This window comes from Bradyrhizobium sp. 956_D2_N1_4, assembly GCF_052076025.1.
In the GTDB taxonomy this organism is placed as follows: domain Bacteria; phylum Pseudomonadota; class Alphaproteobacteria; order Rhizobiales; family Xanthobacteraceae; genus Bradyrhizobium; species Bradyrhizobium barranii.
This window is the reverse complement of record NZ_CP197237.1, coordinates 8932501-9044185: the sequence shown is the minus strand read 5'-3', so window position 1 is coordinate 9044185 and position 111685 is coordinate 8932501. Positions and strand designations below refer to the sequence as shown.

Annotated in this window: 106 protein-coding genes, 1 tRNA gene and 1 pseudogene (2 of these 108 running past the window's edge); 49 read left to right on the top strand and 59 right to left on the bottom strand. The window is 64.6% G+C overall.

Translation table 11 applies throughout. The features are described from left to right. The 5 genes from AB7535_RS42870 to AB7535_RS42850 form a co-directional block, all read left to right on the top strand. Nucleotides 1-145, top strand: partial view of an alpha-ketoglutarate-dependent dioxygenase AlkB gene (locus AB7535_RS42870; RefSeq protein WP_085403428.1) — the final stretch only. The gene continues 425 nt to the left of window position 1, outside the view; only the last 145 of its 570 coding nucleotides appear in the window; its start codon lies off the left edge, out of view; it ends in the stop codon at nucleotides 143-145. A 328-nt stretch (nucleotides 146-473) separates the two neighbouring features. Then, on the top strand, nucleotides 474-2096 hold the full coding sequence (locus tag AB7535_RS42865) for a flavin monoamine oxidase family protein (protein WP_135214797.1): 1623 nt from the start codon (nucleotides 474-476) through the stop codon (nucleotides 2094-2096). 20 nt (nucleotides 2097-2116) lie between these two features. Then, entirely contained in the window at nucleotides 2117-2632 is a 516-nt protein-coding gene (locus AB7535_RS42860; protein ID WP_094184312.1) for a hypothetical protein, read from the top strand. Between the two features lie 143 nt (nucleotides 2633-2775). Then, entirely contained in the window at nucleotides 2776-3708 is a 933-nt protein-coding gene (locus AB7535_RS42855; protein ID WP_085403430.1) for an alpha/beta hydrolase, read from the top strand. Nucleotides 3709-4089: 381 nt separating this feature from the next. Further along, nucleotides 4090-5313 carry an ABC transporter substrate-binding protein gene (locus AB7535_RS42850; RefSeq protein ID WP_135214796.1) on the top strand — a complete coding sequence of 408 codons (1224 nt, stop codon included), beginning with the start codon at nucleotides 4090-4092 and terminating at the stop codon, nucleotides 5311-5313. 353 nt (nucleotides 5314-5666) lie between these two features. Here the strand turns inward: AB7535_RS42850 and AB7535_RS42845 are convergent, their stop codons facing one another. Beyond that, nucleotides 5667-7229: an adenylate/guanylate cyclase domain-containing protein gene (locus AB7535_RS42845; RefSeq protein WP_085398767.1), complete on the bottom strand. Its 1563-nt coding sequence runs from the start codon at nucleotides 7227-7229 to the stop codon at nucleotides 5667-5669. Between the two features lie 195 nt (nucleotides 7230-7424). Between AB7535_RS42845 and AB7535_RS42840 the strand changes: the two genes are divergently transcribed. Further along, nucleotides 7425-8513, top strand: a complete 1089-nt coding sequence (locus tag AB7535_RS42840; RefSeq protein WP_354113972.1) for an enolase C-terminal domain-like protein — start codon at nucleotides 7425-7427, stop codon at nucleotides 8511-8513. Nucleotides 8514-8525: 12 nt separating this feature from the next. On the opposite strand, the gene AB7535_RS42835 is transcribed toward AB7535_RS42840, so the two are convergent. Next, nucleotides 8526-8948, bottom strand: a complete 423-nt coding sequence (locus tag AB7535_RS42835; RefSeq protein WP_439037197.1) for a RidA family protein — start codon at nucleotides 8946-8948, stop codon at nucleotides 8526-8528. A 231-nt stretch (nucleotides 8949-9179) separates the two neighbouring features. Between AB7535_RS42835 and AB7535_RS42830 the strand changes: the two genes are divergently transcribed. Further along, nucleotides 9180-9647 carry an NUDIX hydrolase gene (locus AB7535_RS42830; RefSeq protein ID WP_354113974.1) on the top strand — a complete coding sequence of 156 codons (468 nt, stop codon included), beginning with the start codon at nucleotides 9180-9182 and terminating at the stop codon, nucleotides 9645-9647. Between the two features lie 11 nt (nucleotides 9648-9658). Here AB7535_RS42830 and AB7535_RS42825 read toward each other — a convergent pair whose 3' ends face one another. Continuing rightward, the gene (locus AB7535_RS42825; protein WP_071917110.1) at nucleotides 9659-9901 is read right to left on the bottom strand and encodes a hypothetical protein; all 243 of its coding nucleotides are present in this window, start codon (nucleotides 9899-9901) and stop codon (nucleotides 9659-9661) included. Nucleotides 9902-10245: 344 nt separating this feature from the next. Here AB7535_RS42825 and AB7535_RS42820 point away from each other — a divergent pair, with 344 nt between their 5' ends. Then, entirely contained in the window at nucleotides 10246-10725 is a 480-nt protein-coding gene (locus AB7535_RS42820) for a tautomerase family protein (RefSeq protein ID WP_071909434.1), read from the top strand. A gap of 126 nt (nucleotides 10726-10851) precedes the next feature. Here the strand turns inward: AB7535_RS42820 and AB7535_RS42815 are convergent, their stop codons facing one another. Both AB7535_RS42815 and AB7535_RS42810 read right to left on the bottom strand, forming a co-directional pair. Next, nucleotides 10852-11097 (bottom strand): hypothetical protein, encoded by a 246-nt coding sequence (locus AB7535_RS42815; RefSeq protein ID WP_354113975.1) that lies wholly within the window; start codon nucleotides 11095-11097, stop codon nucleotides 10852-10854. An 11-nt stretch (nucleotides 11098-11108) separates the two neighbouring features. Continuing rightward, nucleotides 11109-11594 carry an L-2-amino-thiazoline-4-carboxylic acid hydrolase gene (locus AB7535_RS42810; RefSeq protein ID WP_354113976.1) on the bottom strand — a complete coding sequence of 162 codons (486 nt, stop codon included), beginning with the start codon at nucleotides 11592-11594 and terminating at the stop codon, nucleotides 11109-11111. 454 nt (nucleotides 11595-12048) lie between these two features. On the opposite strand from AB7535_RS42810, the gene AB7535_RS42805 reads away from it, so the two are divergent. Together AB7535_RS42805 and AB7535_RS42800 are read left to right on the top strand one after the other, a co-directional pair. Continuing rightward, the gene (locus AB7535_RS42805) at nucleotides 12049-13347 is read left to right on the top strand and encodes a heme-binding protein (RefSeq protein WP_085398762.1); all 1299 of its coding nucleotides are present in this window, start codon (nucleotides 12049-12051) and stop codon (nucleotides 13345-13347) included. 158 nt (nucleotides 13348-13505) lie between these two features. Continuing rightward, the gene (locus AB7535_RS42800) at nucleotides 13506-14030 is read left to right on the top strand and encodes a DUF4440 domain-containing protein (protein ID WP_354113977.1); all 525 of its coding nucleotides are present in this window, start codon (nucleotides 13506-13508) and stop codon (nucleotides 14028-14030) included. Between the two features lie 169 nt (nucleotides 14031-14199). Here the strand turns inward: AB7535_RS42800 and AB7535_RS42795 are convergent. Both AB7535_RS42795 and cpdR read right to left on the bottom strand, forming a co-directional pair. Further along, nucleotides 14200-14274 (bottom strand) — tRNA-Val (locus AB7535_RS42795). Between the two features lie 73 nt (nucleotides 14275-14347). Further along, the gene (gene cpdR / locus AB7535_RS42790) at nucleotides 14348-14707 is read right to left on the bottom strand and encodes a cell cycle two-component system response regulator CpdR (RefSeq protein WP_007597092.1); all 360 of its coding nucleotides are present in this window, start codon (nucleotides 14705-14707) and stop codon (nucleotides 14348-14350) included. Between the two features lie 329 nt (nucleotides 14708-15036). Here cpdR and AB7535_RS42785 point away from each other — a divergent pair, with 329 nt between their 5' ends. From AB7535_RS42785 to AB7535_RS42775, 3 genes are all read left to right on the top strand, one after another. Then, nucleotides 15037-15927 carry an N-formylglutamate amidohydrolase gene (locus AB7535_RS42785; RefSeq protein WP_014491809.1) on the top strand — a complete coding sequence of 297 codons (891 nt, stop codon included), beginning with the start codon at nucleotides 15037-15039 and terminating at the stop codon, nucleotides 15925-15927. 547 nt (nucleotides 15928-16474) lie between these two features. Continuing rightward, nucleotides 16475-17257, top strand: coding sequence for a histidinol-phosphatase (gene hisN, locus AB7535_RS42780; protein ID WP_014491808.1), 783 nt, complete (start codon nucleotides 16475-16477; stop codon nucleotides 17255-17257). Nucleotides 17258-17290: 33 nt separating this feature from the next. Continuing rightward, entirely contained in the window at nucleotides 17291-18256 is a 966-nt protein-coding gene (locus AB7535_RS42775; RefSeq protein ID WP_085398761.1) for a Bug family tripartite tricarboxylate transporter substrate binding protein, read from the top strand. Nucleotides 18257-18373: 117 nt separating this feature from the next. Here the strand turns inward: AB7535_RS42775 and AB7535_RS42770 are convergent, their stop codons facing one another. Beyond that, nucleotides 18374-19264 carry a LysR substrate-binding domain-containing protein gene (locus AB7535_RS42770; protein ID WP_063986722.1) on the bottom strand — a complete coding sequence of 297 codons (891 nt, stop codon included), beginning with the start codon at nucleotides 19262-19264 and terminating at the stop codon, nucleotides 18374-18376. Nucleotides 19265-19356: 92 nt separating this feature from the next. Here AB7535_RS42770 and AB7535_RS42765 point away from each other — a divergent pair, with 92 nt between their 5' ends. Next, nucleotides 19357-20109, top strand: coding sequence for a sulfite exporter TauE/SafE family protein (locus tag AB7535_RS42765; RefSeq protein ID WP_028148087.1), 753 nt, complete (start codon nucleotides 19357-19359; stop codon nucleotides 20107-20109). A 3-nt stretch (nucleotides 20110-20112) separates the two neighbouring features. Here the strand turns inward: AB7535_RS42765 and AB7535_RS42760 are convergent, their stop codons facing one another. Together AB7535_RS42760 and AB7535_RS42755 are read right to left on the bottom strand one after the other, a co-directional pair. Next, nucleotides 20113-20523: a GFA family protein gene (locus AB7535_RS42760; RefSeq protein ID WP_354113978.1), complete on the bottom strand. Its 411-nt coding sequence runs from the start codon at nucleotides 20521-20523 to the stop codon at nucleotides 20113-20115. A gap of 66 nt (nucleotides 20524-20589) precedes the next feature. Continuing rightward, a complete protein-coding gene (locus tag AB7535_RS42755) occupies nucleotides 20590-21222 on the bottom strand; it encodes a LysE family translocator (protein WP_354113979.1) in 633 nt (210 codons plus the stop codon). Between the two features lie 214 nt (nucleotides 21223-21436). Here AB7535_RS42755 and AB7535_RS42750 point away from each other — a divergent pair, with 214 nt between their 5' ends. After that, complete coding sequence (locus AB7535_RS42750; RefSeq protein ID WP_354113980.1) at nucleotides 21437-23233, top strand: adenylate/guanylate cyclase domain-containing protein; 1797 nt, start codon at nucleotides 21437-21439, stop codon at nucleotides 23231-23233. Between the two features lie 191 nt (nucleotides 23234-23424). Then, nucleotides 23425-26235 carry a di-heme-cytochrome C peroxidase gene (locus tag AB7535_RS42745; protein WP_354113981.1) on the top strand — a complete coding sequence of 937 codons (2811 nt, stop codon included), beginning with the start codon at nucleotides 23425-23427 and terminating at the stop codon, nucleotides 26233-26235. A 145-nt stretch (nucleotides 26236-26380) separates the two neighbouring features. On the opposite strand, the gene AB7535_RS42740 is transcribed toward AB7535_RS42745, so the two are convergent. Beyond that, on the bottom strand, nucleotides 26381-27328 hold the full coding sequence (locus AB7535_RS42740) for an alpha/beta hydrolase (protein ID WP_354113982.1): 948 nt from the start codon (nucleotides 27326-27328) through the stop codon (nucleotides 26381-26383). A gap of 207 nt (nucleotides 27329-27535) precedes the next feature. On the opposite strand from AB7535_RS42740, the gene AB7535_RS42735 reads away from it, so the two are divergent. Both AB7535_RS42735 and AB7535_RS42730 read left to right on the top strand, forming a co-directional pair. Beyond that, nucleotides 27536-27997 carry an Hsp20 family protein gene (locus AB7535_RS42735; RefSeq protein WP_354113983.1) on the top strand — a complete coding sequence of 154 codons (462 nt, stop codon included), beginning with the start codon at nucleotides 27536-27538 and terminating at the stop codon, nucleotides 27995-27997. Between the two features lie 153 nt (nucleotides 27998-28150). Further along, nucleotides 28151-28921, top strand: coding sequence for an alpha/beta fold hydrolase (locus AB7535_RS42730; RefSeq protein WP_354113984.1), 771 nt, complete (start codon nucleotides 28151-28153; stop codon nucleotides 28919-28921). A 245-nt stretch (nucleotides 28922-29166) separates the two neighbouring features. On the opposite strand, the gene AB7535_RS42725 is transcribed toward AB7535_RS42730, so the two are convergent. Continuing rightward, complete coding sequence (locus tag AB7535_RS42725; protein ID WP_354113985.1) at nucleotides 29167-29937, bottom strand: hypothetical protein; 771 nt, start codon at nucleotides 29935-29937, stop codon at nucleotides 29167-29169. A gap of 491 nt (nucleotides 29938-30428) precedes the next feature. On the opposite strand from AB7535_RS42725, the gene gltB reads away from it, so the two are divergent. Both gltB and AB7535_RS42715 read left to right on the top strand, forming a co-directional pair. Beyond that, a complete protein-coding gene (gene gltB, locus AB7535_RS42720; RefSeq protein ID WP_247315752.1) occupies nucleotides 30429-35162 on the top strand; it encodes a glutamate synthase large subunit in 4734 nt (1577 codons plus the stop codon). Nucleotides 35163-35325: 163 nt separating this feature from the next. Further along, nucleotides 35326-36777, top strand: coding sequence for a glutamate synthase subunit beta (locus AB7535_RS42715; RefSeq protein WP_354114692.1), 1452 nt, complete (start codon nucleotides 35326-35328; stop codon nucleotides 36775-36777). A gap of 208 nt (nucleotides 36778-36985) precedes the next feature. Here the strand turns inward: AB7535_RS42715 and AB7535_RS42710 are convergent, their stop codons facing one another. Further along, nucleotides 36986-38728 carry an outer membrane beta-barrel protein gene (locus AB7535_RS42710; protein WP_354114693.1) on the bottom strand — a complete coding sequence of 581 codons (1743 nt, stop codon included), beginning with the start codon at nucleotides 38726-38728 and terminating at the stop codon, nucleotides 36986-36988. A 191-nt stretch (nucleotides 38729-38919) separates the two neighbouring features. Between AB7535_RS42710 and AB7535_RS42705 the strand changes: the two genes are divergently transcribed. Next, nucleotides 38920-39927, top strand: a complete 1008-nt coding sequence (locus tag AB7535_RS42705) for a KpsF/GutQ family sugar-phosphate isomerase (protein ID WP_354114694.1) — start codon at nucleotides 38920-38922, stop codon at nucleotides 39925-39927. 109 nt (nucleotides 39928-40036) lie between these two features. On the opposite strand, the gene AB7535_RS42700 is transcribed toward AB7535_RS42705, so the two are convergent. After that, a complete protein-coding gene (locus AB7535_RS42700) occupies nucleotides 40037-40594 on the bottom strand; it encodes a carboxymuconolactone decarboxylase family protein (protein WP_439037196.1) in 558 nt (185 codons plus the stop codon). A 72-nt stretch (nucleotides 40595-40666) separates the two neighbouring features. Here AB7535_RS42700 and AB7535_RS42695 point away from each other — a divergent pair, with 72 nt between their 5' ends. Further along, nucleotides 40667-40993, top strand: coding sequence for a winged helix-turn-helix transcriptional regulator (locus tag AB7535_RS42695; RefSeq protein ID WP_085398396.1), 327 nt, complete (start codon nucleotides 40667-40669; stop codon nucleotides 40991-40993). 187 nt (nucleotides 40994-41180) lie between these two features. On the opposite strand, the gene AB7535_RS42690 is transcribed toward AB7535_RS42695, so the two are convergent. The 5 genes from AB7535_RS42690 to hemH form a co-directional block, all read right to left on the bottom strand. Further along, complete coding sequence (locus tag AB7535_RS42690) at nucleotides 41181-41624, bottom strand: NfeD family protein (RefSeq protein WP_028148102.1); 444 nt, start codon at nucleotides 41622-41624, stop codon at nucleotides 41181-41183. Between the two features lie 112 nt (nucleotides 41625-41736). Continuing rightward, nucleotides 41737-42741 (bottom strand): SPFH domain-containing protein, encoded by a 1005-nt coding sequence (locus AB7535_RS42685; RefSeq protein ID WP_071909416.1) that lies wholly within the window; start codon nucleotides 42739-42741, stop codon nucleotides 41737-41739. A gap of 195 nt (nucleotides 42742-42936) precedes the next feature. Further along, the gene (locus AB7535_RS42680; RefSeq protein ID WP_245343907.1) at nucleotides 42937-43494 is read right to left on the bottom strand and encodes a hypothetical protein; all 558 of its coding nucleotides are present in this window, start codon (nucleotides 43492-43494) and stop codon (nucleotides 42937-42939) included. Nucleotides 43495-43570: 76 nt separating this feature from the next. Further along, nucleotides 43571-44548 carry an ABC transporter substrate-binding protein gene (locus AB7535_RS42675; RefSeq protein WP_354114696.1) on the bottom strand — a complete coding sequence of 326 codons (978 nt, stop codon included), beginning with the start codon at nucleotides 44546-44548 and terminating at the stop codon, nucleotides 43571-43573. An 11-nt stretch (nucleotides 44549-44559) separates the two neighbouring features. Then, a complete protein-coding gene (gene hemH / locus AB7535_RS42670) occupies nucleotides 44560-45597 on the bottom strand; it encodes a ferrochelatase (RefSeq protein WP_354114697.1) in 1038 nt (345 codons plus the stop codon). An 82-nt stretch (nucleotides 45598-45679) separates the two neighbouring features. Between hemH and AB7535_RS42665 the strand changes: the two genes are divergently transcribed. Next, the gene (locus tag AB7535_RS42665) at nucleotides 45680-46078 is read left to right on the top strand and encodes an MAPEG family protein (RefSeq protein ID WP_063985710.1); all 399 of its coding nucleotides are present in this window, start codon (nucleotides 45680-45682) and stop codon (nucleotides 46076-46078) included. Nucleotides 46079-46205: 127 nt separating this feature from the next. Here AB7535_RS42665 and AB7535_RS42660 read toward each other — a convergent pair whose 3' ends face one another. From AB7535_RS42660 to AB7535_RS42645, 4 genes are all read right to left on the bottom strand, one after another. Then, nucleotides 46206-47165 carry an IS5 family transposase gene (locus AB7535_RS42660; RefSeq protein WP_166348444.1) on the bottom strand — a complete coding sequence of 320 codons (960 nt, stop codon included), beginning with the start codon at nucleotides 47163-47165 and terminating at the stop codon, nucleotides 46206-46208. Nucleotides 47166-47382: 217 nt separating this feature from the next. Beyond that, complete coding sequence (locus tag AB7535_RS42655; RefSeq protein WP_354114565.1) at nucleotides 47383-48513, bottom strand: nickel/cobalt transporter; 1131 nt, start codon at nucleotides 48511-48513, stop codon at nucleotides 47383-47385. Beyond that, complete coding sequence (locus AB7535_RS42650; RefSeq protein ID WP_354114564.1) at nucleotides 48510-49148, bottom strand: DUF1007 family protein; 639 nt, start codon at nucleotides 49146-49148, stop codon at nucleotides 48510-48512. The genes AB7535_RS42655 and AB7535_RS42650 overlap by 4 nt, the downstream gene beginning before the upstream one ends. Then, nucleotides 49148-51229 carry a M3 family metallopeptidase gene (locus tag AB7535_RS42645; RefSeq protein WP_354114563.1) on the bottom strand — a complete coding sequence of 694 codons (2082 nt, stop codon included), beginning with the start codon at nucleotides 51227-51229 and terminating at the stop codon, nucleotides 49148-49150. Before AB7535_RS42645 ends, AB7535_RS42650 begins: the two co-directional genes overlap by 1 nt. A gap of 137 nt (nucleotides 51230-51366) precedes the next feature. On the opposite strand from AB7535_RS42645, the gene AB7535_RS42640 reads away from it, so the two are divergent. The 5 genes from AB7535_RS42640 to AB7535_RS42620 all read left to right on the top strand — a co-directional run bounded on the left by AB7535_RS42640 (nucleotide 51367) and on the right by AB7535_RS42620 (nucleotide 56185). After that, nucleotides 51367-51621, top strand: a complete 255-nt coding sequence (locus tag AB7535_RS42640) for a hypothetical protein (protein ID WP_041954176.1) — start codon at nucleotides 51367-51369, stop codon at nucleotides 51619-51621. A 674-nt stretch (nucleotides 51622-52295) separates the two neighbouring features. Next, entirely contained in the window at nucleotides 52296-53438 is a 1143-nt protein-coding gene (locus tag AB7535_RS42635) for a type III PLP-dependent enzyme (protein ID WP_063985715.1), read from the top strand. A 145-nt stretch (nucleotides 53439-53583) separates the two neighbouring features. After that, nucleotides 53584-54171 carry a GNAT family N-acetyltransferase gene (locus AB7535_RS42630; RefSeq protein WP_354114562.1) on the top strand — a complete coding sequence of 196 codons (588 nt, stop codon included), beginning with the start codon at nucleotides 53584-53586 and terminating at the stop codon, nucleotides 54169-54171. Nucleotides 54172-54304: 133 nt separating this feature from the next. Continuing rightward, the gene (locus AB7535_RS42625; RefSeq protein WP_028148114.1) at nucleotides 54305-54694 is read left to right on the top strand and encodes a RidA family protein; all 390 of its coding nucleotides are present in this window, start codon (nucleotides 54305-54307) and stop codon (nucleotides 54692-54694) included. Nucleotides 54695-54742: 48 nt separating this feature from the next. Continuing rightward, nucleotides 54743-56185 (top strand): homospermidine synthase, encoded by a 1443-nt coding sequence (locus AB7535_RS42620; RefSeq protein WP_354114561.1) that lies wholly within the window; start codon nucleotides 54743-54745, stop codon nucleotides 56183-56185. Between the two features lie 78 nt (nucleotides 56186-56263). Here the strand turns inward: AB7535_RS42620 and AB7535_RS42615 are convergent, their stop codons facing one another. The 13 genes from AB7535_RS42615 to AB7535_RS42555 all read right to left on the bottom strand — a co-directional run bounded on the left by AB7535_RS42615 (nucleotide 56264) and on the right by AB7535_RS42555 (nucleotide 68938). After that, nucleotides 56264-57004 carry an acetoacetate decarboxylase gene (locus AB7535_RS42615; protein ID WP_354114560.1) on the bottom strand — a complete coding sequence of 247 codons (741 nt, stop codon included), beginning with the start codon at nucleotides 57002-57004 and terminating at the stop codon, nucleotides 56264-56266. 94 nt (nucleotides 57005-57098) lie between these two features. Then, the gene (locus AB7535_RS42610; protein WP_354114559.1) at nucleotides 57099-57431 is read right to left on the bottom strand and encodes a hypothetical protein; all 333 of its coding nucleotides are present in this window, start codon (nucleotides 57429-57431) and stop codon (nucleotides 57099-57101) included. Nucleotides 57432-57532: 101 nt separating this feature from the next. After that, nucleotides 57533-58249 carry an MgtC/SapB family protein gene (locus AB7535_RS42605; protein ID WP_063985720.1) on the bottom strand — a complete coding sequence of 239 codons (717 nt, stop codon included), beginning with the start codon at nucleotides 58247-58249 and terminating at the stop codon, nucleotides 57533-57535. Nucleotides 58250-58357: 108 nt separating this feature from the next. Continuing rightward, nucleotides 58358-61900, bottom strand: a complete 3543-nt coding sequence (locus tag AB7535_RS42600) for an FG-GAP-like repeat-containing protein (protein ID WP_439037195.1) — start codon at nucleotides 61898-61900, stop codon at nucleotides 58358-58360. Nucleotides 61901-62111: 211 nt separating this feature from the next. Then, nucleotides 62112-63131: a WD40 repeat domain-containing protein gene (locus tag AB7535_RS42595; RefSeq protein ID WP_354114556.1), complete on the bottom strand. Its 1020-nt coding sequence runs from the start codon at nucleotides 63129-63131 to the stop codon at nucleotides 62112-62114. Continuing rightward, a complete protein-coding gene (locus AB7535_RS42590) occupies nucleotides 63131-64174 on the bottom strand; it encodes a CobW family GTP-binding protein (protein WP_354114555.1) in 1044 nt (347 codons plus the stop codon). Before AB7535_RS42590 ends, AB7535_RS42595 begins: the two co-directional genes overlap by 1 nt. 54 nt (nucleotides 64175-64228) lie before the next feature. Continuing rightward, nucleotides 64229-65092, bottom strand: a complete 864-nt coding sequence (locus AB7535_RS42585; RefSeq protein WP_354114554.1) for a metal ABC transporter solute-binding protein, Zn/Mn family — start codon at nucleotides 65090-65092, stop codon at nucleotides 64229-64231. 2 nt (nucleotides 65093-65094) lie between these two features. Next, the gene (locus AB7535_RS42580; RefSeq protein WP_071909402.1) at nucleotides 65095-65964 is read right to left on the bottom strand and encodes a metal ABC transporter permease; all 870 of its coding nucleotides are present in this window, start codon (nucleotides 65962-65964) and stop codon (nucleotides 65095-65097) included. Nucleotides 65965-65970: 6 nt separating this feature from the next. Next, nucleotides 65971-66723 (bottom strand): metal ABC transporter ATP-binding protein, encoded by a 753-nt coding sequence (locus tag AB7535_RS42575; protein ID WP_071909401.1) that lies wholly within the window; start codon nucleotides 66721-66723, stop codon nucleotides 65971-65973. A 2-nt stretch (nucleotides 66724-66725) separates the two neighbouring features. Next, nucleotides 66726-66974: a hypothetical protein gene (locus tag AB7535_RS42570; protein WP_354114553.1), complete on the bottom strand. Its 249-nt coding sequence runs from the start codon at nucleotides 66972-66974 to the stop codon at nucleotides 66726-66728. A gap of 44 nt (nucleotides 66975-67018) precedes the next feature. Further along, entirely contained in the window at nucleotides 67019-67519 is a 501-nt protein-coding gene (locus tag AB7535_RS42565; protein ID WP_008138982.1) for a hypothetical protein, read from the bottom strand. Continuing rightward, nucleotides 67516-68127 (bottom strand): permease, encoded by a 612-nt coding sequence (locus AB7535_RS42560; protein ID WP_247315803.1) that lies wholly within the window; start codon nucleotides 68125-68127, stop codon nucleotides 67516-67518. Before AB7535_RS42560 ends, AB7535_RS42565 begins: the two co-directional genes overlap by 4 nt. 214 nt (nucleotides 68128-68341) lie before the next feature. Further along, the gene (locus AB7535_RS42555; RefSeq protein WP_063985730.1) at nucleotides 68342-68938 is read right to left on the bottom strand and encodes a superoxide dismutase; all 597 of its coding nucleotides are present in this window, start codon (nucleotides 68936-68938) and stop codon (nucleotides 68342-68344) included. A 232-nt stretch (nucleotides 68939-69170) separates the two neighbouring features. Here AB7535_RS42555 and AB7535_RS42550 point away from each other — a divergent pair, with 232 nt between their 5' ends. The 3 genes from AB7535_RS42550 (at nucleotide 69171) to AB7535_RS42540 (ending at nucleotide 71709) form a co-directional block, all read left to right on the top strand. Then, nucleotides 69171-69698 (top strand): GNAT family N-acetyltransferase, encoded by a 528-nt coding sequence (locus AB7535_RS42550; RefSeq protein ID WP_354114552.1) that lies wholly within the window; start codon nucleotides 69171-69173, stop codon nucleotides 69696-69698. A gap of 82 nt (nucleotides 69699-69780) precedes the next feature. Continuing rightward, the gene (locus tag AB7535_RS42545; RefSeq protein WP_354114551.1) at nucleotides 69781-71166 is read left to right on the top strand and encodes an MATE family efflux transporter; all 1386 of its coding nucleotides are present in this window, start codon (nucleotides 69781-69783) and stop codon (nucleotides 71164-71166) included. 108 nt (nucleotides 71167-71274) lie between these two features. Then, complete coding sequence (locus AB7535_RS42540) at nucleotides 71275-71709, top strand: DUF2147 domain-containing protein (protein WP_354114550.1); 435 nt, start codon at nucleotides 71275-71277, stop codon at nucleotides 71707-71709. Nucleotides 71710-71846: 137 nt separating this feature from the next. On the opposite strand, the gene AB7535_RS42535 is transcribed toward AB7535_RS42540, so the two are convergent. Then, complete coding sequence (locus AB7535_RS42535; protein ID WP_354114549.1) at nucleotides 71847-72992, bottom strand: DUF3095 domain-containing protein; 1146 nt, start codon at nucleotides 72990-72992, stop codon at nucleotides 71847-71849. Between the two features lie 223 nt (nucleotides 72993-73215). Here AB7535_RS42535 and AB7535_RS42530 point away from each other — a divergent pair, with 223 nt between their 5' ends. After that, nucleotides 73216-73593, top strand: coding sequence for a hypothetical protein (locus AB7535_RS42530; protein ID WP_354114548.1), 378 nt, complete (start codon nucleotides 73216-73218; stop codon nucleotides 73591-73593). A 4-nt stretch (nucleotides 73594-73597) separates the two neighbouring features. On the opposite strand, the gene AB7535_RS42525 is transcribed toward AB7535_RS42530, so the two are convergent. The 5 genes from AB7535_RS42525 to AB7535_RS42505 form a co-directional block, all read right to left on the bottom strand. Then, nucleotides 73598-73807: a hypothetical protein gene (locus AB7535_RS42525; RefSeq protein WP_155794867.1), complete on the bottom strand. Its 210-nt coding sequence runs from the start codon at nucleotides 73805-73807 to the stop codon at nucleotides 73598-73600. 125 nt (nucleotides 73808-73932) lie between these two features. Next, nucleotides 73933-74655: an SDR family NAD(P)-dependent oxidoreductase gene (locus tag AB7535_RS42520; RefSeq protein WP_354114547.1), complete on the bottom strand. Its 723-nt coding sequence runs from the start codon at nucleotides 74653-74655 to the stop codon at nucleotides 73933-73935. Continuing rightward, nucleotides 74648-76030 carry a class I adenylate-forming enzyme family protein gene (locus tag AB7535_RS42515; protein ID WP_354114546.1) on the bottom strand — a complete coding sequence of 461 codons (1383 nt, stop codon included), beginning with the start codon at nucleotides 76028-76030 and terminating at the stop codon, nucleotides 74648-74650. The genes AB7535_RS42520 and AB7535_RS42515 overlap by 8 nt, the downstream gene beginning before the upstream one ends. Continuing rightward, nucleotides 76017-76262 carry an acyl carrier protein gene (locus AB7535_RS42510; RefSeq protein WP_014491754.1) on the bottom strand — a complete coding sequence of 82 codons (246 nt, stop codon included), beginning with the start codon at nucleotides 76260-76262 and terminating at the stop codon, nucleotides 76017-76019. The genes AB7535_RS42515 and AB7535_RS42510 overlap by 14 nt, the downstream gene beginning before the upstream one ends. A 148-nt stretch (nucleotides 76263-76410) precedes the next feature. Then, the gene (locus AB7535_RS42505) at nucleotides 76411-78225 is read right to left on the bottom strand and encodes a long-chain-acyl-CoA synthetase (RefSeq protein WP_354114545.1); all 1815 of its coding nucleotides are present in this window, start codon (nucleotides 78223-78225) and stop codon (nucleotides 76411-76413) included. Nucleotides 78226-78511: 286 nt separating this feature from the next. Here AB7535_RS42505 and AB7535_RS42500 point away from each other — a divergent pair, with 286 nt between their 5' ends. Next, a complete protein-coding gene (locus AB7535_RS42500; protein WP_354114544.1) occupies nucleotides 78512-79216 on the top strand; it encodes an SGNH/GDSL hydrolase family protein in 705 nt (234 codons plus the stop codon). A gap of 44 nt (nucleotides 79217-79260) precedes the next feature. Here the strand turns inward: AB7535_RS42500 and AB7535_RS42495 are convergent, their stop codons facing one another. The 5 genes from AB7535_RS42495 to AB7535_RS42475 form a co-directional block, all read right to left on the bottom strand. Further along, nucleotides 79261-79530, bottom strand: a complete 270-nt coding sequence (locus AB7535_RS42495; protein WP_085398975.1) for a DUF3551 domain-containing protein — start codon at nucleotides 79528-79530, stop codon at nucleotides 79261-79263. A gap of 33 nt (nucleotides 79531-79563) precedes the next feature. Further along, nucleotides 79564-79842, bottom strand: coding sequence for a DUF3551 domain-containing protein (locus AB7535_RS42490; RefSeq protein WP_354114543.1), 279 nt, complete (start codon nucleotides 79840-79842; stop codon nucleotides 79564-79566). Nucleotides 79843-79969: 127 nt separating this feature from the next. Beyond that, nucleotides 79970-81847, bottom strand: coding sequence for a molecular chaperone HtpG (htpG, locus tag AB7535_RS42485; protein WP_354114542.1), 1878 nt, complete (start codon nucleotides 81845-81847; stop codon nucleotides 79970-79972). Between the two features lie 136 nt (nucleotides 81848-81983). Then, nucleotides 81984-82409, bottom strand: a complete 426-nt coding sequence (locus AB7535_RS42480; RefSeq protein WP_071909388.1) for a hypothetical protein — start codon at nucleotides 82407-82409, stop codon at nucleotides 81984-81986. A 264-nt stretch (nucleotides 82410-82673) separates the two neighbouring features. Further along, complete coding sequence (locus AB7535_RS42475) at nucleotides 82674-83288, bottom strand: nuclear transport factor 2 family protein (protein WP_354114541.1); 615 nt, start codon at nucleotides 83286-83288, stop codon at nucleotides 82674-82676. A gap of 179 nt (nucleotides 83289-83467) precedes the next feature. Between AB7535_RS42475 and AB7535_RS42470 the strand changes: the two genes are divergently transcribed. After that, nucleotides 83468-84250, top strand: a complete 783-nt coding sequence (locus AB7535_RS42470; protein WP_354114540.1) for an energy transducer TonB family protein — start codon at nucleotides 83468-83470, stop codon at nucleotides 84248-84250. Between the two features lie 69 nt (nucleotides 84251-84319). Here the strand turns inward: AB7535_RS42470 and AB7535_RS42465 are convergent, their stop codons facing one another. Further along, nucleotides 84320-85126 carry a response regulator gene (locus tag AB7535_RS42465; RefSeq protein WP_014491706.1) on the bottom strand — a complete coding sequence of 269 codons (807 nt, stop codon included), beginning with the start codon at nucleotides 85124-85126 and terminating at the stop codon, nucleotides 84320-84322. 221 nt (nucleotides 85127-85347) lie between these two features. On the opposite strand from AB7535_RS42465, the gene AB7535_RS42460 reads away from it, so the two are divergent. Both AB7535_RS42460 and AB7535_RS42455 read left to right on the top strand, forming a co-directional pair. Beyond that, nucleotides 85348-85578, top strand: a complete 231-nt coding sequence (locus tag AB7535_RS42460; RefSeq protein WP_063986724.1) for a NepR family anti-sigma factor — start codon at nucleotides 85348-85350, stop codon at nucleotides 85576-85578. Continuing rightward, on the top strand, nucleotides 85578-86126 hold the full coding sequence (locus tag AB7535_RS42455) for a sigma-70 family RNA polymerase sigma factor (RefSeq protein WP_014491704.1): 549 nt from the start codon (nucleotides 85578-85580) through the stop codon (nucleotides 86124-86126). Before AB7535_RS42460 ends, AB7535_RS42455 begins: the two co-directional genes overlap by 1 nt. 97 nt (nucleotides 86127-86223) lie before the next feature. Here AB7535_RS42455 and AB7535_RS42450 read toward each other — a convergent pair whose 3' ends face one another. The 8 genes from AB7535_RS42450 to AB7535_RS42415 all read right to left on the bottom strand — a co-directional run bounded on the left by AB7535_RS42450 (nucleotide 86224) and on the right by AB7535_RS42415 (nucleotide 95453). Further along, nucleotides 86224-86925, bottom strand: a complete 702-nt coding sequence (locus tag AB7535_RS42450) for a nitroreductase (RefSeq protein WP_354114539.1) — start codon at nucleotides 86923-86925, stop codon at nucleotides 86224-86226. A 136-nt stretch (nucleotides 86926-87061) separates the two neighbouring features. Continuing rightward, nucleotides 87062-88306, bottom strand: a complete 1245-nt coding sequence (locus tag AB7535_RS42445) for an acyl-CoA dehydrogenase (RefSeq protein ID WP_354114538.1) — start codon at nucleotides 88304-88306, stop codon at nucleotides 87062-87064. A gap of 123 nt (nucleotides 88307-88429) precedes the next feature. Then, complete coding sequence (locus AB7535_RS42440) at nucleotides 88430-89674, bottom strand: acyl-CoA dehydrogenase (RefSeq protein ID WP_354114537.1); 1245 nt, start codon at nucleotides 89672-89674, stop codon at nucleotides 88430-88432. A gap of 119 nt (nucleotides 89675-89793) precedes the next feature. Next, the gene (locus tag AB7535_RS42435) at nucleotides 89794-90921 is read right to left on the bottom strand and encodes an acyl-CoA dehydrogenase family protein (protein ID WP_354114536.1); all 1128 of its coding nucleotides are present in this window, start codon (nucleotides 90919-90921) and stop codon (nucleotides 89794-89796) included. 158 nt (nucleotides 90922-91079) lie between these two features. Next, nucleotides 91080-92951 (bottom strand): AMP-binding protein, encoded by a 1872-nt coding sequence (locus AB7535_RS42430; protein ID WP_354114535.1) that lies wholly within the window; start codon nucleotides 92949-92951, stop codon nucleotides 91080-91082. Nucleotides 92952-92995: 44 nt separating this feature from the next. Beyond that, nucleotides 92996-93802, bottom strand: coding sequence for an enoyl-CoA hydratase/isomerase family protein (locus AB7535_RS42425; protein ID WP_166348962.1), 807 nt, complete (start codon nucleotides 93800-93802; stop codon nucleotides 92996-92998). A 234-nt stretch (nucleotides 93803-94036) separates the two neighbouring features. Next, on the bottom strand, nucleotides 94037-94795 hold the full coding sequence (locus AB7535_RS42420; protein WP_085398966.1) for an SDR family NAD(P)-dependent oxidoreductase: 759 nt from the start codon (nucleotides 94793-94795) through the stop codon (nucleotides 94037-94039). 55 nt (nucleotides 94796-94850) lie between these two features. Then, nucleotides 94851-95453, bottom strand: coding sequence for a TetR family transcriptional regulator (locus AB7535_RS42415; RefSeq protein WP_354114566.1), 603 nt, complete (start codon nucleotides 95451-95453; stop codon nucleotides 94851-94853). A gap of 213 nt (nucleotides 95454-95666) precedes the next feature. Between AB7535_RS42415 and AB7535_RS42410 the strand changes: the two genes are divergently transcribed. Beyond that, a complete protein-coding gene (locus AB7535_RS42410) occupies nucleotides 95667-96839 on the top strand; it encodes an acetyl-CoA C-acetyltransferase (protein WP_354114534.1) in 1173 nt (390 codons plus the stop codon). Nucleotides 96840-97016: 177 nt separating this feature from the next. Beyond that, the gene (locus tag AB7535_RS42405) at nucleotides 97017-98561 is read left to right on the top strand and encodes an acyl-CoA synthetase (protein ID WP_354114533.1); all 1545 of its coding nucleotides are present in this window, start codon (nucleotides 97017-97019) and stop codon (nucleotides 98559-98561) included. A 127-nt stretch (nucleotides 98562-98688) separates the two neighbouring features. Here the strand turns inward: AB7535_RS42405 and AB7535_RS42400 are convergent, their stop codons facing one another. After that, the gene (locus tag AB7535_RS42400; protein ID WP_354114532.1) at nucleotides 98689-99231 is read right to left on the bottom strand and encodes a methylated-DNA--[protein]-cysteine S-methyltransferase; all 543 of its coding nucleotides are present in this window, start codon (nucleotides 99229-99231) and stop codon (nucleotides 98689-98691) included. 141 nt (nucleotides 99232-99372) lie between these two features. Between AB7535_RS42400 and AB7535_RS42395 the strand changes: the two genes are divergently transcribed. Together AB7535_RS42395 and AB7535_RS42390 are read left to right on the top strand one after the other, a co-directional pair. Then, nucleotides 99373-100191 (top strand): alpha/beta fold hydrolase, encoded by an 819-nt coding sequence (locus AB7535_RS42395; protein ID WP_354114531.1) that lies wholly within the window; start codon nucleotides 99373-99375, stop codon nucleotides 100189-100191. A 2-nt stretch (nucleotides 100192-100193) separates the two neighbouring features. Further along, nucleotides 100194-101006, top strand: a complete 813-nt coding sequence (locus AB7535_RS42390; RefSeq protein ID WP_354114530.1) for an alpha/beta fold hydrolase — start codon at nucleotides 100194-100196, stop codon at nucleotides 101004-101006. Between the two features lie 169 nt (nucleotides 101007-101175). Here the strand turns inward: AB7535_RS42390 and AB7535_RS42385 are convergent, their stop codons facing one another. After that, complete coding sequence (locus tag AB7535_RS42385) at nucleotides 101176-101631, bottom strand: carboxymuconolactone decarboxylase family protein (protein WP_208089258.1); 456 nt, start codon at nucleotides 101629-101631, stop codon at nucleotides 101176-101178. Between the two features lie 99 nt (nucleotides 101632-101730). Between AB7535_RS42385 and AB7535_RS42380 the strand changes: the two genes are divergently transcribed. From AB7535_RS42380 to AB7535_RS42350, 7 genes and pseudogenes are all read left to right on the top strand, one after another. Continuing rightward, nucleotides 101731-102588, top strand: a complete 858-nt coding sequence (locus AB7535_RS42380; protein ID WP_354114529.1) for a sigma-70 family RNA polymerase sigma factor — start codon at nucleotides 101731-101733, stop codon at nucleotides 102586-102588. An 83-nt stretch (nucleotides 102589-102671) separates the two neighbouring features. Further along, nucleotides 102672-103927 (top strand): annotated as a pseudogene (locus AB7535_RS42375) (M20/M25/M40 family metallo-hydrolase). Between the two features lie 183 nt (nucleotides 103928-104110). Next, entirely contained in the window at nucleotides 104111-104788 is a 678-nt protein-coding gene (locus AB7535_RS42370; RefSeq protein WP_063985762.1) for a GntR family transcriptional regulator, read from the top strand. A 141-nt stretch (nucleotides 104789-104929) separates the two neighbouring features. After that, the gene (locus AB7535_RS42365; protein WP_071909359.1) at nucleotides 104930-105730 is read left to right on the top strand and encodes a phytanoyl-CoA dioxygenase family protein; all 801 of its coding nucleotides are present in this window, start codon (nucleotides 104930-104932) and stop codon (nucleotides 105728-105730) included. Between the two features lie 142 nt (nucleotides 105731-105872). Further along, nucleotides 105873-107180, top strand: a complete 1308-nt coding sequence (locus AB7535_RS42360; RefSeq protein ID WP_354114528.1) for an NAD(P)H-dependent oxidoreductase — start codon at nucleotides 105873-105875, stop codon at nucleotides 107178-107180. 436 nt (nucleotides 107181-107616) lie between these two features. Next, nucleotides 107617-107811, top strand: coding sequence for a hypothetical protein (locus AB7535_RS42355; RefSeq protein ID WP_208084352.1), 195 nt, complete (start codon nucleotides 107617-107619; stop codon nucleotides 107809-107811). A 75-nt stretch (nucleotides 107812-107886) separates the two neighbouring features. Further along, nucleotides 107887-108264 (top strand): hypothetical protein, encoded by a 378-nt coding sequence (locus AB7535_RS42350; protein WP_354114527.1) that lies wholly within the window; start codon nucleotides 107887-107889, stop codon nucleotides 108262-108264. Between the two features lie 204 nt (nucleotides 108265-108468). Here AB7535_RS42350 and AB7535_RS42345 read toward each other — a convergent pair whose 3' ends face one another. Beyond that, on the bottom strand, nucleotides 108469-109554 hold the full coding sequence (locus AB7535_RS42345; protein ID WP_354114526.1) for an NAD-dependent epimerase/dehydratase family protein: 1086 nt from the start codon (nucleotides 109552-109554) through the stop codon (nucleotides 108469-108471). A 292-nt stretch (nucleotides 109555-109846) separates the two neighbouring features. Between AB7535_RS42345 and AB7535_RS42340 the strand changes: the two genes are divergently transcribed. Together AB7535_RS42340 and AB7535_RS42335 are read left to right on the top strand one after the other, a co-directional pair. After that, nucleotides 109847-110938: a TRAP transporter substrate-binding protein gene (locus AB7535_RS42340; protein ID WP_063986726.1), complete on the top strand. Its 1092-nt coding sequence runs from the start codon at nucleotides 109847-109849 to the stop codon at nucleotides 110936-110938. A gap of 330 nt (nucleotides 110939-111268) precedes the next feature. Next, a protein-coding gene (locus AB7535_RS42335) for a TRAP transporter substrate-binding protein (protein ID WP_354114525.1) crosses the window boundary here: on the top strand, nucleotides 111269-111685 show its 5' end (the start). Its footprint extends 675 nt past the window's final position; the window shows 417 of its 1092 coding nt (coding positions 1-417); the start codon lies at nucleotides 111269-111271; its stop codon lies off the right edge, out of view.

The following is a 111685-nucleotide window of genomic DNA, read 5'->3' as shown; positions in this document are numbered from 1 at the left end:
CAAATGGAAGCGCCACGCGCTCGAAGCCCTGCCGCGCTCGCTCTACATGATGGACGGCGAGGCGCGGTCGCAATGGGAGCACAGCATCCCGCCGGTCGAGGCACGCCGCTATTCCATCACCTTCCGGACGATGAAGCGGGTGTAACGGCCGGTCCAAAACTAAAACTGCGAAAACAACCCCATGCACAGTAGAACGCGCGGCCGGCATGCGGCCGCGGTCGCGCGCCCCAAATGTTTGACACGTCGGACCAAAACAGCCGCACCGCGCAATCGCCGCGCGGTTCGCGGATTTTCCCTTCAATTGCCGGGCAGGGGCAAGATTTCGGGCGGAAGAGAAGCCGCCACTCGACTCTCCGCAAGATTGTAAGTTAGTCTCGATTCTATCGGCCGGTCCATTTTTAGCCGATGTTGCAGCATTTCAGGGCGCGGCACGGCGCCGTCCCGGCCGAAGACATTTTCAAGGGAAGCTCGCGATGCGTTCGCTGTTTGCGCGGCTGCACCGGCGTTACGGGCCCAGGATTTCGGGGGCGGAGCGCCAGCGGCGGGTCAAGGACAAGCTCGCCCTTCAACCCACCCCACCCACGATCCGCTCACCCACCGCGCTCCGCGCGCTGGCGGTGCGACGCCCGAAAGTCGCGATCATCGGCGGCGGCTTCGCCGGCCTGATGGCGGCCTCCGAGCTCGTCGCGCATTGCGAGGTGACGCTGTTCGAGGCCCGCGACCGCTTCGGCGGCCGGGTTCTCAGCAAGAAGAAGCCGAGCGGGATCGTCGAGGCCGGCGGCGAGCTGATCGGCTACAACCATCCGCTCTGGCTGAAATATGCCAAGCGGTTCGAGCTCGGCCTGTCCGTCATCACCTCGGACACCAATTTCGACGCGCTCGAGCTCGACATGCCGGTGTTTCTCGACGGCCACAAGCTCTCCGACGGCCAGATGAAGCTGGTCTATCACGAGATGGACGATGCTTTCGGCAAGCTCAGTCGGTGGGCCGGCAGGGTCAAGCCTGACAAGCCCTGGCGCGCCAAGGGCGCAAGGAAACTCGACGCCAGGACGATTGCGGAGTGGATCGCCAGCCTCGACTGCTCGAAGCTCACCAAGCACGCCATGGAGGAGCAGTTCTCCAACGACGCCGGCCAGCCGACCACCAAGCAGAGCCTTCTTGCTAATCTGGCCGTCGTCGCGGGCGGACGGATGAAGGACCAGATCGACGCCTTCTTCACCCAGACCGAGACTTTGCGCTGCTCGGAAGGCAATCAGGAGCTCGCCATTCGTCTCGCGCAGGACATCAAGGACAACGGCGCCAGCACCCACCTGTCGACGCCGGTGCGCGCCATCCGCATCGACAGTGAAGGCGTGACCCTGGAATTCAGCCCCTCCGGCAACGGAACGGCACGCGCGCCCTTCGCCGCCGACTATGCCGTGCTCGCGATACCCCCGAGCCTGTGGCCGGACTCACCCAACGCCAAGATCACGATCACGCCCCACCTGCCGCACGACTACTACGTCACGATGGGGACGGCGGTGAAATATCTCAGCCCGCTCAAGAAGCGCTTCTGGATCGGCGAGGGCCTCGCCCCGACCGCCATCTCGAACCAGTTCGGTGTCACCTGGGAAGGGACGGACAACCAGATCGCCCCGCCGGAGCAACCGGTCGAGCTCAGCCTGTTTGCCGGCGCCGACGTCGCGGCGGAAGCTCTCAAGCACTACCGGCCCGGTGACCAGACGCAGGTCGACTTGTTCTACGCGCAGCAGATCGGCAGCGTCTACAAGGGCTATGTCGCGCATCTGGCCGATCAGCCGGAGTTCATGGCTTGGCCGCGCGACGAATGGACCGCCGCCGGCTACTCCTGTCCCGCCCCCGGCGAGGTCTGCCTCGCCGGGCCGTTGCTGGCCAAGGGCTTCGAGGACCGCCTGTTCTTTGCCGGTGAGCACACCTGCTTTGCGTATTTCGGTTACATGGAAGGGGCTCTCCAGTCCGGCCAGACGGCGGCGGCTGCGATCATCAAGGCCATCGACAAGCAGCCTGAAGCGCATGGCTCTGCCCGGACTAGCAATTCTGTCATAGGTTCGGGGCGCCTTGCGGCGGCGAAGCCGTGACCGGAGAGGAAGCGACGCGAATGACATTCACGACAAGGGCCCGATCCAGGATTTGGGCCCGCATCGTCGCCGCGCTCGCTTTTGCCGGCGCGCTCAACGCCACCGGAGCCTCGGGGGCAACGCCTGCGAAAGTCTCGGGCTCGACGGCGCTGGCGCTCGCGGGCGTGATCGCGCCGCTGTCGCCGGACCTGACCGGCGCCGAGAGGAAGGCGGTGGCGATGCTGTTCGCCGCCAATGCCGAGATTCCCTACAAGAAGCCGATCGTGGTGACTGTGGACAGAATCGTCTGCCGCACCGGCAATGTCGACATCACGTTACGCAATTGCGAGCTGACCTTCGGCAAGAAGAGCAGGACCGTGAACGGCTCGACGGCCAATGAAATTTTCGCGACAGAAGCGCTCGCCGGCATTCCGCCCGATGGTGCGGCGGGATCGAACTTCGAGAGCCTGAGCAAGCTGAGCTGCACGATCGACCCCAATGCCATCCGCCGCAAGGACGGGAGCGGAGCCGACTGCACCTTCCAGCCGGGGAATTGAACCGCGCATGGGCAAGAACATGGGCAAGAAACCGGGTGCCGTGAAATCGCCTCAAGACCAACTAACTAATAAGGCGAATTGAAAAGACGGGCCAAACGCGCGAACCCATATCGGGCACGCAGGGCCGGCACCAACATACCAACATGAAGAATTATCTCGCTTTCTTTCTCATCCTGGGCATGACGGCAGCCTCGGCACACGGCCCATTGCCGGCGCGGCTCACGGGGCCGTCCAATCTCGTCCGGGTGGGCCTCACCGACAACGACACGACCGCCGGTGGCACCGCGCGGCTGTGCGAGCAGATCTCCTTCTCGCGCGGGCTGCGCTACGGCGACAGCGAGGCCAATGTGCTCGACGTCGCCACCAGCAGCGAGACCAAGGCGGATACGCCCCGGCCCGTGCTGCTGTTCGTGGGGGGCGACACCTTTACCGGCGATCGCGGCGCGCCGGACCTGTCCCGCGAGGTCCAGGACCAGGCGATGTGCTTTGCCGCGCGCAACGGCATGATCGGCGTGCGCGTCAACTATCGCTTTGCGCCTGCGGCGACCTGGCCGATGGGTGCAACCGACGTCGCGGCGGCGCTATCCTGGGTCCACGGCAATATCGACCTGTTCAATGGCGATGCCCGCGAGATCGTCGCGGTCGGCTACGGCGCCGGCGCCTTCCATGTCGCCACCTTGCTGGCGCATCCCGAGTTCCAGACCGACCGCGCCGATGTCGCCGCCGTCGTGCTGGTGTCCGGGATCTACCGCGCGGGCAAGGACGCGAGCGACAGCGAGAAGGCCTATCTCGGCACTGACCCCACCCAATATGACAAGCGGTCGGTCTTCCCCGGCATCCTCAACGTCGATGCGCCGATCGTGCTGGCCTGGGCCGCGAACGATCCCGCGAGCCTCGTGGCGCAGGGCGAGACCTTGAAGAAGACGCTGTGCGGCGCCGGCCACTGCCCGCGCAGCACGCTGCTGCGCAGCCGCGACGGCATCGCCGCCGCCTTCGGCCTCGACGGCTCCGGCGACAGCCTCGCCGAACCGACGCTGCTGCTGGTGCATCAGCTCGAGGCGCGGGAGCTGCCGTAGCGGCGCGTTGCGGGCGGCGCGACGACTTTCACCTTTTGCTGGGCCACCCCTCTCCCCCGCCCTCCCCCGCAAGGGGGAGGGAGCGCAGCGGAGCACGTGGCCACGCTGTGCCCTCATCGCCGACGCGCTAATGAATGGAGTCACTCGCCAAACGAAAGATGCGTTCCCTCCCCCCCTTGCGGGGGAGGGTTAGGGAGAGGGGTGCCACACGGCACGCTCTGTCGATTGATGGCCCGTCAACACGGCTGTCGTTTCGTTCGCGATGCGTCGCCTTGAAGCGGGCGATCAAGCCACAGCTTTGACAAACGCTTGACGTAGATCAAGCGGACTTGGTGCGGATTGAGCCGACCTCTTGGAGGGGCCAATATCAAGGTATCGAGCATGCGCGTCATCGGCAGGATGCTGTTCGTTTCGATGATCGCTATCGCGTCGCTTGGCGCGATGTCCCAGCAACACGCCGAACAACCCGCGAGCGGCGATGAAATCCGCATCGGCAACGTGATGCCGTATTCGGGACCGCTCTCGGAATTCGGCGCCATCGGCCAGGCGGAGGCCGCCTATTTCGACATGGTCAACGCGCGCGGCGGCATCAACGGCCGCAAGATCCGCTTCATCACGCGCGACGACAATTCCGATCCGGCCACCGCGCTGGAGCTGACGCGCAATCTGGTCGAGAAGGACGACGTACACCTGATGTTCGGCTCGTTCGGCACGCCCGGCAATATCGCCACGCGCTGGTACCTGAACGAGAAGAGAATCCCGCAGCTGTTCGTCGCATCCGGCGACGAGGAGCTGAGCCAGGCCAAGGCGTTTCCCTGGACCATGGGCTGGCAGCCGTCGTTCCGGTCGGAGGGGCGCATCTATGCCAACTACATCCAGGCCTATTACCCCAAGAAGAAGATCGTGGTGCTCTGGCAGAACGACCAGTTCGGACGCATGCTCTACAGGGGCATCCAGGAAGGTCTTGGCGACCTGAACCGCCTTGTCCTCGTCGACATCGCCTTCGACATTGCCGATGAGCATCTCGAAGGGCATGTCTCGATCCTCAAGCGCGCGGGCGCGGACATCTTCGTCTTTCTCGGCGTGCCGTCGACGGCGTCCAAGGTGATCAAGCTGGCGGCGTCACTCAAATGGCGCCCGGTCATCATCGTCAACGACGCCTCCGCCTCGATCGCCAACGCGATGGCGCCCGCGGGCCTGGAGAATTCGTCCGGCGTGATCTCGGCGGCCTTCCTGAAGGATCCGAGCGACCCCGCATGGAAGAACGACCCCGCCATGAAGGACTGGTTCGCCTTCATGGACAAGTACCATCACGTCGAAAGCACCAACAACAGCGCCGCGGTCTACGGCTACGGCGCAGCCGAGGCGCTGACACAGGTGCTGAAGCAATGCGGCGACGACCTGTCGCGCGAGAACATCATGCGTCAGGCGGCTTCGCTGAGGGATCAGCAGCCCTCCGTTGCGTTGCCCAACATCAGGATGAGCACCTCGCCCAACAGCTATCTGCCGATCAAGCAGATGCGGCTTGTCCAGTTCGACGGCCGTTCCTGGCAGCCTTTTGGCGATGTGATCGAGACCGCGTTCACGGAGGGCGCGGCGCGGTGAGTCTCGCGTCGACGCTGGTTGGTGCAGCGCGGCGTTCAGGCACGCACCTTTTGCTGGGCCACCCCTCTCCCCCGCCCTCCCCCGCATCCGCCTTCGCCAAGGCTGCGGCGGACAAGAGGGGGGAGGGAGAGCACCTGTCGCGTTGTGAGAGGTCGGCCCTTACCCTCCCCTGGAGGGGTCCGGGACGAGCGTAGCTCGCCCGTGGGTCGGCTCATGTTGAGCGAAGCGAGACATGAGGCGGGGTGGGGTGACGGTCTCTCCGCATCGAACACTGCCCGTGTTGAGAGATCACCCCACCCCGCTCGCGCTGCGCGCGATCGACCCTCCCCCTCCAGGGGAGGGTAAGAGCACCTTCACGCCGGCTTCAGCGAAGCCAGCGCGTTTTCCAGCAGCGAGCGGACGCGTGCTGCATCGCCTGACTTCACCATGGCGGGGTCGAGATACAGCTCGAGGCCGGGCGCGCGCTCGGTGATGACACCGCTCTTCTCCGCCGCAGCGTCGTTGAGCGCGTCGACCGAATAGGGAATGATTTCGCGGCTGATGCCCTTCATCGTGATCGCGGGCAGCGCGTGCGCGCGGACGATGTCGCTGACCAGCGCGAAGGTCTCGTAGCTCAGCACGATTCCGCCGGGCTCGGCGATCGATTGCAGACGCGCGGCGAGGTTCGCTTCGGCACCGATGATGGTGTAGTCCATGCGGTCGCTGCTGCCGAAATTGCCGACATTGCAATAGCCGGAATTGATACCCATGCGCGAGCGGAACGGCTGCTCGATGCCGGAGGCGCGCCACTTCGCATTGAGTTCGGCAAGACGCTGCTGCATGCGCCAGGCCATCTGGAGGCAGGCCTCAGCGTCCGCACGGTCGCCCCTGGTCTCGGGGTCGCCGAAGAAGATCAGCATGGCATCGCCGATGAATTTGTCGATGGTGCCGCCATATTCATGGGCGATCGCCGACATCTCGGTGAAGTATTCGTTGAGGAGCTGGGTCAACAATTCCGGCTGCAGCCGCTCGGCGGTCGCCGTGAAATTCTGGATATCGGAGAAGAAGATCGTGAGCTTCTTGCGCTCGGTGTGGATGGTGACGTCCTTCTGGCCGCTGAAGATGCTCTTGTAGACTTGCGGCGGGATGTAGCGCGAGATCTTCATCGACAACGAAGCCAGAAAGTCGTTGGCGGATTCGAGCTCCTTGTTCATGCCCTTGATACGGCCGGCCTGGCGGCGCTGGAGCGAGAGGAACGACAGGCCGCAGCCGGCGGCGATCAGGAAATAGGCCAGCAGGAACTTGAACGAGAAGATGTTGGCGGCGATCGGCTGCGCGATGATCACCTCCTGGATGCCTCTGATGTCACCGACCTTCCAGTCCTTCTTCGGGCTCTCGGGGTGGCTGTTGTGGCAGCTGACGCAGGCCGGGCCCATCGTGACGGGCGCGACCAGGCGGACCTTGTCGGAGAACAGCGAGGTCTCGGTCTCGACGATCTTCTGCTCGGGGTCCTTGCGAAGCGCGTCGAGCGCGTCCTTCTCGAACTTGTCGAGCTGGTGCGCGGCGCGGTTCTGGAACGGGAAATCCGAGACGAAGCGGTAGGCGATGTTCTCCTGCTGCGCGCCGATCACCCGTCCGAGCTCCAGCGACAGCGTCGCCGGGATCGGGATCGCACCGGGGACGGATTCGTAATTGTGCACGACCCTGGTGGTGCCGTTTGGGTTAGCCAGGATGCGGCCGACCACGTTGGACGCATAGTAGCTGCGCACGCTCGTGATCACCGAGTTGAGGTCGGCGGCCTGCCGGCGCAGCGCGGTCTTGCTGAGGTCGGTCAGGTCCAGCCACACCGCGACCGGCAAAGCGAGCAGGAGCAAGGCGATCACGGCCCCCGTGAGGATGCCGCTCTTGCGCTGTTCTTCGGAGATCTCTTGTTTCACCCTGTGGCTCCGTCGTGTGCGATCTTGACGCAAATCCCGGGAATTCGCGGCAAGAGCTTGCGGCGGCACAGAGCCCGCAAATGCGAGGCCGCGCAACCCCATTTCATGGTGGGTCGCAGCAAATGGCTTTTCGTTTCATGGCGAATGTTTAAGATCGGCATGAACCTGCATTCACTCCGCCGGGAGATCCTCCATATGACCGAGACCGTCCGCATCAGGCGCTTCAATGCGCGCCCCGTGATCGTGCCGATGAATTTGCCGCTCAAGACCTCGACCGGCGCGGTCGCAAAGGCGCCGCTGGTGCTGATCGACTGCGAGACCGACCAGGGCGCGGTGGGGCATGCCTATCTGTTCTCGATCACGCCGTCGGCCTTGAAGCCGCTGACGGCGATGGTCACGGAAATGTCGGAGCTCGTCGCCGGCGACGAGCTGCTGCCATTCGAGATCGAGCGCAAGCTGACCCAGCGCTTCACCCTGCTCGGCCTCGCCGGCCTGCAGCGGTTGGCGCAATCCGGCATCGACATGGCGGCATGGGATGCGCTGGCACGCAGCAAAGGCCTGCCACTCGCGCGCCTGCTCGGCGGCGCGCCGAAGCCGGTCAGGGCCTACAATTCGAAGGGGCTCGGCATCATGCCGGCGGGCGCCGCGGTGGACGAGGCCCACAAGCTGCTGGCCGAAGGTTTTCACGCAGCAAAGATCCGCGTCGGCCGGCCCGATGCGCGGGAGGATCTCGCCGTGGTGCGCGCTGTGCGCAAGGCCGTCGGCGATCAGGTCACGCTGATGTGCGACTACAACCAGGCGCTGACGGTGACCGAGGCCATCCGCCGCGGCGAGATGCTCGACGACGAGGGGATGACCTGGATCGAGGAGCCGATCCGCCACGACGATTACGCTGGTAACGCGCGCATTGCGGATGCGCTCCGCACGCCGGTCCAGATCGGCGAGAATTTTGACAGCGCCTTCTCGATGCAATCAGCGCTGTCCGCGGAGGCCTGCGACTACGTGATGCCCGACGTGCAGCGCATCGGCGGCGTCACCGGGTGGCTCCGCGCCGCCGCGCTCGCACATGCCGCCGGCATCGAGATGTCGACGCACCTGTTCTCGGAGGTCAGCGCGCACCTGCTCTGCGTGACGCCGACCGCGCATTGGCTGGAATATGTCGACTGGGCCGACGCGGTGCTGGCGACACGGCTGAAGATCAAGGACGGCTTTGCCCTGCCGGGCGAGGAGCCGGGCAACGGGATCGCGTGGGACGAGGCGGCGGTGAAGAAATATCTCGTCTGATAAGACCGCTTCTTACGACCGAACAGCGGCAATCATACTCAGCTCGACGGGAGCGCCCCGCGGCAACTCGGCGACGCCGACAGACGTGCGCGTGTGACGACCGCGATCGCCCAAGCGCTCGATCAGCCGGTCGGAGGCCCCGTTCATGACTTGCGACTGCTGCGTAAATCCAGGCGCTGAAGCAATGTACCCAACGAGCTGCAGGACCTGGACGATCCTGTCCTCTCCGCCTGTTGCGTGGTTGATGGCCGAAATGCAGAGATCGGCGCAGAGAGCAGCGGCCTCCTGCGCGGCCACGATATCGACATTTGCGCCGACCTTGCCCGCATACAGCAGGCTCTCACCGCGACGCGGCAGCTGACCACTGACATACGCAATTCCACCATGGATGATCACCGGCAGATAGTTGCCGCCGGGCTTGTTCACGCTGTTCATCTCGAAAACCTGCCTTCTCGTCACGTCCGGCGAAGCGACACGTTTCGCCGAACGCCGCAAATTGTATCTCACCAGGCTCGTCGCCGTCATGGATGACCGGACAATGGCAGGCGGCGAGTCACGGATCAAGGCTGCGAAGCATTTGCATGCCGAAGGCAGTGCGGATCAAGCCCGACAAGGCCTCGCCACCGCGCATTGCGCAGCGGCGGCGGGCACGATAACGATGCCCCCATGTCCACGTGGCGGCCCCACCCTCACATCCGCGTCGTCGCGCTCGGCCTGCACTGGCGGGACGGGCGCCTGCTGGCGGCCGAGGTGCGCGACGATGCGGGGCGGATCAAGGGCGTCAGGCCGCTCGGCGGCGAGATCGAGTTTGGCGAGAGCTGGCGAACTGCGCTGTTGCGCGAATTCAACGAAGAGCTCGGCATCGACATCACGATCATCGGCGAGCCGCTGGTGATGGAGAACATTTTTTTGCACGAGGGATCGACCGGGCACGAGGTGATGTTCATCGCGGAGGTCGCGCTTCCAGACGGCGCGTTCAGCGGCCAGGACCGCATCGACTTCCGCGAGGATAACGGGGAAGAGATCGTCGCACGCTGGTTCGACCTTGCGGAGCTCGACGTCGAGGGCGGGCCGAGCCTTTATCCGAACGGGTTGAAGGGTGTGCTGCTCCGACGGAAGCGCCAGTCCGCCTGACGGGCGCCTGGCTACCAAACCTCCGCACCGGGGATTTTCTTTCGCACCGCCATGCGCTGGATCCAGATGCAACGACGGACGGACCTGTTGGAGCGGCCGACGGCGGATATCCCCTCGCCGGCCTGAAGCAGCGGCGCGATGTTCGCGCGCAGCGCCCGGCAGCGCTGGAGCTCGGCCTGCCAGTCGATCACCGCTGCATCCGCGCATGACGCTATCAGCGCCAGCACAGCCATTGCAAGACAGGTCGCCCGCATCGTTCGCATTCCTTTCACTGTGATCCCCCCGCGTCGCGCCGGTAGCGGAAGTCGCAATGGCTCGCGCGCCTTGCATGATGGTCTGCGCCTGCGTCAGCTTGACGTCGGGGCCGGCCCCTTCCGCAGTCGCAAAGTCGGAAGTGCAGACAAAGGAGAAAAGCCGAGCTCCGGCTCGCCCAGCTGTGGCGGCCCCAACAAGGCTGAGCCAACGCAGACGTGATTCAGCGGTTACCGCGGATCGCCAGATCCTGAAGAGTCGACGGCGCAGTCAGTGATATTATCCCCATCATACCAAATGCTGCGCGGGCTTCCCTAAGAACCAGCCAACGTCAAGGAGAACTCGAGTGCCGTTGTGGAAAGTCTATCACCCCGTCGGGGCCTACTCGGCTCATGACAAGAAGGAATTCGCAGAGAAGGTCACCGCAATGTATGCGAGGATTCCCATCCCGAAATTCTACGCCGTGATGATCTTCGAGGAAGTCGCCGCAGGTTCGGTCTATGTCGGCGGAGCTTCGCACGAGAAATTCGTCCGCTTCAAGATCGACCACATGGCGAGGACGATGCCCGGCCCCGTCATCAGGGAATGGTGGGTGAAAGCAGTCGACAAGTTGATCGCGCCCTACGTCAAGGACCGGGGATACGACTGGGAGGTCACCATCGACGAGCTACCGGCCGACCTTTGGTCGATTCAGGGGCAAATTCCGCCGCCATTCGAATCCCACGCCGAAAAAAGATGGGTCAAGGAGAACCGGCCGAGTTCGTATGACCTCCAGGAAAAGCTGCCGGTCGGAGCCCTGTTCAAGCCGGGCGTGTCCGCCGGCTGAGGCGACGCCCGCAGGACTGTCGATCGACGCAAGACGCCGCTCCGCAGGGCGGACCGAGCCTCTATCCGACAGGACTGAAGGACCTGCTGCTCCGGCAGAAGAGCCAGTCCACCTGACGGGCGCCTGCTACCACGCCTCCGCGCCGGGAATCTTTTTTCGCACCGCCATGCGCTGGATCCAGATGCAGCGACGGACGGATTTGTTGGAGCGGCCGACGGCGGATATCCCCTCGCCGGCCTGAAGCAGCGGCGCCACGTTCTGCCGCAGCACGCGGCAGCGCTGGAGCTCGGCCTGCCAGTCGATGATCGCCGCATCGGCGCGTGATGCCATCAGCGCCAGCGCAGCCACGGCAAGGCAGCTTGCCCGCATCATTTGCATTCCCTTCACTGTGATCCCCCGGCATCGCGCCGGTAGCGAAAATCGCAATGGCTGGCGCCTTGCATGATGGTCTGCGTGCGCGTGAGCCTGACGTCGCGACCAAACCCTTCCGCGGTCGCGAAATCGGCGGTGCAGACCAGGAGGAAGCCTAGCTCCGGTTCGCCCAGTGCCTTGTAGAACTCGGCATAGGCGCACCGCGTCACGTCGAACGCGAAGGTGTCCGCCGTCTGCTCGACGATGTCATAGGCGAGCGCGTCGTCACGGGCATAGGTCTTGAACGCCGACGAGACGGCCTTGCCGAGATCGGTCTTGTTCTCGGTCTCGTTCTTCGTTTTCCAGAACTCCTCGCCGAAGCCGCGATAAAGATCGCCGAGCGCCTTGCGCACCAGCGCGTTGGCGCGCGCCTCGCCGAGCTCGGCCTGCAATGCCTTGACCAGCGGCACCAGCACCTGCGCCTGGATTTTTGCTTGCTCGATGACGGAAACGCTCATGGGCAGCCTCGCTCGTCTCTCGTTGCTGCGACTCTTTGGCCTTGTGACCTGGACCACATTTGCGACCATCTTAAGGTTGTATGATAGTCCAGCATAACCGAAGCCGGCCAGGCGCCCGACATCCATTTTGATGATCTCATTTTCGAGCACGGAGAAGGAAGCAATGCTTCACTCAGTTCGCAGGGCTCGGCTATTTCCCGACCGCACATTTGCCCTAACCACAAGTTGAAAATCACGATCGATTCACGCAGATCCGTTCAGTATCCGGCCCGGCCAACAACGTAGGGCCGATCGATGTTCGAAGTCGGCACGCGCGCATGAGCGCGCGTGAACGATGTTGTCATGCCCGGCATCGGGCGGGATCAGGAGGCGCAATAGCGCAGGACTCACCTGCCCGGACAGCCGGCCCGGGGAAATGCCGGCATCGACAGTTGCAGCACCGCGAGGGATCACCATGGACGAGCCCAAACCACTCACCAGTGCATTCACCAAGACCGCGAATTTCTCCATCCACGAGGTCGACGAGGTGTTCAGGGACGCCGCGCAGCCCGCCGCGGGGGCCGCCGCGCGAGCTGCGCGTCCGCCGGTCACCTTGCCGCCCATCCTCGGTCCGCTGTCGGCCTTCACGGGCACCTTCACAGGACAGGGATTCAATACGATCTTCCGGCCCGACAGCAAGATCACGCCGACGCCGATGCCGGGGCCGATCAGCACCACCGACCCCGACGACAACGTGCTGGAGCTGAATCTCACCGACGAGACGATGTCGTTCTCGAACAATCTTGGCTCGATCCCCAATCGCGGCTCGCTGCAGCAGGCAGATGCATTCCTCAACGGCGTGCCGTACCTCCAGACCATCAACGACATCACCACGGGAACGCCCGTGGGCATTCACTTCGAACCCGGCATCTGGCTGGCGGTGCCCGCCACCACCAATCCGCACGAGCCGTTCACCGTCGCGCGCATGGCGTCGATCCCGCACGGCACGACGATCACTGCGCAAGGCACCGCGCTGCCTCCGGTCGCCGGTAAGCCAACCATCGCGGCCATCGACATCACACCGTTCATCGGCGGCAATCCGGGCAACAAGATCACATTCCAGAACCAGACCGCGACCAACAAGACGACTCGCAGGCTACCTCAGGATCTGACCGCACTGATGGCTTCCGGCAAGCTCACCCAGGCGATGATCACCGACCCGAACACGGTGCTGCGCGATCAGATCGCGCATCAGACCATCACGCAGACCATCGTCATCGAGACCTCGACGAAGCCCGGCACACCGCTGTCCGGCGGCCCCTTGCCGGCCATCCCGTCGCCCGGCCCGCATCCGCAGGCGCCGAGCTTTGCCGGCGGCGCCGCGAACATCGCGTTCCTTCAGGGCTTGCCCGTTCCGACGCCGGGCGGCAATGGCTCGAACGCCAACGCCTTCCAGATGGACGCAGTGTTCTGGATCGAGACGGTGGTTTACGACATCGACGTGCCGGCCCTGCCGCCCGGAACGCCGCCGGTGATCCTGCAACCGCGGCAGAGGAGCAACGTGCCGCTGGTTCCGAGCTTCGTCGCCGCGATCCCGTTCGTGCCCAACAAGGGCTTCAAGGGCGGCCACGTCAGGGTGGCGACGACGCAGATCCAGTATTCACAGAAGGTCATGCTGGATTTCGCCGGGCTGACCTGGCCGCACGTCTCGGTCGCATCGCTGGTGCCGGCAGCACCCGTGCCGATCCCGGATCATCTGTTGCCGCTGACGTGAGGCGAATGGCGGTGTGACGACGATGCGCCACGTCCGCGGTATCGGACGTGGCTGAACCAACGCATCCGTGATGCAACGGCGACCTCCGCTCGCGCGATCCTGAAAAGCCGGCGCGGCGATCAATGGTATGATCATTGTCATCCAAAAGAGAGATGATCATGCCCCCTTCCAAGATGTCCCGAGACTCGATCAGGCTACGACCGTTTGCACGGCGCGGTCATGTTGCGGCAATTGCTGCAGCGCTGTTTCTCGCGGCGACCGCCTGGTCGGCCGGGCCGGCGCTGGCCGCGGCAGATGATGCGCAGGCGCGAACCATCTTCGAAAAATTCATTGCCGCGCAGAATGCGCACAACGCGGACGATGTGAAGGCCATGCTGTGGAATTCGCCCGGCACGCTGTTGTTTGCGAGAGGCATCGAGACGAGAGGACGAGATGCGGTCGCGGACCGCTTCAAGGGCTACTACGAGGGCACCTGGCACCTCGAACCCGACATGTCGAAATTCCACGTCGCCGTGATCTCGAACGAGGTCATGCAGGTCCTCGTTCCCATCGTCTTCACACGCGGCCTTCCCGGCAAGCCAGCTCAACAGAATACGTTTCTGATCAGCCAGACCTACGTGCGGGATGCGAACGGCTGGTCCGTCGCCTCCGTCCTGCCGGTCGCGAACACGGAACTGAAATAGCTGCGATCGAGTATTGCCGGGGCGTGGCTCGCTGTAGAACCGGGGCAAATCCCGGATTGCGCAATCGCGGATTGTTTGGGCTTGCCTGGCCGAAGCTCGCGGCGGGCAGCCCGCCTGCGCCCTTTGGGCTTCGGCGTGGCATCCTTCTCTCGCTATCGCGAGCGAAGGATGGTGGGCGCGACAGGGATCGAACCTGTGACCCCTACCATGTCAAGGTAGTGCTCTCCCGCTGAGCTACGCGCCCTAGATGTCTCTAGATCGGGTCGGGTCCCTATAACGGCTCAGGGGAGCCGGTGCAAGGACCGAAGGGGGCCGATTTAGGCCGCCAGCATCTTGTTCACTTCGCTGACCAATTCGCGCAGATGCACGGGCTTGGACAGCACCTTGGCGTTCTTGGGGGCGTCCGAATCCGAGTTCAGGGCGACCGCGGCGAAGCCGGTGATGAACATGATCTTGATGTCGGGGTCGAGTTCCGAGGCCCGGCGGGCGAGCTCGATGCCGTCCATCTCCGGCATCACGATGTCGGTCAGCAGCATCTCGAACGGCTCTTCCCGGAGCCGCTGATAGGCGGCCATGCCGTTGTCATGGGACGAGACCTGAAAACCAGCGTTTTCCAGCGCCTTGACCAGGAAACGGCGCATGTCGTTGTCGTCTTCGGCGAGCAGGATTTTGGGCATGGCAGGAAACGTCAAATCCCCAGAGGATATCAGCAGAGGTTACTAAGCCCGACAGAGGGTAAATTTGGGGTGAAAATCTTTACCCTGGGCTGGCTGCGCTGCCGGTCCCTTGTGAACCCGAATGCGGCACGAATCAATCGAGCCGCGCCGGCGCATCCCCGCTTCCCTGCCTACACGGTTAAGACATGTTCCAGCGCCAATCACATCTTTTCGCTTGGCAGAATGGTTGCGATTCCAGACAATGACGACACATAAGAGCCGCTCCACCGGCCGAATCAATTCGATCCGAGACCCGGATCCCGCGGCGCGAAGGGACGAAGCCTGAGAAGATGACCCGGTTTGACGGCGACGTGTCGCCCGCCTTCGAGATCGTGGAGCCCGCGCAATGGCGCGCGCCTGTCATCTTCAACTCGCCCCATTCCGGCTCGACCTATCCGGACGAATTCCTCAGCGCCTCCAGGATCGACCTGACGACGCTGCGGCGGTCCGAAGATTCCTTCATGGACGAGTTGATCGGCCATTTGAGCGAGCGCGGCTTTCCGACCGTGCGGGTCAACTTTCCCCGCTCCTATGTCGACGTCAATCGCGAGCCCTATGAGCTCGATCCCCGCATGTTCACCGGACGGCTGCCGAGCTTTGCCAATACCCGCTCGATGCGGGTCGCCGGCGGGTTAGGCACCATCCCGCGCGTGGTCGGCGACGGCCAGGAGATCTATCGCGAACGCATCCTGGTCGACGATGCGCTGGCGCGGATCGAGACGCTCTACAAGCCCTATCATCGCGCGCTGCGCCGGCTGATCAACAAGGTGCACCAGATGTTCGGCACCGTGGTGCTGGTCGATTGCCACTCGATGCCCTCGGTCGGCGTCAGCAGGGACGAGCCGCGGCGGCCCGACATCGTGATCGGCGATCGCTACGGCACGAGCTGCACGCCGCTGCTTCCGGACAGGGTCGAGGAGACCATGGGCGGGCTCGGTTATTCGATCGGCCGCAACAAGCCCTATGCCGGTGGCTTCATCACCGAGCATTACGGCAACCCCGCGAGCGGGCTGCACGCGGTGCAGCTCGAGCTCAACCGCGCCATCTACATGGACGAGCGGCGGCGCGAGCGCAGTCCGCGCTTTGCGCAAGTGGCAAGCGACTTCGGCGTGCTCGCCGACGTGCTGGCGACGACGATCCCGTTCGGCGATCTCGGCCCGTTCCAGGCCGCGGCGGAATAATAGCGAGCCGTCGCCGCGCGATCGCGTCGCCGATCAAACATCAGATCAAGCTGCCAGCGTATCGTGCGCCGAATCTTCGCTTCGCGTTTTCGCGCGCTCGAAGTGAAGATCGAGGCTCAAAGAAAAAAGGGCCGCTTCTGATGAAGAAGCGGCCCAAGTCTAGGGAGGAAACGCCCAAGGAGGGCAGCGGTAACGCAGAGCGCTACCGCACCGCAACAATATGCGGCCGCGACGCACAAAGTGCAAGGGCTTTTGAGCCGTTTCCCATGCAATATGCACATGGCTCAATTGCTTATAGCGAAACCCAGATTCAGTTTCTTTGATAAGGAAATTCAATGGGTTGATAACCGTTTGCATACGAACAAGGCATACTCGGAACTAAGTTTTCAACTCTATGATCGATATTTGGCCAGCATATGACTGGGATGGGGCAGCCGGTTGCGGCATCCAAAATACCAGGGAGCAAACCAACTCAGCGCTGCACGCGAGAAGCGAATTGAGCTAGGCAAGAGCGAGCTTCACCCGACTTTCGTTTTGAGGATGCGCCGTGACGGTGATCGACTTCTCAGCCTTCATCGGACGGCTCGCCACCGCCTCCGGCGAAACCATCCTGCCGTTCTTCCGCACCTCGCTGTCGATCGACGACAAGAGCAAGACCAAGGATTTCGACCCCGTGACGGAGGCCGACCGCGCCGCGGAGGCGGTGATGCGCCGGCTGATCAAGGCGAGCTTCCCCCAGCACGGCATCGTCGGCGAGGAATTCGGCAATGAGCGCGAGGACGCCGATTATGTCTGGGTGCTCGACCCCATCGACGGCACGAAATCCTTCATCGGCGGCTTTCCGATCTGGGGCACGCTGATCGCGCTGCTGCACAAGGGCGCGCCGGTTTACGGCATGATGCACCAGCCCTTCATCGGCGAGCGCTTCTCCGGCGACAACGGCTCGGCCACCTATAAAGGCCCGTCCGGCGAGCGCCGGCTCCAGGTCCGCCGCTGCGCCTCGCTGTCGGAAGCAACGAGCTATACCACCAGCCCGCTGCTGATGAACGAACGCGACCGCGCCATTTTCAGCCGCATCGAACAGGGTGCGCGGCTGTCGCGCTATGGCGGCGACTGCTACTCCTATTGCATGCTGGCGGCCGGTCACGTCGATCTCGTGGTCGAGACCGAGTTGAAGCCTTACGACATCGCAGCCCTGATCCCGATCGTGACCGGCGCCGGCGGCGTCGTCACCACCTGGGAAGGCAAGCCGGCCCAGGGCGGCGGCCGCATCATCGCGGCCGGCGACGCTAGAGTTCACGAAGAAGCACTGAAACTGCTCAACGGATAAGCGCCCCAAGGAGCGTGCATGAAAAGAGCCTGCATGAACAACTGGCCTAAGCTCCTCCTCGCATTCCTGCTCCTGTTTCCCGCCCTCGCCTCCGCGCAGAATTTCCCCGCAAAACCGATCAAGCTGATCGTGCCGTTCCCGGCCGGCGGGCCCAACGACATCATTGCCCGCGTGATCGGCCAGCGTATGTCGGAGCTGTCAGGGCAGCCGGTGCTGATCGACAATCGCGGCGGCCAGGGCGGCGTGCTCGGCACCGACGCGGTCTCTAAGGCCGCGCCCGACGGCTACACCATCGCCATCTCCTCAGCCGGCGCGCTCGCGATCAGCCCGAGCATGGAGCGGGTCGCCTACGACACCGCGAGCGACCTCACGCCGGTGACGCTGGTTGCGACCGTGCCGGAAATGCTGGTGGTTGCCACCAACGTGCCCGCAAAGGACATCGGCGAGCTGATCGCGCTGGCCAAAGCGCAGCCCGGAAAGCTCAATTTCGCCTCCTCCGGCCCCGGCAGCCTGCCGCACCTCGCCGGCGAATTGTTCAAGCTGACGGCCAAGATCGACATCGTCCACGTGCCCTATCGCGGCGCGGCGCCCGCGGTGAACGATCTCCTGGGCCAGCAGGTGCAGATGACGTTCCTGGATCTTCCGGTGCTGCTGCCGCAGGTCAAGGCGGGCGCGTTGAAGCCGATCGCGGTCGGCTCGGCCGAGCGCTCCGCGACCGCGCCCGACGTGCCGACCACCGCGGAAGCGGGCTTTGCCGATCTTCGCATCGAGAACTGGTACGGCATGGTGGCGCCGAAGGGCACGCCGAAGGAGATCGTCACCGCGCTGCATGGCCTGGCGACGAAGGCCATGGCGGATCCGGCCGTAAAGGAAAAGCTCGCCGCCCAAGGCGCGACGCTGATCGGCGACGAGCCGGAGCATTTTCGCAGCTTCATCGCGGACGAGACCGCGAAGTGGGCGAAGGTGATCAAGGACGCCGGCGTCGAGACGGCGAAGTGATCAACGGCTTGAGTCGTGATGCCGCCACGAGGTAGGTGCGTTCCCTCCCCCCTTGCGGGGGAGGGAGCGCAGTTGTGCGCACAGCCGCAGCGTAGGCTCACATCAAAAAAGCCGCCCTCACACCGCCGCCGCCCGCAAATGCTCCACCAGCATCTTGGCCGGCCTTGGCAGCGCCTTGAAGCTGCGTGCGCAGATCACGAGCTTGCGGTTGGCGAAGGCATCGCGCAGGCGGACCATGGCCAGCGGCATCAGCTTGGCGCAGCGGCGGGCGGCGGATATCGGCACCAGGGCGATGCCGACGTCAGCGGCGACCATCTGACAGATCGCGTCGAAATCGCGCAGACGCGCACGGTAATGCGGACGCATGCCGAGCCGGGCGGCGTGCTTCGAAATGTGCATCTGGAGCGCAGTGGCGCTGGTGAGCCCGACAAAATCACAATCCCGCGCCTCCTGGAAATCGATCTGGCGGCGGCCGGCGAACGGACCGCGCCTGGACGTCACCAATGTCAGGTGGTCCTCGCTGAAGACGAAACGCTCGATATGGTCGGGCAGCGCGTGCTCGGCGGCAAAGCCGAGATCGGCGGCACCGGCGGTGATTGCTGCCGCGATATCGGTGCTCTCGCGCTCCTCGATGTCGATGGCGACGTCGCGATGCTCGCGCAGGAAGCCCGCCAGCGCCTTCGGCAGATGCTCCGACAGCCCCGAGGTGTTGACGAGAAAATGCACGCTCGCGCGCACGCCGCTGGCAAAGCCGGCGAGATCGCCGCGCATGGCGTCGACCTGGTGCATCACGACCCGTGCATGATCGAGCAGGCTCTCGCCCGCCGCAGTCAGCTCGACACCGCGCCGCCCGCGCTTGAGCAGCGCGACGCCGAGCGCGTCCTCGAGCCCTTTTATGCGCGCGCTGGCAGAGGCCAAGGCGAGATTCGATCGCTCGGCGCCGCGCGTGATGCTGCGCTGGTCGGCAACCGCGATGAAGAGCTGGAGGTCGACGAGGTCGAAGCGCATGGCTGGATTCTCCTCAGCCTCCGCCAGGAACGAAGGCTGTCTCCGTAACCTCCAGATTGTGCCCGCGCGCGGCTTCGGTCAATGTGCAAGATATGATTGACCCGCTCCTCATCCTCATCGCCGCCGTCTTCCTGATCGCCGGATTCGTCAAGGGCGTGGTCGGGCTCGGCCTGCCGACCGTGTCCATGGGCCTGCTCGCGGTGAACATGGCGCCGAGCCGCGCGATCGCCATCGTGATCGTGCCCGCCATCGTCACCAATATCTGGCAGACCTTCGCCGGCCCCTATCTGCGCGACATCCTGAGGCGACTGTGGCCGCTGATGATCGGCACCGTGATCGGATGCTGGCTCAATGCCGGCGCGCTGACCGGCCCGCATGCCCGTTACGGCACGATCGTGCTCGGAATCCTGCTCGTGATCTACGCGATCATCGGGCTCAGCAAATTCAAGTTCCACGTCGCGCCGCAGAACGAGAAATGGGTCGGCGGCGTGGTCGGCGTGATCACCGGCGTGATCTCGGCCTCGACAGGCGTGCAGGTGATCCCCTCGATGCCGTTCATGCAGGCGATCGGCATGGAGAAGGACGAGCTGGTGCAGGCGCTCGGCGTGTTCTTCACAACGGCGACGCTGGCGCTCGCCTTCAATCTCACCGCCGGCGGCTTGCTGACGCCGGCGAACGCCGTGCCGGGCGCCGTGGGCATGGCCATGGCCTTTGCCGGCATGTTCGTCGGCCAGTCGGTGCGGGCGCGGATGCCGGCGGAAGCGTTTCGCCGCTGGTTCCTGATCGCGATGATCCTGCTCGGCGTTTATCTCGCGGGCAGCGCGCTGCTGAAGGAGTTCGCCTGAGGCCTACGATTTGGGTTCGTAGCCAGGCACCCATTTTTCGTGCTGGGGCAGATCGTCCTGGATCGTCCACCACGGTGCGCGCGACGAGGTGAAGACGTGGAGGCGGGGCCTGACATCGGGATCGTCATCGAGCAGGCCGGCGGGAATGCTGACGGTCGGCAGATAACTCGCCTTGCCCGGCGTCAGGCAGCCGCAGGTCTTGCAGCGATGGCGGAAGCTCCCCGGTGCGGATTCGTAAGCCAACGTCATGTCCTCGCCGGCAACAAAGCGAAACTTGTCGGCATCGACATGGGCGTAGGTCGCGAAGGCCGCACCGGTCAGCTTGCGGCAATTGGCGCAATGACAATGCGTGAGCGCACGCACCTGATCGATCTCGAAACGCACGGCGCCGCATAGGCAGCTTCCACGAACCATCGAAACCTCCCCGCGCGGCCTCTATCGGGCCGACTGCATGCCGTACCAGTCATCCGTTCGAATGAGTTACCGCGTCTCCAGCATGGCGACGCGGATGCCGAGATAGATGAAGAGGCCGCCGAGGGCGCGGTTGACCCAGGCGATCGCGCCCTCAGACTTGCGCAGCCGGTGGGCCGCCCTTGCCGCGAACGCCGCCAGCACGAGGCACCACAACGTTCCCGTAAAGATGAAGATCAGGCCGAGCGTCAGGAAGGCGAGCGGCTTGTGCGGGGAATCGGCTGCGACGAATTGCGGCAGGAAGGCCAGGAAGAACAGCGCGACCTTGGGATTGAGCGCGTTGGTGAAGACGCCCTGGAGGAAGACCCGCCGCAGCGGGCTCTGCTCCGGCTCGTCGATGGCTGCGGCCAGCGCCGGGCGCGACCACAGCATCTGAAGTCCTGTCACGACGAGATAGGCCGCGCCGACCAGCTTCAGGATCGAGAAGGCGGTCGATGAGGCCATCAGCAGGGCCGAAAGGCCGATTGCCGCGCCCGCGACGTGGAAAAAGCAGCCAAAACTGATGCCGAGCGCGGCCGCGGCGCCGCCCCGCCAGCCCATCTGCATGCTGCGGCCGATCACGTAGACCGAGTCCGGGCCGGGCGTGATGTTGAGCAATATGCCCGACAGGATGAAGAGCCAGATCTCGTGAATGCCCAGCATGTGAGGTGCCCCCGTCAGCCTTGAAAGGCGGGCTTATTCGGTTCGGCCGCCGCCGTCCACCGCCAGGATTGCGGAGAATTTACCTCAAATTTGCAATGCGGATGATGCTTTCGCTCGGCCTTATCTGCTCTATAAAGGCAGGGTTCTTGGAAATGCGGGATTCGAGGCGACTGCCACGCGGGGGCCGGTCATCGATCCCTTGGAGCTCCGGATTATGGAAAGACGTCTGGCCGCCATCGTCTGCGCCGATGTCGCCGGCTATTCGCGCATGATGGGCAGCGACGAGGCCGGCACCCATGCCGCCTTCAAGGCCCATCGCAGCGCGATCCATCCCATCATCCTCAACCATGGCGGCCGCGTCGTCAAAAACACCGGCGACGGCTTCCTGCTGGAGTTCCCGAGCATCGTCGGCGCTGTCGAGGCCGCGATCGCGATGCAGACGTTGATGGCGGAGCGCAACCACCACCTGCCTGCCGAGCGCGCCATGCAGTTTCGCCTCGGCATCCACATGGGCGACGTCATCGCCGACGAGGACGAGGTATTCGGTGACGACGTCAACATTGCCGTCCGCCTCGAAGCGGTGGCGAGCCCCGGCGGCTTCGCCATCTCGGCCAAGGCCTACCGGGAGGCGAGCAAGCACCTGACCGCGCTGCTGGTCGATGCCGGCAACCATCGCTTCAAGAACATCAAGGACCCGATCGGGGTCTGGACCTGGATGCCCGAGGGTGCGCCAGCGCTCGCGCCCGAGCTCCGGGAGGCGTCGGTGCTGTCGCAGCAGTACCGCACAGCGATCGTCGGTGTGCTGCCCTTCGCCAATCTCAGCGACGCCCAGGACGAATATTTCTCCGACGGCCTCACCGAGGATCTGATCCACGCGCTGTCGCTGCAATCCTTCTATCGCGTGCTGAGCCGCAACTCGACCTTCGCGTTCAAGGGCAAGAACACCAGCACCCGCCTGATCGCGCGCGAGATCGATGCCACCTATCTGATCCAGGGCTCGGTGCGGCGCGCCGGAGCCAAGATCCGCGTCACCGCCGAGCTGGTCGCGCCGGAGACCGGCGAGCAGCTCTGGACCGGCCGCTACGACCGCGACATCGGCGAACTGTTCGCGATGCAGGACGAGATCACTACCAATCTGTCCGCCGCCATCGCCACCGAGATCGTCCGGGCGGAGGCCTCGGCGCCGGCGCGGCTCTCCACCGACGTGACCGCCTGGGACCGTTTCCTCAAGGGGCTGTCGCACTACTACCGGCAGACCAAGGAGGACCTGGCCACCGCCGTCGGCCTGTTCCGCGAAGCCATCAGCCTCGACCCCAAACTGTCGATCGCGCACGCCTATCTCGCCACGATCCAGATCCAGAGCATCCAGTTCGGGTGGGTCAAGGGCACGCGCGAGATGTGGGCCGAGGCGATGGCCCTCGCCGAGACCAGCGTCCGGCTCGACCCGCGCTCCTCCTTCGCCTTCTCGATCCTGTCCTGGGCGCATGCCATGGAGGCGCATTACGAGGCCGCGATGGACGCCGCCAAGCGCGCGGTCGCGCTCAACCCCTACGACAACGGCGCACGCGGCGTGCTCGGCATCTGCCATTTCGTCATCGGCGAGCACCGCGAGGCGATCGAGCTGTTTTCGATGGCCGCGCAGCGCGACAATAGCGACCCGCGCTACCAATGGGCCGCGCTGAACGCCTTCAGCCATTATCTGCTGGGGCAATACGACGCGACCCTGTCCTGGGCGCGCGAGCAGCTCTACATCAACCCGAACCACATGCAGGCGCTGGCGATCCGTGCCGCGGCGTTGGCACAGTTGGGCCGGGACGATGAGGCTGGCGAGGCCGTCGGCGTGCTGATGCGCAACTACCCGACGCTCAATGTCGATCGTCACTTGCGCAATTTCCACTGGAAGCGGCCCGAGGACCTTGCCCATTACCGCGAGGGGCTTCTGAACGCGGGCGTGCCGCTCAGCAAGCTGACCCTGGTGCAAAGCGACGTCAAACGCGCGGCCGAGTCCTGACAGGCGGGCCTTCTCGGTCCCGATCCAGTCCCTTCGCAAACCGCGGGCCGACTTTTATTGACGGGACAGTGAATTCAGCCACACTTCTTTACACGCTGAAGTAGTATAAGCTGCTGTCGGTTTGTTAGGACTTTCCGCGCTCTATCGGCGCGTCTTCATTTCACGATTCGCTGTTTTCAGGATTTTGGGCCATGAACGACCCCGCCTCGAAGCCTCCCTTCGATCCCTCGATCCAGGTCTCGCCAGACAATCCCTGCCCCTTCCTGCGCGGCCTCGTCGGCGAAGGTTTCGTCGACGGCGGGACCGTCCCGATCGGCAAGCTATCGCAGACGATCGCGAATGCGAGCGGCGACAAGGGGCTGATGAAGACGGTGGCCCGTGTCGAGACCCGCGGCATCGCACTGATCGCCAACGGCTTCGGTCACATCCTGAAGAGCATCTTTTCGGGCGCACAGCTCGATGCGCTGCGCGGCGGCCCCCTGGACAAGCGCGGCGCCGGTTCGCGCATCCTCGGCGTCGACGGCAAGGTCAACGAGGATCAGATCGCCCGCCTGGCCAGCTTCGGCAGGGACTATACCGATCCGAACGGCGGCGGCACCGAGCCCGGCATCAACGCGTCGGAAATACAGACCTACATGCGCGACAATCTCAAGCGCGCCGGGAGCGCTGCGCGCTGGTATTACCGGATCTTGATGCAATTCGAATGGCCCATCCTGCTGAAGATCATGGGCAAGGGCGAAGGCGAGAACCGCTATCTCGCCATCGCCGACGTGCGTACGCTGTTCAATGAGCGCAAATTCCCTGAGAGGATCACGCAGCGAGTCGTCAGCCAGCCGGTCACCCCGCCCTCGCTCATATTGCGCGTTGCCGGCGGGTTAGTCGCCGCGCTCCTCGTCTTTGGCGTCGTCGCGCTGCGCTTTCCCGATCAATTCCAGCCGATGCTGCCCGGCATCCTCGGTGACCTCGTGGCGCCGCCATTGCCGAAGCTTGTCGAACCGCGGGCCGCGTACTGGCTTGAGCAAAACTGGGCGCTGGAGGACCGGCACTGGTTTCATCACGCCAGTCAGGGCACCGCGACCTTCCCGGTGCCCTACAGCTGGTTCATGGCGCTCGAGCAGCCGCGGCTTCATTTCTTCGCAAAGCCCGGGATGCTGCATGACAGCGACCATCTGCAGCGCTTCGGCTTCATCCCGAGCCCGCAGACGATCAACACCGACGACGCCACGCTGCGCCGGTTCGGCTATGCCAACGTCTACGACAAGACTAAGCCCGTGCCGGCGCGGCTTTGGGATCCGCCGGTTAACTGGGGCGCCCAGGCTGAAAACGTCGACGGCCTGCCCGTCGGCTTTGCGCGCATGACCGGCGTACCGGATCCTGCGACCGGCCAGGTCGGCGAGGACCGGATCGGCCTGACCTGCGCCGCCTGCCACACCGGCCAGATTCACTACAAAGGCATCGACATCCGTTTCGACGGCGGCCCGGCGATGACCGATCTGAGGAAGCTCGAGGTCACGACGGGTCTGTCGATCGCCTACACGCTGCTCGTGCCGGGTCGCTTTACGCGCTTCGCCGACCGTGTGCTCGGCCCCTCCGCCAGCGATGCGGATCGCGATGCGCTGAAGCAGAAGCTGCGCACGATCAGCACGTTCCTGATCGACTGGGAGAAGACCTACGCGAAAACCATCGACGGCAAGACGAGGTTCAATGAGAAGACGAAGCGGGAAGAGAAGCAGCAGGACACCGAGGAAGGATACGGCCGTCTCGACGCGCTCAACCGCATCGGCAATCAGGTCTTCGCCCAGGACATGACGCTCAGCGGCCTCAGCGGCTTCGAAAAGAATCTGCATGCCAAGGACGCGCCGGTCAGCTTCCCGCCGATCTGGACCGTGCCCTGGCTCAAATTCGCGCAATATGACGCGTCCATCGAACAACCGCTGATCCGCAACGCCGGCGAAGCGCTGGGCGTGACGGCGCTGCTCAATCTGTCCGACAATAGCCCCAAGGACACGCTGTTCCGCTCGTCGATGGATATCAAGAACCTGAACTGGATCGAGGATCTGCTGAAGGGGTCGGCGCCCTATCCGAAAAAGCAGCTTTCCGGACTGACATCGCCGAAATGGCCGTCGGACATCTTCGGCGACAATGCCTGGAAGATCGATGGCGAGCGCGTCAAGAACGGCCGCAAGCTCTACGCGCAGATCTGCGTCGAATGCCATCTCGGGCCAGTCAACGATCCCGTGTTCGACACCGAGTTTCCGGACCAGAGCATCTGGTCCTCGTCGCGCTGGGAGACCATCGGCAAAGACAAATTCCTGAACGAGGTCCAGAAAAGCGTCAAAGGCATGGGGACCGATCCCGCTCAGGCGAGCGTGCTGGCGACGCGGACGGTTCAGGTCCCGGGCTTTCTCGAGCTCGATCCCACGCAGAAGCTCAATGCCTGGTGGAGCTGCAATCTGCCGGCTATCTCCTCGACCGACATGCCGTACTCGGTCGGGCTGATGGTGCTCGTCGACATCGTCAGCCGCAAAGCGATGGACGATGCGAAGATCGACCCGAAGGTTCAGCAGGCCTGGTGGGGCGAGCGCAAAAACTGCCCGAATCCAGGTCCGCAGCCGGCCGAGGCGAAGGAGCCGCCGCCCTGGTATCGCGCGCGCCCGCTCAACGGCGTCTGGGCCACCGCGCCTTACCTGCACAACGGATCGGTGCCCTCGCTCTACTGGATGCTGAGCCCCGCGGCCGAGCGCCCCAAATCGTTCTGCATGGGTGGTGGTCGCGACTACGATCCGAAGCAGGTCGGCTTCGCGGTCCTCGACGGCGAGAGCTGCAAGACCGGGCAGTCGCGCTTCTCGACGCGAGCGTCTGATGGCGCCGAGACCTTCGGCAACAGCAATGCCGGCCACTCGTTCGATGGCACGCCGGGCCCCGGCAAGGACGGCACCATCGGCCGCGTGCTCAAGGAGCAAGAGCGCTACGACCTGATCGAGTATCTGAAGACGCTGTGAGGTTGAGAAGGTTCATCGTCATGGCCGGGCTTGTCCCGGCCATCCACATTCTTTGATCGCGCAGCAAGGCGTGGATGCCCGGGACAAGCCCGGGCATGACGGAGATTGTGGAACGATCAGCCGTCCTCAGGAAGTTTCCGTCACCTCACTTGAACAGCGGCGTGCCCGGCACGAAGGCGTCGAAGGCGGCCCAGAACTGGGAGCGGTAGCGGTCCTGCTCCTGGAGGATCTCATGCTTGGCACCGGCGATCACGAGATGGGAGCCGGCGCGCAAATGATAGGCGAACTCCTCGATCGCCGCGGTCGAGACCACGGTGTCGCTGGAGGCCGCCAGCATCAGGATCGGCTGGCGGATCTGGGAAGGGTAGTTCTTGCCCTTGAAGGTGTTCATGGCGCGGAAGGCGGTATCGGCCCAGGCGACCGTCGGTGACGCGAGCCCGAGCGTCGGATCCTCCTCCAGGATCGCGGCATTGCGCGCATAGCGCACGGGATCGCTGGTCAGCGGATTGTTGATGAAGGGATTGAGCCCGGTGATGTGGTCGCTGCCGCCGGGGACATAGCGACCGCCCATCCCCATCAGGCGCATCGTCTTCAGCAGCGCCCGCGCCGGAAACGAGGTGGCGCGGCCAGGCAGGTCGATCATCGGCGCCGACAGCACCATGCGGTCGAACCAGCGCTTGCCGGAATGCGCCACCCGCAGCATCACCGTGCCGCCCATGGAATGGGCGAGCGCGAAGAAGGGCGGCGGGCAATCCGGCAGCACCACCTGCTGCACGAAGGTCTCGACGTCGATCTCGAAATCGGAGAAGTCGCGCACATAGCCCTTGCGCGGATCGCGCAGGCGGCGCGAGGAGTGGCCCTGCCCGCGCCAGTCGATCATCGCCACCGCGAAGCCGCGGTCGCGCAGGTCGCGCACGGTCTCGAAATATTTCTCGATCTGCTCGCTGCGTCCCGTGAAGACGCAGACCGTGCCCTTGCGGTTCGCCGGCGGCGCCCAGCGCGCAAAGCGCAGCTCGGCGCCATCGGGTGTCTTGATGGTGCCGCTGACGACGTCTTCGGGAACGGGATTGGACGGAATCGAGATCAGCGTCATTGGGCGAAAAATGCTGCAAATCAAGGGGCTGGAGCGCCGAAAAGGCGCAACTTGCCGCCCTCTTGAACGCCGTTCCCCTGAACCCATATCACCATGGTGCAGGCCGCTACCAGTGTTTCGGAACCGGAACATTAGGCTGCACACAGACTAAAGCCCGGCCCGATTGGCGGGCGGGTTACCAACAGTCGCTCAATGGAGGACTAGACTATGCGTACCTACGACCTGACTCCGTTTTACCGTTCCACCGTCGGCTTCGACCGCCTCTTCAGCCTGCTCGATCAGGCCGGTTCGGATGGCAGCCCCGGTTATCCCCCCTACAACATCGAGCGTACCGGCGAGAACACCTACCGCATCACGGTTGCGGTGTCTGGCTTCGCCAAGGACGAGCTCTCCCTCGTCGCGAAGGAAAACACGCTGACGATCAAGGGCGAGAAAGTCGCCAACGAGAACTCGAAGTCCGAAGTGCTCTACCGCGGCATCGCCGCGCGTGCCTTCGAGCGCGCCTTCCAGCTTGCCGACTTCGTGCAGGTGAAGGACGCCTCGCTCGAGAACGGGCTGCTTCACGTCGACCTCGTGCGCGAGATTCCCGAAGCCAAGAAGCCGCGCCAGATCGCCATCAATAGCAGCGCGCCGAAGGCGCAGGTGATCGAGAGCTCGGTCGCCGCCTAAGCACGTCGACAGCCGCCAAGTTGCGAAAACGCCCCGGTGCCCCGGGGCGTTTTTTCGTTTTGCATTGCATCACAGAACGGTGAGGACACGTAACGCCGCGACCACGCGCTCCGTCCTTTGGGCATCGCAGCAAAAACAATACGGAGCACGATCATGTCACTTTGGCGCAGCCTTTTCGTCGCCGCGAGCCTGCTGGCGGCCCCCATCGGCTTGGCTCACGCGCAGACGCCGCAGACGGTGAAAGCCAAGAATATCGTGCTGGTGCACGGCGCCTGGGCCGACGGCTCGAGCTGGTCGGAGGTGATCCCGATCCTCCAGGCCGCAGGCCTGCACGTCACCGCCGTGCAAAATCCGCTGTCGTCGCTTGCGGACTCCGTCGAGGCGACCAAGCGCGCGCTGGCCGAACAGGATGGTCCGACCGTGCTGGTCGCGCATTCCTGGGGCGGCACTGTCATCAGCCAGGTCGGCAACGACCCGAAGGTCACCGGCCTCGTCTACGTCGCCGCACGCGCGCCCGATGCGAACGAAGACTTCGTCGCGCTGTCGAAGCAGTTTCCGGCAGGCCCGGCCCGCGCCGGCATCGTCGAACGCGACGGCTACACAAAGCTCTCCGAAGACGCCTTCCTGAAGTATTTTGCCAATGGCGTGAAGCCGGAGCAGGCCAGGGAGCTCTACGCCGTGCAATGGCCGACGGCCGCCTCGATCTTCGCCGGCCGCACCACGGAAGCTGCATGGCACACCAAGCCGAGCTGGTACGCGGTGTCGAAGAACGACGGCACCATCAATCCCGATTTCGAACGCTTCCTCGCCAAGCGCATGAACGCAACCACGATCGAGCTCGATGCCGGCCACCTCTCGCTGGTGTCGCATCCGAAGGACGTGGCGAATCTGATCCTGGAAGCCGCGGGATATCCGCGCAGCTGAGCGCGCGATTGCCGCAATGAAAAAGCGCCCGAGCGTTTTGGGCGCTTTTTGCTTTGCTCAGGCCTCTCCCCGATGTCGTCCCTGCGAACGCAGGGACCCATAACCCCAGGGAGAAGTTTGGCGAAGACTCGTCGTTCGGGACTCGCACCTCATCCCCGTCGATAGATCACGCGGTATGGGTCCCTGCGTTCGCAGGGACGACACCGAATCTGTAACCCGCACCGTCGCGTCAAATTAGCAACGCGCTAGTCCAGCCCCTGCGCCGCCGGCATCTCCTGCGTCGGCATGATCGTCGGAGCCGGCTTGGCCTGACCGACGGTTGGCGCGGCGGTTTGAGGTGCGGCTTCAGTGGGCTTTGCCTGCACGGCAGCGGTCTGTTGGGCGGGCTGCGCCTGCGGCGCTTCTGCCTGCTGCGCAGCTGGCGCGGCCGGCTTGGCGGCGGCGACAGGCGCCTCGCCGCGGCGCGGGGCGGCCTTCGGCAGCGGAACGGTGCGGCTGGCGACATGCGGGATCGAGGCCGGCGGACGCGGCGGGCCGCTGCGGACCATGGTCGGCGGCGGCAGCGCGCTTTGCGGACGGTAAGGTGCAACCGTCGGCACCTCATCGCTGGGCGCCATGCCGAAGGCGTCGGCGGCCGGCATGAAGCGCAAAATTCGCCCGTCGCGGGCATCGATCACCAGCCGGCCGTCGTCGCCGCGGCGGTCGATCACCGCGATGGTGTAGACGCCGCCGCGCAGGCGCGGGATGCCAAGCGGCGAGAAGCCGTTGTCGCGCAGCACCGCGTAAACCTCGATCGACGGCAGCAGCGCCGGCGCCGGGCCGCGCTCCTCGTAGCCATAGCCGTACCCGTAACGCGGCGGCGGTGGCGCGGCTTCCGGCGGCCCATAGGGTCCGTCGAAATCCGAGACCACGATATAGGCGCCCCGCGCAGCGCCGTTGGCCGGAACTTGTGCCTCGGCGGCCGTTGCCACCAGCGCCAGCGTGGCAGCGGCCACACATCCTGTGAAAAACTTCATGGTCGACACGCTCCTGTCAGGCCCCCGAATGCCTCGCGCTCTTTCGCTTCTTGCGGCGTGGCGCGCCTTTCGAAGGGCTGATCCGAAGCTTCATTCGGGATTTCGGCGTCGGCAGGGCCGGATCAGGGCGCGTTTGCTTCAAAACCGGGGCCGTGTGCCATGCGGAAAGCGCTGATTGACACTCTGGGAATCGGGACTTCCGCGCGCTTGTGTGATAGACAAAAATTTGGCAAGGTGATGGTTAGGACAGGAAGACTGTCTCAATTTTGCTTGCAGTTCCGGCATACGGATTGCAACGAAAGTCGGTGCTTTCGAGCGCCAGGAAGGCAACAGGCAAAGCCGTTCTCGGGGACGAAGAACGCCTTGGCCTGAATTTAAGAAAATGCGGCTCGCAGCGGACGAGCGGTGACCCAGAGGCGGGTGCCGCGGAACGCCCAAGGTGCGCCGAAGATAGCGGTGAGGCAGCTTGCCGCATGGAGAGGATTGGAACAATGAACGGGTCGCAATTCGAGCGCGCAAACATCGTGGCAGAAGAACTGTCGGCGACGGTCGCCTCGAAAACGACTGATCCGATTCAGGAACACAATTCGCGCCCGCCGGCTGTAGGTCTGTACGATCCGAGCCTGGAGAAGGATTCCTGCGGCGTCGGCTTCATCGCCAACATCAAGGGCAAGAAGTCCCACGAGATCGTCGCGGACGCGCTCAGCATCCTCTGCAACCTCGAGCATCGCGGCGCCGTCGGCGCCGACCCGCGCGCCGGTGACGGCGCCGGCATCCTGGTGCAGATCCCGCACGCCTTCTTCAGCCGCAAGGCCGGGGAGCTCGGCTTCGCATTGCCGGCTCCGGGCGAATACGCCATCGGCGCGCTGTTCATGCCGCGCGACACCGCCTGGCGTAACGTCATCAAGAGCATCATCGCCGACCAGATCAAGGAAGAGGGCCTGACCCTGCTCGGCTGGCGCGACGTGCCGACCGACAATTCCTCGCTCGGCGTCACCGTGAAGCCGACCGAGCCCGCCTGCATGCAGGTGTTCATCGGCCGCAACGGCACCGCCAAGACCGAGGACGATTTCGAGCGCCGGCTCTACATCCTGCGCAAGTCGATCTCGCAGGCGATCTACCAGCGCCGCGACCGCGGCCTTGCGGGCTATTACCCCTGCTCGATGTCGTGCCGCACCGTGATCTACAAGGGCATGTTCCTCGCCGACCAGCTCGGCAAGTACTATCCCGATCTGCACGAGGCGGACTTCGAGAGCGCGCTGGCGCTGGTGCATCAGCGCTTCTCGACCAACACCTTCCCGGCCTGGTCGCTGGCGCATCCCTACCGCATGATCGCGCATAACGGCGAGATCAACACGCTGCGCGGCAACACCAACTGGATGGCGGCGCGCCAGGCTTCCGTGAGCTCCGAGCTCTACGGCAAGGACATCAACCGGCTCTGGCCGATCTCCTACGAAGGACAGTCGGACACCGCCTGCTTCGACAACGCGCTCGAATTCCTGGTGCAGGGCGGCTACTCGCTGCCGCACGCCGTCATGATGATGATTCCGGAGGCGTGGGCCGGCAATCCCCTGATGGATGAGAAGCGCCGCGCCTTCTACGAATATCATGCCGCGCTGATGGAGCCGTGGGACGGCCCCGCCGCGATCGCCTTCACCGACGGCCGCCAGATCGGCGCCACGCTCGACCGCAACGGATTGCGGCCGGCGCGCTATCTCGTGACCAAGGACGACCGCATCGTGATGGCGTCCGAGATGGGCGTGCTGACGATCCCCGAGGACCAGATCATCACCAAGTGGCGTCTGCAGCCCGGCAAGATGCTGCTGGTCGACCTCGAGCAGGGCCGCCTGATCCCGGACGACGAGATCAAGGCCGAGCTCGCCCGGAGCCATCCCTACAAGGAGTGGCTGGAGCGGACCCAGATCGTGCTGGAAGAGCTGCCGAAGGTGCCGACCACCGGCGTACGCTCCAACCTGTCGCTGCTCGATCGCCAGCAGGCGTTCGGCTACAGCCAGGAAGACATCTCCATCCTGATGACGCCGATGGCCTCCACCGGCGAGGAAGCCGCGGGCTCGATGGGCAACGATACGCCGATCTCGGCGCTGTCGGACAAGGCCAAGCCGCTGTTCACCTACTTCAAGCAGAACTTCGCGCAGGTCACCAACCCGCCGATCGATCCGATCCGCGAGGAGCTGGTGATGAGCCTCGTCTCGATCATCGGACCGCGGCCGAACCTGTTCGACCTGCAGGGCCTTGCCACCACCAAGCGTCTCGAAGCGCGCCAGCCGATCCTGACCGATGCGGATCTCGAAAAGATCCGCTCGATCTCCGATGTGGCCGAGTCGCACTTCAAGTCGCGCACGCTCGACACCACCTTCCACGCCGGTCTCGGTGCTGCCGGCATGGACCAGGTGCTCGACGAGCTTTGCGCGCGTGCGGAAGCCGCCGTCCGCGAGGGCGTCAACATCATCATCCTGTCCGACCGCATGGTCGGCAGCGACCGGGTGCCGATCCCGGCACTGCTGGCCTGCGCCGCCGTGCATCATCATCTGATCCGCGTCGGACTGCGTACCTCGGTCGGCCTCGTCGTCGAATCCGGCGAGCCGCGCGAAGTGCATCACTTCGCCTGCCTGGCCGGCTACGGCGCCGAAGCGATCAATCCCTATCTGGCGTTCGAAACCATCATCGCGATGAAGGACCGCCTGCCCGGCTCGCTCGACGATTACGAGATCGTCAAGCGCTACATCAAGTCGATCGGCAAGGGCCTGCTCAAGGTGATGTCCAAGATGGGCATCTCGACCTACCAATCCTATTGCGGCGCGCAGATCTTCGACGCCGTCGGCCTCAAGGCGGACTTCGTCGGCAAGTTCTTCGCCGGCACCCACACCCGTGTCGAGGGCGTCGGCCTTGCCGAGATCGCGGAAGAAGCGGTGCGCCGTCATGCCGACGCGTTCGGCGAGGCGCAGGTCTACAAGACCGCGCTCGACGTCGGCGGCGAATATGCCTATCGCAGCCGCGGCGAGGACCATGCATGGACTGCGGAGTCGGTCGGGCTGCTCCAGCACGCCGCCCGCGGCAATTCGCTGGAACGCTACCGCGCCTTCGCCAAGATCCTGAACGAGCAGTCGGAGCGGCTGTTGACGCTGCGCGGCCTGTTCCGGATCAAGAACGCGGACGAGGAGAAGCGCAAGCCGATCCCGATCGACCAGGTCGAGCCGGCCAAGGACATCGTCAAGCGCTTCGCCACCGGTGCGATGAGCTTCGGCTCGATCTCGCGCGAGGCGCACACCACGCTCGCGATCGCCATGAACCGGATCGGCGGCAAGTCGAACACCGGCGAAGGCGGCGAGGAAGCCGACCGCTTCAAGCCGATGCCGAACGGCGATTCCATGCGTTCGGCGATCAAGCAGGTCGCCTCGGGCCGCTTCGGCGTCACCACGGAGTATCTCGTCAACTCCGACATGATGCAGATCAAGATGGCGCAGGGTGCCAAGCCCGGCGAAGGCGGCCAGCTGCCCGGCCACAAGGTCGACGCGACCATCGCCAAGGTTCGTCACTCGACGCCGGGCGTCGGCCTGATCTCGCCGCCGCCGCATCACGACATCTACTCGATCGAGGATCTGGCGCAGCTCATCTACGACCTCAAGAACGTCAACCCGACGGGCGACGTCTCGGTCAAACTGGTCTCCGAGATCGGCGTCGGCACCGTCGCCGCCGGCGTTGCCAAGGCACGCGCCGACCATGTCACCATCGCGGGCTTCGAGGGCGGCACCGGCGCTTCGCCGCTGACCTCGATCAAGCATGCCGGCTCGCCCTGGGAGATCGGCCTCGCCGAAACCCACCAGACCCTGGTGCGCGAGCGGCTGCGCAGCCGCATCGTGGTCCAGGTCGACGGCGGCTTCCGCACCGGCCGTGACGTCGTGATCGGCGCGCTGCTGGGTGCCGACGAGTTCGGCTTCGCCACCGCGCCGCTGATCGCGGCCGGCTGCATCATGATGCGCAAGTGCCACCTCAACACCTGCCCGGTCGGCGTCGCGACCCAGGACCCCGTCCTGCGCAAGCGCTTCACCGGCCAGCCCGAGCACGTGATCAACTACTTCTTCTTCGTCGCCGAGGAAGTCCGCGAGATCATGGCATCGCTCGGCTTCCGCACCTTCAACGAGATGATCGGCCAGGTTCAGCTGCTCGACCAGACCAGGCTGGTCGCGCACTGGAAGGCCAAGGGCCTCGATTTCTCGAAGCTCTTCGTCAAGCAGAAGGAAGAGAAGGGCCAGAAGATCTATCACTCCGAGCGCCAGAACCATCATCTGGAAGCGGTGCTCGACCGCACGCTGATCGAGAAGGCGACGCCTGCGCTCGACCGCGGCGCGCCGGTGAAGATCGAGGCCAGGATCAACAGCACCAACCGCTCCGCGGGTGCGATGCTGTCGGGCGCGGTCGCCAAGATCTACGGTCATGCCGGCCTGCCGCACGACACCATCCATGTCGGCCTCAAGGGCACCGCCGGCCAGGCGTTCGGCGCGTGGCTGGCGCAAGGCGTCACCTTCGAGCTCGAAGGCGAAGCCAACGACTATGTCGGCAAGGGCCTCTCGGGCGGCAAGATCATCGTCAAGCCCCCCGCCAACAGCGGCATCGTGCCGGAAGAGAGCATCATCGTCGGCAACACGGTGATGTATGGCGCCATCCAGGGCGAGTGCTACTTCCGCGGCGTCGCCGGCGAGCGTTTCGCCGTGCGCAACTCGGGTGCGGTGGCGGTCGTCGAAGGCGCCGGCGATCATTGCTGTGAATACATGACCGGCGGCATCGTGGTCGTGCTCGGCAAGACCGGGCGCAACTTCGCGGCCGGCATGTCCGGCGGCATCGCCTATGTGCTCGACGAGACCGGCGACTTCGACAAGCTTTGCAACATGTCGATGGTCGAGCTCGAGCCGGTGCTGTCGGAAGAGCTGATCAACGCCGGCACCTATAACCACTCGGGTGACCTCGAGGCGCACGGCCGGGTCGACGTGTTCAAGAACCTGCTCGACTCCGACGTCGAGCGCCTGCACGTCCTGATCTCGCGCCATGCCAAAGCGACCGGCTCCAAGCGCGCCGCCGACATCCTTGCCAACTGGAAGGACTGGCTGCCCAAATTCCGCAAGGTGATGCCGGTCGAATACCGGCGCGCGCTGCGCGAAATGGCCGCCAACGCGGACGCCGAGCCGAAAATCGCGATCGGCGCGTAGAGCGATAAGCCCTCATGGTGAGGAGCGCGATAGCTGCGTCTCGAACCATGAGGTCACCAGTGGGGCCTTTCATCCTTCGCGACGCGGCGCCAGTGCGCCGCTCCTCGGGATGAGGGTCTGGCTAGAGAGAAGACGAATTTAAGCGGCAGGGACTTCGGGTTTAATGGGCAAGATCACGGGTTTTCTCGAAATCGAACGGCATGACCGCAAGTACACCCCGGTCGCCGAGCGCGTGAAGCATTACAACGAGTTCGTCGTTCCCTTGACCGAGAAGGAAACGCGCGATCAGGCCGCGCGCTGCATGAATTGCGGCATCCCCTATTGCCACGGCACGGGCTCGGTGGCGCCCGGCACGCCCGGCTGCCCGGTCAACAACCAGATCCCCGACTTCAACGACCTCGTCTATCAGGGCAATTGGGAAGAGGCCTCGCGCAACCTGCACTCGACCAACAATTTCCCGGAGTTCACGGGGCGCATCTGCCCGGCGCCGTGCGAAGCGTCCTGCACGCTCAACATCGACGACAACCCCGTGACCATCAAGACCATCGAATGCGCGATCGTCGACCGCGCCTGGGACAATGGCTGGCTGAAGCCGGAAGTGGCGACCGTCAAGACCGGCAAGAAGGTCGCGGTGATCGGCTCGGGTCCGGCCGGGATGGCCTGCGCGCAGCAGCTCGCGCGCGCCGGTCACGACGTGCATCTGTTCGAGAAGTTCGCCAAGGCCGGCGGCCTGCTGCGCTACGGCATCCCCGACTTCAAGATGGAGAAGGGCGTCATCGACCGCCGCGTCAAGCAGATGGAAGGCGAAGGCGTCACCTTCCACTACAACAGTCATGTCGGCGCTGACGGCAATGTCGACCCGCGCGAGATGCTCAACGACTACGATGCGGTCGCGCTGACCGGCGGCGCGGAAGCCCCGCGCGACCTGCCGATCCCCGGCCGCGATCTTCAAGGCATCCACTACGCCATGGACTTCCTGCCGCAGCAGAACCGCCGCGTCTCCGAGGAGCCGCTCGGCGGCGTCCAGGAGATCCTGGCCGGCGGCAAGCATGTCGTCGTCATCGGCGGTGGCGACACCGGCTCTGACTGCATCGGCACCTCGCTTCGCCAGGGCGCGCTCTCGGTGACCCAGCTCGAGATCATGGCCGCCCCGCCCGAGCGCGAGAACAAGGGCCTGACCTGGCCGAACTGGCCGCTCAAGATGCGCACCTCCTCCAGCCAGGCCGAAGGCGCGGTCCGCGAATACGCCGTGCTGACGCAGAAGTTTTCCGGCGAGAACGGCCAAGTCAAGAAGCTGCACTGCGTGCGCGTCGACGACAAGTTCAAGCCGATTGCCGGCACCGAGTTCGAGCTCGATGCCGAGCTCATCCTGCTCGCGATGGGTTTCGTGCATCCCGTGCACGAGGGCCTCTTGAAGCTGCTCTCGGTCGATCTCGACCCGCGCGGCAACGTCAAGGCCAACACGCTCGACTATCAGACCTCGCGCCCGAACGTGTTCACCGCCGGCGACATGCGCCGCGGCCAGTCGCTGGTGGTGTGGGCGATCCGCGAGGGCCGACTGTGCGCGCGGTCGATCGATACGTTCCTGATGGGGAAGACGGATCTGTCGCGGTAGCTGCTCGGCTGGTTCTGCTGCCAGATTAGCAAACGGTGTCATCGCCCGGCTTGACCGGGCGATCCAGCATTCCAGAGACAGTTGTAATTGAAACGATAGGCCGCGGCGTACTGGATGCCCCGGTCAAGCCGGGGCATGACAGCGGAGTAGGTGGCGAGAGCGGAGCCGAACTAGGCCGCATACGCTCAAACGCGACGCACCGCCGCCCTCAATTCTGCAACCTCACCCCCACCATCATCACCGTTCCCTGCGAGCTCGAACCCGGCTGGTTCGAGTTCAGGATGTCGTGGCGGAGCGTGCCCTTGATCCAGAGGTTGCGGTTGAGCTTGTAGATCAGATTGCCTTCGAGCGAGTAGGTTTTGTCGTTGCGATTCTGGTTTTGGTAGTCGTAGGTGCCGTAGGTGAACTTGCCGACGGCGGTGAGCCAGCGGCGGAAGTCGTGATCGACCTCGATCCCGTAGGTGTGCACCAGCACGCCGGAGGAGCCGGGGACCGTGGACTCCGCGATCTGCGTGTCGGTGGCGAATTTAACCGTGGTCAGGCCGCTCGCATTCCAGATCAGCGAGCCCGCGGTGAGGAAGCCCGCGAGCTGGCTGAGGCGCGGGTCGACATAATTGCGCGCGGTATAGCCGACCGAGATCTCACCGATCAGGATGCGCGAGAACTCGAAGCTCGAGCCGACCTTGGCGTAGCCACCCGATGAATCGCGGAAATAGCCGTTGCGGTCGGCGGGCTGGTCGTGCACGCGACTGTCGCCTTCGATCTCGACGAACGGCTTCAGCCCCGGCTTGAGGTCGTAGGAGAAGCGGCCGATGCCGCCATACTGGTTGAAGTCGCGGTCGTCGTTGCTGAAGGTCGAGCCGTCGGTCAGCTTGGAATCGGTGTAGGCGGTGCGATCGACGGTGGCGCCGGCGGCCACCTGGAAGCGATTGAAGGTCTGGTCGAAGCCGAAGGTGCCGCCATAGCTGGCGTAGATCGGATATTTCTGCAGGCCCGCCTGCACGTTCGGGCTGCCGGGATTGTCGGTCGCGACCCGCAGCCGGAACTGCGAGGTGAGCTTGAGGTCGCGACTGACGTCAAAACGACCGTCGACATGGCCGGTGAAATCGGGGCGGTCGATCTCGACCGGCGACGGCGAGGCAAAGCCGTCGATCGTCGCCGGCATGTTGTTGGTGTAGCCGGAGAACGAGCCGCGCAGATCCGCGACCAGCGCGTGGCGCTCCCAGTCGGACATCACGAGAAGATCGGGCGCGACGACATAGGCCGGCGAGCCGACCGGCTTGTTCAGGCGCGCCGGATTGGTGTCGTAGCCGGCCGAGAGCTCGAGCCCGCCCTTGATCAGGAAGCTGCCGGCATAGTCGCCGACCGCTCCGAACGCATCGTCGTCGGCCTTGAGGCGGCGGCGCAGCGGCTGGCCGGGCACGGTGCCCGCCATCGCCCGCGGCACCGGCGCCTTGTTTGCGGTTTCCGACGGCGGCGGCGCGATGCGCGGCGGCCCTAGCGTCCGGTCCGGCGTTGCCGGCGGCACCGGCGAGCCGGGTCCGACCGGGCGCTTCGGCCTCGGCTGCCCGGGATAGAGCTTTGGCTGCTGCCGCTTGCGGTTGAGCGAGTCGTAGCCGGAGCCGCTGGCGCCGTTGGCGGCCGGCAGGCCGTAGGTCGGCACCTGGCCGACGCGCGAGGTCGCCGGCGCCTGCTGGCGCTTGCGCGGATCGGCATTGGGATCGGGCAGCGCCGGGAGCGCATCCAACGGCGCCTGCGGCACGCCCGCCGTGCGGCGCGTCGGCAGCGTGTCGGGCGCGGCAAAGCCGCCGCGGTTGGGATTGAACAGGTCGGGCGTGAGGCTCTGGGCGGCCGCCGGCGCGCTTCCGAGGGCGGTCAGCGCAAGGCACGGCAAAGCCGCGCGCAGGAAATGCCCGCGTTTGCTCCGGCCCGTGCCTGGAGGCGCCCCCACGATGTAAGAACTCCAACGAAATCAAAGACTTCCACGACGACCTCCGCCGGCGGGCGGGAACCATCGTTAATGGAGTTAAAACAATTATGGTTAATGACCCGTTTCGGGCCCTGGCGCTCTCGTCGCCTCGCCGGCCTCGGCATGCTAAGCAGGCGCCAACGGGCGAGCGCCCCTCCTCCCTGGACCTGAACATGCCGAGCTCGAAACCGCTGATGACCTCATCATCCGGCCCAACTCCCGACAGCGTCGAATCTGCGCTCCGCACACTGGAGACGGAGAGCGGCGGCATCAATGCGCTCGCCGCCGCCCTGCGCGGTCCGCTGGGCGCGACCTTCGCCAAGGCGGTCGACCTGATCCGCAACGCCAAGGGCCGCGTCATCGTCACCGGCCTCGGCAAGTCCGGCCACATGGCGCGCAAGATCGCGGCGACGCTGGCCTCGACCGGCACGCCGGCCTTCTTCGTCCATACCGCCGAAGCCGCCCATGGCGACCTCGGCATGATCACTGCGGACGACGTCATCATGGCGCTGTCCTGGTCCGGCGAGCAGCCGGAGATGAAGACCCTCGTGAACTATTCGGCGCGCTTTGCGATCCCCATGATCGCGGTGACGTCGAATGCGGCATCCTCGCTCGGCCAGGCCGCCGATATCGTGATCGAGCTGCCGAAGGCGCGCGAGGCCTGTCCGCACAATCTTGCGCCGACCACCTCGACGCTGATGCAGGCCGCGATCGGCGATGCCATAGCGATCGCGCTGCTCGAAGGCCGCGGCTTCACCGCGCTGGAGTTCGCGCATTTCCACCCCGGCGGCAAGCTGGGCGCGATGCTGAAATTCGTCCGCGACTACATGCGCACTGGCGCGGAGATCCCGCTCAAGCCGCTCGGCACCAAGATGTCGGACGCGGTGATGGAGATGTCGGCCAAGGGCCTGGGGTGCGTCTGCATCGTCGACGATGCCGGCGGAATCGCGGGCATCATCACCGACGGCGATCTGCGCCGCCACATGCGGCCGGATCTGCTGACGGCGTCCGTCGACGACATCATGACCAGGCAGCCGAAGACCGTGCCGCCCTCGATGCTCGCCACCGAGATGATCGAGGTGCTGAACACAAGCAAGATCACGACGCTGGTGGTGACCGAAGCCGACAAGGTGGTGGGCATCGTGCACCTGCACGATCTGCTGCGGGCGGGCGTGGCGTAGGGCCGCTCTTTCCACATCGTCATTTCGAGCGCAGCGAAGCAATCCAGACCGCCTCCGCGGAGACGGTCTGGATTGCTTCGTCGCAAGAGCTCCTCGCAATGACGAGCGGTTAGAGCGGTGCCGGAAACCTCACCGCCCTCTCCTCCAGCGGCAGCTTCAGCCCGTTCGCCAGATACGACACCGTGCGGTAGAAGCCGCACAGCAGCATGATCTCCAGGATCTGGGTCTCGTCGTAATGCGCCGACAGCGCGGCGAATTCGGCGTCGTCCAACGTCGCGCGGTGATGCAGCGCATCGACCGCCGCGATCAGCGCCTGCTCCGCCGGCGACCAGCACGGTGACGTCGCATCGCCCCGCGCGGTCGCGTGCACCTCCTCCTCGCTGAGCCGCGCCGACCCGGCGAAGATCGCGACATGCACGCCCCATTCATATTCGCATCCGGTCAGCGCGCAGGTGCGGTCGATCACGATCTCGCGCTGGCGCAGGGAAAGCGGACCGGGATCGAGCAGGCCGCCGGCGCGGAACTTGTCCCAGGCGCGGGCGTGGCCCGCCATCACCCGGAACAGCAGCAGCGGCGGCGCGCCGCGCATGATGCGGTCGAACTGCGCCTGGATCTCCGGGGGATAAGGCGGGACGAGCGGCGCGATCCGCGGCGTGGCCTGGGACATCAGCTGTCTCCGTTGCTACAATTATCGTAGCAACACGCTACATTATTTGTAGCACCGCGCAAGAGGGCCGGGATGGCGAAACAGGCAGCATCAGGGAGCCGCAACGTCCGCGGCTCGCGCACCGGCCGGCCGATCATGGCGCTGCTCGACCTGCTCGGCCGACGCTGGAGCCTGCGGATCCTGTGGGAATTGCGCGACCAAGCCCTCACCTCCCGCGCATTGCGCACCGCCTGCGACGAGGCCTCGCCGACGGTGCTGCAGGCGCGGCTGACGGAGCTGCGCGACGCAGGGTTCGTGGAGCTGGGCGACGGTGGCGGTTACGGGTTGACGGCACTGGGGCGGGAGCTGTGCGAGACGTTCATGCCGCTGCACCGGTTTGCGGAGAGGTGGAAGAGGTAGAATCTGGACGCAGCCGCGCGCTCCAATCTTCCTTCTCCCCCTGTGGGAGAAGGTGGCGCGAAGCGCCGGATGAGGGGTTGCTTCCGCGAATTCAGAAGCAAGAGATTCACTCGCGGAGAGATACCCCTCACCCGTCTCGCCGCTCTGCGGCGAGCCACCCTCCCCCACAAGGGGGGAGGGAAACAAACTACGCCGCGGCCACCGTCAAATTCGCACCGTCCACCTGCACCACCTTCACCCGCGTCCCGGCCGGCGTATCGGGCCCGGCCACGCGCCAGACCGTGTCGCCGAGGCGCACGGTGCCGTTGCCGTCGATGATCGGCTTCTCCAGCGTGAACTCGCGGCCGAGCAATGCCTCGCTGCGCTTGTTCAGGAAGGGGCTGGTGCTTGCGTCCAGCTTCGGCCGCGCGAGCCGGCGCCACACCGGCACGGCGGCGGCAGCGAAGATCGCGAACATCACGAGCTGGATCTGCCACGACACGGCGACAGCAAAGGAGATCAGGCCGACCAGCAACGCGGCGAGCCCGAGCCAGAACAGGAATACGCCCGGCGCCAGCACCTCAAGCGCCATCAGGATGAAGCCGAAGATCAGCCAATTCCAGGTGCCGAGCGATACGAACATGTCGGTCATGACACGACCTCTTTATGCTGGCGCATGCCCTGATCGGAAGACCGGTCCCCACTTTTCCGGGGCATGCGCTTTAAATTGCCGCATGCACTTTTCGAAAGTGCATGCGCTTTGATTACCCCTGTCGCGGCGGCACCGCCGGTGGCGTGGGGCCGGTCGTCGGCACCGAACCGCCGCGGCGGGCGGCGGCGGCCGCGGACGCCGCGCTTTCGCCGAACGTTGCCTTGGCGATCTCGCCGATGCCGGCGAGCGAGCCCAGCATGCTCATCGCCTCGACCGGAAGCATGATGACCTTCTGGTTCGGCGAGTCGGCCAGTTGCCCGAACGCCTTGATATACTTGTCGGCGATGAAATAGTTCAGCGCGGCGACATCACCCTTGGAAATCGCTTCGCTGACCATCTGGGTCGCCTTGGCCTCGGCCTCCGCGGAACGTTCGCGGGCCTCGGCGTCGCGGAACGCAGCTTCCTTGCGGCCCTCGGCCTGGAGGATCTGGCCCTGCTTGGCGCCCTCGGCGCGCAGGATCTCGGACTGGCGCTGGCCTTCGGCGGCCAGAATGTCGGCGCGCTTGACGCGCTCGGCCTTCATCTGCCGGCCCATGGCTTCGACGAGGTCGGCGGGCGGCACGATGTCCTTGATCTCGATGCGGTTGACCTTGAGGCCCCAGGGCGAGACCGCGGCGTCGACGACGCGAAGCAGGCGCTCGTTGATCTCGTCGCGATGCGACAGCACCTGGTCGAGATCCATCGCTCCCATCACCGAGCGGATGTTGGTCATGGTCAGGACCGTGATGGCCTGGGTCAGGTTGGAGACCTCGTAGCTCGCCTTGGCGGCATCGAACACCTGGTAGAAGGCGACGCCGTCCACCGTCACGGTGGCGTTGTCCTTGGTGATGACCTCCTGCTCGGGAATGTCGATCACCTGCTCCATCATGTTGATCTTGCGTCCGACGCGATCGAAATAGGGCACGATCAGGTTGAGCCCGGGGCTCAGCGTCTGGGTGTATTTGCCGAACCGCTCGATGGTCCAGTCATAGCCCTGCGGCACCGTCTTCACGCCGGCGACCAGCGTGACGATGACGAGCAACACCAGAACAATCGCGAAAACATCGAAACCGCTCATATTTCCTCCAAGGCGGGAAAGCCCTTTCCCGCGCTGTCATTGGTCGGGAACGCGACCTTACCGGTTCAGCGGTCACCATTCACGTCGGCGCGGAGCGACATTTCCACAAGAAGTACGGAGGCGGAACGATCGCCGATAAGTATTGTGAGAAAGCCCTTGAAAGGGCACGGAGGCAACCTAGCAACGGCCGGTGCCCTAGTTGGACCATGTAAAATTCACCGGCTTCAGCGCGGCGAGTTCGGGCCGCTCCTTTCGCAGCTTCGCCAGTTGGACGGCCGTCGGCCTTGTCTCGAAACTGCGTTGCTGCCCCGGAAAGACGGTCGCAACGTAATACAGTCCGGGGGCGGGAAGATCGATCTTGGGCGTATGCACCGGCACGAATCCCATCGACGCGCCATTCGGGAGATAGGTGCCCGGGCGCCCCGTCGTCGTATAGTTTTGCAGCTCAAGCCCCGTCGTTCCGACCGCGACTGGAATCGCAACAAAGCCGTCCGGAGCAAGGCTGATCCCTCGCGCATTGATCGCGGGAAAACCGTTGTGAACGAACTGAAGATAGTTGATCGTCTCGCTGCCGCCGTTTGCGACCAGGACAATGGCCGTATCACTCTTGACGGCACCGCCGGCCCGCACCGCTTCCGGATACATGGTCGACGCAACGTCCCCGGTCGTGTTGCAGCCAGCGAGTCCGCAGGCGACGACAGCCACAAGCAACAATCCCCGCATGTAATCGCGCCCGCCCCGTTCGAGCCGCATCGCTCGCGGCAACATCCCCGCCGTCATTCTGCCCCAGGAATTCCGGAATCACCAGTTGAAGGTAGCTTCGGCGTCCCTATTCAACCACGGTGTTGGCGAGCGCAAGCAGCGAGGGCGACATGGTCAGCCCCAGCGCCCTCACCGTCTTCAGGTTGATCGCGAGCTCGAATTTGGTGGGGTTCTGGACCGGCAGGTCGGCTGCCTGCGCGCCCTTCAGGATGCGATCGATGTAGTTGGCGGCGCGGCGAAGCTGCTCAGCGCTGTCGGTGCTGTAGGACATCAGCCCGCCCTCGTCGACGAAGGTGCGGCTCCAGAACACCGCCGGCACGCGGGCTTCACCGATTGCAGCCAGGAGCTGGGCGCGATTGGCCATGGTGAAGAAGTCAGGCAGCACCAGCAGGCCGCCGTCCTTCCGCGAAGCCAGCGCGGCGATCGAGCCAGCGTCGTGAACCGGCGCTGCCTCGACCGACACGTGAAGCGTCCGTGCGGCGTCCTCGATCGTGCGCAGCATCAGGGGCGCGAACGGCGCGGTGGCGGGATTGTAGACGACGAAGACGCGGGACACTTTTGGCGCGACCTGCGTCAGCATCTCCAGCCATTTGCCGGCGAGCGGGCCGTCGTAATCGGTGAAGCCGGTGATGTTGCCGCCGGGATGGGCGAGGTTTTTGACAAAGCCCTGGCTGACGGGATCGGTGACGACGGCGAACACGATCGGGATCGTCGTGGTGCGCTGGCGCAGCTCCTCGACCGACGGCGTGCCGACCGCGAGCAGGATGTCCGGCTTGAGCGCCACGAGTTCGTCGGCGAGGCGCGCGATGCGTGCCCGGTCGCCGGCGCCGCTGCGCCAATCGATCCTGAGGTTGTCGTGCTCCTTCCAACCATGGGCGGCGAGCGTCTCGACCAGGATCGTGCTGCGGGCCTGCCCGATCGCGTCATCCGCGGCCGTGACCGAGAGCACGCCGAGCCGCCGCGTCGCGTTCGGCTGTTGCGCCAGCACCGAGGCCGGCAGCAGGGCAATCGTCCCAAGAAGCGCCAGAAGCTCGCGGCGGTTCATGGGAGACACCATCAGATCCAGCCCTGAAGCTCGCGCAACACCAGGGTGCGGATCACGTCCATGCCGGGATCGCTGTCGTTGAGACAGGGAATCGCGGAAAACTGCTCGCCGCCATTATGCTTGAAGATCTCGGCATTCTCCTGCGCGATCTCCTCCAGCGTCTCCAGGCAGTCGGCGGAAAAGCCCGGCGTCACCACCGCGATGCGGCGCACGCCTTCCTTGGCCAGCCGCTCCATGGTCTTGTCGGTGTAGGGCTGGAGCCACTCGTCATTGCCGAAGCGGGACTGGAAGGTCAGCAGCAGTTTCGTCTCGTCCATGCGGAGCCGGCGGCGCAGCGCCTCCGTCGTGGCGACGCAGTGGGACTGATAGGGATCGCCCTTGTCGACATAGGATTTCGGCATGCCGTGGAAGGACGCCACGATCAGCTCCGGCGTGAACGGCAGCGTCGCCAGATACGTCTCGATCGAGATCGCGAGCGCCTCGATATAGGCCTCGTCCTCGTAGTAAGGCGGCGTCACCCGCAGGGTCGGCTGGTTACGCAAGCGGGCGAGCACGCGGAACACTTCGTCGCAGACCGTCGCCGAGGTCGAGGCGGAATATTGCGGATAGAGCGGCACGGCGAGGATGCGGTCGCACCCCTTCGCGATCAGCGCATCGATGCCGGACTTGATCGAGGGATTGCCGTAGCGCATCGCCCAGTCCACGACGACGTGGTCGCTGTCGGACAATGCGGCCGCAAGCTTGTCGGCTTGCGAGCGCGTGATGGTCTTCAGCGGCGACTCATTCCGCTCATTGTTCCAGATCTTCTGGTAGTCCAGCGCCTTGGTGCGGGGACGGCTGCGCAGGATGATGCCGTTGAGCACGAACTGCCAGACCAGCCCCTGGTCCTCGATGACGCGGGCGTCCGAGAGGAATTCCTTGAGATAGACCCGCACGCCGGGCGCATCGGCCGTATCGGGCGTGCCGAGATTGACCAGGAGCACGCCGACGCGCCGCAGGCCGGACCGGACGGCGGGCTTTTGCGCTGCGATGGGGGCAATTGTCGTCATGATCAGTTGCGTCGCGCGTTGCTCCGAACTTGTCAAGATGAGGTCGATTTCGCTAGGGTCGCGCCCAAGCGGGGAGGGGCTGATGACACTCGCGGAATTCTGCGTATTGGGAGCGCTGCTGCTTTATCTGGCGACGATCGTCTCGATCAAATGGACGCGGTTTCGCATCTTCGACAATTCCCGGCCGCGCGACCCCGCCTTCTTCGAGGATGCGCTGGCGCAGCGCGCGCTTGGTGCCCACCAGAACGGCATCGAGACCTTTCCGTTCTTCGCCTTCGCGGTGCTGCTTGCCGAATTCCGGGATTCGCCGCAGCGGCTGATCGACGAGCTCGCCGTGCTGTTCCTGATCGTGCGGATCGCCTACGTGCTGACCTATCTCGGCAACCGCCCGACGCTGCGCTCGATCCTCTGGAGCATCGGTTTTGCGATCAATCTCGGGATCTTCTTCATGCCGGCGCTGAAGCGGTTTTTGCCGGTGTGATCTTTCTTCCTTCTCCCCTTGTGGGCCTGTTGCGTTATCGGCTTTTGAGGCTGAAGACGTCAGGAGAGAAGGCCTTGGTCCTGGCAATGCCTGCGAAGATCTGTAGTTGTTGCCCTCAGCGGGCAGCTCACGCGGCGATCGTGGCCCACCGCCTCATGTTGAAGGCGATTGAGGCGAGCAGAACTTGCCCGGTCGCCTTGATCAGACCGACGTAGCGGATGCAGGTCAGCCGCATGCGGCGTTTGAGAGTAGCGAAGGTGGTCTCGACCTGGGCTCGGCGGCGCGCGATGAGGAGGTTGTAGCGTTTGAGCCTCGGCGGCAACTCCGGGTGATGCCGGTTGGGCCGACGAGCAATGCGGGGTTTCTTGCCCTCCGCCTTCAGCCGGGCCCGTCGGGCATGGGTGTCGTAAGCCGCATCGGCCCACACCGCAGCTTCATCGCCGCGGATCAAAGCGTCCGCCGGTGTCGTGTCGTTGATGTTGGCCGGTGTGGTCAGTACCGTGCGGATCAAGCCGGATCCTTCGTCGACACCGACATGGGCCTTGTAACCGAACGTCGTGCCGCTCTTGCCTTGCCGCTTGGTGAAGCGGGCGTCGGGATCGTTTGAGGGGCGATCCTCCTTCGGAGGAGCCGACACCGCCTGGATCAAGGTCGCATCCAGCATCGTGCCGCGCTTGAGGATGACGCCGGCATTTTCAAGCTGACGATCCAGCTCACCAAACAGCTTCTCCAGCAGGCCTTGTTCGACAAGCTGGTTCCGAAAGCGGTTCAGGACCGTATGGTCGGGCGTCGCATCCTCGAGGCTCAAACCGACGAAGCGCTTGAACGACAACCGGTCGCCCAGCGCTTCCTCGAGTTCGCGCTCCGAAAGACCATACAGCGACTGCAACAGCACAGCACGAAACAGCACCAGCACCGGATAGCCTGGTCGACCGGGGCTCCCTTCATCCCGCAAATGGCCGATCAGCTTCTCGAACCGGTACCACTTGACCAGGCCCGCCAGCCGATCCAGCGCCGCATTGGCGCCGGCCCCCTTCGGCATCAGCGCTTCCACAAAGCTCGGCTGTCCCGTCCGCTTGACCGCCATCGCTACCCTCCAAGGCTTTGCCCTAGGGAATCACAATTGACGAATTACGCAACAGGCCCCTTGTGGGAGAAGGTGGCGCGCGTAGCGCGACGGATGAGGGGTATCTCTCCGCACGATTCAATCGTGAGAGGTTTGCTCGCGGAGAGATACCCCTCACCCGTCTCGCCGCTACGCGGCGAGCCACCCTCCCCCACAAGGGGGGAGGGAAAGAGCAACCTTAGAAACACGTCGTCCGTTCGGCGGCGACGTAGCCGAACAACAGGCCCGCGCCGAACAGCAGCACGAGGCCGGCGGCGCCGAATTCGATGCCGCGCATGAACAGCGCGCCGCCGCCGTCGCTCCCGGCGCTGAGGCGGGCGGCGATGTCCTTGGCGGAGACGGCGACGACGGCGATGGCCGCGACCGTAATGGCGGTGCCGAGCCCCATCAGCAAGGTCGCGGCGATGCCGGCCCAGAACAGGCCCTGCGCGAGCGCGAACACCAGCACCAGGATCGCACCCGAGCAGGGCCGGATGCCGACCGTCAGGATCGCAGCGAACCCGCGCCGCCAGCCGCCGGGGCCGGCGAGCTCGCTCGGCGTCGGACCGTGGGAATGGCCGCAATGCTCGTCATGGACGTGGTCGTGTGCATGGTGGTGATGGGCGTGGGCGTGACCATGGTCGTGATGATGGTGATCATGACCGTGATCGTGGTCGTGATGATCATGGACATCATGGTGATGGCCGTGATCATGATGGTCATGCGGCACGCCGGCGATCGCCGGCACCTGCTGGACCGCCTGCAGCGCGCGGATGAACGTGCGGCCCTTGACCCAGACCAGCCGCAGGCCGAACAGCGCGATCAGGCCGTAGCTCGCGATCTCGATTGCGCCTTCCGCCTTGCACATGGTCTTGGCGGTCGCGTTCAGCACCCAGGCCGAGATGCCGACGATCAGGATCGCCACCAGCGACTGCATCAGCGCCGAGGCAAACGACAGCGCGATGCCGCGCCGCGCGGTCTCGCGGTTGGCGACGAGATAGGAGGCGATCACCGCCTTGCCGTGGCCGGGGCCGGCGGCGTGGAAGATGCCATAGGCAAAGGAGATGAAGAGCAGCGTCCACACCGCCGAGCCGTCGGACTTCGCGGCGCGAATGGTCGCCGACATCTGGCGATAGAATTCCGACTGCTTTGCCAACAGCCAGCCAATGACGCCGCTGGCCTCGGGCTCCGCGGCCTGCGCCGGGCGTGGTGCACCGAACGGATTTTGCGCGAGGAGATCGTGAAGCGCGGCGTCCGCCACACCCAGCACGACGACAGCCGCAGCGCAGGCAAGCAGCCCGCGTGCGAACGGGGAGAGTTGCGGCTTCAAGGGCAATCCACCGTGATCTTGTTGGCGAACATCATGCCGAAATTCGAGTTCTCACCGTTCAGGAAGGTCTGCTCGTTGAGCTTCTGCGCGGCGGCGGAGCCGTCGTTGGGACGATCGAGCTTCATCTGGCAGCCGGCGGGCGCGCCGACCAGCTTGACCGGATTGTCCTTGGCCATCTGGAAGTCGATGAAGTAGGAGCGGTCGAACACTTCGAGCACCAGCTGCTTGGGCTTGACCGGGTTCTTCAGCGGCAGCGTGAAGTGCAGGGTCAGCACGGTATCCTTGTAGTCGAGGAAGTAGTCGACCGGATCGTTAAAACGCTCCTTCTTGCCGTCGGCTCGCGCAAAGGTGAAGTAGGCGTATTCCTTCAGCGACTCGACATTGGTCTGCGCCAGCGGCCCGAGCTCCTCGCGCGTATAGGCGCCCTTGGTCTTACTCTCGAGCCCCTGCAGGGCATAGGCCGAGAACATGTCATCAAACGTCCAGGCGTGGCGGACGCCGGTGATCGAGCCGTCGGGCGCGTAGAGCAGCTCGCTGGTCGCGGTGATCCAGACATGCGGATGTGCGCTTGCCGCCCCCGCTGCGAACGTCATCGCAGCGGCGAGCAACAGGCCGAACAGGGCGCGCATGCCCATCAGGCCGCCTTCGCGCCATCGAGCAGGCCGCGCCGGCGCAGCAGCGCGTCGGGCTCCGGCGGGCGGCCGCGGAAGGCTTCATAGGCGGCCTCGGGATCGACCGATCCACCCGAGGAGTAGATGTCGTCGTGCAGGCGCTTTGCCACCGCAGGATCGAAGATGTCGCCGGCCTCCTCGAAGGCGCCGAAGGCGTCGGCGTCCATCACCTCCGACCACATGTAGCTGTAGTAACCGGCGGCATAATGGTCGCCGGAGAAGATGTGGCCGAACTGCGTGGGCCGGTGGCGGAGCGAGATCTCCTCGGGCATGCCGATCTTCTCCAGTTCCTTCTTCTCGAAAGCCCGCACGTCCTGCGCGGCGGAAGCCGGCTGGGTGTGGAATTCGAGATCGACCAGCGCCGAGGAGACGAACTCGACCGTGGCAAAGCCCTGGTTGAACTTTCGCGCGGCGAGGAAACGCTGGAGCAGATCGTCCGGCAGCGCCTCGCCGGTCTGGTAGTGGCGGGCGAACTGCTGCAGCACCTCGGGCCGCTCCTGCCAGTGCTCGTAGAGCTGGGACGGCAGCTCGACGAAGTCGGTGAACACCGCGGTGCCCGAGAGTGACGGATAGGTCACATTGGAGAGCATGCCGTGCAGGCCGTGGCCGAACTCGTGGAACAGGGTCCGGGCATCGTCGGGCGAGAGCAGCGAGGGCTCACCGTTCGCGCCCTTGGCGAAGTTGCAGACATTGATGACGAGCGGCGCGATCTCGCCGTCGAGCTTCTGCTGGTCGCGCAGCGAGGTCATCCAGGCCCCGGAGCGCTTCGACGGCCGGGCGTAGTAATCGCCGTAGAACAGCGCCTTGTGCTTGCCGTCCGGCCCCTTCACCTCCCAGACCCGGACATCAGGGTGCCAGGCCGGCACATCCTTGCGCTCCTCGAAGGTGATGCCGAACAGGCGGGTGGCGCAGTCGAAGGCGGCGGCGATCATGTGATCGAGCGTGAGATAGGGCTTGATCGCGGCGTCGTCGAAATTGGCGCGCTGGAGGCGGAGTTTTTCGGCATAGAAGCGCCAGTCCCAGGGCGCGAGCTTGAAATTGCCGCCCTCTTCCGTGATCAGCGCCTGCATCTCGTCGCGGTCGGAGAGCGCACGCGCACGCGCCGGCTTCCAGACCCGCTCCAGCAGGCCGCGCACCGCATCCGGCGTCTTGGCCATGGAATCCTCGAGCCGGTAGGCGGCGAAGGTCGGATAGCCCAGAAGCTTGGCGCTCTCCTCGCGCAATTGCAGGATCTCGACGATGGTGCCGTTGTTGTCGTTGGCATTGCCGTTGTCGCCGCGCGCCGTGAAGGCCTTGTAGACCTTCTCGCGCAGGTCGCGGCGGGCCGAGCTCTTCAGGAACGGCTCGGTCGAGGAGCGCGACAGCGTGACGATGGCCTTGCCGTCCATGCCGCGCTCTTCCGCCGCAGCCTTGGCGGCTGCGACGAAGCTCTCCGGCAGGCCCTCGCGGTCGGCCTCCCCCAACTCCATGAACCACTCCTGCTCGTCGCCAAGCAGGTGGTGGCTGAAGCCGGTGCCGAGTTGGGCGAGCTTCTCGTTGATCTCCGCCATCCGCGCCTTCGCCTCTTCGGAGAGGCCGGCACCGGAACGGTGGAACCGGGTGTAGGTGCGCTCCAGCAGCCGGAGCTGCTCGGGCGAAAGACCAAGAGCGGCGCGGTTCTCGTGCAGATGGGCGATGCGACCAAACAGCACGGCGTTCATCATGATCGGATTCCAGTGCCGCGCCATCCGCAAGGAGACCTCCTTGTCGATCTCCAGGATGGCCGGGTTGGAATGCGCCGAGACGAGGTCGTAGAAGACCGCCGCGACCTTGGTGAGGAGCTTGCCGGAGCGCTCCAGCGCCGTGATGGTGTTGGCGAAGTCGGCGGCCGCCGGATCGTTGGTGATCGCCGCGATCTCGGCGGAGTGGTCGGCGAAGGCCTGCTCGAAGGCCGGCAGAAAGTGCTCGGGCTTGACCTCGTCGAAGGGCGGGGTCGCAAACGGCGTCACCCAGGCCTTCAGCAGCGGGTTGGTCTCGGGGTCCGTGGTTTGGCGGGGGTCTGACATCGCAAGTCCCGGTTTTTGTGGCTCGATTGTTGGGGTCAGCTATAGCACGCGATGGGGCTTTTTTGGGCCATTTGCCCTTGCTCCCGGCCGCCTTTTCGGGGAGATTGCGGCCCTCGAAGCCACGGACCCCAAAGCTCATGAACGCGCCTGCCTCCTCTTCCCGTCAGATCGTCTGGCCAAGCGTCATCACTGTCGTCAGCGCGGCCATCCTGATCGGCGCCGAGGTGTTCGGCGCCGCGTTCGCCGGCGGCTGGGCGCTCGCGATCCTGTTCGGGCTCGGCGATCAGGGCACGCACATCCTCCAGGCTGTGCTGTTCGCGCTCGGCGTGCTCGTGATGACCGCGTTCATCCGCGCGGCTCAGCGCGTCGAGCCGTTCACGAAGCGCCGCTGACGCTTCCTCGCGCGCGCAAGACGCGCGCACGGCTGAGAAAACTTAACGCGCGTTCATCTTCCGCGCCGCTCGCGCAACACTGCGCAAGCAGATGTTAGGCAATTCTGTCCTCAGCCTAAAAAAATTCTTGCGAAGCTGAGTCAAAACGCTTATGTGCGCTCTTGCCCAATTTCGCACGTGCCTGTGGTCGTGTGTCAGTCGGTAGGTATCCGGACAAGAGGCCGGACAGCCGCCAAGGGGTGAAGAAGCCGAGGGGCTCTTCGGAAGTGCGGAAGTCGCGAGACCGAAAGGTCGGACGAGGAAGCAAACCCGGAGCGTCCAGCATCTCTCTCAAAGAGATGCCTAGTCGAAGGTGACTTCACTTTTTGCAACCGTGACTGGCAGCCGGAGGCGAACCGGCGCACCCCGCTCTCAACGGGGGACGCGACTTAAAGCAACGACGGATCGGGCTTTTTTGGTCTCTACCGGCAGTCCAACGCCGGCGCGGGCTACTGAAAAGGCTTGTCCTTCATTGCCAGGTGTGCGGGCGGGAAATTCCCAACCAATCCACGGCAGCACAGTCTGATGTGAGTCTTTGGCTCGTCACGCCTCCATCGCGTGATCTGGCCGGAGCGCTCTTATCCGACGACATTTTTTGAACGGATCCCCGTCGCTGGGCCGTTTGGGAGAGTGCTATGACCGAACGTATTCAGGAATTCCTGCGCAACCGCCGCAGCGAGGGCCGGGACACCGAGCCTTGCCTCGTGGTCGACCTCGAGGTCGTGCGCGACAACTACCAGACCTTTGCCAAGGCGCTGCCCGACAGCCGCGTGTTCTATGCCGTCAAGGCGAACCCGGCGCCGGAAGTGCTCTCGCTGCTGGCGTCCATGGGCTCCTGCTTCGACACCGCGACGGTCGCCGAGATCGAAATGGCGCTCGCCGCGGGTGCGACGCCCGACCGCATCTCCTTCGGCAACACGATCAAGAAGGAGCGCGACATCGCGCGCGCCTTCGCGCTCGGCATCCGGCTGTTCGCGGTCGACTGCGTTCCTGAGGTCGAGAAGGTCGCCCGTGCCGCTCCCGGCGCGAAGGTGTTCTGCCGCATCCTCTATGACTGCGCCGGCGCCGAATGGCCGCTGTCGCGCAAGTTCGGCTGCGACCCGGAAATGGCTGTCGACGTGCTCGACGTTGCCAAGCGCCTGGGCCTGGAGCCGTGCGGCATCTCCTTCCATGTCGGCTCGCAGCAGCGCAAGGTGAAGGCGTGGGACCGTGCGCTGGCGATGGCCTCGCAGGTGTTCCGCGACTGCGCTGAGCGCGGCATCAACCTCTCCATGGTCAACATGGGCGGCGGCTTCCCGACCAAGTACCTGAAGGACGTGCCGCCGGTGGTCACCTACGGCCGCTCGATCTTCCGCGCGCTGCGCAAGCACTTCGGCAACCAGATTCCGGAGACCATCATCGAGCCGGGTCGCGGCATGGTGGGCAATGCCGGCATCATCGAATCCGAAGTCGTGCTCATCTCGAAGAAGAGCGACGAGGACGAGGTGCGCTGGGTGTATTTGGACATCGGCAAGTTCGGCGGTCTCGCCGAGACCATGGACGAGTCGATCCGTTACGCCATCCGCACCCCGCATGACGGTGCGGACATGACGCCGTGCGTGCTCGCAGGCCCGACCTGCGACAGCGCCGACGTGCTGTACGAGAAGAGCCCGTATCCGCTCCCCGTCACGCTCGAGATCGGCGACAAGCTGCTGATCGAAGGCACCGGGGCCTATACGTCGACCTACTCGGCGGTGGCGTTCAACGGCATCCCGCCGCTGAAGACGTACCACATCTGATTTGCCACATCTGACCCGCCTCTCGTTCTGAGGCCTGATGAACCCGGGAGCCGGTCCGCCGGCTCCCTTCCTGACATTGCCATTCTGACGACGTCTTGAGCCGGCGTGCTTCTCGCACGCGGGTTCAAGCGGGGACTGACGCGCCATGACTGCTTTTCGGAAGCCACAAGTCGCCCTCACTTCGAAAGCCGCTCCGTTCGCGATCCGTGCGGAACGTGCTGCCGACGTCGCCGCCCGTGAAGCGCTGCTGGATGCAAGCTTTGGCGAGAACCGCCATGACCGCACCTGCCAGCGCCTGCGCGACGGACGTGCACCTGCCGCAGGCCTTGCCCTGTCGGCTGTGCGCGAGGGGACACTCGTGGGAACCGTGCGGCTGTGGCACGTCAGCGCCGGAGGCAGGCCCGCTTTGGTCCTCGGACCGCTGGCGGTGCACCCTGCCTTCCGCGAGCTCGGGATCGGCGCCGCGCTGATGCATCAAGCGCTGGCCGCCGCCCGGGCACGCGGGCATGCCGCCGTAATCCTGCTCGGCGATGCCCCCTATTACGCCCGCTTCGGCTTCTCACCCGGGAAGACCGGCGCATTGATGCTGCCCGGCCCGTTCGAGCGCGATCGCCTGCTGGCGATCGAATTCCAGGCCGGTGCGCTGGATGGCGTTGAGGGGATGATCGTCCCGACCGGCGCGGCCCTGCCCAAACGGAGGGTAGTTCGCGCCCTCCAGGCGCACGCGGCCTAAGGGATTGCCATGATGGCGACGACCTAAGCCGCATTCCGCGGCGATGCGCGCGTGCCCATTCCTTTAGGGTTGCGCGGGCCAGAGAAACGCCCTTTAACCCGCCAAACACCCCCTTCAGTCGAGGCCCACGACCATGTCCCGTCGCCTGATCTCCACCGGCTCTCCCCTCGAGAAGACCGTCGGCTACAGCCGCGCCGTGATCGACGGCGAGTTCGCCTTCGTCGCCGGAACCACCGGCTATGACTACACGACGATGACGATGCCATCAGATGTCACGAGCCAGTCACGCAACTGCTTCAAGACCATCGAAGCCGCCCTGAAGGAGGGCGGATTCGAGATGGCCGATATCGTCCGTGCGACCTACTACGTCACCGACGCCAGCTACATCGATGCCCACTTCGCCGTCTGCGGCGAGGTTCTCGGCGACATCAGGCCGGCTGCGACACTGCTTGTCGTCAGCGCGCTCGCCAAGCCCGAGATGAAGGTCGAGATCGAAGTCACCGCCAAGCGCCGCAGCGCCTGATCCACCCCCCACCCTTTGTCTGCCAGCACGTTCCGGAGAAACCATCCCATGAGCCACCCCTCGCAGATCTACGCGAAGATCACTGGTCCCATCGTCATGGTCGGCTTCGGCTCCATCGGCAAAGGCACGCTGCCGATGATCGAGCGGCATCTCGATTACGACAAGTCGCGCGTCACCGTGATCGATCCCAAGGACGAGGGACGCAAGGCGCATTGCGAGAAGCAGAACGTCCGCTTCATCCAGAAGGCCGTGACCAGGGACAATTACCGCGAGTTGCTGACCCCGCTGCTCACCGAAGGCGGCGGCCAGGGCTTTTGCGTCAATCTCTCGGTCGATACCGGCTCCACCGACATCATGGAGCTCTGCAATGAGCTCGGCGCGCTCTATATCGACACCGTCAACGAGCCTTGGCTCGGCTTCTATTTCGATTCCTCGAAGGGCCCGGAAGCGCGCTCCAATTACGCGCTTCGCGAAGTAACGCTGGCCGCCAAGAAGGCGCGCCCCGCCGGCTCGACGACGGCCGTCTCCTGCTGTGGCGCCAATCCCGGCATGGTCTCCTTTTTCGTCAAGCAGGCGCTGCTCAATGTCGCCGCCGATCTGAAGCTCAATGCCCCCAAGCCGAAGACAAAGGCCGAGTGGGCGGACCTTATGCGGCAGGCCGGCATCAAGGGCATCCACATCGCCGAACGCGACACCCAGCGCTCCAAGTCGCCGAAAGAGCCTGACGTCTTCGTCAACACCTGGTCGGTGGAAGGCTTCCTGTCGGAAGGCGTTCAGCCGTCCGAGCTCGGCTGGGGCACCCATGAAAAATGGAAGCCCGAGAATGCGCGCACCCACGAAGCCGGCTGCGGCGCCGCCATCTATCTGATGCAGCCCGGCGCCAACACGCGCGTGCGCACCTGGTGTCCGACCCGCGGCGCGCAGTACGGCTTCCTCGTCACCCACAACGAGTCGATCTCGATCTCCGATTACTTCACGGTGCGCGACGCATCGGGCACGGCGGTCTACCGGCCGACCTGCCACTACGCCTATCACCCGGCCGACGATGCCGTGCTGTCGCTGCACGAAATGTTCGGCCGCGCCGCGAAGATGCAGGAAAAGCACCACATCCTCGATGAGAACGAAATCGTCGACGGCATCGACGAGCTCGGCGTGCTGCTGTTCGGCCACGACAACAATGCCTATTGGTACGGCTCGCAGCTCTCCATCGAAGAGACGCGGAAGCTCGCGCCCTATCAGAACGCGACCGGCCTGCAGGTCACCTCCGCCGTGCTCGGCGGCATGGTGTGGGCGCTGGAGAACCCGAACGAAGGCATCGTCGAAGCCGACGAGATGGATTTCGATCGTCTGCTGGAAATCCAGCTGCCGTATCTCGGCCCGGTCAAGGGCTTCTACACCGACTGGACGCCGCTGACGGATCGTCCGGGACTGTTCCCGGAAGACATCGACACGAGCGATCCCTGGCAGTTCCGGAATGTCCTGGTGCGTTGATCGCGCACCACGCCTGATCGATCATGATGCCCGGCCTCGCGCCGGGCATCTCGTTTCGCGACCTATCATTTGGCCAAGTTACTTCGCCAAGTAATCGAACGCCACGCTGCCGAGCCCGAGCGTCAGGTCCGCTTTGAAATGCAGCGCCGAGACCACCTCGCGCACCGGCAGGCGGGCGACGTCGCAGAGTGCGTGGGGAAACAGGCCGAGCGCGGCAGGGCCGGTCCAAGCTTCCTTCAGCACGACATCATCGAGATGAAACCGCACCAGCTCGCAGATCCGCGGGCTGCCGTCGACATGCGGGATGATCTTCAGGATGAAGTTCGGCGCCGCCATCGATTTCAGCACCATGTCGTGGTCGACCTTGCGGTGCTTGTAACCCATCGTGGCCGAGGCGCAGAGGACCGAGCCGTAATGCAGCGAACCGACCAGGACGTCGCTCTCGATCGCGATCTTGGGCCTAGCGAGCTTCTTCGGAAAGCCCCACAGCTCGCGGCCGCCGGCGATCGGGGCCTCGTCGTCCAGATACATCGCGTGGGTGTAGCCGCCCTCCTCGCCCTTGAAGCGGACCGGGATCACCTGCCCGGTTTCGGTGTAGTCGCCGAATCCGGTCGAGTCGGGCATGCGAATGAATTCGTATTTCACCACCGGCTCCGCTACCTCGAGCGGCTCGGGCACGATGGCGGCGAGGGCTTCGGGATCGGTCCTGTAGGTGATGATGAAATATTCGCGGTCGAAGAAGCGATATGGCCCCGGCGGGAATGCCGGGTTGGTGAGCGGCATCGAATAAGCGGTGCGGCGGACGTCTTCGATCTTCATGGGAGGCCCCATCTGTCGTTGGCGCGACAGATTATGGAACGGGCCGGTTGCCGAGGCGAGATCAAATGCGCGTCACAATACGCCGGCCGCCGGGCTACTTCTCCTTGATCGGCGGCGCGATCTTCTCCGCGGGCGCCGCCGGCAGTGCCGGCTTGGTCGCCGCGCCCTGAGTCTGCGGGTCGGGGCGCGCGGGCTCGGGGGCCGGCGTGGTCGGCCGGTCGCCGCCGGGCTTGGCTTCCGCGGGCGTCTTGTCCTGATCGCCGGATGGCGTGCCTTGGAGCGGTTGCGTCGCCTGCGCCGTCTGCGTCCGGCTCTCGGCCCGGATCTGCGCCAGCGAGAGGCCTGACACCACGACGCCTGCTGCGAACAGCGAGCAGGCGATCATCAGGTCGCGTTTCAGTCTGCGCTTGTCATTTGGGCCGGGCATGTCGATCACCGCCTTTATCCGCGGGATCAACGAACTTGCCCGACTGCGGTTCCGTGCCGGACGAGGCGGGAACCGTGCCTTCGCACGCCAAAACGCCGCGCTCAGTCTGAGGTGTTAACCTCCCAGGTGGCGTGGCGCACGCCCGGCAGGTGCTGGAGATCGGTCGCCACCGCGTTCAGCTCGTTCGGATCGACCGCGGTCGCGACCAGCTTTGCGACAATCTCGATCAGGTCATCCCCAGTCTCAACCACGTCGATATCGGCCACCGGATATTTCGCGGCCTCCAGCTTGTCGACGAGCCGGTCGCGCATGTCGGGCAGGGCGTCGGCCGCGACGGCCAGCTTGAAATAGTAGGTCGCCTCCGAGGTCTTCTCGTTCAGCGGAATGCGGTTGATGGCGTTGACCAGTGGGCGCAGCATGGTGTTGCCGGCGATGACGAACACGGTCAGCGCGGCCGCCTGTGCGACCATGTCGGCGCCGGCGCAGGAGCCGACCGCGGCCGAAGCCCACAGCGTCGCCGCGGTGTTGAGCCCGCGCACGTCCATGCCCTGCTTCATGATGACGCCGGCGCCGAGGAAGCCGATGCCTGAGACGACATAGGAGATCACGCGGACCGCGCCGTCGGCGCCGGTCAGGTGCATGGCGAGATCGACGAAGGCGGCGGCACCGACCGCGACCAGCACGTTGGTGCGCAGGCCCGCGGTGCGCTGGCGGTACTGCCGCTCGGCGCCGATCAGCGTGCCCAGCACGAAGGCCGTGAACAGGCTGACCAGCGTGTCCGCGAAGTCAGCAATCTGGAAGGTCGTCAAAAACCGCATGGTCCCTCGCACGGGTTGGCAAACGATCTATGCGAGAGTGCCGACGAGGTCAATTTGAACGGGCACCGGCTGTGGAAGCCGATGCCCGGTCGTCTTGTTTTCTCCGCTTTAGTGGGCGGCCGCGAGCAACGTCTGCTGGGGCGGCGTATAGCTCAGCACTGTGCCGCCATTGCCGTCCGCCGAGAGCGCGAAGGACGAGGCCGAGTATTGCGCCAGCAGCGCCCAGGAGTAGCTCTGGCCGCCGTCGGTCGTGACCGTCAGATTGTTCGCGCTGTCGACATCGACGCTGCTGATCACCGTGTTGCGGAAGTCGATGGTGTCGTCAGCGCCGAAATTGGCGATCGCGCCAGACAGGCCCGTCGGCGCGTCGAGCACCAGCGCTGCGCCGTTCGAGCCGCCGAAATCGACGTTCTGGAGCAGGCCGCCGGCGTAGACATGCTCGCTGCCGCCGTCGAGATGCGTATTCGCAGCCATGCCGGTTGCGGCGACATCCTGCTCGCCGCCGCCGCTGACGGTGGCGCCGGTCACCGTGCCCGCCACGAACTGGTAGCCGCCGCTGATCGCGGCACTGCCGTCGGTGGCGCCGGAGTCCACATACTGGAAGCCGCCGGTCTCGATGGTCGTGGCGGTGGTTGCGCCGCCCGAACCGACATATTGCCGCCCGCCGGCATTGATGGTGGTGCCGGTGGCATGGCCGTCCGTGAGCACCTGCTGCTCACCGTCGAGCACGGTGTTGGTGACTGTCCCCTGGGAAACGTCCTGATAGCCGCCCGCCGCAACGGTCGTGCCATCCGCACTGCCGCCCTGATAGACATGCTGGATGCCGCCGCTCTCGACAAGAACCGCGATAGACGTCCCGTAGTCGTACTGAACGCCGCCTGCGCCAACGGTCGCGCTCGTCGTTGACCCGACGATGTACTGCCGGCCACCAGCGATGGTCGCACCGCTGTCGGTGGCGCCGGCGTCGACATACTGGAAGCCGCCGATCGCGATGGTCGTATTGGTGGTCGCGCCACCGGAGCCGACATATTGCCGGCCACCGGCATTGATGACGGTGCCGGCAGCCTGGCCACCGGCAAGCACCTGCTGATTGCCGGCGAGCACGGTGTTGGTGGCCGTCCCCTGGTAGACGTCCTGATAGCCGCCCGCAGCAACGGTGGTGCCGCTGGCACTGCCGCCCTGATAGACGTGTTGGGAGCCGCCGCTCTGGACCATTGCGCCGGTCGCTGTGCCGTAATCGTATTGATTGCCACCCGAGCCGATCGTGGCATTCGCGCTGCTGCCCGTCACATATTGCGTACCGAAGACAGTCGCATCGTGGTCGGCGCCGGCCGTGCTTTGGGTGCCAAGAGCCTCGATGACGGTGCCGTAGGTGCTGCCGTTGACGTAGATGTTCTGGAGTCCGCCCGACTTGATCGTGGTGTGGATCGCCGTGTTGCCGACCGTTTGCGTGCCATAAAGCACCGTGTCCTTGGCGGTCCCCTGGAAGCTCACGAGCTGAGTGGCGCCAGCCTGCACCAGGGTCCCGGTCGCCGTGCCGTATTCGAGCCCTTGGCTCCCACCATTGTATATCGTTGCCCCGGTCGAGGTCCCGCGGACGATTTCGCCCGCGCCAGAGAGAACGATCGCGCCGGTCTCCGCGGCGTTGGAATCCACGGTGAAGAAACTGTCGACAACCACCGCGTTGGCGAGCTGCGTGCTGGAGACAAGCGTATAGTTGCCCCTGATGAGCGTATAGGTCGGCGAGGCGCCGACATTGCCTGCGGCATCCGAGAATCTAGCCACGATCGTCGTCAATCCGTATGGCACGACCTGGCTATTGAACTGCCACGATCCGGTCGCGCTGGAGACGATCACGTCGGTCCCTCCGATCGAGACGGTCACCTGCGCCGGCACGTCGGTCGTCCCCTGCAGGGTGACCTTCGGGTTTGACACCGACGAGTCGGCCGACAAATTGATGCCCGTGATCCCGAGCGATGCGGTCGCATCGACCGTGAAGGTGAACGCCGGGCCGACGCTGCTGTTGCCGTGGGAGTCGGTCGCAGCCGCGACATAGCTGTAAGTGGTGCCGTCCTGCAGGCCGGACACGCCGAGGCTCCACGTGCCGTTCTGGCCGACCGTGGCCGTACCGACGACTGCGTGAGTCATGGCGTCGGTGACCGAGATGGTGTCGCCGGCATTGCCGGTGCCGGCCAACGTCGTCGCCCCACCATGGAAATGCGCCGCGTTGATGTAATTGTTGCCGTCGGCGCCTAGGGTGACGTCCCCGTCGGTGATGGTCAGAGCCGGCGACGTCCGTACGATCGTGTACGCCGGTCCCGTCTCGCTGGATGAACCGGTCAGCAGGATATCGGTGCCCGAACTTTGAGTGAAAGGATTGGTGCCGAATTGATATCCGACCAGAACGTCGGCCTTGCCGTCGCCGTTCAGGTCACCGGCGCCGATCTGCCCGGCGGTCTTGTCGAGCGGCGAGATCCTCACTTGCCCGAACGTGCCGTCGCCGTGACCGAAGAAGGTCGAGAGCGTGTTGTTGGTTCCGACGACCACGAGATCAGCCACGCCATCGCCGTTGATGTCGGCGACCGCGCCGGATCCGATCGTACCCGCCGCCTGAAGAGTCGTCCCGGACGAGGTGAAAGTGCCGTCGCCGTTGCCGAGCAGGATCGAGATTGTGGCGCTGCTGACGGCCGCCATGTCGAGCTTGCCGTCACCGTTGAAATCGCCGGTGAGGACAGATGTCGCCGTCCCGACCGGGGACGACGGAGCCTGGAACGTGCCGTCACCATTGCCGAAGCTCAGCGCTATTGCCAGATTGGTCGAATTCCTCGTCACGAGGTCGAGCTTGCCGTCTCCATTGAAGTCACCATAGGCGATGGAGCTGACCCCGAGATTCGTGGTGATGGCAGTCCCAAACGTACCGTTGCCATTTCCTGGCAGGACCGTGCTGCCGACGACGATGTCGAGCACGCCATCGCCGGTCACGTCGATCACTTTAGGTGTTTGATAGACGCCGCTGCCGGCGGAATAGCTCGTGTTGGCCCCGAACGTGCCGTTACCGTTGCCGAGACGAACAGTCACGGTACCGTCGAGGGTGACCTGTGCGATGTCCAGCTTGCCGTCGCCATTCAGATCGGCAAGCGCCAGCAAGGGCAATAGGCCTGGGCTCGGGGTGTTCGAGGCTGAGGAGAAGTGACCGGTGCCGTCGTTCAGCGCCACGCTGACGTAGCTCGGGTTGACGAAAAAGTTTGTCCCCATCACGACGTCCAGCTTCCCGTCTCCGTTGACGTCGCCGATCGCGAAGGACGTCGGGCTGTTTACGGTCAGCTTCGATTCGGATTGGTACGGTCCGACATAGTAACCATTGGTATCGTGGACGTTGCTTCCCGTGAACTGGAGCGCCACCGAGCCGGAGCCGAATCCGGTATTCACCGTGACCGTATAGCTCGAAAGGTTGCTGCCGGCGACCGGTGTCACGTCGGTGATGCCCGCGCCGCCGATGCTGCCACTCGTTGCAAGGCTGAACTGATCGATCGTGACGCCAAGAACAGGCTTCGAGAACGTGACGGTGTAGTGCACCGTTCCGGCGTCGGTCTGGGTCGGATCGGTCGCTGTGATGCTGGTGATGGTCGGAAGATCGGGGATGACGGGCATCTGAATTCCCTGCGGTGGCGCGTGTTGATGCGAGGATTCGAAATGCACACTGGCCCCGGACAAACCGGCGCCAGGCACATTCGATCGCGCGGCAGCAATTCGAAATTGCACGCCGTGCTCTCTACATCTGCGACCCTACAGAGGCTGCTTGTCGGTTATGTTACACGATAACAAAAATAACATAACAGGGAGAGGCTGTGGATAGTCGGCCTCATAGCTCCAGTAGACCGCCGTCCCCATTTTCGTCGGCGAAGGCCAGCAGCGTGCCCTTGGCGTTCCAGGCAATCGCGGCGACCGGAGGCGTGCCATTGCGGCGAACGAGGATCTCGGCGCCGTCCTCGAGCCGCACCATCAGCACCGTGCCATCGCTGTAGCCGGCGGCGAGGATGTCGTTCTTCGGATGGCAGGCGACCACGGACACGCGCGCCTGCAGCGGCGCGAGCATCGCGGGCTCCTTGCCCATCGGGCCGTCCTTGCTGCCGAACGGCCAGATGATGACTGTGTCGGCACCCGAAGTCGCCAATCCTTTGCCGCCCGCGCTCCATGACATCGAGCGGACGCGGCCGGGATAGCCGGTCATGCGCATGTGCCTGTTGTCGGCAAGCCGCCAGCCGTGCAGCGCCGCCTCGTGCATCGTGGTGACCAGGAACTTGTTGTCCGGGCTGAAGGTGACGCCGAGATGCGAGCCGGCCCAGGGCAGGAATTCGGCCGATCCTTCCATGTTCGGAAACCACAGCGTCGCGCCGTTGTAATGGGCAATCGCGAGCCGCAGGCCCTTTGGCGCGAAGGCGAGGCCGCCGACGGTCGAGGGCACCTCGATCGACTTCTCCTCGGTCTTGCCGCTCTTGACGGTGGCCGTCTTGCCGGCCGACCAGGCATAGGCACCGTCGGGATGCAGCGCCACCGCGTCGATCCAGCGCCGCTTGGGGTCGGTGGCGAGCAGCGTCACCTCACCCTTGGCGTCGAGCGACACGACCTTGCCGTCGTCGCCGCCCATGATGAGGCGCTTGCCATCGGAGGCGGTCGACAGAATGCCGCCGCTATGCGCGGCGACCGTCGTGATCTCGCCCTTGGCGTCGACGAACGCGACATTCTCCTCGCCGCCGACGAAGGCCGCGCGGGGGCCCAGGAAATGCACCGAGGTCACGCCCATGCCGAGCGTGACAGGCTTGACGCGATCGGTGACGGAGACGATCGAGGCGGAATCGGGGGCCGGCGTGAACTCTTTCATCACGAGACGATGCAGCTCTCGAAGCCCGTGCGAATAAGGTCTTCGGGCAATTCGCGGCCGATGAAGACGAGGCGGCTCTCGCGCGGCTCGCCGTCCTTCCACTTCCGCTGGTGGTTGCCCTCCAGCATCATGTGGACGCCCTGGAAGACATAGCGGTCATCATCGTCGTGGAAGGCGAGGATGCCCTTGGAGCGCAGGATCTTGCCGCCCTCCACCTGCACCAGGTTCTGGAGCCAGGGCATGAACACGTTCGGATCGAGCGGCTTGTCGGTCTTGAGCGACAGCGATTGCATGTCCTCGTCGTGATAGTGCTTCAGGCCGTGGCCGTGATCATGGTGGTGATGGTCGTGGCCATGGTGGTGATGATCATGGTCGTGGTCATGATCATCGGCCTCCAGGAAATCCGGCTCGATGTCGAGGATGCGGTCGAGGTCGAAGGCGCCGCGGTCGAGCACGTCCGCCAGGGCGACCGAGCAGCGCTCGGTGCGATGCAGCTTGGCATAGGGGTTGATGGCGCGGATACGGGCCTCGACCTCGGCAAGCTCGGGCTTGGTGACGAGATCGGTCTTGTTCAGCACGATCACGTCGGCGAAGGCGATCTGGTTCTTGGCTTCGGGCGCGTCCTTGAGCCGGTCGGACAGCCATTTGGCGTCGGCAACCGTGACGACGGCATCGAGCCGCGCGTTCTTCTGCACGTCCTCGTCGACGAAGAAGGTCTGGGCAACGGGCGCGGGATCGGCAAGGCCGGTTGTCTCGACGATGATGGCGTCGAACTTGGCCTTGCGCTTCATCAGGCCGTCCATGATGCGCACGAGGTCGCCGCGCACGGTGCAGCAGATGCAGCCGTTGTTCATCTCGAACACTTCCTCATCGGCGCCGATGATGAGGTCGTTGTCGATGCCGATCTCGCCGAATTCGTTGACGATGACGGCGTATTTCTTGCCGTGATTTTCCGACAGGATGCGGTTCAGCAGCGTGGTCTTGCCGGCGCCGAGATAGCCGGTCAGCACGGTCACGGGAATTTTTTGGGACGCTTCAGACATGACAACTCCGGGTCGGGCTTTTCCGCGCGACGCACGGCGGGGTGGCCCCCTGCCCTAGTGGTCAAGCGCGCTGGTCAGGGCCTTTATATTGTGCCTGACCATATCAATGTAAGTGGGTGCAAGCCCCTTTTCGCCGGTCAAACCGTCCGAAATCAGGGTCCCGCCGACCTTGGCCCCGGTCTCGGCCGCGATCCGCCGGATCAGACGGTCATCACTGATGTTTTCCAGGAACACGGCCGGGATCTTTTGGGCCTTGATCTGGCCGATGATGGCGGCGATGTCCCGCGCGCTGGGCTCGGTCTCCGTGGAGACCCCCAAGGGGGCCACGAACTGGACACCGTATTCGGCGGCGAAATAGCCGAAGGCGTCGTGGGTGGAGATCACCTTGCGCCGGCCCAGTGGGATTTTCGCCACGGCCTCCCGCACCTCGCGGTCGAGCGCTTCGAGCTTGTCCAGATAGGCCTTTGCCCGGGCGCGGAAGAACTCGGCGTCGTCAGGGTCGGCCGCGGCCAGCGCATTGGCGATGTCGCTCACGTAGATCCTGGCATTGGGGACGGACTGCCAGGCATGCGGATCCGCGGCCGAGCCGAGCTTCAGCGGTGCGATGCCGGCACTCACGGTGACCACCTGCGCCTTGCTTCCGGCGGACTGCACCAGACGGGGCAGCCAGCCTTCGAGGCCGAGCCCGTTGACGATGACGAGCTTTGCATCCGCAATCCGCTTCGCATCGCTTGGCGCGGGCGTGTAGACGTGGACGTCGCTGTCGGGGCCGACCAGCGTCGTGACGTCGACCCGATCGCCGCCGACGTTCCGGACGAGATCGCCGAGGATCGAGAAGCTCGCGACGACGTTGAGCCGCTCGGCCGCATGCAACGGCGAGGCGATCAGCAGGAGCACACAAAGCAGGAGACGCCGCATCGTCACGCTTCCAGATGCCGGCCGGGAAACATCTGCCGGACAATACCGCCGACGCGGCCGAACAGCACCGAGACGATGTAAAGCACCGTCGCCACCAGAATGATCGCAGGGCCCGACGGCACGCGGGTCTGGAACGACAGCACAAGGCCCAAATAGCCCGCGACGGCGGCAGCGACGACGGCGATGCAGATCATGACCGTGAGATCGCGCGACCAGAACCGGGCAATGCCGGCCGGCAGGATCATCAAGCCCACCGCGAGCAGCGTGCCAAGCGCCTGAAAGCCGTTGACGAGATTGATGACGACCAGCGCGAGGAAGGCGAGATGCGCGGGGCCGCCGGCACGGCTGACGGTGCGCAGGAACAGGGGATCGACGCTCTCGATCACCAGCGGGCGATAGATCACCGCGAGCACCAGCAGCGTCACCGTGGCGTTGAAGGCCACCACCAGCAGGGTCTGGTCGTCCATCGCGAGGATGTTGCCGAACAGCACGTGCAAGAGGTCGATATTGGTGCCCTTGATCGAGACGATGGTCACACCCAGCGCCAGCGAGGCCAGATAGAAGGTCGCAAGCGAAGCGTCCTCCTTGAGCCCGGTCGAGCGCGCGACAACGCCGGCGAGGATCGCAACCGCAAAGCCTGCAACCAGGCCGCCGGCGGTCATCGCGAACAGATTGAGGCCGGAGAGCAGGAAGCCGACGGCAGCGCCGGGCAGGATCGCATGCGCCATGGCATCGCCGACGAGGCTCATCCGCCGCAGCATCAGGAACACGCCGATCGGCGCGCCCGCCAGCGACAGCGCGATCACGGCGGCGAGCGCGCGCCGCATGAACTCGAATTCGGTGAACGGGCCGATCAGCGCGTCATAGATCATCTGCGATCACGCCGCCCGCGAGTGTCCGTCCTCGGCGCAAGCCGTGGCACTATCGTCAAAAGCCTCGCACATCCGCATCGCGACCAGCAGGTTTTCCGGCGTCAGCACCTCCGCCGTCGGTCCCCAGGCCACGGGGCCCCGCGCCAGCACCAGCGTTTCGGTGAAATGGTTGCGCACCATTTCCATGTCGTGCAGCGCGGCGAGCACGGTGCGGCCCTCGCCGTGCCAGTGCTTCACCAGCGCGAGCAGATCGGCCGTGGTCTTGCTGTCGATCGCGTTGAAGGGCTCGTCGAGCACGATCAGGCGCGCGTCCTGGAGCAGCACGCGCGCGAACAAGATGCGCTGCATCTGCCCGCCCGAGAGCGTTCCGATGGGGCGGTTCTCGAAGCCGTTGAGGCCGACGGAAGCGATCGCGCGCAGGATCTTCTCCCGCGCAGCCTTGCCGATGCCGCCGAACAGGCCCGCGTCGCGCCACAGCCCGGTGCCGACGAAGTCGAACACCGAGATCGGGAAGCTGCGGTCGATCTCCGCGCTCTGCGGCAGATAGGCGATATCGCGGCTATCGAGCCCGCCGAGATGGATGCTACCGTCGAGCGGCCGGAGGATGCCGACGATGCCGCGCAACAGCGTCGACTTGCCGGCGCCGTTCGGGCCGATCACGGCGACCAGCGCACCGGATGCGACCTCGCCGTTGAGATGATGCACGGCCGGATGCCGGTCGTAGCCGAGCGTGACATTATGGAAGTGCACGGCCGCCATGGTCACCTCATCGCCAGGAAGACCACGCCCCAGAGCACGGCACAGACGGCAAGCGCGGCCGCGAGCCGGCCGGCCAAGGTCATGCGCAGGATCGACCAAGGCGCGTCCTGGGCCGGATGGGGCGAGGCCGCATCATGGACATGGGCGTGGGTGTGGTCGTGCCCATGCGAATGCCCGTCGCCATGAGAATCGTCATGGGACTGGCCATGAACGTGGTCGTGGTGATGAGCGTGGGACGCGGCGGGAACCATGCCAGCGACGTTATATTATAACATTACCCCTGTCCACGGCCGGCTCAGGGCTTGCCGATCACCATCGCGATGGCGGCGGCGACGAACGGGAACGGCACCGACACGGCGCAGCGGAACCAGACGAACCGGGCCGGCATGAACGGGATTTCCCACAGAATCACCCGCTGGAAGGCGAACAGGGCCCAGGCGACGACGTAGGCGACCACCTGCGGCACCCCACCGCCCGACTTCAGCGCCACCGTGCCGATGGAAAAGCCGATCACGGGTCCGCCGGGGGTGGCGGCGCCGGCGACCACGGCGGTCGCAACCCCGAGCCAGCCGCTGTCCGGCCCGAGCCAGCCGGTGATCACCTCCTGCGGGATGATGGCGGCGATGTAGCCGGAGCCGATCACTCCGAGCGCAATGCGCGGCACGATGTTGATGAAGTCCATGGAGCCTTCGCGGAGCGAGGCCTTGAACACCGGTGGGCCCCGGCGGAAGGCGATCAGGCCGACGCCGAACACCGAGCCCCACAGCAGGATGTCGATGAGAAGCGCGGCGCTCAATTCTCGTCGTCCTTCGCGGCCGGCTGCGGATAGATCCGGACATAGACGAAGCGGCCGAGCGCGCCGGCGAGCACCGGCAGCGGCAACGAGATCAGGATCCGCCACAGCGTGAAGTCGGTGCCCATGATCGGGATTTCCCAGGCCACCGCGCGGCCGTACCCGATCAGGGTCCAGCTCACGACCATGGCGATGGTGGCGCCGAAATCGGCGCCGACAGCGAGCAGCGCGCTCGCCACCGGATAGGCGGTGAAGGGTCCGCCCGGCAGGATCGCGCCGAAGGCGGTGCCGATCAAAAGGCCCATCAGGCCCGATTTCGGCCCGAGCGAGCGCGAGACTTTTTCGTGCGGCAGGATTTCGGAGATGAAGGCCCCGAGCAGGCAGCCCGCCAGCACGCGCGGCAGGATGCCGCCGAACAGCGAGAGGTCGTGCGTGAGAATCTCCAGGACACCGTCTGTGCCATCACGCCGCCAGACCAGGCCCGCGCTCACCGCCACCAGCACCGCGATGATGATGGTCGACCAGCCGATCGGCTTGCGCACACGCCCCGGCCGCGGCTCGGACTCCGCGTCCTCGGCAGGCGCCGGATTGTTCGGGGAAGGCTCTGACAACGGGCTCGGTGGGCTCGAGGGTGATGCCCATCCTGATTAAGGGCGCCGCCCATGCGATGCAAACAGTACGACGACGGGAAGCGATGCGCATCTCGCGCAGGGCCATGCGAAGCAGAGCTGAATTCCGCACAGCAAAAAGGCGGCCGCGCACGCGACCGCCTTTTCGAGTTCGTCATCCCGGAGCGGCGACGCCGCACCCGGAAAGTGTGATGGCTCAGGCCTTGTCGAACAGGGACTCGACGTATTCCCAGTTCACGAGGTTCTCGACGAACGCCTTCAGATAGTCCGGACGGCGGTTGCGATAGTCGATGTAGTAGGAGTGCTCCCAGACGTCCACGCCGAGGATCGGGGTGGCGCCGTGCACCAGCGGATTCTCGCCGTTCGGGGTCTTGGCGATCTCGAGCTTGCCGTTCTTGACCTGGAGCCAGGCCCAGCCGGAGCCGAACTGGCCGACGCCGGCCGCCTGGAAGTCCGTCTTGAACTTCTCGAAGCCGCCGAGGTCCTCGTTGATCTTCTTCTCGAGCTTGCCCGGCAGCTTGGTGCCGCCGCCATTGGGCTTCATCCAGCTCCAGAAGTGGATGTGGTTGTAGTGCTGGCCGGCATTGTTGAACACGGCCGGGTTCTTGCCGAACGAGCCCTTGACGATCTCCTCAAGGGACTTGCCTTCCCATTCGGTGCCCTTAAGCGCGTTGTTGCCGTTGGTGACGTAGGCCTGATGATGCTTGTCGTGGTGGAATTCCAGCGTCTCCTTCGACATGAACTGGCCGAGGGCGTCATAGGCGTAAGGGAGTGGGGGCAGCGTAAAGGTCATGGGTTGTTGTCCGCGACTGATGGGGAACTGGCTTAACGGGGACTCTTATAGAAGGTTCCACCGCCGTTAAATACCGCCAATTTGCGAAATTGCGTGATGCGGCCGATTGGCCGGATTGCATAAAATCGACGCATCGTGGGGCGCGCTTCGACAGGCTGTAAAATATCATTGCCTTTGAGGCGCTTATGGCAGAACGAACGCACCACGGCGCGGAGATGCAGAAGAGAGAGCGATGAGCATCGAAATCGACATTCTGAACGGCGACGCCTCGTGGCCGATCGCAAAGCCGCTGCTCAGCGCGGTCTGGGGCCAAGACGCCGCGGAGAAGCCGTCGTGGAGCCACGTTAAATGGGCCAATGCCGACCTTCGGGTGCTGATCGAGACGCCCGAGGACGGCCTCGTCTGCCACGTCGGCATCTACTTCCGTACCGTCACCTGGAATGGACAGAAGGTTCACATCGGCGGCATCGGCGGGGTCTGCACCCGCGAGGACCGGCGCGGCCGCGGCTACGCGACCATGGCGATCGACGCAGCCATCCACACCATGCGCGCCAACGAGGCGGTCCGTTTCGGGCTGCTGTTCTCCGAACCGAACAATTTTGCGTTCTACGAAGCCCGCAGCTGGCTGCCCTTCAAGGGCGAGGTCTATTGCGAGCAGCCGGAGGGTCGGATCCGCTTCGACTACTTGGCGCCGTACGTCTTCAACATCGTTCGCGCGCCGACGCTGGGCACCATCGACCTATGCGGCCTGCCCTGGTGAGCCCTGCGTGAGGGGAGGACTGGCGCGAAGGTGCTGTGCCCTATAAGATGTCGGTCGTCATCCAATATTCCGCCCGGTGAACATGACGATCGACGCCTCCGCAGACGCCGCGCCGCCACGTGTACCGGTCGCTTCCCCCATTGCGAGCCTGCTGACGGCGCCGATCCTGCCGACACTGCTGCGGCTCGCGATCCCCAACATGATCGCGATGGTCGGCAGCACGCTGGTTGCGATTGCCGAGACCTCCTATATCGGCCGGCTCGGCACCATTCCGCTGGCGGCGATCGCGCTGGTGTTTCCGTTCGCGATGCTGACGCAGATGATGAGCGCGGGCGCAATGGGCGGTGGTGTTTCGTCCGCGATCAGCCGCGCGCTCGGCGCAGGCGATCGTGACCGCGCCGCGACGCTGGCGCTGCATGCCGCCATCATCGGCCTCTGCGGCGGGCTGTTCTTCACGGTGATGATGCTCGCCTTCGGCCGCAGCTTCTTCACGCTGCTCGGCGGACGCGAGCGCGTGCTCGAGGAAGCCAGCGGCTATTCACAAATGCTGTTCTCCGGCGCGGTCGCGATCTGGCTCGTCAACACGCTGGCCTCGGTGATCCGCGGCACCGGCGACATGCGCCTGCCTTCGATGATTCTGATCGGGGCGAGCGCGCTCCAGATCGCGCTCGGCGGCACGCTGGGGCTCGGCCTGTTCGGCGTGAAGCAATTCGGCATGCCCGGCGTCGCCGCCGGCCAGTTGATCGCCTTCACCTGCGCGGCGATCTTCTTCCTCTGGTATCTCCTGTCCGGCCGCAGCCGGCTGCCGCTGAAGGTCCGCGCCTTCCATTTCGAACGCGCGATGTTCCTGGACATCCTCAAGGTCGGCGCGGTCGCCTGTCTGTCGCCGCTCCAGACCGTGCTCACGATTCTGATCTTCACAAAAATCCTCGCGACCTTCGGCACCGAGATGCTGGCCGGCTACGGCATCGGCTCACGGCTGGAATTCCTGCTGATCCCGATCACCTTCGCCTTCGGCATCGCCTCGGTGCCGATGGTCGGCATGGCGATGGGCGCCGGACATGTCAAACGCGCGCGGCGTGTCGCCTGGACCGCGGCCGCGGCTTCGGGATTGACCGTCGGCCTGATCGGCCTCGTCATCGCGCTTGATCCGGCGTTGTGGGTATCGCTCTTCACCGGGGATCCCGGCGTCACCGCGGCGGCGCACAGCTATTTCCACTGGGCGGGTCCGGCCTTCGTGTTCTTCGGCATGGGCGTGTCGCTGTATTTTTCCTCGCAAGGCGCAGCGCGCGTCGGCGGTCCGGTGCTGGCCTCCACGGCGCGGCTGCTGATCGTCGCGATCGGCGGCGTCGGTCTCATGACTGCGCAGGCGCCGGCCTGGACGTTGTTCGCACTGGTCGGCGGCGCCATGGTCGTGTTCGGACTTTCGACCGCAGCCTCGGTCGCCTTCGCCCGCTGGGGCAAATGAGCGCAGGCAAATAAGCGGGCAGATAAACGCAGGAATGTGATTCCATCCAGCGTTGCACTATCCTGCCGGACTGCTATTGAGGCGCCTCCATTTTCGGGGGCTCTCTCTATGTTCGGCAGATTCGCCATCCTTTCCGTCATCCTGACTGCACTGTTTGGTGCGAGTGCCGCCCACGCGCAGAGCGCCGATGGGACCTGGCTGACGCAGGCCGGCGATGCACGCGTCAAAATCAGCAAATGCGGCGGCGGCATCTGCGGCCATATCGTCTGGCTGCGCGAGCCCTATGACACCGCGACCGGCCAGCCTGCGACCGACAGCAAGAATCCCAATCCTGCGCTCGCCAAACGCGCGATGATCGGGCTGCCGCTGTTCAGCGGCATGGAGCCCTCAGGGCCGAACAAATGGTCGGGCCAGATCTACAATGCCGATGACGGCAGCACCTATGCGAGCAACGTCTCCGTGACTGGTGCGGATTCGCTGCGGGTCGAAGGTTGCGTCGGCGCGCTCTGCGGCGGCGAGACCTGGACGCGCGCGGGACGCTGAGATCGACGAACTCTCGTGCCCCGGACGCAGCGCAGCACATAGTGGTGCGCTGCAGAGCCGGGGCCAATCGCAGTGTGGGTCCCGGCTCTGCGCAGCGTCACTGCGTGCCGCAGCGCGTCCGGGACACGAGAATCCCCTTACCCCGCCATCGCCTTCAACGCCGTTGCGGCCGACGCGTAGCCGCCGCGCGCGCCGTCGATGAAATGGACGTGGTCGCTGCGCAGCGCCGACGGCGTGAAACAGGTCATCATCGCGGCATCCTGCGGGTAGAGGCCGTAGCGCACGACGCCGTCGCGCGCCGCGGCAGCGAGACGGTCGCTCAACGCGCGCTCGAGCTGCGGGGTGCAGTCGAGAATCATGCGCAGGCCGTCGTCATATTTGCGGAAGTCTGAATTCTCGACCACCTGGCGCTTGTAGACATTTGGCACGAAACCGCCGACGTTGAGGTCGAAACGCATGATCAGATAGACGAACAGCGTGTAGGCCAGGACGCTGGCGCGACGCGCAATCAGCGGGCCGCCACGCCTGGTGCGGGCTTCGAATTCCAGCCCCTGCGGCGGCCATTTCAGCGGCGGCCCCTGCGGCGGCACCGGGCGGCCGCCATCCGGGCTGCGCTCGACGAGATGAATGATGTCCTCGATCACCTTGCGGAAAGCATGCGGATCGACACCGCGCGCCGGCATCACCAGCACCGACAGGATCAGGCCGCGTGCGGACGGCATCACCTCGAAGCGGCAGGACAGGCCGGAAAGATCGGGCTGCGTGCCGGCGGGCGACTCGGCGACCGCGAACTCGCCGCGTTTCATGGCGGCGTCGGCCCAGGCGAGCCCGCCGCCGGAAAACATCGCATAGGACAGATTGGCCGACGGACCGAAGCGCGCGACGCGCACGTCGAGCCCTTGGGCGCGGATCGCACTTACCGGCACCAGCGCGACGCGCATCTTCAGATCGAGATCTTCCCGCACCCAGGTCGCGGTCGCGGCCAGCGCCTCCAGGGCGCGTTCGACATCGGAAGGCGCGACCGCAAAGCTCGCGCCGTCGCCGCCGAACACGAAGGGGAATTCGCGTCCCTCGAGCGCGTTGGTCACCGCCGCGATCACGGCGGCACCGGCCATGTTGACCGCCTTGTAGCGCTGCGCCGCAATCGCCTTGGTGGAATCGACGATATCAGCGACGCCGATGTTCCAATCATCCGGCAGCGGCGCATAGAGCGCGGGGTCCATCAGGCTCGTGAAGCCGCGGAAAACGGGAATGCCGCCGTAGAAGGATTCGCCTGATGTCATCGGGTGATACCGGATGGTTGGGAAGCGCGTCCGAGGAAAGATACGAGGCAGGATCGATCCGGGTTCGCCGGCCGGCGCCCCTCTTTCGATTCCCGATCATTGGCCGAAATGCACCCGGACAACAAGATCGCGCCGCCGCGAATGGCGCGATCCGTCATTGATCGGCGTCAAACAGCCGGCCGGAAGAGCGGCTATGGTAGGGGCATCTCCAGAGATTGATGGGATGATCGAGGTGCCCGACTTCGGCAACAAGGACTCGACGGCTCCGGTGCACCGGCGCACGGGGCTCGATCCGCTCAGCGCGGTGAAGATGCCGGAAGCACTGACCGCGGCCGTGGACGCCTGGGCTGAAGCTCATCACTTGTCGCGTTCGGCTGCGATCTGCAAGCTGGTCGAACTGGGCCTGAAGGTCGCGCCCCCGGCATTCTCGTCGGCCCAGCCGGTCGCATCCGACGCCACCAGGATCGAGGCGCTGGCCGTGCACGAGATCGAGCGGCTGCTCGACCCCGCATTGCCAACGGACGAACGCGAACGCCGCATCCGCCGCCTGACCGAAGGGCCGCCGGAATTTTCACGCGAGCGGATTGACCTGCCGAAGTGAACGCCTAGTGCAGCTTTTCGTCCTCGCGCTTGCGCAGGGCGTCGAGAGAGAGGTCGTGGCAGCCGACCAGGCGCACGAATTGCTGCGGATACATTTCATGACCGTGTCCGCCGGAATTCTGATGCGTCATCGGGGGGCAATGGACATCGTCCGGCTTCGCGCGAGGCTCCTCGATCCGGGCTTGATTTGAAGCGGTCATGTTTGAAGTGGCCATGGACTGCTCCCTGTCGATTGGGGCAGATCGATTGACATAACCCAACCGATTGCGGGGCATCTTACGACCAATTCCGGCTTGATGTCATCGCCCGGATCAACTCAATTGTGGCGGCGGAGTTCCGCTTACGCCGTATTCCCCGCATCGATCGTGAACACGGTGCCGGTGACGTTGCGACCGCCCTCGCCGAGGAGATATTCGACCATGCGCGCGACATCATCGGTCTCCGGCAGGCGACGCAGCGCGCTGCGGCCGGCGATGCGCTTGCGTCCTTCGTCGGAGAGATTGTGGGTCAGCTCGGTGTCGATGAAGCCCGGCGCAATCGCATTCACGGTGATGCCGAGCTTGCCGACCTCGCGCGCGAGCGAGCGGGTGAAGCCGGTGGCGGCGGCCTTGGTCGCGCCGTAGACGGACAGGCCGTTGTAGCCCGTGGTCGCGATGATCGAGGACATATTGATGATGCGGCCGGCGCCGTCGGCCATCATCTGGCGCGCGACATATTTGGAGAGGATGATCGGCGACAGCACGTTGAGCTGCACCAGCGCCTCGATTTCGGAATTGTGCATGGTGGCGAGCAGGCCTTCGGTGCCGAGGCCGGCATTGTTGACGAGGCCGTAGATCGGGCCGAACTCGTCGCGGATAAGCTTCGCGAAGGCCGGGATCGCGTCGATCACGGCGAGGTCGCAGGCGCGGAAATGCAGGCGCCCTTCGGAGGGGCCGATCGCCGCCCTGAGCTCGTCGCTCTCGCGCCGTGCCGCCGCAATCACGTTATAGCCGGCATCAGCCAGCCGCCTGCCGATCGCAAGGCCGATGCCGCGGCTGCCGCCGGTGACGAGGACATTATGCATCGGTGCGCGCCAGTTTTCCGGCCGGGGTGACGTCGAGTGCATCGACGAAGCGGATCACCGCCGGCACCTTGTGGGACGCGAGCTGCGCGCGGCATTGATCCAGGATCTGGTCGCGGATCTCCTTCACCCGCGCCTGATCGGTGCCGTCGGCAAGGATCACGTCGGCGACGACGATGCCGCCGGTGATCGGGCTGCGGCGCGATTTCGCCCGCGACATCCGCACGTCGGCATGGCGATTGATGACCGCCTCGATCTCCTCGGGGTGAACCTTCAACCCGCCGATATTGATGATGCCGCCGCGGCGGCCGACGAAATAATAGCGGTCGCCGCGCAACTCGACGATGTCGCCGCTGTCGACGAACCCGTCGGCATCGGTCAGCGCGGCTACATTGCGGCCGATGTAAGCATGCGCCGTGCGCGTCGAGCGGATGCGCAGCGAGCCGTCGACGACCTTCATCTCGACGCCGTTGCGGTTGCCGAGATAATCAGCCGGAAAGCCCTCCAGCCCGTCATTGACGGCAAAGCCGACGCCTGCCTCGGTCGAGGCATAGGCGTGACCGACGGAGGAATTGGGGAACGCGGCCTTCAGGCCGTCGAGCACCGCCTGGTCGGCGATCTCGCCGGACAGACGGACGTATCCCGGCGTGAAATGTGCTGCCGAGCCGCTCATCAAGAGCTTGCGCCAGTGCGATGGCGTGCCGGAGATATGGGTGACGCCGCGCGCGTTCAGGCGCGCGACGTGGTCGCCGAGCGCTTCATGCGGATCGGACAGCACCATCGAGCCGCCGGAGAGAACCGCGCGCAGGAAAATCTGCAGGCCGCCATAGCGGCGAATGTCGTAGAATGTCGCCCAGACCGGCGCGGGTCCGCGCGCAGGGCCTTCGGCGACGATGGCGCCCGTCAATGCTTCCAGCGTATGGCCGGCGATTTTTGGTACGCCCGACGTGCCGGACGTCAGCATCAGCCATTCGGTGGCGCGTTCGGTCCTGGCCGGCGTGGCGGCCTGAAGCGGCAATTGCGCGGTGACGACGAGCGCGATTGTCTTTGCGTCCCATTGCGCGGGCTCGTCGGTGACAACAGCATCGATCTCGGCGTCCGCGATCAGCGCGTCGAGATGCGCCGGATTGAGATCGGGCGGGCACAGCAGCATGCGCCGCGCGACACCATCGAGCTCGATCATGGCGAGGCCCGATTTGAGCTGGTCCGACAGCTTCAGCAGGACAGAGCGGCCCGCCAGCTCACGCAGGCGACCGCCCAGAACCGTATGCCCCAGGACGTCCGTCAGCGACACCACATGATGGGCGTCGGAGATCGTGCGGCCCTTGAGCTCCGGGCTCAGATAGTCGCGGAGCGCAAAAATCTCACGCGGGGACATTTTCGTAGGCCCGCACGAAATCGCCCACGGTGGCGGGGAACGCTACGTCCTCGGAAATGGTGAAGGGATCGACGCCGGTCTCGTCCTCGAGGCGCGCCACCAGAATTGCGAAGGCGAGGGAATCGAAGCCCGTCTCGTGCAGGGACAGATCGTCCGAGAGTGCGGGAAGCGTGACGTGCTGCTCCTTGGCGATCTGCTGGATCGCTTCGATGACCTTAGACCTTACCGACATGGCTGGCTCACTCTTGTTATTGATGGTTCGTGTTGCAGCGGCTCTTGATGACCGCCTCCCCAAGGCCCGTGTTGTTTACCCGACAGAAGTAAATGGCTTCTTGGACAATTCAGATAAAATTGGACCTATCTGGCGGATTTTCGTGCGGCTAGAGCCTGATCGCGCCATCGATGATCCCTGCGTGCACGTCCGCGTCCAAGGCAACATAGGCGCCGGATTTCGGGTCGAGCATGAACAGCGGCTCGCCTATCAGCCCGGGATCAAAGCCCTCCCGGGCCAACTCGCCCTTCTTCTGCTTGAACGTCTCGGTCGCGTCGAGCTCGCGCGAGATACGGATGAAGACGGGGCGGGCGTAAACCGGCAAGCGCTGCGCCAGATGCGCAGGCAGCTCTTCGATATTAAACCCCTCGTTGACGACGATGGCGCTCATGCCGGCGCGGCCGTCGGTGCCGGGGATGCTGACGCCGTAGGTGGTGGCATCGATCACGCCGGTGAAATCGCGCACGGCGTCGTTGACTTCCGATGTCGCGACGTTCTCACCCTTCCAACGAAAGGTGTCGCCGATGCGGTCGACGAAATGGAAGAAGCCCTTGTCGTCGAGCCGCATCAGATCACCGGTGCGGAACCAGGCATCGCCCTTGGCAAAGACATCGCGCAGGATTTTCTTCTCGGTTTCGCCCGCGTCGGTATAGCCCTCGAAACGGCCGCCGCCTTCATCCGCGGTGCCGATGCGGCCGATGGCTTCGCCAGCCTCGCCCCTGGCGCAGGCAACGCAAAAGCCCTCTTCGTTGCGCAGCGGTGCACCACTATCAGGATCGAGCTTGACGAGCCCCGCCGGAAAGCGATGCGCGAGCAATGGCGGAACGCGGCCAATCGCACCCGGCTGGCCCTCAACGTTGAACAGCGAGAAATTGCCTTCCGTCGCCGCATAGAATTCGAGGATGCGAGGAATGGCGAAGCGGTTCTGGAAATCCTCCCAGATGTCGCCGCGCAGGCCGTTGCCGCAGACGAGCCGCAGGCGGTGACGGTTCTCGTATTCGGACGGCGCCGCCTTCAGAAGGTAGCGGCAGAGCTCGCCGATGTACTGGAACAGCGTGCAATCGTGCCGCACGATGTCGGGCCAGAAGTTCGAGGCCGAGAATTTTTCCGCGATCACCACGGAGCCGCCGGCGGCGAGCATGCTGCACGGCGCGACGATGCCGCCGACCGAGTGGAACAGCGGCAGGCAATCATAGAGCCGGTCCTGCGGCGTGGCGCCGGTGAGGCCGGCGAACCAGAAGCCCCAGTTGAGGATGCGGCGGTGGCTGATGCTCGCCGCCTTCGGCAGGCCGGTGGTCCCGGAGGTGTAGATCAGCAGGGCACGGTCGTTGATCGTCACATTGCCATGCTCGTCCGGCGAGAGCGGCCCGTCCTCGAGCGCGGCAAGTGCGACGTCGATCGCGCGCTCGCTGCGGGCATCGCCATGGGTCCAGACTTTTGCTGCTGTCTTCAGGTGCGGCGACGCGCCGTCCAACGCCTCTACGAGCTCGTGCGCGACGATGACATGCGACGGCCTGGCTACATCGACGCAATGCGCGAGCGACTGGCCGACGAGCTTGGTATTGATCAGCGCGACCACGCCGCCGACCCGGCTGATGCCGAGCCACGCGGCAACATAGTCGATGCCATTCGGCATGATCAGCGCGACGGTATCCCCCTTGGCCACGCCGGCCGTGCGCGCCCAGCGCGCATAGCGGTTGATGCGCTTCGAGAGGCCTGCGTAGTCGATCGTTGTCTCAGCTGCGATCAGCGCGGTGCGAGCGGGCTGACGCTGCGCCCAATCGTCGACGACGTCGGCGAACAGCCGGCCCGGCAGCGTCTCGATGCGCGCGGTGAGCTCGATCGCCTTCAGCCAGATCTTTGAAGCCGAAGGTGCGCGCGCGACTTTCGGTTGCTCGATGACGCCGGTGGTCATGCCGTCCATTCTTTCGGAACGTATCTGCTGTTTCCCCAAGCTTAGCTCGCGCGCCCTGCCCAGGTGTTAAGAGACAAGGTAAAGCCAGGTTAGTACGTGATTAACTCTGGCCGTCCGACGCGGGCGAGTTGGGCGGCGTGCTGACGGCGGGGACCGACGGCTGGCGCAAGGCGGTCGAGTTTGTCTGGGGTCAGGAAGGCGTAGCGATCCGGCCTCGCCGAGGCTAGGCGCTCCCTGGCAAACGGGCTATGCTTTTCTACCCTGCGTTGTCAGGGCTACGAAAGGGAGGCGTCCCGTGGCTCTCGATCCGTCAGAGTTTCCGGTCCAGGCCGCGCCGTTCGACCAGCGCCTGGAGAATTTCGGCAGCCGCGTGAAGGGTGGGCAGGCCAGAGTGGTTGCGATCGGCTCGTCGACCACGGCGGGCGAAGGAGGCATCGCTCCCTATCCGCAACGGCTGCTGGCGGATCTTCGGATCAAATATCCAAATGTCGGAATCGAGGTGATCAACCGGGGCGTCGGCGGCGAAGACGCTCCTTTGGAGCTGAAGCGGTTCGAGCACGACGTCTTCGATCTCAATCCCGATCTCGTCATCTGGCAGGTCGGCACCAATTCGGTGTGGCAAGCCGACGGTCCCTCGTTTGCGGACACCACGAAGGCCATTCGTGAGGGTGTCGACCAGCTGCTCGGCGCGAAGCGGATCGACGTGATCCTGATGGACCTTCAATATGTGCCTGCGGTGCTGACACCGGCCAAGCGCCAGAAAGCGGACGCCATGGTCGAGGCGATCAGCCAGATCGCGTACGAGAAAGAGGTCAACGTCTTCCGCCGCTTCGCGCTGATGAAGGGCTGGCACGAGGTCGCAAGGATCTCGTTCGACCGTTTGGTCGACCCGGGCGATGACACCAGGCTGCACGCCAGCGACTGGACCACGGACAAGATGACGTGGCAATTGACCGACGCGATCGTCGCCGCTGCCAACAAGGCGCCTCACGGCACCTAGTTCTGCATGCTCCGCCGGATTCGCAGCTGAACGGGTGGTGGGCGCTAGCCGCTTCGCCTGTAGCGTGGGCGCGGCGGCGCAACGTTGACCGGATAATACGGATTGAGATCGCAGGTCGCGGCGCGGCCCGACGCCGTGGCGCGGCACTGCGGCAGCGACGTGAAGGAGCAATCGTACCACTCCCCGCCGCCACCGTTCGCGCCGGAATAGACGTGCATGCAGACGGGAAAGCTGGGATCAAAGGTCTGCGCATGCGACGGCGCAGCTGCGGTCAGCGCGCCGACGGTGATGATCAGGCCGGATGAGAAACGCATGAGGGATGTTGCTGCGTGCCGCATCGCGAACAACTACTGCACCTTCTTGTGACGCTTGCGCGGGGGCGGCGGCGGTTCGTTGTAGGCGTAATAGGGATTGACATCGCAGCTCGCCGCGCGGCCCGACGCCGTGGCCCGGCACTGCGGGATCGAGGTGAAGGAGCAGTCGTAATAGTCGCCGCCACCGCCCCGGCCGCCCGAAGTATAGACGTGCATGCACACCGGATAGCGCGGATCATAGGTCTGGGCGTCGGCATCTGCCGCCGCGAACAGCGCGGCAATCGCGGTGAGGGTCAGGACAGGCAGGCGCATGGAGACATCCTCGAATCGATGGCGGCGTCGGATCTCAAGCCGACGTCCTCCTATGGCATAACACCACGCCGGAGGCGACTGTTCCTCCGGCGGATGACGGCAAGGTGAGCGGGGTGCGCTGCGCGCGCTACCCGCCCAGCCCCTGCAGGACCAGCCGGTTGAGCCTTGCCGCAAACGCGGCAGGGTCTTCGGGCAATTCGCCGTCCAGGATCTGCGCCTGTTCGAGCAGGAGCAGGCTGAGATCGTCGACCGCCCTGGAGCCGGCCTGCGCCCTGGTGATCGCCGTTACCAGCGGATGGCGCAGATTGATCTCGAGGATCGGCTTGGTGCGCATGCCGCGGTTCTGCTGCGACAGGATGCGCTCGAGCTCGCGGCTCGGGCCCTGACTGTCGGCGACGAGGCAGGAGGCGGAGCTGGTGAGGCGCGTCGAGACCTTGACGTCGCTGACGCGCTCGCCGAGCGCGGCCTTGATCACCGCGATGGTGGCGGCCTCGTCGGCTTGCGGCTCGTCCTGCTTCGCCTCGTCGGCCTCGTCGGTGCGCGGGATCAGATCGAGATTGAGATCGCCCTGGCTCAGCGATTTCAGCGGCTTGCCGTCGAACTCCGATGGCATCGAGGTCCAGAAGGCGTCGACCGGATCCGACAGCAGCAGCACCTCGATGCCACGCGCGGTCGCGGCTTCCAGCCTCGGATTGGACTTCAGCCGCTCGATGCTGTCGCCGACGAGATAGTAGATCTCGGTCTGGTTCGGCTTGAAACCGGCGATGACGTCCTTCAGCGAACGCTTCTCGCCCGAGGTGGTGGTGAAGCGCGACAAGGACAGCAGCTTTTCGCGCCGCTCGAAATCCTCGTAGATGCCTTCTTTCAGCACTGCGCCGAAGGCGTCCCAGATCCTGGCAAAATTCTCCGGGTCCTTGTCGGCAAGGCTTTCGAGCTCGGACACGACCCGGGTCGCCACTGCTTTCCGGATCTGCGCGAGCTGCGGATTGTTCTGGAGCATCTCGCGCGAGATGTTGAGCGGGAGATCTTCGCTGTCGACCACGCCGCGGATGAAGCGGAGATAGCCGGGCAGCAGATCGGCATCGTCGGTGATGAAGACGCGGCGGACGTAAAGCTTCACCCGGCCCTTGCGGTTCGGCTCGAACAGGTCGAACGGCTTCGTCGACGGCGCGAACAGCAGCACGGCGTAGGAATAGCGGCCTTCCGCGCGGTAGTGCAGCGTCATCGCGGGATCGTCGAAGGCGGAGGCGATCTGCTGATAGGCCTTCTTGTAATCCTCGGCCGTCAGCTCGGACTTGGAGCGCTGCCACAGCGCGCTCGCCGAGTTGATCTGGCGCGGCTCACCCTCTTCCGGCACCAGCTCGATGGGGAACAGGATGTTGTCGGAATAGGCACTGACGATGCGCTCGATCTCGTAGGTCTCGAGATACTTCTTGGCGTCGTCCTTCAGGTGCAGGACGATCTCGGTGCCGCGTGCCACGCGCGCCACTTCCTCATCGCTTGCGTGCGCGATCTCGAAGCCGGAGCCGCCGGAGGACGTCCAGCTCCACACGTCGCTCTCGCCGGCACGCCGGCTGACGACGACGATCTTCTCGGCGACCATGAAGGCGGAATAGAAGCCGACCCCGAACTGGCCGATCAGGCCGAGGCCGTCCTTGGCCTCCTTCAGCTTCGAGACGAACGCCTTGGTGCCGGAGCGGGCAATGGTGCCGAGATGGTCGATCAGCTCCTGGCGCTCCATGCCGATGCCGTTGTCGGCGATCGTGAGCGTTCCGGCCGTCTTGTTGGGGATGATCCGGATCTTGAGCGCGTCGCCCTCGCCCAGCAGCGCCGGGCTGGCGATGGCTTCATAGCGCAGTTTGTCGCAGGCGTCCGATGCGTTGGAGACGAGCTCGCGCAGGAAGATGTCGGTCTCGGAATAGACGGAGTGCACCATGAGGTGCAAAAGCTCGGAAACCTCGGCCTGGAAAGGCTGCGTATGCGCGGCCGTATCTGACGTCGTCATGCGTTTACCCGGTCAATCAAAGGGGAAAGAAACCCGGGATATAACGCGAGGGGATAGGGGATCAAGTGGACGTGAACTATCGCCCTCCCGGCGGGAAGGCGATTTGTCCGTGGCGGCCAAGGGCGGCGAAGAAGAATCAGGTCACACAGCGGCCGGGCTGGAGCAGCTTTGCGACCTCGGTCAGGGAGCTGACCATCGGCTCGCAGGCAATCGTCGGCCTCTTGGGACCCTGCTTCCGGTTCTGGAGCAGCACCGGCGGCTTGGCGTTGCCGGTCTCGATGACCGCGCGGACCCGCAGCAGCACCGACGTCTCGGCCAGATCGTTCAGCCGCATCGACACGGTGCGGGTGGGAACCGGGGCCTGCTTGACGTCGGCGAACCGGTCGGCCTTGCCGGAACGGTTGACGTTGTGACCCGCATCTTGCGTGGGCCTGTCGGCGACCGCCTGCCAGCGGTCGGCCAGATCATGGCCAGAGGCCAGCTGGACGGCACCGACCTGGACGGCACCAAGCGTCGCGGCAATCGCGACAACACCCAAAAATACCTTTTGCATCTGCAACATGGCTGTCGATCCCTCGCCCCATGGCGATCGCGGGAACAACGCGATGGGAGGACCGGCAGTTCTCAGCCGTTAAGATCACTTAACCGTGTGCGAAATTCACGGCAGGGCGCATAAAAAGGCCGCACAAAAAAATTTTCACCCGCCTGGAACGACTCTCAGGCCCGAGAGTCGTCTCAACAGCCGGCTATTCCCCCCTGCCCCATAAGCCGGCGACGTAGGGCGCGACTGTGGTGATGCCAGTCGCGCCTTACTTTTGTCTGAGCCTCACTTCGGCTTCCCCGCGAGCCAGTCCCGCCCCTCGCCATAGAGCTTCTCGACTTCAGGCCCGATCAGGCCCGGCATGTCGCGCTTGACCTTGTAGCCGATCAGCTCCTGCATGTAGGCGAGGTGGCGGTAACCTTCGGGCAGTGCGGCGAGCGCTTTTTGGTCGAGTTGAAGCGTTGCGGCGGGATCGACCGGGTCGATCCGGTCCTTCTCGTAGATCGGCTGGCGGCGGACGATGCCCCATTGGCCAATACCTGATTGGTCATGCCGCTTCTCCAGGAAATCGTAGAAGCGACCGGTGCAGACGACGTCGCAGAGCACGTCATGCACCAGGGCACGCTGCGAGATCGTCATCTTGGTTTGCGCAATGGCGCGCGCGCCTGCGAGATCGATGCTGGTGCCGCCGAGGAAATGCAGGATGCGCACGCCCTTGGCAAACCCCTCCTGACTGACCCGCATGAAATCCCGCGCCGGCCCCTGAAACCAGGTGGCGGACATCCAGCCCTCGTCATGCCAGACCGTGGCGAAACGCTCCCAGTCGCCGGCGTCGCGCCACACCGCCCAGTTCTCGACGAGGTCGCGGATGGCGAGGCGATCGAGGAGTTGCTGGTCCATGATGAAAAATCTCCTGGCGGCTCGAGGTCGCGACTGATGTCATCGACCCGACGTATGAACGAGGCAATTTGACCGCCGTCAAGCGGGCTTCCCGGCCCTTCGAATTGCCCACAGCCGCGTGAACGCGATACGGGTAACGAGCCTTGCAATCAACCTGACCGAGATTAGTATCCGCACCGATGCAGATGAAATTCCCCTTGTTGGCCGCGCTTCTCGGATGGTTGGCGGTTTTCCCCATACACGCACAGACAGATGTGCAGACCGAACGCGCGACGGCCTGGAAGGCGAGGCTGTCGGCCCACATAGCCAGCTACAGGCAATTTCCGGCTGAAGCACTAGGGCAAACCGGCGAAGCCAGGGTCACATTCGTCATCGACCGGTCTGGCAGGTTGATCTCGCAGGCTCTGGCCGTGAGCACCGGCTCTCGGCCGCTCGACGTTGCCGCGCTGCAGATCGTCGCCCGTGCCCAACCCTTTCCGGCGCCGCCTTCGGAGCTCAAGGATGAGTCATTCACGTTGACAGTGCCAATTGTCTTCGACCGCCGTCAATTCCCGGTGCAGCCTTCCGGGTTAGTGCTAAGGCCGAGTCCCGTGCTCACGGATGACGATGCCATGGCCGCCTGGCGCAAGGCGGCCACTGAACATGTCTGGCGCCACAGGGTGCTTCCTCCGGAGGCGATGGGTCAGATAGGCAATGCCGGCGTCACATTCGTGATCAATCGCTCGGGCCAATTGATCTCGCACGCTTTGGTGGAAAGCACAGGCTCCCCGCCCCTGGATGCGGCAGCTCTCAAAATGGTGGAGCGAAGCGAACCATTTCCGAAGCCGCCTTCCGAGGCCAAGGACGACCTCCAGCGGATGACCATCTTCATGACTCTCGACGGAGTGCAACGCTTGGTCGAGCCATGGGCGGACGAACCCAAGTTGAAGGCCAAGCTCAACAGCATCTGCCGAGGTTGTTGAGCAGGGGTGGGCGAACGAAAAAATGGCGCGCTTTGCGGCGCGCCATTCTCCGTTCAAATAGAAGCTTCCTTACGCCGCCGGCGCCTTCGGCGCGCGGTTGCGCGAGTTGCGCTGAAAGAACAGCGCCTGGCTCGCCACCGCCGACACCATCGCGGGCTGGAACGGCTTTGAGATCAGGAACGCGGGCTCGGGGCGCTCGCCGGTCAGGAAGCGCTCCGGATAGGCGGTGATGAATACCACCGGCACTTCGAAGGTGCGGAGCAGCTCGTTGACCGCGTCCAGGCCCGACGAGCCGTCGGCAAGCTGGATGTCGGCGAGGATCAGGCCCGGCCGCTTGTTCTTGGCCAGCGCCACCGCATCGGCATGGGTGCGCGCGACGCCGACGACATTGTGACCGAGATTCTTCACCAGGCTTTCGAGATCCATGGCGATGAAGGTCTCGTCCTCGATGATCAGCACGTCGGTCGCGATCTCGGCCGCCATCTCACGTCCCGCCGCATCGGCAAGCCGCCGCGTCTCGGCGACGTCGGTGCCGAGGATGTAGCCGACTTCCTCTTCCGAGAATCCCTCGAGCGAGAGCAGCAGGAACGCCTGCCGCGGCAGCGGCGTGATGTTCGACAGCCGCCGCTCCGGCGGCATCGGCAAGGTCGTCACCTCGGCATCGTCGTTGACGGAGACCGAATTCCAGATCTGGGTGAACAGCCGGAACAGGCCGGCGCGCGGACCATGGCTCTCGTCGAGCACGGACGGATCTCCGAGCATCGCTTCCAACATGGCTGCGACATAGGCGTCACCGGAGGCCTGGCTGCCCGTCAGGGCGCGCGCGTACCGGCGCAACAACGGCAAGTGTTCAGCAACAAGCTGCGAACGGGACATCCCCACTCCATTCATCTTCGGGCCGACCTTGACGAACCACGCAACAAGCGGGGAGGCCCGGGTTCCCCTGCTGGGCTGTCTACGCCTCACGCCAAGAAAAGTTCCGCTTATCTGGGAACTTTTTGTCGAACCTGGAATTGTGCCTATTCAGGGAACGGCTCCCGGTTGAGAGAACTTCTCGATTTTACAGTTACTTAACTCGGGGAAACGTGGAACAGGTCATGAAAGATCTCAAGTCTCAAGCCAGCAAAAGCACGACCCCCGGCAAGGGAGGCCTCACTCCGGAGATTCAGTCCCGGATCGGCCACCAGCTGCGCGCCATGTACGACGACGTGGTGCGGCAGGGGGTTCCGGACCGGTTCGCGGAACTGATCAAGAAGCTTGATGCGCCCGGAGGCGCACCCCAAGTGGAACCTGACAGGGGCTCCAACGACAACAATGGGAGGGATTAATGCCTCTCACGGACTCCCTTCGTGACGACATCCTCGCGGCCGTGCCAAGTCTGCGCGCGTTCGCGATCTCGCTGAGCGGCAATGCGGATCGCGCCGACGATCTGGTGCAGGAAACGCTTCTGCGTGCGCTCGCCAACATCGACTCGTTCCAGCCCGGCTCGAACCTGCCGGCGTGGCTGTTCACGATCCTTCGCAATCTGTTCCGCTCCGACTATCGCAAGCGGCGGCGGGAGGTGGAGGATGCCGAGGGCAACTATGCCAAGACGCTGAAGACGCAGCCGTCGCAGAACGCGCATCTCGAGTTCGAGGAGTTCCGCGGCGCGCTCGAGAAGCTTCCGCAAGACCAGCGCGAGGCCTTGATCCTGGTCGGCGCCTCCGGCTTCTCCTATGAGGACGCAGCTTCGATCTGCGGCTGTGCCGTCGGCACGATCAAGAGCCGCGTCAATCGCGCGCGCTCGAAGCTCGCTGCGCTGCTTTATGTCGATGGCGCCGAGGACTTCGGGCCCGACGAGACCGTGCGCGCCGTGATCGGCGGCAGCGGCGGATAACGGCCGCGTCAACCGGACCGCGACGAATGTGAAGGCGGCCGTTTCCGCGGCCGCCTTTGCGCGTGCGTGAAAACCGGACGGCGCGCGTGAGACGGGATCATTCGTCCGCGAACGTGGCGGTGTCGGCGACGCTCGCGCGCGAGGTGCGGTAGCTGTTGACCTTGTCGGCGTCGTCGGCATAGCCGAACGAGATGCCGCAGACGACGCGGCGGTCGTCGGGCAGATTGAAGTGGCGGCGGATCAGGCCGGAGTGGCGCGCCAGCGCCGCCTGCGGAATGGTGCCGAGCCCGAGCGCCTGCGCGGCCAGCATGAAATTCGAGACATAGGCGCCGCAATCGATCGCGCCGTAGATGCCGAGCGGCTCGTTGGTGTGAATGATCGCGACATGCGGCGCGCCGAAGAAATTGTAATTCTCCAGCGCCTGTTTTGCGTAGGCGCTTCTGTCGCCGCGGGCGATGCCGAGCGTGTTGTAGAGTTGAAATCCGCTCTCGCGGCGGCGCTCGAGATAGACACCGACATATTCGCGCGGCGGGGTGAAGTCGTAATCGTCGCCCAATCCGCCTGATGCTTCCTGGTAGATCGCCTGGCGGAAGCGCTCCTTGGCCGCGCCACTGGCGATGATGACCTGCCAGGGCTGGCTGTTGCACCAGGACGCGGTGCGCTGCGCGGTGGCCAGCACATGCTCGATGGTCGCGCGGTCGACTTGCTTGGGCAGGAAGGCCCGGACGGAGTAGCGCTCGTTGAGGAGCTCTTCGAGCACGCCGATGCGGTCTTGGGTCTGGCTCACTTTTGCATCCATGAATTAGCTCGCGCTCCTCGTAGGGTGGGCAAAGGCGCGATAGCGCCGTGCCCACCGACAGACTTACCCCGGCGCATCTGCATATGGTGGGCACGCTTCGCTTTGCCCACCCTACGAGATACAGCGAGAGGCTGGATCACCGCCCCTTGGTCGGGATCTTGTTATACGGCACGTCCTTGTCGACGCGGATGTCGCCCGGCAATCCCAGCACGCGCTCGGCGATGATGTTGCGCAAGATCTCGTCGGTACCGCCGGCAATGCGCATCGAGGGCGAGGACAACAGCATCTGCTGGAACTGGCCCTGCACCGTCTCCTCGTCCGTGCCGGTGAGAACACCGGCCGCGCCCTGGAGGTCCATGGCGTAGGTCGCGATGTCCTGGAGCATCATGCCCGAGACGAGCTTGCCGATCGAATTCTCCGGCCCCGGCCGATCACCCTTCGAGAGCGCCGAGATCGCGCGGTAGCTGGTGTATTTCAGCCCGCTCGACTTCACCGCCCAGCTCGCGAGTTTCGAGCGCACGGCGGGATCGTCGATGGCGAGCCCGTCCTCGAGCATCAGATTGGAGCAGAACTCGAACATTTCAGGGACGCCGGTCGCAAGCCGCGAGCCGATCGACATCCGCTCGTTCATCAGCGTCGTCAGCGACACGCTCCAGCCCTCGCCGACTGCGCCGAGGCGCTGGCTGTCTGATATCACCACATCGGTGAAATAGACCTCATTGAACTCCTGCATGCCGTTGGCCTGCTTGATCGGACGGACCTCGACGCCCGGGCTCTTCATGTCCAGGAAGAACATGGTGAGGCCCTTATGCTTGGGCACATTCGGATCGGTCCGCGCGATCAACAGGCCGAAGTCAGAATAATGCGCGCCCGATGTCCAGATCTTCTGGCCGTTGACGACCCAATTGTCGCCTTTCTTCTCCGCGCGCGTCCGCAGGCCCGCGACGTCGGAGCCGGCGGAGGGCTCGGAAAAGAGCTGGCACCAGATCTCCTCGCCCGAGGCGAGCTTCGGCAGATGGCGGCGCTTGGCATCCTCGCTGCCAAACGCCATCACGGTCGGGCCGCACATGCCCTCGCCGATCTGGAACGGCTGCGTCAGCTTGCCGTAGACGCCCTCCTCCTGCTGCCAGATCACCTTCTCGATCGGCGTGGCGTCGCGGCCGCCATATTCCTTCGGCCAGTGCAGGCAGGCCCAATTGCCCTCGAACTTCTTCTTCTGCCAGGCCTTGCCGACATCGACGATGTCATGATTGGCCAGCCGGATGCGGCCGAGCGAGGATTTTGACAGCTCGGCATGCAATTCCTTGGGCGCATTGGCCTCGACCCATTTGCGCGCGGTCTCGCGGAAAGCGGCTTCCTGCGGGGTGTCGTCGAAATTCATGGCGAACCTCTCAATTCCTGCTCGGTGCGTAGGGTGGGCAAAGCGAAGCGTGCCCACCACCTTCCCTCGTTCTCGACAGAATTGGTGGGCACGGCGCTACGCGCCTTTGCCCACCCTACGATTCTAACCTCTTCCCTTCGTCGGGATCTTGTTGAACGGCACGTCCTTGTCGACCCGGATATCACCGGGCAGGCCCAGCACCCGCTCGGCGATGATGTTGCGCATGATCTCGTCGGTGCCGCCTTCGACACGGGTGCCTGGCGCGCGCAAGAGCATCGCCTGGAAACGGCCGGCGAGCTCGGCATCCTCGCCACTGACCACACCGCTCGCACCCTGCAGGTCCAGCGCGTAGGTCGCAACGTCCTGGATCATCGAGCCCGCCACCAGCTTGCCGATCGAGTTCTCCGGCCCCGGCCGCTCGCCCTTCGACAGCGCCGAGATCGCGCGCATGCTGGTGTATTTCAGCCCGCTCGCCTTCGCCGCCCAGTTCGCCAGCTTCGAGCGCACCGCACGATCCTCGATCGCCGGGCCGTCGTCGAGCATCAGGCTGGAGCAATACTCAAACAGCTCCGGGAAACCGGTCGAGACGGCCGCGCCGATCGCGCTGCGCTCGTTCATCAGCGTGGTCAGCGAGACGTTCCAGCCGTCACCGACCTCGCCGAGACGCTGATGATCGGGAATGCGGACATTGGTGAAATAGACCTCGTTGAAGTCGGATGCGCCGCTCGCCTGCTTGATCGGCCGCACCTCGACGCCAGGGCTCTTCATGTCCAGGAAGAACATGGTGAGGCCCTTGTGCTTGGGCACGGTCGGATCGGTGCGGGTGAGCAGGATGCCGTAGTCGGAATAATGCGCGCCCGAGGTCCAGATCTTCTGGCCGTTGATGACCCAATCGTCGCCGTCCTTTTCCGCGCGCGTGCGCAGGCCCGCGACGTCGGAGCCGCCGGCCGGCTCGGAGAACAGCTGGCACCAGACCTTTTCGCCGGAGGCGAGCGGCGGCAGATAGGTGCGCTTATGCTCCTCGCGCGCGAACGCCATCATGGTCGGCCCGCACATGCCGTGACCGATGATGAACATGCGGGACAGCTGGCCGAACGGCCCTTCTTCCTGCTGCCAGATCACGCGCTCGATCGGCGACGAGCCGCGGCCGCCGTATTCCTTCGGCCAGTGCAGGCAGGCCCAGCCGGCATCGGCCTTCTTCTTCTGCCAGGCCTTTGCGACCTCGAGAATGTTGGCGTTCTTGAGCTGGGTGCGGCCGAGCGAGGATTTGCGCAGCTCTTCCTCGTACTGCCTGGGCGCGTTCGCACCGATCCATGCGCGCGCGGTGGCGCGGAATTCGGCTTCCTGCGGGGTGTCGTCGAAATTCATGGTCTGTCATCCTTCGCCGGCGTCGTAGGATGGGTAGAGCGAAGCGAAACCCATCTGTCAGACCACCCGCGTCATGATGGGTTTCGCTACGCTCTACCCATCCTACAAATCACCTGTCGTTACGCCGCGTTCTTCTTCCGCATGCGGTCGATCAACTGGTCTTCCCAATAGGACAGGCTGCCGAGCCCGAGCGCCATGGCGTTGGCGCGGCGGTAGTACATGTGACAGTCGAACTCCCAGGTGAATCCCATACCGCCGTGAACCTGGATGTTGTTCTTGGCGCAATGCTGGAACGCCTGCGTCGCGCTGATGCGCGCGGCGGCTGCGGCTTCCGGCAGCTCGGCCGCGTTGGTCGAGAGCGCCCAGGCGCCGTAATAGCTGTTGGAGCGTGCCAGCGTCGCCGAGACGTACATGTCGGCGAGCATGTGCTTGACCGCCTGGAACGAGCCGATCTGGCGGCCGAAGGCGATGCGGTCGAGCGCGTAGTCGCGGCCCATTTCGAGCGCGCGGTCGGAGCCGCCGACCTGCTCGAAGGCGCACAGCACCGCGGCGCGGTCGAGCACCTGGGTCAAAATGCTCCAGCCTTCGCCGGCAGCTCCCAGCGGCTCGGCCTTGCAGTCTTTGAAGGTGATCTCGGCCTGCCCGCGGGTCGGATCGAGATTGGTGAGGCTTTTCACCTCGACGCCACCGGCCTTGAGGTCGACGAGGAACAGCGAGATGTCGCCGTCGCGACCGCTCGATCCCGCGCGTGCGGCAACCACGGCGAAATCGGCGATCGCACCATCGGCGACCGGCCTCTTGACGCCGTTGAGCACGCCATTCGCAGCGGTGAGCTTGACGTTCTTCGGCGACGGATTGCCCTTGCCCTCGAACAGCGCCAGCGTGCCGATCGCCTCGCCCGAGGCAATCGCCGGCAGCCATTTCTTCTTCTGGGCATCACTGCCCGCGATCAGCAGCGCTTCGGCGGCAAGATACACTGTCGAGGAGAACGGCACCGGCGCATTCGCCCGGCCCATCTCCTCCGCGATCACGCAAAGCTCGAGATGCCCCGCGCCCGCACCGCCGAATTCCTCGGGGATTGCAACGCCCAGGAAGCCCATCTCGGCGAGGCCCTTCCAGAGGTCCTTGTCGTAAGGCGCCTTGCCGTCGAGCACGACGCGCACCGCCTTCGGCGAGCATTTTTCAGTGAGGAATTTGCGCGCCTGGTCGCGGAGCTGTTTCTGGTCGTCGGAGAAATCGAAGTTCATGGCGGGCTACCTCTGCTTATTCGTTGTCATTTATCTGCGCCGTCATTCCGGGGCACGCGGAGCGCGAGCCCGGAATCCATATCCACCAGCCGGGGTTATGGATTCCGGGCCTGGCCCTTCGGGCCATCCCGGAATGACGAGTTGAGAGAGTTGCGCATTCATCGCAGCACGATCACATCCTGATCAGGCTTATCCGCATAGAGCCGCTCCACCAGCGCCGCACGGCGCTCCAGGCCGGCACGCTGGTTGATGTAGCCCTTGTCGGTGAGCTCGTTGCCGTCGATGGAGGGCGGCTCGGCCATCAGCATTGCGCGCGCGATAGCGCGGCTGCTGGCGCCGCCACATTCCGTGTTGTGTGCTTCGAGGCCACGTCTGAAGCAGGCGATCACCTCGGGATGTTTCACCGCGTCCTCGAAGCTCAGCTCGAGATTGCCGACGAGTTGGCGACAGGCGTGCAGGTTCGGCCATGCCAGCAGACCGATCGAGCATTGATCCTGCCCGGCAACCAGCGCGTCATGCACAACGGGCGTCGCCGCGGCGATCGCGTCAGTACGGAGCGATCCGACATGGACGAAGGTGCCGGTGGTGAGCTTGAAATCCTCGACCACGCGGCCGGCGAAGATGATGCCCTTTACCGGATCGGCATCGTCGACGAAGATGCCGGCATCGCCGATGCAGTAAAAACCCTCCTCGTCGAACATCTTCTTCGTCAGGTCCGACTGGCCGAAATAGCCGGGCGTGACGTTGACGCCGCGCAGGCGCAGCTCGTATTTCGAGCCGCACGGCACCATCTTCAATTCGACGCCGGGGAACGGCAGGCCGATCAGGCCGACGCGCTCGGTGTCCCAATAGGTGCCGGTCGAGGTCGGCGCCGTCTCGGTCGAGCCCCAGCCGGTGTAGAACACGATGCGCTCGCCGGTCGTCTTCACCGCGAGCGCCTGCATGCGCTCATAGAGATCGTCAGGCAGCCGCGCGCCGCCATAGGCCATGATCGACAGGTTCTTGAAGAACGAGCGGCACAGCGCATCGTCCTTCTCCATGGCCGCCGCGAGCGCGGCATAGCCGGCCGGCACGTTGGCGTAATAGGTCGGCGAGATCTCGCGCAGATTGCGCAGCGTCTCCTCGAACTGGCCCGGCATCGGCCGGCCGTCATCGATATAGAGCGTGCCACCGTCGACCAGCACCGGGTGAAACGCCGCATTGCCGCCCATGGTGTGGTTCCATGGCATCCAGTCCAGCATGGTCGAGATCGGACCGCCGGGATCGCGCGGCCGCACCTGCATCATCATTGCCGCATTGGCGCACATCATCTCTTGCGTGTTGATGACCGCCTTGGGCATGCCGGTCGAACCGGAGGTGAACAACAGCTTGCCGACGGTCTGCGGCGTGATCTTCGCGATCGAAGCTTCGACCTCGGCGGTCACGGACGTTGCCGCGAGCTCGGCAAAGCTGACGCTCGTGATGCCGTCGCAGGGACGCGCGACGTGAACGACGGTGACGCCGGTGAGGTCGAGTGCGTTCAGCGCCTTCTCGAAGGTCGGGCCGTCCTGCACCATCACCACGGCCGGCTTGATCAGGTCGAACAGATATTTCAGCTTGACGTGATCATGGCTCATCAAGGAGTAGGCCGGCGACACCGGGGCCGCCGGCGAGCGCGCCTGCATCGCGGCCTGCGTCATCAGCGCGTGCTCGATCGAATTGCCGGAGAGGATCGTGACCGGGCGTCCCTCGAGCTTGAGATTGAGCAGCGCCTGTGTCAGCGCATCCACAGTGCGCTTGGCTTCGCCATAGGAGACCTTGCGCCATTCGCGGTTCGCTCCGCCGCGCTGCGCGAGCCAGATGCGCTCGGGCGCTTGCCTGGCCCATTTCGCCAGCGAGGCCGGAAGATGCGTCTCGTAGGCTTGCAGCGGAATGCGCGACTTCAGCACCACCGTGCCGTCGTCGCGCCGCTCGACGTCGATGTCGCGCGCGAGCCACTCGACCTTGCGAAAGGCGGGCTTCGTCATCACGGCCGCCGCACTTCCACTCATTTTGCGTCTCCCGGAATTATCGTCCTTTGCGGATCGTTCTCGTTTCAGCGCCTGATATAGACAGGCTTTCGCTTCTCAAGGAAGGCCCTGATGCCTTCCGAAAATTCCTCGGAGCGACTGCACAGGACCTGGTTGCGGTCCTCTATCGCGATCACGGTTTCCAGCGATCCCGCATCGACGCTCATGTTGAGACATTCTTTTGACAGGCGCAGCCCCACGGGCGAGGCCGTCATCATCGCATCGACGTAAGGTTCAGCGGCTTCGTCGAGCTTGTCTTCGTCGACGACTTCCGAGACGAGCCCGACCGCGAGCGCACGCTCGGCACCGATGAAACGTCCGGTCAGGATCAGCTCGGATGCGACCGAGACGCCGACGAGCCGCGGCAGAAAGTAGCTGGTGCCGATATCGCAGCCGCCAAGGCCGAGCTTGATGAAGGCGCAGTTCATGCGCGCCGACTTGGTCGCGATGCGGATGTCGGAGGCAAGCGCCAGCGCAAAGCCGCCGCCGGCCGCCGCGCCCTGTACTAGAGAGATGATCGGCTGCGGACAACGCCGCATCAGCATCACGATGTCGGCGATGCGGCGCTGCGAGTCGAGCGACTCGGTGACGCCGGGTAGTTCCTGCTGCCCGGCGCGGCGGGCCATCGCGGCCTTGAGGTCGAGGCCGGCGCAAAAATTCTTGCCGGCACCGCGCAGCACGACGACGCGGGTGTCGCGGTTGCGCTGGAGGCCCTGGAAATAGACGTTGAGCGCATCGATCAGCGCGGGATCGAGGGCATTGAGGCTTTCAGGGCGATTGAGCGTCACCGTATCGACGCCATCGTTGTGCTCGATCAGCAGCGGTTGGGACATGGGGCGCTCCTGCATCCGCTCTTTGATTGGCGGTTATTGCGCCCTCTCCCCTTGTGGGAGAGGGCATGTACGTCGCTGACCAAGAACTCGCCTGGGTGAGGGGTCTGTCTCCGCGGATAGAGACCCCTCATCCGGCGCCATAGCCGATGCGAAGCATCGGCGTCCTTTTAAGGACGGCGGCCAAAGGCCGCCTATGCCACCTTCTCCCACAAGGGGAGAAGGAAGAGGCGCGCGCTACCGCGGCGCCATACGGATGGCGCCGTCGAGACGGATAGTCTCGCCGTTGAGCATCGCGTTCTCGACGATGTGCACCGCGAGCGAGCCGTATTCCTTGGCATCGCCGAGGCGCGAGGGATGCGGCACCTGGGCGCCAAGGCTCTTGCGCGCTTCCTCGTTCAGACCCATCAGCAACGGCGTGAAGAACAGGCCGGGCGCGATGGTGTTGACGCGGATCTTCTGGCTCGCGAAGTCGCGCGCGGCCGGCAGCGTCAGACCGACGACGCCGCCCTTCGAAGCCGAATAGGCGATCTGGCCGATCTGGCCTTCATAAGCAGCGACCGAGGCGGTGTTGATGATGACGCCGCGCTCTTCGCCGACCGGCTCGATCGTGACGAGGCGCTCGGCGAACAGACGCAGGCAATTGAAGGTGCCGATCAGATTGACGTTGATGATGCGCGCGAACTTTTCGAGCGGATAGACGCCGTCGCGGCCGACGATGCGCTGCGAACCGCCGATGCCGGCGCAATTCATCAGCACGCGCGCGACGCCGTGCGCTGCTTCCGCCTTCGCGATGGCCGCCTTGATCTGCTCTTCGCTGGTGACGTCGGCATGGAGCGCCACGCCCTTCACCTCGGCGGCGACCTTCTCGGCGTTGTCCTTGTTCTGATCGATCACACCAATCTTGGCGCCCTTGGCGGCCATGGCGCGCGCGGTCGCTTCACCAAGACCCGAACCACCACCGGTGATGAGAACGGCGACGTCTTTCAATTCCATGACAGGCTACCTTTCCTTGGGCGTTTCTTCTCTAGACTTGTACGTCTCGGCCGGATTATCCGGCCGCGACAGCTTCCCCGGCTTGCGTGAGGATGCCGCCGCAGATCAGCGTTTCCATGTGCTTGATGTATTGCCGGCAGACGTCATCGGTGACCGGACCGACGCCGGTCGCGCGAGACATCGCGTGCCGGCCAAAGAACAGGTGATCGCAGGCGCCGATCAGACTGGTGTAGAACAGCACCGGATCGGTGGCGCGGAACTCGCCGCGGCTGACGCCCTCAGTGAGCAGGCGCCGGTGGAAGTCCAGCAGCGGCGCCACGAAGAACTTTGAGACTTCGTCGGCAGAGCCGGCATTGGTCTCATGCAGCAGATAGTGAATCAGCCGGTTCATGTAGGGGAACCGGTAATAGGCGCGGATGATGCCGGCGATGTGCAGCTTCAGCTTCGCCGTCGATGTGACCGGTTGCGCCAGCAGATATTCGAGATTTGACATCTCGGTCGCGGCATCGCGCGCGAGCAGCGCCAGCAAGAGGCCGTCCTTGTTGCCGAAATGATATTTGACCAGCGCGGCATTGGCGCCCGACTTCTGGGCGATGTCGGACAGCGAGATCTCGATCGACGAGCGTTCGATCATCAGGTCGCTCGCGGCCACGAGCAATTTCTCTGCCGTGGAATTCTTTCCGCTGGGGAGCCTGTTCGGTACGCTGGTAGTCACGGAGTTCCCTGTTCTCGCCGCTTGAAGCGGCCGCAGATAAGCCGAAGCAGCGCCTCATCACAAGAGTTAATTGATCGATTGACTAAACGATATCGCGCCCATTAAATCCGCGCCGACAATCCAACTCGATAGAGAACAATCCAGGGAGAGACCGACATGGCCGAGGCTTACATCGTCGCCGCTGCGCGTACCGCGGGCGCGCGCAAGGGGGGCCGCCTCGCCGGCTGGCATCCGGCCGATCTCGCCGCGAAGGTGCTGGACGAGCTGGTCGATCGCACCAAGGTCGATCCCGCCCTGGTCGAGGACGTGATCATGGGTTGCGTGATGCAGGTCGGTGAGCAGTCCAACAACGTCGCGCGCAACGCGATCATGGCCTCGAAGCTGCCGGAGAGCGTTCCGGGCACTTCGATCGATCGGCAGTGCGGCTCCTCGCAGCAGGCGCTGCACTTCGCAGCGCAGGCCGTGATGTCCGGCACGATGGATGTGGTGATCGCCGCCGGCGTGGAATCGATGACGCGCGTGCCGATGGGCCTGTCCTCGCAGCTTCCGGCCAAGAACGGCTTTGGCAATTACAAGAGCCCGGGCATCGAGCACAAATATCCGAACATCGTGTTCAGCCAGTTCACCGGCGCGGAGATGATGGCCGAGAAGTACGGCCTCTCCAAGGATGACCTCGACGAATACTCCTACAACAGCCATCAGCGCGCGATCGCGGCAACGCAAGCCGGCCACTTCAAGAAGGAGATCGTGCAGCTCGAGATCACCCGCGCCGACGGCAGCAAGGACACCCATCACATCGACGAGGGCATCCGCTTCGACGCCACGCTCGACGGCATCAAGGGCGTCAAGCTGATCGCCGAGAACGGCAAGCTGACGGCGGCCAGCGCCAGCCAGATCTGCGACGGCGCTTCCGGCGTGATGGTCGTGAACGAGCGCGGCCTCAAGCAGCTCGGCCTCACACCGCTGGCGCGCATCCACCACATGACCATGACCGGCGGCGATCCCGTCATCATGCTGGACGCACCGTTGCACGCCACCAAGCGCGCACTGGAGAAGGCCGGCATGACGATCGACGACATCGACCTGTTCGAGGTCAACGAGGCTTTCGCTTCGGTTCCGACCGGCTGGCTGAAGACCACCGGCGCCGATCCAGCCCGCCTCAACGTCAATGGCGGCGCCATCGCGCTTGGTCATCCGCTCGGCGGCTCCGGCACCAAGCTGATGACCACACTGGTCCACGCCCTGCACCAGCGCGGCAAGCGCTATGGCCTGCAGACTATGTGCGAAGGCGGCGGCATGGCGAATGTAACGATCGTGGAGCGGCTGTAAGCTGCTGCTGCCACACTAACGGTGTCGTCCCGGCGAAAGCCGGGACCCATACCGCGAAATATATCGATTGTGGTTGGTCGCAGTACCGAACGACGATCCTCTGCCAAACGACGCCCTGTGGTTATGGGTCCCGGCTTTCGCCGGGACGACATCTCGTGTGCCTTGGGACCTACGCTTATGACCCATCCGTCCATCTACGCTCGCACAACGCCCGACAAGATCGCCTACCAGATGGCCGGGACCGGCAAAGCGATCACCTATCGCGAGCTCGATGAGCTCTCGAACCAGGGCGCAAACCTGTTCCGCTCGCTCGGCCTGAAGGCCGGCGACCACATCGCGCTCTTGATGGAAAACCGTCTCGCGTTCATGGAGATCTGCTGGGCGGCGCAACGCAGCGGGCTCTATTACACCGCCATCAGCCGCTATCTGAAGCAGGACGAGATCGACTACATCATCGGCGATTGCGGCGCCAAGGTCGTGATCACCACGCCGAAATGCGCCGACCAGATCAAGGCCCTGATCAAGGGGACCGCGGGCGAGCCGATCTTCTACATGGTCGACGAGCCCCAGCCCGGCTTCCGCTCCTACGACAAGGAAGCGTCCGCACAGCCGACAACGCCGATTGCGGACGAGGTCGCCGGCTACGACATGCTGTATTCGTCCGGCACCACCGGCCGACCGAAGGGCATCAAGAGGGCCTTCGAAGGCAACAAGATCGACGTGCCGAACGCCTTCCTGCGCGTCCTCTGCGCCGACATGTGCGGCATGAATGCGGAGAGCACCTATCTCTCGCCGGCGCCGCTCTATCACGCGGCTCCGCTGCGCTTCAACATGATGGCGATCGTGCTCGGCGGCACCTCCATCATCATGGAGCATTTTGATGCCGAGGATTTCCTCAAGCTGGTCGAGAAATACAAGGTCACGCAGTCGCAACTCGTGCCGACCATGTTCGTGCGCATGCTGAAGCTGCCTGACGATGTCCGCAACCGTTACGACGTCTCCACACTGAAGGGCGCGATCCACGCCGCGGCCCCCTGCCCTGTCGACGTCAAGGCAAAAATGATCGAATGGTGGGGACCGATCCTGATCGAGTATTACGCCGGCTCGGAAGGCAACGGCGTCACCGTCTGCAATTCGCAGCAATGGCTGGAGCATCGCGGCAGCGTCGGCCGCGCCGTGGTCGGCAAGATCAAGATCCTGGACGAGAACGACGAGGAGCAGCCGGTGGGCGAGATCGGCACGGTCTATTTCGCCGATGCGCCTGTTTTCACCTATCACAACGATCCAGAGAAAACGAAGAAGGCCTACAATGCCAAGGGTTGGTCGACGCTTGGCGACGTCGGCTACCTCGACAAGGACGGTTTTCTGTTCCTCACCGACCGCAAGTCCTACATGATCATCTCCGGCGGTGTGAACATCTACCCGCAGGAGACCGAGGACGTCCTCATCACCCACCCTGATATCGCCGACGTCGCCGTGTTCGGCGTGCCGAACGAAGAGATGGGCGAAGAGGTGAAGGCGGTGGTGCAGCCGCACGACATGAGCCGCGCCGGCAAGGCGCTCGAGGCGGACCTGATCGCCTACTGCAAGACGCGTCTCTCGGCGATCAAGTGCCCGCGCTCGATCGATTTCGAAGCCGAGCTGCCGCGCACGCCGACGGGCAAGCTGGTGAAGCGACATCTGCGCGACCGGTATTGGCCGAAGACGGCGGCGAAGATTTAAGGGCGATTCGTAGGGTGGATTAGCGAAGCGTAATCCACCTCTTCTCGCGCCGGGCCAAAAGTGGTGGATTACGCCTTCGGCTAATCCACCCTACGCTTCCTGCGTCCGGGGCGGGAGACCTTGTACCTCAATCAAACAGGCTCGGCGTGTGGTTCACCAGCGCGCCTTCGATCTCGAGCATCTTCAGCTTCGTCACCACGCCGCCATTCGCCGAGAAGCCGCCGGGCTTGTTGCCGGCAGCCAGCACGCGATGGCAGGGCACGACAATCGGGCACGGATTGCGGCCGAGCGCCTGACCGACATCGCGCGACAGCTGGACGCCGCCGAGCTGCTTGGCGATATCGCCATAGGTGATGGTCTTTCCCGGCGGGATGGCGCGGGCGATCTCGTAGACGCCGCGGTTGAACTCGGGCACGCCGTCGAGATCGAGCGGAATGTCGGTGAGATCATCCGGCTCGCCCGCGAGCAGTTTTGTGATGCGGTCGATCGCCTCTCGCACCTCGGCAGTCGGTTCGGCCTCGGTGGCATCGGCATGGCGCTGGCTGATGCGGGTGCGGATCTTCTCCTCGCCGCCCATGGGCAGTTGCGTGCCGTTGATACCACGCGGGCCCCAGGCGACGGCACAGAGGCCGATCCTGGTGTCGAACAGGGCAAAATGCTGGTCGGTCATGGCTTGGTTCCTGGCTTGCGCCCTCGTCGCATGCCCCCATTGTGATCCATGCCTAAATCTAGGCTTGGAAATAGTTGCGATCCACCCGGTTTCCGGGAATCTTGCACAGGAGTTCCTGCCTCCCCTCCCGCGAGCCCCCGAATGCAAAGCCTCCACGTCAACGGATACGACATGACCTATCTCGACGTGGGTGAAGACCGAGGCCGGCCGCCGCTGGTCTGCGTGCATGGCTCGCTCAATGACTTTCGCGTCTGGAGCTGCGTGCTCGGACCGCTGACGCAGCGGCATCGGGTGATCGCCGTCAGCTTGCGGCATTTCTTCCCCGACCGCTGGGATGGCGTCGGCGACACCTATTCGATCGCCCAGCATGTCCAGGACGTCATCGCCTTCATCGAGAAGCTCGACGTCGGCCCGGTCGATCTGATGGGCCATTCCCGCGGCGGCCACATCTGCTTCCGCGTGGCGCAGGCGCGCCCCGATCTGCTCCGGCGGCTGGTCCTGGCCGAACCCGGCGGCGAGCTCGATGCGAGCCTCGATCCCGATTACGTCGATGGCCCCTCGCCGCTCTTGGCGCGGTTCACCGCCTCGGCCGCGAAGATCGCGGCCGGCGATGTCGACGGCGGCCTTGCCGTGTTCGTCGACACGCTGGAGGGCGCCGGCACCTGGCCGCGGCTGCCGGCGATGGTGAAGCAGAATCTGCGCGACAACGCCTATACCCTGATCGGGCAGGTCCGCGACGATCGTCCGCCCTTCTCAAAGGCGGATGCGGAATCGATCAGGATGCCGACGCTGTTCATCCTGGGCGCGCGCACCAAGGGCCTGCTGTCGAAAGTGCTGCATGCGTTGGCGGCTCATGTGCCCTATTCGAAGACGGCGATCATCCCGAACGCGACGCATCCGATGTTCGAGCAGGCGCCGCAAAAATACACCGAACTGGTTCTGGATTTCCTGGCGAGCTGATCATGCAGAGCTTTCGCGTCAACGGTTACGACATGGCCTATCTCGAAGTCGGGGACGGCCCGCCGCTGGTCTGCGTCCACGGCACGTTAGGTGATTTCCGCACCTGGTATTCAGTGCTCGGCCCGCTGTCGAAGTCCCATCGCGTCATCTCGGTCAGCCTGCGGCACTTCTTCCCCGAGCATTGGGACGCCGTCGGCGACGACTACAAGATGGCGCAACACGTCGCGGACACGATCGCCTTCATCGAGCAGGTCAGGCCCGGCCCGGTCGACCTGATGGGCCATTCGCGCGGCGGCCACATCGCATTTCGCGTCGCGCAGGCGCGGCCTGACCTCCTGCGCAAGCTGGTGCTGGCCGAACCGGGCGGCGATCTCGACGCCAGCCTGCCGGTGCCCGAAGGCACGCCCGCGCATCCGCCGCTCGCTGCGAAGACGATACGCTCGGTCGAGATGATCCGCGCCGGCGATCTCGACGGCGCGCTGCGGAATTTCTACGAGGGCATCGAAGGCGACGGCTCGTGGCGGCGCGTGCCGGCGGCGGCGAAACAACAGCTGCGCGACAACACGCTCACCTTCCTCGGCCAGATCAACGAGCAGCGCCGGCCCTACACGCTCGCTGATGCGCAGGCGATCAGGACGTCGACGCTGCTGATCGGCGGCGGCGCGACGACCGGCAGCCTGTCGATGATGTGGCGCGTGCTGGCCGAGCACATCGCGGGCAGCAAGACCGCGGTGATCCCCAATGCCGGCCACTGGATGTTCGAGCAGGCGCCGCTTGAGTTCGGCGAGGTGGTGAACAGGTTTTTGGCGGAGTAGATCTTTTCCTTCCTTCTCCCCTCTTGTCCGCCGAAGCCTTCAGGCGAAGGCGGATGTGGGAGAAGGATCACATCTGCAAATGAGTCTGCGGAGAAATACCCCTCACCCAAGTGAGTTCGTGTCTCCCAGCGGCGCTGCCCTCTCCCGCAAGGGGAGAGGGCACAGAAACTCACACCTTCCACACGCCGACCGGCATCTTGATCGTCGCATTCAGCCGGTTCCAGACGTTGATCGTCGCGATCGAGAGGATCAGCGTTGCGAGCTCGCGCTCGTCAAAATGCTTGGCGGCCTCGTTCCAGATCGCATCCGGCACGGGGTCTTCGCGATCGGCGAGACGCGTGACGGCTTCGGTCAGCGCCAGCGCGGCGCGCTCGGCGTCGCTGAAATAGGGCGCATCGCGCCAGGCCGACACGGCAAACAGGCGCTCGTCGGTCTCGCCAGCTTTGCGGGCGATCTTGGGATGCATGTCGACGCAGACGCTGCAGCCATTGATCTGGCTGGCGCGCAGGTGCACCAGTTCGAGGAGTTTTTCCGGCAGGCCCTGCTTGGTCAAATTGCCAAGGGACTGAAGGACATTCATGGCCTCCGGCAGGACCATGACCGGGTGGTTCATGCGGGCGTGCATCATCTTGCGTCTCCGTTTGAAAATTTCGACGGTTCCGGTCACATCGGCCGGATTGGCTTCGTCATGGGGATGACGGATGACCACGAGGGAATGTGACCGATGAGCGAAGAAAATTTTCTCAGCCGCCAGTTCGAGGCCAGCAGGGACCATCTGCGCGCGGTCGCCTACCGGATGCTGGGTTCCAGCGCCGAGGTCGACGATGCCGTGCAGGAGGCCTGGCTGCGGGTCAGCCGCTACGACACGTCCGATGTCGCGAACCTGCGGGGCTGGCTGACCACCGTGGTCGCGCGCATCTGCCTCGACATGCTGCGTGCGCGCAAGTCACGCCGCGAGGACCCGATGGGCCCGCATGTGCCCGAGCCGGTCGACGAGACGCGGGAGCGCGAGGCCGAGATGGCTGATTCCGTCGGCGCGGCCCTCCTCGTCGTGCTCGAGACATTGCAGCCGGCAGAGCGGCTCGCCTTCGTGCTGCACGACATGTTCGCAGTCCCGTTCGAGGAGATCGCGCCGATCGTCGGACGCTCGGTCGACGCCTCACGGCAGCTTGCGAGCCGCGCACGTCGGCGCGTCCAGGGTGCGCCGGTGCCCGAGGCGGACATCTCGCACCAGCGCGCGATCGTCGATGCTTTCCTCAGGGCTTCGCGCGAGGGCAATTTCGAGGGCCTGCTGGCCCTGCTCGATCCCGACGTCGTGTTCCGTGCCGACCAGGCTGCGGTGCGGCTCGGCACGCTGCCGGAGATCCGCGGCGCGGATGCGGTCGCACAGCTCTACAAGGGCCGTGCGCAGGCTGCACGGACGGCGCTGGTCGATGGCGAGATCGGCGTCGCCGTCATCTTCGGCGGACGTCTGCGCATCGCGCTGCGCGTGACGTTCAACGGCGACCGGATCGCGGGGATCGAGGCGGTAGCCGATGCGGACCAGATCGCGACGATGGAGGTGGAGGTGCTGGAGCGCTAGCGGGACGTGGCATCCGGACAGCCCGGATGTTACGCTGAAGTCCAATCGCGCGCGGTGCGCTCAAGACGCGAAAGGACGATTCCATGACAGCCCGCTTCATTCCCCTGCTCGCTTTGTCCCTGCTCGGCCTCGCCGCCGGCAGCACCATCGCGCTTGCGGCCGCCGACGAGAAGCTCAAGGCCGCGGCCGAGCAGGAGAAGGCGCCGCTGATCGAGACCCTGCGCGACATGGTGATGATCGAGAGCGGCAGCAGCGATGCCGAGGGCCTGAAGAAGATGGCCGACTTCACCGAAGCGCGCCTGAAGGCGCTGGGCGCCACCATCGAGCGGCGCAAGACCACCGCGGGCACGGGCGCCGACATGGTGATCGCCAGCTTCCAGGGCCCCGGGTCGCGAAAGCTGATGCTGATCGCGCACATGGACACGGTCTATCAGCGCGGCATTCTCGCAAGCGAGCCGTACCGTGTCGACGGCAACCGCATCTACGGCCCCGGCATCGCCGACGACAAGGGCGGCATCGCCGTGGTCCTGCATGCGCTCAAGATCCTGAAGGACGCCGGCTGGCAGGACTACGCCAAGCTTACCGTGGCCTTCAATCCGGATGAAGAGGTCGGCTCGATCGGGTCGGGCGAGATCATCGCAGAGCTCGCCGACCAGCACGACGTCGTGCTCTCCTGCGAACCGACGGTCGCCGCGCCGATCGCCAGGAATGACGGACTGCTGCTGGGCGCGAGCGGCACTGCGACGGCGAAGATGGAGGTGAAGGGCCGCGCCTCGCATGCCGGCGCCGCGCCCGATCTCGGCCGCAACGCGCCGATCGAGCTCGCACACCAATTGCAGCAGACAAAGGACGTCGCCAAGTCGATCCCGGGCACGCAGCTCAACTGGACCACGGCGCAGGCAGGCACGGTGCGCAACCAGATTCCGGAAAAGGCCGAGGCCGGCGCCGACATCCGCCTGACCATCCCCGATGGCATCGCCAAATTGCAGGCGGCGCTCGACGCGAAGGTGAAGGACAGGTTCGTGCCCGACACCGAAACCACGGTGACGATCATTGCGGGCCGCCCGCCCTTCGTCGCGAGCGATCGCGGCCGCGCGCTCGCGCAGGAGGGGCAGGCGATCTATGCCGAGATCGACCGCAAGCTCGACATCGCCGAGATGACCGGCGGCGCCACCGACGCCGGCTATGCCAACCGCAGCGGCAAGCGGTCGTGGTCGAGAGCTTTGGCCTCGCCGGCTTCGGCTATCACGCGCGGGACGAATTCATCGACACCAACTCGATCGTGCCGCGGCTCTATCTGATGAGCCGGATACTGATCGAGCAGGGCACGAAGAAGTAGGCGCCGGGGCCGGCCAAGCCATTTTGGCGAAAACAACCCCATGCACAGTAGACGGCCCTCGCGATATCAATGGCTTAGCGAGGCCAAAACGGCGGCTTGAGGCCCGCCTTGACGCCCTCCCCCTCCCGCAGTACCTTCGAATACGGAATTCCGTATTCCCTTTTATGTCTCGGAGCTGCCGGCGTGATCCCTCTCGACCCGCTCCCGAACCTGATCGACCAGGTCTATGCGCGGATCCTGGAGGCGATCTCCGACCGCACGCTTCAGCCCGGCCAACGCATCCGGCAGAACGAACTCGCCGACAAGCTCGGCGTGTCGCGCCAGCCGGTGTCGCATGCGCTGCATCTGCTGCACCGGCAGGGTCTCGTCGCCGAGAGCGGCCGGCGCGGCTTTGAAGTCACCCAGCTCGACCCCTCGCGCATCCGCCAGCTCTACGAGGTGCGAGGCGCCATCGACGCGCTGGCCGCGCGGCTCGCCGCTCAGCGCGCCGCAAGCGACGCGGCGGGACGCGCGCGGTTGGACGCAGCCCTCGCCGCCGGACGCCGCATCGACCGCAAGACGTCGCTCGCCGAGCTGATCGTGCTCGACGTCGATTTTCACCGCGCGATCTATCAGCTCGCGGGCAATCCCGTGATCGAGGAGACGATCGCGCCTCAATGGCCGCATATGCGCCGCTCGATGGCGACGGTGCTCTCCGAGCTCGATTATCGCGGCAGCGCGTGGGCCGAGCATGCGACGATTGCCGGACACATTCTCGCAGGCGATGCGAAAGCCGCCGAGCGCGCAGCGCTGGCCCATGCGCAGACGGCGGGACGGATGACCGAGGAGAAATTGAGGGCGACGGACGAGGCGGCGGCGTAGCCATTTGCGCGCCCGCCGTCATGCCCGGGCTTGTCCCGGGCATCCACGTTCTTCTCGCGAACGTGGAGCAAAGACGTGGATGGCCGGGTCAAGCCCGGCCATGACGAGAGAAAACAACAAATCAAAGCAGGAGGACGACCCATGAAACTGTCTCAGGAGCAATTGGAGTTCTTCCATCGCGAGGGCTGGCTGTTCCTCCCCGAATTGTTCAGCCAGGAGGAAGTCGACTTCCTCGCGCGCGAGGCGGTCGGCATCTATGACGCGAACCGGCCCGAGGTCTGGCGCGAGAAGAGCGGTGCGCCACGCACGGCGTTTGCCGCACATCTCTACAACGAGGCATTCCGCATCCTGGGCGCGCATCCGCGCATGATCGACCCGGTCGAGCAATTGTTCGGCGAGCCGGTCTACATGCACCAGTTCAAGATCAACGCGAAATCGGCCTTCACCGGCGACGTCTGGCAATGGCACCAGGATTACGGCACCTGGAAGCGCGACGATGGCATGCCGGAGCCGCGCGCGATGAACATCGCGATCTTCCTCGACGAGGTGATGCCGATCAACGGCCCCCTGATGCTGGTGCCGCAGAGCCAGAATGCCGGCGATCTCCAGGCCTCGCATGACCTTGCGACGACCTCCTATCCACTGTGGACGCTCGACGAAGAGACCGTGACGCGCCTCGTCAAGCAGGGCGGCATCGTCGCGCCCACAGGCAAGCCGGGCGGCATGCTGATGTTCCACGGCAATCTCGTGCATGGCTCGGCCGGCAACATCACGCCCTACCCGCGCAAGATCGTGTACCTGACGCTGAACGCGGTCTCGAACTACATCCGCACGCCGACGCGGCCGGAATACATCGCGCATCGCGACTTCGCGCCGATCAAGACGGTGGACGACGATGCGCTGGTGCGACTCGCACGTGCGCCGCGACAGGCGGCGGAGTAAGTTCTCACTGTCATTCCGGGGCGCGCCTTCTTGGGCGCGAGCCCGGAATCCATACTCCCGATCGTGGTTATGGATTCCGGGCTCGACGCTGCGCGTCGCCCCGGAATGACGAGCTTTGATTGTTGCGCTCAGGACATCCCCCATGAACCTCTTCCGCCTCCTCCAGGCCCGCGCGTCCGCCGGCAAGCCTGTCCGTGTCGCGCTGATCGGTGCCGGCAAGTTCGGCTCGATGTTTCTGGCGCAGGTGCCGCACACGCCGGGGTTGGAGGTGCCCATCATCGTCGATATCGATCGCGACCGTGCGCGTGAGGCGTGCCGCACCGTGGGCTGGGATGCGGAGCGCATCGCGGCCACTGTGTTTACCGACGACGGCGCACGCGCCATTGCCGGCGGCGCGATGGATGTTGTCGTTGAAGCGACCGGCAATCCGGCCGTCGGCATCAGGCACGCGCGCGCTGCGATTGCGGCGGGCAAGCATATCGTGATGGTGAATGTCGAGGCCGACGTGCTGGCGGGCCCGCTGCTCGCCGAGGAAGCGCGCAAGGTGGGCGTGGTCTATTCGCTCGCCTATGGCGACCAGCCGGCGCTGACAGCCGAGATGGTCGACTGGGCGCGCGCCACCGGTTTTCGCGTGGTCGCGGCCGGCAAGGGGACAAAATATCTGCCGGCCTATCACGACGTGACGCCTGACGGCGTCTGGCAGCACTATGGTCTCACCGCGGGCGAGGCACAGTCGGCCGGCATGAATCCGCAGATGTTCAACTCCTTCCTCGACGGCACCAAATCGGCGATCGAGATGGCGGCTATCGCCAATGCCTGCGGGCTCGACGTGCCCGCGAGCGGCTTGCTGTTTCCGCCCTGTGGCGTCGACGATTTGCCGCATGTCATGCGCCCCAGCGACAAGGGCGGCGTGCTGGAACGGTCGGGCGTGGTGGAGGTGGTGTCGTCACTCGAGCGCGACGGCCGGCCGGTGTTTCGCGATTTGCGCTGGGGCGTCTATGTCGTGCTGGAGGCGCCGAACGACTATGCCGCTGATTGCTTCAGGCAATACGGCCTGAAGACCGACGGCAGCGGACGCTTCGCGGCGATGTACAAGCCGTACCATCTGATCGGGCTCGAGCTGAACATCTCGATCCTGTCGGCGGCGCTGCGGGGCGAGCCGACCGGCCAGCCCTATGGCTTCCGCGGCGACGTTGCCGCCGTGGCCAAGCGCAATCTGCGCGCCGGCGAGATGCTGGACGGCGAAGGCGGCTACACCGTGTGGGGCAAGCTGGTGCCGGCGGCCGCGAGCCTGAAGGCAGGCGCCCTGCCGATCGGTCTCGCACATCGCCTGAAGCTGAAGCACGATGTCGCCCATGGCGAGATCGTGCGCTGGAGCGACGTCGAGTTCGACGCTAACAACGAGACGATCAAGACGCGAAAGGTAATGGAGACGGCATTCGCGAAATAGCGGCTAGAACTGCCCCGGTTGAGCGGGTGGACTGGGCCAATCCGATCGCAAATTGTTCGGATTATTCCTTGCGAACAAGTCCTGCCTTATAACGCCGCTCGGGCCCGCATCAATTGATGGTGGCAATCCGCGAACATCACGGGTTGGCGCGACTATGACGCCGGTCTGAACGCCACAATTGGCGGGATAGCCAACGTGTCGGCAGTAAGTTGCAGCACTCGCGCCTGCATTGCTTCCAATTGAGAAGCCAATAATTAGTGACGCTGACAAGGCAATTGATCGCTTCATTCTTGCCTCCTGTAGCTGATCCACGGGAGAGAATTATAGATGAAGTGTAGCTATGCCAAAGCGGTGAATGTTGAACCATGAGTTCGGCTTCTCGATCAAAAGCCGGCATCGGCCGCAGCCCGCGCCATGTCCAACCATATGCGGACTCATGATCGCAGCAGGTTGCGTCCTCTTCGACCACGATGGCCTTGGCTTCGGCCTCCTCGAAATTCTTGCGCTGGTCACAGCGATTGATAGCCCCGAGAAGCCAATGGCCGGGCCGAGCAGTGTCAGGATGGTCGCGAAGGATGACACCGGGATGCTCGTTCTGTTCGTGCTCGCCCAACGTGTCACGTCGATTTGATGTTTTGCGCGCAAAAAAAACGGGTACTGACACACGTGGCATCTTGCACCACGGTCCAACCGTAAGGAGCAATCCATGATAAATCTGAAAATTCTTGGTGCGGTCGTTGTTGTGGCATCTGCCCTGTCCAGCTCTGCTGTACAGGCGCAGTGGTACAACTCCAATCCGGACGCATGCCAAGCTGAATTCGCCAGCTGCACGGGTCTTGGAACGGGGACCACCCCCGACTATCGGGTTCGGCCATCAACTCGGCGAACGGCATATCGCCAGCCGGCAGCGGCGGACGCTACTGTCGGCAGCTGGGGCAATTCCTACGCCATGTCGCCCGGCATGTCGTACGGCGAGATGGGCTGGCAGGGCAGCTGGAGTACGTATGCTGCCCGCAACGGCATCGTCTGCCGGCCCGGCACCTATTTCAAGGGTAGCGACGGCCTCCAGCATCTCTGCCAGTAGGTCATCTGCTCTGACGTTAAACAGCTCAGGCGGCCCCAAAGGGGCCGCCTGTTTTGTGCTGGCTTGTGGCTCTCGCCGAGAATTAGCATCCAGATCGCGCGGTGGGTGCACGACTGGGTGTACGAACGACCCCGATCTCCGGATCGAGGTCGCGTACCGTAACCAGTGCTTCGAGCGGGCGGCGGGCCTTCGTAGTAACGATCTCTATGGAAGCAGCCGGCTATCTTTGGCTTGCTTGAACCACTTCCGGAACATGTCCTCGGTGTCCATCATCTCGGTGAAGCCGGCGCGGTTGATCTTCACGGTCGAGACGATCGAGGGCGGACCGGACTCGGTCTGGCCGTAGCGCATGCTGTAATCGGCGTATTGGAACGACAGGCCGACGAAGTCGGCGAGGTCCGGCGACACGAGGTCATGCTTGCGTCGCAACGCGTCCCAAGAAGAGACCCAATTGGGAAACTCCTTGGCGAGCGATAGCGGGATCGGCTTGCCGGGCTTCATCTCCAGCGCGTCGGCCACCGCGGGCCAGATGTTTTCCCAGGTGAAGACATCGCCATTGGTGACGTTGAAGGCTTCGTTCTGTGCCGCCTTGGCCTCGCCCGACCAGGCGATCGCGCGCGCGAGGAGATCGACGTCGACGGCCTGCGCCACCCGCGCGGCGCCGCCGGGAAAGTCGAGCGGCCTGCCCTGCTCGCGCAGCATCGCCGCATAGACGCCGAGCGGCGGGATCAGATCCATGGCGCCCCCCATGGCGAGGCCGACGATCAGAACGGGGCGCAAGATGCTCCGGTGCCAGGCTTTCCCGGCCTGGAGCTCGCGCAGGAAATTTTCCTGCGCCCAATAAAAGTTGGGCTGCTCGTACATCTCGGAGCGGCCTTCGCGCGCCGGCACCGTCAGGGGGCGAACGTGAACCCCGTAGGCCTTGGTGCCCTGCAACAGAGCGACATGCTTGAGGTCCGGCGCGACCGGCTCGAGCGCGGCCATCAAATTGCGCAACATCAGATCATTGGTCTTGATCTGCTGCGGATCGCGCCAACCATCGACGAGCTGTGGCGCCTCGTAGAGCGCGGCGTAGATCAAATGGGTGGCGCCCTGAAGCTCGGCCGCGGCACGGCGGCAATCGGCTTCGCTGGTAAGGTCGATCGGGACATGGCGGGCGCCGTAGAGGCCGCGCGGCTTGCGCCGCGACAGCGCGATGACCTCGCAGGGGCTGGATGTGCCGAAGTGTCGCAACGCGGCGTTGCCGACGAGACCGGTTGCCCCAGCGACCACGACCTTTTTGCTCGTCATGCGCGAGCCTCCCTTGTTATTGCCTAATCGCGTAGCAGATCGCTGATGGTTCCGACTTGCGTCTGGCCCGCGTTCGCACTTGCGAGGACGGCATCAGGCTTGATTATCGCAGGGCGTCCGGTCATCCTTGCTGACGGAACCGCAACGCTCGGCTTCCAGCAACAAGAGCCCATCAGGGCCATTCGGAAACGCTCAAACAAATCTCAACAAGAGAACGTCGATCCTCGACGAAGACAAGACGACAGCAAGATCGTTCCCTGGTCGATGCATCGACGCAATGGAAGGGATGCGCATGAAACGTCGTGATTTTCTGAAGGTGACAGGCGTCGGCCTGGCCGCGAGCACAGCAGTGGCTGCGCCCGCGATCGCGCAGTCGTCGCCCGAGGTCAGGTGGCGCTACGCCACGAGCTGGCCGAAAGCCCTCGATACGCTCTATGGCGGCTGCGAATATTTCTGCAAGCAGGTCGCCGACATTACCGACAACAAATTCCAGATCCAGCCTTTTGCGGCGGGCGAGATCGTCCCGGGCCTGCAGGTGCTCGACGCCGTGTCGAACGGCACGGTCGAGATCGGCAATACCGCGCTTTATTACTATTGGGGCAAGAACCCCGCATTCACGTTCGCAACTGCCCTCCCGTTCGGCTTGAACACGCGCCAGCAGATTTCCTGGCTGCTGTGGGGCGGCGGACAGGATCTCGTCAACGACCTCCTGAAGGAGCACAACGTCTACGGCATCCCGACCGGATCGACCGGCGCGCAGATGGGCGGCTGGTTCAGGAAGGAGATCAAGACGGTCGACGACCTCAAGGGCCTGAAGATGCGTATCGGCGGCTTTGCCGGCACGATCCTCGCCAAGCTCGGCTGCGTGCCACAGCAGCTCGCCGGCGGCGACATCTATCCGGCGCTGGAGAAGGGCACCATCGACGCGGCCGAATGGGTTGGTCCCTATGACGACGAGAAGCTCGGCTTCGCCAAGGTCGCGAAGTACTACTACTATCCCGGCTGGTGGGAAGGCACGAGCCAGGGCCACAACATCATGAACATCGAGAAGTGGAACGCGCTGCCCAAGCACTATCAGGCGGCGATCGACGCGGCGTCACGCGACACCTTCACCTGGATCACCGGCAAGTACGATGCGGTGAATGCTCCGGCGCTGAAGCGGCTGATCGTGAACGGCGCGATCCTCAGGGGCTTCCCGCAGGAAGTGCTCGAGGCCTGCTACAACACCGCCAACGAGATCTATGCCGACCTGTCCAAGACCAATCCGCATTTCGGCAAGATGCATGCGAGCATGACCGCGTTCAAGAATGACTCGTTGCCTTGGACGCAGGTGGCCGAGCTGAGCTACGACAGCTTCATGGCGCGGATGCGGACCAAGACGTGAGGCGCTGAGCGGCTCACACGACTAAAGACGGAGAAGCCCCGGAGATGCTGCCATCTCCGGGGTTTTACGTGCTTTGGTTCTGGTTTCGGACCAAACCTGGTTGTCCCAATCGGCTTCGCAACTGCGAGCGTTCCGACGACGCTTGATTATCGCAAAGCGACCGGTCATCCTGATGGGCGGAACCGCAACGTACGGGATCCACAAAGAGCCCTAAAGGGCCGTCGGACACACTCACACCTTCACCAAAGACAAGTTCGGTTCTCGGCGAAGCAAAAGACGACACGAAGATCGTTCCCTTAGTCGAGCAATCGGCACAACGGAGGGATACGCATGAAACGTCGTGAATTTCTAAAAGTGACAGGCGCTGGCCTGGCGGCAAGCACAGCGGTTGCTGCGCCGGCCATCGCGCAATCTTCGCCGGAAGTGAGATGGCGGCTCGCCGCGAGCTGGCCCAAGGCGCTCGATACGCTCTATGGCGGCTGCGAATATTTCTGCAAGCGCGTGGCCGAGGCCACCGACAACAAATTCCAGATCCAGCCGTTCGCGTCCGGCGAGATCGTGCCGGGCCTGCAGGTGCTCGATGCCGTCTCGAACGGCACGGTCGAGATGGGCAACACGGCGCTGTATTATTACTGGGGCAAGAACCCCGCCTTCACGTTCGGCACCTCGCTGCCGTTCGGACTGAACACGCGGGCGCATATCTCCTGGCTGCTGTTCGGCGGCGGCACGGAAATGCTCAACGACCTG

What these genes read in the sequence shown, in the direction of transcription:
- AB7535_RS42865 (WP_135214797.1), top strand. Translation starts at nt 474, where the DNA reads ATGCGTTCGCTGTTTGCGCGGCTGCACCGGCGTTACGGGCCCAGGATT.
- AB7535_RS42860 (WP_094184312.1), top strand. Translation starts at nt 2,117, where the DNA reads ATGACATTCACGACAAGGGCCCGATCCAGGATTTGGGCCCGCATCGTC.
- AB7535_RS42855 (WP_085403430.1), top strand. Translation starts at nt 2,776, where the DNA reads ATGAAGAATTATCTCGCTTTCTTTCTCATCCTGGGCATGACGGCAGCC.
- AB7535_RS42850 (WP_135214796.1), top strand. Translation starts at nt 4,090, where the DNA reads ATGCGCGTCATCGGCAGGATGCTGTTCGTTTCGATGATCGCTATCGCG.
- AB7535_RS42840 (WP_354113972.1), top strand. Translation starts at nt 7,425, where the DNA reads ATGACCGAGACCGTCCGCATCAGGCGCTTCAATGCGCGCCCCGTGATC.
- AB7535_RS42835 (WP_439037197.1), bottom strand. Translation starts at nt 8,948, where the DNA reads ATGAACAGCGTGAACAAGCCCGGCGGCAACTATCTGCCGGTGATCATC.
- AB7535_RS42830 (WP_354113974.1), top strand. Translation starts at nt 9,180, where the DNA reads ATGTCCACGTGGCGGCCCCACCCTCACATCCGCGTCGTCGCGCTCGGC.
- AB7535_RS42825 (WP_071917110.1), bottom strand. Translation starts at nt 9,901, where the DNA reads ATGCGGGCGACCTGTCTTGCAATGGCTGTGCTGGCGCTGATAGCGTCA.
- AB7535_RS42815 (WP_354113975.1), bottom strand. Translation starts at nt 11,097, where the DNA reads ATGATGCGGGCAAGCTGCCTTGCCGTGGCTGCGCTGGCGCTGATGGCA.
- AB7535_RS42810 (WP_354113976.1), bottom strand. Translation starts at nt 11,594, where the DNA reads ATGAGCGTTTCCGTCATCGAGCAAGCAAAAATCCAGGCGCAGGTGCTG.
- AB7535_RS42805 (WP_085398762.1), top strand. Translation starts at nt 12,049, where the DNA reads ATGGACGAGCCCAAACCACTCACCAGTGCATTCACCAAGACCGCGAAT.
- AB7535_RS42800 (WP_354113977.1), top strand. Translation starts at nt 13,506, where the DNA reads ATGCCCCCTTCCAAGATGTCCCGAGACTCGATCAGGCTACGACCGTTT.
- cpdR (WP_007597092.1), bottom strand. Translation starts at nt 14,707, where the DNA reads ATGCCCAAAATCCTGCTCGCCGAAGACGACAACGACATGCGCCGTTTC.
- AB7535_RS42785 (WP_014491809.1), top strand. Translation starts at nt 15,037, where the DNA reads ATGACCCGGTTTGACGGCGACGTGTCGCCCGCCTTCGAGATCGTGGAG.
- AB7535_RS42775 (WP_085398761.1), top strand. Translation starts at nt 17,291, where the DNA reads ATGAACAACTGGCCTAAGCTCCTCCTCGCATTCCTGCTCCTGTTTCCC.
- AB7535_RS42770 (WP_063986722.1), bottom strand. Translation starts at nt 19,264, where the DNA reads ATGCGCTTCGACCTCGTCGACCTCCAGCTCTTCATCGCGGTTGCCGAC.
- AB7535_RS42765 (WP_028148087.1), top strand. Translation starts at nt 19,357, where the DNA reads ATGATTGACCCGCTCCTCATCCTCATCGCCGCCGTCTTCCTGATCGCC.
- AB7535_RS42760 (WP_354113978.1), bottom strand. Translation starts at nt 20,523, where the DNA reads ATGGTTCGTGGAAGCTGCCTATGCGGCGCCGTGCGTTTCGAGATCGAT.
- AB7535_RS42755 (WP_354113979.1), bottom strand. Translation starts at nt 21,222, where the DNA reads ATGCTGGGCATTCACGAGATCTGGCTCTTCATCCTGTCGGGCATATTG.
- AB7535_RS42750 (WP_354113980.1), top strand. Translation starts at nt 21,437, where the DNA reads ATGGAAAGACGTCTGGCCGCCATCGTCTGCGCCGATGTCGCCGGCTAT.
- AB7535_RS42745 (WP_354113981.1), top strand. Translation starts at nt 23,425, where the DNA reads ATGAACGACCCCGCCTCGAAGCCTCCCTTCGATCCCTCGATCCAGGTC.
- AB7535_RS42740 (WP_354113982.1), bottom strand. Translation starts at nt 27,328, where the DNA reads ATGACGCTGATCTCGATTCCGTCCAATCCCGTTCCCGAAGACGTCGTC.
- AB7535_RS42735 (WP_354113983.1), top strand. Translation starts at nt 27,536, where the DNA reads ATGCGTACCTACGACCTGACTCCGTTTTACCGTTCCACCGTCGGCTTC.
- AB7535_RS42730 (WP_354113984.1), top strand. Translation starts at nt 28,151, where the DNA reads ATGTCACTTTGGCGCAGCCTTTTCGTCGCCGCGAGCCTGCTGGCGGCC.
- AB7535_RS42725 (WP_354113985.1), bottom strand. Translation starts at nt 29,937, where the DNA reads ATGAAGTTTTTCACAGGATGTGTGGCCGCTGCCACGCTGGCGCTGGTG.
- gltB (WP_247315752.1), top strand. Translation starts at nt 30,429, where the DNA reads ATGAACGGGTCGCAATTCGAGCGCGCAAACATCGTGGCAGAAGAACTG.
- AB7535_RS42715 (WP_354114692.1), top strand. Translation starts at nt 35,326, where the DNA reads ATGGGCAAGATCACGGGTTTTCTCGAAATCGAACGGCATGACCGCAAG.
- AB7535_RS42705 (WP_354114694.1), top strand. Translation starts at nt 38,920, where the DNA reads ATGCCGAGCTCGAAACCGCTGATGACCTCATCATCCGGCCCAACTCCC.
- AB7535_RS42700 (WP_439037196.1), bottom strand. Translation starts at nt 40,594, where the DNA reads ATGTCCCAGGCCACGCCGCGGATCGCGCCGCTCGTCCCGCCTTATCCC.
- AB7535_RS42695 (WP_085398396.1), top strand. Translation starts at nt 40,667, where the DNA reads ATGGCGAAACAGGCAGCATCAGGGAGCCGCAACGTCCGCGGCTCGCGC.
- AB7535_RS42690 (WP_028148102.1), bottom strand. Translation starts at nt 41,624, where the DNA reads ATGACCGACATGTTCGTATCGCTCGGCACCTGGAATTGGCTGATCTTC.
- AB7535_RS42685 (WP_071909416.1), bottom strand. Translation starts at nt 42,741, where the DNA reads ATGAGCGGTTTCGATGTTTTCGCGATTGTTCTGGTGTTGCTCGTCATC.
- AB7535_RS42680 (WP_245343907.1), bottom strand. Translation starts at nt 43,494, where the DNA reads ATGCGGCTCGAACGGGGCGGGCGCGATTACATGCGGGGATTGTTGCTT.
- AB7535_RS42675 (WP_354114696.1), bottom strand. Translation starts at nt 44,548, where the DNA reads ATGAACCGCCGCGAGCTTCTGGCGCTTCTTGGGACGATTGCCCTGCTG.
- hemH (WP_354114697.1), bottom strand. Translation starts at nt 45,597, where the DNA reads ATGACGACAATTGCCCCCATCGCAGCGCAAAAGCCCGCCGTCCGGTCC.
- AB7535_RS42665 (WP_063985710.1), top strand. Translation starts at nt 45,680, where the DNA reads ATGACACTCGCGGAATTCTGCGTATTGGGAGCGCTGCTGCTTTATCTG.
- AB7535_RS42660 (WP_166348444.1), bottom strand. Translation starts at nt 47,165, where the DNA reads ATGGCGGTCAAGCGGACGGGACAGCCGAGCTTTGTGGAAGCGCTGATG.
- AB7535_RS42650 (WP_354114564.1), bottom strand. Translation starts at nt 49,148, where the DNA reads ATGGGCATGCGCGCCCTGTTCGGCCTGTTGCTCGCCGCTGCGATGACG.
- AB7535_RS42645 (WP_354114563.1), bottom strand. Translation starts at nt 51,229, where the DNA reads ATGTCAGACCCCCGCCAAACCACGGACCCCGAGACCAACCCGCTGCTG.
- AB7535_RS42640 (WP_041954176.1), top strand. Translation starts at nt 51,367, where the DNA reads ATGAACGCGCCTGCCTCCTCTTCCCGTCAGATCGTCTGGCCAAGCGTC.
- AB7535_RS42635 (WP_063985715.1), top strand. Translation starts at nt 52,296, where the DNA reads ATGACCGAACGTATTCAGGAATTCCTGCGCAACCGCCGCAGCGAGGGC.
- AB7535_RS42630 (WP_354114562.1), top strand. Translation starts at nt 53,584, where the DNA reads ATGACTGCTTTTCGGAAGCCACAAGTCGCCCTCACTTCGAAAGCCGCT.
- AB7535_RS42625 (WP_028148114.1), top strand. Translation starts at nt 54,305, where the DNA reads ATGTCCCGTCGCCTGATCTCCACCGGCTCTCCCCTCGAGAAGACCGTC.
- AB7535_RS42620 (WP_354114561.1), top strand. Translation starts at nt 54,743, where the DNA reads ATGAGCCACCCCTCGCAGATCTACGCGAAGATCACTGGTCCCATCGTC.
- AB7535_RS42615 (WP_354114560.1), bottom strand. Translation starts at nt 57,004, where the DNA reads ATGAAGATCGAAGACGTCCGCCGCACCGCTTATTCGATGCCGCTCACC.
- AB7535_RS42610 (WP_354114559.1), bottom strand. Translation starts at nt 57,431, where the DNA reads ATGCCCGGCCCAAATGACAAGCGCAGACTGAAACGCGACCTGATGATC.
- AB7535_RS42605 (WP_063985720.1), bottom strand. Translation starts at nt 58,249, where the DNA reads ATGCGGTTTTTGACGACCTTCCAGATTGCTGACTTCGCGGACACGCTG.
- AB7535_RS42600 (WP_439037195.1), bottom strand. Translation starts at nt 61,900, where the DNA reads ATGCCCGTCATCCCCGATCTTCCGACCATCACCAGCATCACAGCGACC.
- AB7535_RS42595 (WP_354114556.1), bottom strand. Translation starts at nt 63,131, where the DNA reads ATGAAAGAGTTCACGCCGGCCCCCGATTCCGCCTCGATCGTCTCCGTC.
- AB7535_RS42590 (WP_354114555.1), bottom strand. Translation starts at nt 64,174, where the DNA reads ATGTCTGAAGCGTCCCAAAAAATTCCCGTGACCGTGCTGACCGGCTAT.
- AB7535_RS42585 (WP_354114554.1), bottom strand. Translation starts at nt 65,092, where the DNA reads ATGCGGCGTCTCCTGCTTTGTGTGCTCCTGCTGATCGCCTCGCCGTTG.
- AB7535_RS42580 (WP_071909402.1), bottom strand. Translation starts at nt 65,964, where the DNA reads ATGATCTATGACGCGCTGATCGGCCCGTTCACCGAATTCGAGTTCATG.
- AB7535_RS42575 (WP_071909401.1), bottom strand. Translation starts at nt 66,723, where the DNA reads ATGGCGGCCGTGCACTTCCATAATGTCACGCTCGGCTACGACCGGCAT.
- AB7535_RS42570 (WP_354114553.1), bottom strand. Translation starts at nt 66,974, where the DNA reads ATGGTTCCCGCCGCGTCCCACGCTCATCACCACGACCACGTTCATGGC.
- AB7535_RS42555 (WP_063985730.1), bottom strand. Translation starts at nt 68,938, where the DNA reads ATGACCTTTACGCTGCCCCCACTCCCTTACGCCTATGACGCCCTCGGC.
- AB7535_RS42550 (WP_354114552.1), top strand. Translation starts at nt 69,171, where the DNA reads ATGAGCATCGAAATCGACATTCTGAACGGCGACGCCTCGTGGCCGATC.
- AB7535_RS42545 (WP_354114551.1), top strand. Translation starts at nt 69,781, where the DNA reads ATGACGATCGACGCCTCCGCAGACGCCGCGCCGCCACGTGTACCGGTC.
- AB7535_RS42540 (WP_354114550.1), top strand. Translation starts at nt 71,275, where the DNA reads ATGTTCGGCAGATTCGCCATCCTTTCCGTCATCCTGACTGCACTGTTT.
- AB7535_RS42535 (WP_354114549.1), bottom strand. Translation starts at nt 72,992, where the DNA reads ATGACATCAGGCGAATCCTTCTACGGCGGCATTCCCGTTTTCCGCGGC.
- AB7535_RS42530 (WP_354114548.1), top strand. Translation starts at nt 73,216, where the DNA reads ATGATCGAGGTGCCCGACTTCGGCAACAAGGACTCGACGGCTCCGGTG.
- AB7535_RS42525 (WP_155794867.1), bottom strand. Translation starts at nt 73,807, where the DNA reads ATGGCCACTTCAAACATGACCGCTTCAAATCAAGCCCGGATCGAGGAG.
- AB7535_RS42520 (WP_354114547.1), bottom strand. Translation starts at nt 74,655, where the DNA reads ATGCATAATGTCCTCGTCACCGGCGGCAGCCGCGGCATCGGCCTTGCG.
- AB7535_RS42515 (WP_354114546.1), bottom strand. Translation starts at nt 76,030, where the DNA reads ATGTCCCCGCGTGAGATTTTTGCGCTCCGCGACTATCTGAGCCCGGAG.
- AB7535_RS42510 (WP_014491754.1), bottom strand. Translation starts at nt 76,262, where the DNA reads ATGTCGGTAAGGTCTAAGGTCATCGAAGCGATCCAGCAGATCGCCAAG.
- AB7535_RS42505 (WP_354114545.1), bottom strand. Translation starts at nt 78,225, where the DNA reads ATGGACGGCATGACCACCGGCGTCATCGAGCAACCGAAAGTCGCGCGC.
- AB7535_RS42495 (WP_085398975.1), bottom strand. Translation starts at nt 79,530, where the DNA reads ATGCGTTTCTCATCCGGCCTGATCATCACCGTCGGCGCGCTGACCGCA.
- AB7535_RS42490 (WP_354114543.1), bottom strand. Translation starts at nt 79,842, where the DNA reads ATGCGCCTGCCTGTCCTGACCCTCACCGCGATTGCCGCGCTGTTCGCG.
- htpG (WP_354114542.1), bottom strand. Translation starts at nt 81,847, where the DNA reads ATGACGACGTCAGATACGGCCGCGCATACGCAGCCTTTCCAGGCCGAG.
- AB7535_RS42480 (WP_071909388.1), bottom strand. Translation starts at nt 82,409, where the DNA reads ATGTTGCAGATGCAAAAGGTATTTTTGGGTGTTGTCGCGATTGCCGCG.
- AB7535_RS42475 (WP_354114541.1), bottom strand. Translation starts at nt 83,288, where the DNA reads ATGGACCAGCAACTCCTCGATCGCCTCGCCATCCGCGACCTCGTCGAG.
- AB7535_RS42470 (WP_354114540.1), top strand. Translation starts at nt 83,468, where the DNA reads ATGCAGATGAAATTCCCCTTGTTGGCCGCGCTTCTCGGATGGTTGGCG.
- AB7535_RS42465 (WP_014491706.1), bottom strand. Translation starts at nt 85,126, where the DNA reads ATGTCCCGTTCGCAGCTTGTTGCTGAACACTTGCCGTTGTTGCGCCGG.
- AB7535_RS42460 (WP_063986724.1), top strand. Translation starts at nt 85,348, where the DNA reads ATGAAAGATCTCAAGTCTCAAGCCAGCAAAAGCACGACCCCCGGCAAG.
- AB7535_RS42455 (WP_014491704.1), top strand. Translation starts at nt 85,578, where the DNA reads ATGCCTCTCACGGACTCCCTTCGTGACGACATCCTCGCGGCCGTGCCA.
- AB7535_RS42450 (WP_354114539.1), bottom strand. Translation starts at nt 86,925, where the DNA reads ATGGATGCAAAAGTGAGCCAGACCCAAGACCGCATCGGCGTGCTCGAA.
- AB7535_RS42445 (WP_354114538.1), bottom strand. Translation starts at nt 88,306, where the DNA reads ATGAATTTCGACGACACCCCGCAGGAAGCCGCTTTCCGCGAGACCGCG.
- AB7535_RS42440 (WP_354114537.1), bottom strand. Translation starts at nt 89,674, where the DNA reads ATGAATTTCGACGACACCCCGCAGGAAGCCGAATTCCGCGCCACCGCG.
- AB7535_RS42435 (WP_354114536.1), bottom strand. Translation starts at nt 90,921, where the DNA reads ATGAACTTCGATTTCTCCGACGACCAGAAACAGCTCCGCGACCAGGCG.
- AB7535_RS42430 (WP_354114535.1), bottom strand. Translation starts at nt 92,951, where the DNA reads ATGAGTGGAAGTGCGGCGGCCGTGATGACGAAGCCCGCCTTTCGCAAG.
- AB7535_RS42425 (WP_166348962.1), bottom strand. Translation starts at nt 93,802, where the DNA reads ATGTCCCAACCGCTGCTGATCGAGCACAACGATGGCGTCGATACGGTG.
- AB7535_RS42420 (WP_085398966.1), bottom strand. Translation starts at nt 94,795, where the DNA reads ATGGAATTGAAAGACGTCGCCGTTCTCATCACCGGTGGTGGTTCGGGT.
- AB7535_RS42410 (WP_354114534.1), top strand. Translation starts at nt 95,667, where the DNA reads ATGGCCGAGGCTTACATCGTCGCCGCTGCGCGTACCGCGGGCGCGCGC.
- AB7535_RS42405 (WP_354114533.1), top strand. Translation starts at nt 97,017, where the DNA reads ATGACCCATCCGTCCATCTACGCTCGCACAACGCCCGACAAGATCGCC.
- AB7535_RS42400 (WP_354114532.1), bottom strand. Translation starts at nt 99,231, where the DNA reads ATGACCGACCAGCATTTTGCCCTGTTCGACACCAGGATCGGCCTCTGT.
- AB7535_RS42395 (WP_354114531.1), top strand. Translation starts at nt 99,373, where the DNA reads ATGCAAAGCCTCCACGTCAACGGATACGACATGACCTATCTCGACGTG.
- AB7535_RS42390 (WP_354114530.1), top strand. Translation starts at nt 100,194, where the DNA reads ATGCAGAGCTTTCGCGTCAACGGTTACGACATGGCCTATCTCGAAGTC.
- AB7535_RS42385 (WP_208089258.1), bottom strand. Translation starts at nt 101,631, where the DNA reads ATGCACGCCCGCATGAACCACCCGGTCATGGTCCTGCCGGAGGCCATG.
- AB7535_RS42380 (WP_354114529.1), top strand. Translation starts at nt 101,731, where the DNA reads ATGAGCGAAGAAAATTTTCTCAGCCGCCAGTTCGAGGCCAGCAGGGAC.
- AB7535_RS42365 (WP_071909359.1), top strand. Translation starts at nt 104,930, where the DNA reads ATGAAACTGTCTCAGGAGCAATTGGAGTTCTTCCATCGCGAGGGCTGG.
- AB7535_RS42360 (WP_354114528.1), top strand. Translation starts at nt 105,873, where the DNA reads ATGAACCTCTTCCGCCTCCTCCAGGCCCGCGCGTCCGCCGGCAAGCCT.
- AB7535_RS42355 (WP_208084352.1), top strand. Translation starts at nt 107,617, where the DNA reads ATGATCGCAGCAGGTTGCGTCCTCTTCGACCACGATGGCCTTGGCTTC.
- AB7535_RS42350 (WP_354114527.1), top strand. Translation starts at nt 107,887, where the DNA reads ATGATAAATCTGAAAATTCTTGGTGCGGTCGTTGTTGTGGCATCTGCC.
- AB7535_RS42345 (WP_354114526.1), bottom strand. Translation starts at nt 109,554, where the DNA reads ATGACGAGCAAAAAGGTCGTGGTCGCTGGGGCAACCGGTCTCGTCGGC.
- AB7535_RS42340 (WP_063986726.1), top strand. Translation starts at nt 109,847, where the DNA reads ATGAAACGTCGTGATTTTCTGAAGGTGACAGGCGTCGGCCTGGCCGCG.